The organism is Tardiphaga sp. vice304, from assembly GCF_007018905.1.
In the GTDB taxonomy this organism is placed as follows: domain Bacteria; phylum Pseudomonadota; class Alphaproteobacteria; order Rhizobiales; family Xanthobacteraceae; genus Tardiphaga.
This window is the reverse complement of the sequence record NZ_CP041402.1, coordinates 2922127-3036552: the sequence shown is the minus strand read 5'-3', so window position 1 is coordinate 3036552 and position 114426 is coordinate 2922127. Positions and strand designations below refer to the sequence as shown.

Annotated in this window: 105 protein-coding genes, 3 tRNA genes and 1 pseudogene (2 of these 109 cut by a window edge); 32 read left to right on the top strand and 77 right to left on the bottom strand. The window is 63.6% G+C overall.

Annotated features, from left to right (window positions below; genetic code table 11):
• Together FNL56_RS14420 and lexA are read left to right on the top strand one after the other, a co-directional pair.
• A protein-coding gene (locus FNL56_RS14420; RefSeq protein WP_143573423.1) for a molybdopterin molybdotransferase MoeA crosses the window boundary here: on the top strand, positions 1-194 show its 3' end. 1015 nt of this gene lie to the left of the window's left edge; 194 of the gene's 1209 nt are visible here — the last part of the coding sequence; the start codon falls outside the window, past its left edge; the stop codon is at positions 192-194.
• 162 nt (positions 195-356) lie between these two features.
• Positions 357-1094 (top strand): transcriptional repressor LexA, encoded by a 738-nt coding sequence (gene lexA / locus FNL56_RS14415; RefSeq protein ID WP_143573421.1) that lies wholly within the window; start codon positions 357-359, stop codon positions 1092-1094.
• Here the strand turns inward: lexA and FNL56_RS14410 are convergent.
• The 4 genes from FNL56_RS14410 to FNL56_RS14395 all read right to left on the bottom strand — a co-directional run bounded on the left by FNL56_RS14410 (position 1088) and on the right by FNL56_RS14395 (position 6017).
• Complete coding sequence (locus FNL56_RS14410; RefSeq protein WP_143573420.1) at positions 1088-3364, bottom strand: ComEC/Rec2 family competence protein; 2277 nt, start codon at positions 3362-3364, stop codon at positions 1088-1090. The genes lexA and FNL56_RS14410 overlap by 7 nt on opposite strands.
• Positions 3365-3608: 244 nt before the next feature.
• Positions 3609-5285, bottom strand: coding sequence for a glutamine--tRNA ligase/YqeY domain fusion protein (locus tag FNL56_RS14405; RefSeq protein ID WP_143573418.1), 1677 nt, complete (start codon positions 5283-5285; stop codon positions 3609-3611).
• An 81-nt stretch (positions 5286-5366) separates the two neighbouring features.
• Positions 5367-5675 carry a transcriptional regulator gene (locus tag FNL56_RS14400; protein ID WP_143573417.1) on the bottom strand — a complete coding sequence of 103 codons (309 nt, stop codon included), beginning with the start codon at positions 5673-5675 and terminating at the stop codon, positions 5367-5369.
• A 12-nt stretch (positions 5676-5687) separates the two neighbouring features.
• Complete coding sequence (locus tag FNL56_RS14395; RefSeq protein ID WP_143573415.1) at positions 5688-6017, bottom strand: type II toxin-antitoxin system RelE/ParE family toxin; 330 nt, start codon at positions 6015-6017, stop codon at positions 5688-5690.
• Between the two features lie 103 nt (positions 6018-6120).
• Here FNL56_RS14395 and gltX point away from each other — a divergent pair, with 103 nt between their 5' ends.
• Together gltX and gltA are read left to right on the top strand one after the other, a co-directional pair.
• On the top strand, positions 6121-7545 hold the full coding sequence (gene gltX / locus FNL56_RS14390; protein WP_143573413.1) for a glutamate--tRNA ligase: 1425 nt from the start codon (positions 6121-6123) through the stop codon (positions 7543-7545).
• A 150-nt stretch (positions 7546-7695) separates the two neighbouring features.
• Complete coding sequence (gene gltA, locus FNL56_RS14385; protein WP_143573411.1) at positions 7696-9000, top strand: citrate synthase; 1305 nt, start codon at positions 7696-7698, stop codon at positions 8998-9000.
• 68 nt (positions 9001-9068) lie between these two features.
• On the opposite strand, the gene lpxB is transcribed toward gltA, so the two are convergent.
• From lpxB to FNL56_RS14315, 14 genes are all read right to left on the bottom strand, one after another.
• Positions 9069-10226 carry a lipid-A-disaccharide synthase gene (lpxB, locus tag FNL56_RS14380; protein WP_143573409.1) on the bottom strand — a complete coding sequence of 386 codons (1158 nt, stop codon included), beginning with the start codon at positions 10224-10226 and terminating at the stop codon, positions 9069-9071.
• Positions 10223-11080 (bottom strand): LpxI family protein, encoded by an 858-nt coding sequence (locus FNL56_RS14375; protein ID WP_143577939.1) that lies wholly within the window; start codon positions 11078-11080, stop codon positions 10223-10225. Before FNL56_RS14375 ends, lpxB begins: the two co-directional genes overlap by 4 nt.
• Before the next feature lie 32 nt (positions 11081-11112).
• Positions 11113-11916 (bottom strand): acyl-ACP--UDP-N-acetylglucosamine O-acyltransferase, encoded by an 804-nt coding sequence (gene lpxA, locus FNL56_RS14370; protein ID WP_143573406.1) that lies wholly within the window; start codon positions 11914-11916, stop codon positions 11113-11115.
• Between the two features lie 136 nt (positions 11917-12052).
• A complete protein-coding gene (gene fabZ, locus FNL56_RS14365; RefSeq protein WP_143573405.1) occupies positions 12053-12532 on the bottom strand; it encodes a 3-hydroxyacyl-ACP dehydratase FabZ in 480 nt (159 codons plus the stop codon).
• Positions 12529-13608, bottom strand: coding sequence for a UDP-3-O-(3-hydroxymyristoyl)glucosamine N-acyltransferase (gene lpxD / locus FNL56_RS14360; protein WP_143573403.1), 1080 nt, complete (start codon positions 13606-13608; stop codon positions 12529-12531). The genes fabZ and lpxD overlap by 4 nt, the downstream gene beginning before the upstream one ends.
• 32 nt (positions 13609-13640) lie before the next feature.
• Positions 13641-16178 carry an outer membrane protein assembly factor BamA gene (gene bamA / locus FNL56_RS14355; RefSeq protein ID WP_143573401.1) on the bottom strand — a complete coding sequence of 846 codons (2538 nt, stop codon included), beginning with the start codon at positions 16176-16178 and terminating at the stop codon, positions 13641-13643.
• Between the two features lie 173 nt (positions 16179-16351).
• Positions 16352-17503, bottom strand: coding sequence for an RIP metalloprotease RseP (gene rseP / locus FNL56_RS14350; protein ID WP_143573399.1), 1152 nt, complete (start codon positions 17501-17503; stop codon positions 16352-16354).
• Positions 17504-17547: 44 nt separating this feature from the next.
• Entirely contained in the window at positions 17548-18771 is a 1224-nt protein-coding gene (locus FNL56_RS14345) for a 1-deoxy-D-xylulose-5-phosphate reductoisomerase (RefSeq protein ID WP_143582111.1), read from the bottom strand.
• A 4-nt stretch (positions 18772-18775) separates the two neighbouring features.
• Positions 18776-19489 (bottom strand): phosphatidate cytidylyltransferase, encoded by a 714-nt coding sequence (locus FNL56_RS14340; protein WP_441351297.1) that lies wholly within the window; start codon positions 19487-19489, stop codon positions 18776-18778.
• A gap of 5 nt (positions 19490-19494) precedes the next feature.
• The gene (locus FNL56_RS14335) at positions 19495-20250 is read right to left on the bottom strand and encodes an isoprenyl transferase (RefSeq protein ID WP_143573396.1); all 756 of its coding nucleotides are present in this window, start codon (positions 20248-20250) and stop codon (positions 19495-19497) included.
• A gap of 95 nt (positions 20251-20345) precedes the next feature.
• On the bottom strand, positions 20346-20912 hold the full coding sequence (gene frr / locus FNL56_RS14330) for a ribosome recycling factor (protein ID WP_143582110.1): 567 nt from the start codon (positions 20910-20912) through the stop codon (positions 20346-20348).
• A 57-nt stretch (positions 20913-20969) separates the two neighbouring features.
• The gene (gene pyrH / locus FNL56_RS14325; protein ID WP_143573392.1) at positions 20970-21686 is read right to left on the bottom strand and encodes a UMP kinase; all 717 of its coding nucleotides are present in this window, start codon (positions 21684-21686) and stop codon (positions 20970-20972) included.
• Positions 21687-21759: 73 nt separating this feature from the next.
• Positions 21760-22683 carry a translation elongation factor Ts gene (gene tsf, locus FNL56_RS14320; protein WP_143582109.1) on the bottom strand — a complete coding sequence of 308 codons (924 nt, stop codon included), beginning with the start codon at positions 22681-22683 and terminating at the stop codon, positions 21760-21762.
• 150 nt (positions 22684-22833) lie between these two features.
• Positions 22834-23829 carry a 30S ribosomal protein S2 gene (locus tag FNL56_RS14315; protein WP_143573388.1) on the bottom strand — a complete coding sequence of 332 codons (996 nt, stop codon included), beginning with the start codon at positions 23827-23829 and terminating at the stop codon, positions 22834-22836.
• A 293-nt stretch (positions 23830-24122) separates the two neighbouring features.
• Here FNL56_RS14315 and FNL56_RS14310 point away from each other — a divergent pair, with 293 nt between their 5' ends.
• Complete coding sequence (locus FNL56_RS14310) at positions 24123-24326, top strand: hypothetical protein (RefSeq protein WP_143573386.1); 204 nt, start codon at positions 24123-24125, stop codon at positions 24324-24326.
• Positions 24327-24383: 57 nt separating this feature from the next.
• On the opposite strand, the gene FNL56_RS14305 is transcribed toward FNL56_RS14310, so the two are convergent.
• Positions 24384-25598 (bottom strand): amidohydrolase family protein, encoded by a 1215-nt coding sequence (locus tag FNL56_RS14305; RefSeq protein ID WP_143573384.1) that lies wholly within the window; start codon positions 25596-25598, stop codon positions 24384-24386.
• A gap of 98 nt (positions 25599-25696) precedes the next feature.
• Complete coding sequence (gene dnaE, locus FNL56_RS14300; RefSeq protein ID WP_143577936.1) at positions 25697-29230, bottom strand: DNA polymerase III subunit alpha; 3534 nt, start codon at positions 29228-29230, stop codon at positions 25697-25699.
• Between the two features lie 494 nt (positions 29231-29724).
• Here dnaE and FNL56_RS14295 point away from each other — a divergent pair, with 494 nt between their 5' ends.
• The gene (locus FNL56_RS14295; protein ID WP_143573380.1) at positions 29725-30003 is read left to right on the top strand and encodes a DUF3551 domain-containing protein; all 279 of its coding nucleotides are present in this window, start codon (positions 29725-29727) and stop codon (positions 30001-30003) included.
• Between the two features lie 35 nt (positions 30004-30038).
• Here the strand turns inward: FNL56_RS14295 and FNL56_RS14290 are convergent, their stop codons facing one another.
• The 25 genes from FNL56_RS14290 to FNL56_RS14170 all read right to left on the bottom strand — a co-directional run bounded on the left by FNL56_RS14290 (position 30039) and on the right by FNL56_RS14170 (position 53936).
• Positions 30039-30737 carry an ABC transporter ATP-binding protein gene (locus FNL56_RS14290; protein ID WP_143576165.1) on the bottom strand — a complete coding sequence of 233 codons (699 nt, stop codon included), beginning with the start codon at positions 30735-30737 and terminating at the stop codon, positions 30039-30041.
• A 10-nt stretch (positions 30738-30747) separates the two neighbouring features.
• Entirely contained in the window at positions 30748-32028 is a 1281-nt protein-coding gene (locus FNL56_RS14285; RefSeq protein ID WP_143582108.1) for a lipoprotein-releasing ABC transporter permease subunit, read from the bottom strand.
• Between the two features lie 76 nt (positions 32029-32104).
• Complete coding sequence (gene proS / locus FNL56_RS14280; protein ID WP_143573376.1) at positions 32105-33424, bottom strand: proline--tRNA ligase; 1320 nt, start codon at positions 33422-33424, stop codon at positions 32105-32107.
• A gap of 573 nt (positions 33425-33997) precedes the next feature.
• Positions 33998-34384, bottom strand: coding sequence for a hypothetical protein (locus FNL56_RS14275; protein ID WP_143577935.1), 387 nt, complete (start codon positions 34382-34384; stop codon positions 33998-34000).
• Between the two features lie 58 nt (positions 34385-34442).
• A complete protein-coding gene (locus FNL56_RS14270) occupies positions 34443-34718 on the bottom strand; it encodes a DUF1467 family protein (RefSeq protein ID WP_143573372.1) in 276 nt (91 codons plus the stop codon).
• A gap of 3 nt (positions 34719-34721) precedes the next feature.
• Entirely contained in the window at positions 34722-35126 is a 405-nt protein-coding gene (gene mce, locus FNL56_RS14265) for a methylmalonyl-CoA epimerase (protein WP_143573371.1), read from the bottom strand.
• Between the two features lie 33 nt (positions 35127-35159).
• Positions 35160-36839 (bottom strand): ribonuclease J, encoded by a 1680-nt coding sequence (locus FNL56_RS14260; protein ID WP_143573369.1) that lies wholly within the window; start codon positions 36837-36839, stop codon positions 35160-35162.
• A complete protein-coding gene (locus tag FNL56_RS14255; RefSeq protein WP_143577934.1) occupies positions 36836-37654 on the bottom strand; it encodes a biotin--[acetyl-CoA-carboxylase] ligase in 819 nt (272 codons plus the stop codon). Before FNL56_RS14255 ends, FNL56_RS14260 begins: the two co-directional genes overlap by 4 nt.
• Positions 37655-39091 (bottom strand): NADH-quinone oxidoreductase subunit NuoN, encoded by a 1437-nt coding sequence (gene nuoN / locus FNL56_RS14250; protein WP_143577932.1) that lies wholly within the window; start codon positions 39089-39091, stop codon positions 37655-37657.
• A 25-nt stretch (positions 39092-39116) separates the two neighbouring features.
• Positions 39117-40625: an NADH-quinone oxidoreductase subunit M gene (locus FNL56_RS14245; protein ID WP_441351228.1), complete on the bottom strand. Its 1509-nt coding sequence runs from the start codon at positions 40623-40625 to the stop codon at positions 39117-39119.
• Positions 40626-40642: 17 nt separating this feature from the next.
• Entirely contained in the window at positions 40643-42721 is a 2079-nt protein-coding gene (gene nuoL / locus FNL56_RS14240) for an NADH-quinone oxidoreductase subunit L (protein ID WP_143573361.1), read from the bottom strand.
• Between the two features lie 7 nt (positions 42722-42728).
• Positions 42729-43037, bottom strand: a complete 309-nt coding sequence (gene nuoK / locus FNL56_RS14235) for an NADH-quinone oxidoreductase subunit NuoK (RefSeq protein ID WP_143573360.1) — start codon at positions 43035-43037, stop codon at positions 42729-42731.
• Positions 43034-43669 carry an NADH-quinone oxidoreductase subunit J gene (locus tag FNL56_RS14230; protein WP_143573358.1) on the bottom strand — a complete coding sequence of 212 codons (636 nt, stop codon included), beginning with the start codon at positions 43667-43669 and terminating at the stop codon, positions 43034-43036. The genes nuoK and FNL56_RS14230 overlap by 4 nt, the downstream gene beginning before the upstream one ends.
• Before the next feature lie 9 nt (positions 43670-43678).
• On the bottom strand, positions 43679-44167 hold the full coding sequence (nuoI, locus tag FNL56_RS14225) for an NADH-quinone oxidoreductase subunit NuoI (RefSeq protein ID WP_143573356.1): 489 nt from the start codon (positions 44165-44167) through the stop codon (positions 43679-43681).
• Positions 44168-44174: 7 nt separating this feature from the next.
• On the bottom strand, positions 44175-45200 hold the full coding sequence (gene nuoH, locus FNL56_RS14220) for an NADH-quinone oxidoreductase subunit NuoH (RefSeq protein ID WP_143573354.1): 1026 nt from the start codon (positions 45198-45200) through the stop codon (positions 44175-44177).
• Positions 45201-45204: 4 nt separating this feature from the next.
• Positions 45205-47280 carry an NADH-quinone oxidoreductase subunit NuoG gene (gene nuoG, locus FNL56_RS14215; protein WP_143573352.1) on the bottom strand — a complete coding sequence of 692 codons (2076 nt, stop codon included), beginning with the start codon at positions 47278-47280 and terminating at the stop codon, positions 45205-45207.
• A gap of 159 nt (positions 47281-47439) precedes the next feature.
• Positions 47440-48765, bottom strand: coding sequence for an NADH-quinone oxidoreductase subunit NuoF (gene nuoF, locus FNL56_RS14210; protein ID WP_143573350.1), 1326 nt, complete (start codon positions 48763-48765; stop codon positions 47440-47442).
• 11 nt (positions 48766-48776) lie between these two features.
• On the bottom strand, positions 48777-48986 hold the full coding sequence (locus FNL56_RS14205) for a hypothetical protein (RefSeq protein ID WP_143573348.1): 210 nt from the start codon (positions 48984-48986) through the stop codon (positions 48777-48779).
• Positions 48983-49774, bottom strand: a complete 792-nt coding sequence (gene nuoE / locus FNL56_RS14200; RefSeq protein WP_143573346.1) for an NADH-quinone oxidoreductase subunit NuoE — start codon at positions 49772-49774, stop codon at positions 48983-48985. Before nuoE ends, FNL56_RS14205 begins: the two co-directional genes overlap by 4 nt.
• Before the next feature lie 11 nt (positions 49775-49785).
• The gene (locus FNL56_RS14195; RefSeq protein ID WP_246660956.1) at positions 49786-50754 is read right to left on the bottom strand and encodes an FkbM family methyltransferase; all 969 of its coding nucleotides are present in this window, start codon (positions 50752-50754) and stop codon (positions 49786-49788) included.
• Entirely contained in the window at positions 50751-51944 is a 1194-nt protein-coding gene (locus FNL56_RS14190) for an NADH-quinone oxidoreductase subunit D (RefSeq protein WP_143573344.1), read from the bottom strand. The genes FNL56_RS14195 and FNL56_RS14190 overlap by 4 nt, the downstream gene beginning before the upstream one ends.
• On the bottom strand, positions 51941-52549 hold the full coding sequence (locus FNL56_RS14185) for an NADH-quinone oxidoreductase subunit C (RefSeq protein ID WP_143573342.1): 609 nt from the start codon (positions 52547-52549) through the stop codon (positions 51941-51943). The genes FNL56_RS14190 and FNL56_RS14185 overlap by 4 nt, the downstream gene beginning before the upstream one ends.
• A gap of 70 nt (positions 52550-52619) precedes the next feature.
• The gene (locus FNL56_RS14180) at positions 52620-53243 is read right to left on the bottom strand and encodes a NuoB/complex I 20 kDa subunit family protein (protein WP_246660955.1); all 624 of its coding nucleotides are present in this window, start codon (positions 53241-53243) and stop codon (positions 52620-52622) included.
• Entirely contained in the window at positions 53234-53599 is a 366-nt protein-coding gene (locus FNL56_RS14175) for an NADH-quinone oxidoreductase subunit A (RefSeq protein WP_143573338.1), read from the bottom strand. The genes FNL56_RS14180 and FNL56_RS14175 overlap by 10 nt, the downstream gene beginning before the upstream one ends.
• Positions 53600-53735: 136 nt before the next feature.
• The gene (locus FNL56_RS14170) at positions 53736-53936 is read right to left on the bottom strand and encodes a hypothetical protein (RefSeq protein ID WP_143573336.1); all 201 of its coding nucleotides are present in this window, start codon (positions 53934-53936) and stop codon (positions 53736-53738) included.
• A 74-nt stretch (positions 53937-54010) separates the two neighbouring features.
• On the opposite strand from FNL56_RS14170, the gene FNL56_RS14165 reads away from it, so the two are divergent.
• On the top strand, positions 54011-54229 hold the full coding sequence (locus tag FNL56_RS14165) for a DUF3072 domain-containing protein (protein WP_246660954.1): 219 nt from the start codon (positions 54011-54013) through the stop codon (positions 54227-54229).
• 114 nt (positions 54230-54343) lie between these two features.
• On the opposite strand, the gene FNL56_RS14160 is transcribed toward FNL56_RS14165, so the two are convergent.
• Positions 54344-54420 (bottom strand) — tRNA-Asp (locus tag FNL56_RS14160).
• A 219-nt stretch (positions 54421-54639) separates the two neighbouring features.
• Here FNL56_RS14160 and FNL56_RS14150 point away from each other — a divergent pair.
• The 3 genes from FNL56_RS14150 (at position 54640) to FNL56_RS14140 (ending at position 56510) form a co-directional block, all read left to right on the top strand.
• Positions 54640-55005 (top strand): HU family DNA-binding protein, encoded by a 366-nt coding sequence (locus tag FNL56_RS14150; protein WP_168202940.1) that lies wholly within the window; start codon positions 54640-54642, stop codon positions 55003-55005.
• Positions 55006-55104: 99 nt separating this feature from the next.
• Positions 55105-56364, top strand: coding sequence for a peptidase T (gene pepT / locus FNL56_RS14145; RefSeq protein ID WP_143573333.1), 1260 nt, complete (start codon positions 55105-55107; stop codon positions 56362-56364).
• A 71-nt stretch (positions 56365-56435) separates the two neighbouring features.
• Positions 56436-56510, top strand: a tRNA-Val gene (locus FNL56_RS14140).
• A gap of 7 nt (positions 56511-56517) precedes the next feature.
• On the opposite strand, the gene FNL56_RS14135 is transcribed toward FNL56_RS14140, so the two are convergent.
• From FNL56_RS14135 to phnG, 10 genes are all read right to left on the bottom strand, one after another.
• Positions 56518-56697, bottom strand: coding sequence for a hypothetical protein (locus FNL56_RS14135; protein ID WP_143573331.1), 180 nt, complete (start codon positions 56695-56697; stop codon positions 56518-56520).
• Positions 56698-56856: 159 nt separating this feature from the next.
• A complete protein-coding gene (locus tag FNL56_RS14130) occupies positions 56857-58191 on the bottom strand; it encodes a leucine-rich repeat-containing protein kinase family protein (protein ID WP_143573329.1) in 1335 nt (444 codons plus the stop codon).
• Between the two features lie 114 nt (positions 58192-58305).
• Entirely contained in the window at positions 58306-58878 is a 573-nt protein-coding gene (gene phnN / locus FNL56_RS14125) for a phosphonate metabolism protein/1,5-bisphosphokinase (PRPP-forming) PhnN (protein ID WP_143573327.1), read from the bottom strand.
• Positions 58875-60032, bottom strand: a complete 1158-nt coding sequence (locus FNL56_RS14120) for an alpha-D-ribose 1-methylphosphonate 5-triphosphate diphosphatase (RefSeq protein ID WP_143576162.1) — start codon at positions 60030-60032, stop codon at positions 58875-58877. Before FNL56_RS14120 ends, phnN begins: the two co-directional genes overlap by 4 nt.
• Positions 60033-60043: 11 nt before the next feature.
• Positions 60044-60742: a phosphonate C-P lyase system protein PhnL gene (gene phnL, locus FNL56_RS14115; RefSeq protein ID WP_143573325.1), complete on the bottom strand. Its 699-nt coding sequence runs from the start codon at positions 60740-60742 to the stop codon at positions 60044-60046.
• A 7-nt stretch (positions 60743-60749) separates the two neighbouring features.
• Positions 60750-61553, bottom strand: a complete 804-nt coding sequence (gene phnK / locus FNL56_RS14110) for a phosphonate C-P lyase system protein PhnK (RefSeq protein ID WP_143573324.1) — start codon at positions 61551-61553, stop codon at positions 60750-60752.
• A complete protein-coding gene (locus FNL56_RS14105; RefSeq protein WP_143573322.1) occupies positions 61546-62427 on the bottom strand; it encodes an alpha-D-ribose 1-methylphosphonate 5-phosphate C-P-lyase PhnJ in 882 nt (293 codons plus the stop codon). Before FNL56_RS14105 ends, phnK begins: the two co-directional genes overlap by 8 nt.
• Positions 62424-63530, bottom strand: a complete 1107-nt coding sequence (locus FNL56_RS14100) for a carbon-phosphorus lyase complex subunit PhnI (protein ID WP_143573321.1) — start codon at positions 63528-63530, stop codon at positions 62424-62426. The genes FNL56_RS14105 and FNL56_RS14100 overlap by 4 nt, the downstream gene beginning before the upstream one ends.
• A gap of 2 nt (positions 63531-63532) precedes the next feature.
• Entirely contained in the window at positions 63533-64141 is a 609-nt protein-coding gene (gene phnH, locus FNL56_RS14095; protein WP_143573319.1) for a phosphonate C-P lyase system protein PhnH, read from the bottom strand.
• A 2-nt stretch (positions 64142-64143) separates the two neighbouring features.
• Positions 64144-64608, bottom strand: a complete 465-nt coding sequence (phnG, locus tag FNL56_RS14090) for a phosphonate C-P lyase system protein PhnG (RefSeq protein ID WP_143573317.1) — start codon at positions 64606-64608, stop codon at positions 64144-64146.
• A gap of 128 nt (positions 64609-64736) precedes the next feature.
• Here phnG and phnF point away from each other — a divergent pair, with 128 nt between their 5' ends.
• Positions 64737-65459, top strand: a complete 723-nt coding sequence (phnF, locus tag FNL56_RS14085; RefSeq protein WP_441351227.1) for a phosphonate metabolism transcriptional regulator PhnF — start codon at positions 64737-64739, stop codon at positions 65457-65459.
• Between the two features lie 9 nt (positions 65460-65468).
• On the opposite strand, the gene phnE (FNL56_RS14080) is transcribed toward phnF, so the two are convergent.
• From phnE (FNL56_RS14080) to phnC, 4 genes are all read right to left on the bottom strand, one after another.
• Positions 65469-66317 (bottom strand): phosphonate ABC transporter, permease protein PhnE, encoded by an 849-nt coding sequence (gene phnE, locus FNL56_RS14080; protein WP_143573313.1) that lies wholly within the window; start codon positions 66315-66317, stop codon positions 65469-65471.
• Positions 66314-67198, bottom strand: coding sequence for a phosphonate ABC transporter, permease protein PhnE (gene phnE / locus FNL56_RS14075; protein ID WP_143573311.1), 885 nt, complete (start codon positions 67196-67198; stop codon positions 66314-66316). The genes phnE (FNL56_RS14080) and phnE (FNL56_RS14075) overlap by 4 nt, the downstream gene beginning before the upstream one ends.
• Positions 67199-67270: 72 nt before the next feature.
• The gene (gene phnD, locus FNL56_RS14070; RefSeq protein WP_143573309.1) at positions 67271-68209 is read right to left on the bottom strand and encodes a phosphonate ABC transporter substrate-binding protein; all 939 of its coding nucleotides are present in this window, start codon (positions 68207-68209) and stop codon (positions 67271-67273) included.
• A 71-nt stretch (positions 68210-68280) separates the two neighbouring features.
• A complete protein-coding gene (gene phnC, locus FNL56_RS14065) occupies positions 68281-69096 on the bottom strand; it encodes a phosphonate ABC transporter ATP-binding protein (RefSeq protein ID WP_143573308.1) in 816 nt (271 codons plus the stop codon).
• A 218-nt stretch (positions 69097-69314) separates the two neighbouring features.
• Between phnC and FNL56_RS14060 the strand changes: the two are divergent.
• The 3 genes and pseudogenes from FNL56_RS14060 to FNL56_RS14050 all read left to right on the top strand — a co-directional run bounded on the left by FNL56_RS14060 (position 69315) and on the right by FNL56_RS14050 (position 71689).
• A pseudogene (locus FNL56_RS14060) lies at positions 69315-69974 on the top strand (chloramphenicol acetyltransferase).
• Positions 69971-71149, top strand: coding sequence for an alpha-D-ribose 1-methylphosphonate 5-triphosphate diphosphatase (locus FNL56_RS14055; protein ID WP_143573304.1), 1179 nt, complete (start codon positions 69971-69973; stop codon positions 71147-71149). The pseudogene FNL56_RS14060 and the gene FNL56_RS14055 overlap by 4 nt, the downstream one beginning before the upstream one ends.
• 135 nt (positions 71150-71284) lie before the next feature.
• Entirely contained in the window at positions 71285-71689 is a 405-nt protein-coding gene (locus FNL56_RS14050; RefSeq protein ID WP_143573302.1) for a DUF4864 domain-containing protein, read from the top strand.
• A gap of 273 nt (positions 71690-71962) precedes the next feature.
• Here FNL56_RS14050 and lon read toward each other — a convergent pair whose 3' ends face one another.
• From lon to FNL56_RS14025, 5 genes are all read right to left on the bottom strand, one after another.
• Positions 71963-74389, bottom strand: coding sequence for an endopeptidase La (gene lon, locus FNL56_RS14045; protein WP_143573300.1), 2427 nt, complete (start codon positions 74387-74389; stop codon positions 71963-71965).
• Positions 74390-74715: 326 nt separating this feature from the next.
• Complete coding sequence (gene clpX / locus FNL56_RS14040; protein WP_143573298.1) at positions 74716-75984, bottom strand: ATP-dependent Clp protease ATP-binding subunit ClpX; 1269 nt, start codon at positions 75982-75984, stop codon at positions 74716-74718.
• Positions 75985-76417: 433 nt separating this feature from the next.
• A complete protein-coding gene (locus FNL56_RS14035; protein ID WP_143573296.1) occupies positions 76418-77050 on the bottom strand; it encodes an ATP-dependent Clp protease proteolytic subunit in 633 nt (210 codons plus the stop codon).
• A 486-nt stretch (positions 77051-77536) separates the two neighbouring features.
• Positions 77537-78898 (bottom strand): trigger factor, encoded by a 1362-nt coding sequence (gene tig, locus FNL56_RS14030; protein ID WP_143573294.1) that lies wholly within the window; start codon positions 78896-78898, stop codon positions 77537-77539.
• A gap of 161 nt (positions 78899-79059) precedes the next feature.
• Positions 79060-79144 (bottom strand) — tRNA-Leu (locus FNL56_RS14025).
• A 151-nt stretch (positions 79145-79295) separates the two neighbouring features.
• On the opposite strand from FNL56_RS14025, the gene FNL56_RS14020 reads away from it, so the two are divergent.
• Positions 79296-80627, top strand: coding sequence for a multicopper oxidase family protein (locus tag FNL56_RS14020; protein WP_143573292.1), 1332 nt, complete (start codon positions 79296-79298; stop codon positions 80625-80627).
• A 1-nt stretch (position 80628) separates the two neighbouring features.
• Here FNL56_RS14020 and FNL56_RS14015 read toward each other — a convergent pair whose 3' ends face one another.
• Positions 80629-82125 (bottom strand): NAD(P)H-hydrate dehydratase, encoded by a 1497-nt coding sequence (locus tag FNL56_RS14015; RefSeq protein ID WP_143573290.1) that lies wholly within the window; start codon positions 82123-82125, stop codon positions 80629-80631.
• A gap of 400 nt (positions 82126-82525) precedes the next feature.
• Between FNL56_RS14015 and FNL56_RS14010 the strand changes: the two genes are divergently transcribed.
• From FNL56_RS14010 to FNL56_RS13990, 5 genes are all read left to right on the top strand, one after another.
• Positions 82526-82864, top strand: coding sequence for a P-II family nitrogen regulator (locus FNL56_RS14010; RefSeq protein WP_143573288.1), 339 nt, complete (start codon positions 82526-82528; stop codon positions 82862-82864).
• A 107-nt stretch (positions 82865-82971) separates the two neighbouring features.
• Entirely contained in the window at positions 82972-84381 is a 1410-nt protein-coding gene (gene glnA / locus FNL56_RS14005) for a type I glutamate--ammonia ligase (protein WP_143573286.1), read from the top strand.
• A gap of 162 nt (positions 84382-84543) precedes the next feature.
• Entirely contained in the window at positions 84544-85707 is a 1164-nt protein-coding gene (locus FNL56_RS14000) for an AI-2E family transporter (protein WP_143573284.1), read from the top strand.
• Between the two features lie 339 nt (positions 85708-86046).
• On the top strand, positions 86047-88125 hold the full coding sequence (locus FNL56_RS13995) for a putative bifunctional diguanylate cyclase/phosphodiesterase (protein WP_143573283.1): 2079 nt from the start codon (positions 86047-86049) through the stop codon (positions 88123-88125).
• Between the two features lie 121 nt (positions 88126-88246).
• Complete coding sequence (locus FNL56_RS13990) at positions 88247-88657, top strand: flagellar basal body rod protein FlgC (RefSeq protein ID WP_143573281.1); 411 nt, start codon at positions 88247-88249, stop codon at positions 88655-88657.
• A 59-nt stretch (positions 88658-88716) separates the two neighbouring features.
• On the opposite strand, the gene FNL56_RS13985 is transcribed toward FNL56_RS13990, so the two are convergent.
• From FNL56_RS13985 to FNL56_RS13960, 6 genes are all read right to left on the bottom strand, one after another.
• Entirely contained in the window at positions 88717-89013 is a 297-nt protein-coding gene (locus tag FNL56_RS13985; protein ID WP_143573279.1) for an antibiotic biosynthesis monooxygenase family protein, read from the bottom strand.
• A gap of 63 nt (positions 89014-89076) precedes the next feature.
• Positions 89077-89313, bottom strand: coding sequence for a hypothetical protein (locus FNL56_RS13980; protein WP_143582106.1), 237 nt, complete (start codon positions 89311-89313; stop codon positions 89077-89079).
• Positions 89314-89347: 34 nt separating this feature from the next.
• Positions 89348-90595, bottom strand: a complete 1248-nt coding sequence (locus tag FNL56_RS13975) for a GGDEF domain-containing protein (RefSeq protein ID WP_143582105.1) — start codon at positions 90593-90595, stop codon at positions 89348-89350.
• A gap of 221 nt (positions 90596-90816) precedes the next feature.
• Positions 90817-91293 carry a 30S ribosomal protein S9 gene (gene rpsI, locus FNL56_RS13970; protein ID WP_143573274.1) on the bottom strand — a complete coding sequence of 159 codons (477 nt, stop codon included), beginning with the start codon at positions 91291-91293 and terminating at the stop codon, positions 90817-90819.
• Positions 91293-91757 (bottom strand): 50S ribosomal protein L13, encoded by a 465-nt coding sequence (gene rplM / locus FNL56_RS13965; RefSeq protein ID WP_143573272.1) that lies wholly within the window; start codon positions 91755-91757, stop codon positions 91293-91295. Before rplM ends, rpsI begins: the two co-directional genes overlap by 1 nt.
• A gap of 161 nt (positions 91758-91918) precedes the next feature.
• Positions 91919-92350, bottom strand: coding sequence for a PaaI family thioesterase (locus FNL56_RS13960; RefSeq protein ID WP_143573270.1), 432 nt, complete (start codon positions 92348-92350; stop codon positions 91919-91921).
• A gap of 75 nt (positions 92351-92425) precedes the next feature.
• Here FNL56_RS13960 and FNL56_RS13955 point away from each other — a divergent pair, with 75 nt between their 5' ends.
• The 3 genes from FNL56_RS13955 to FNL56_RS13945 all read left to right on the top strand — a co-directional run bounded on the left by FNL56_RS13955 (position 92426) and on the right by FNL56_RS13945 (position 95416).
• Positions 92426-93244, top strand: coding sequence for an enoyl-CoA hydratase (locus FNL56_RS13955; protein ID WP_168202937.1), 819 nt, complete (start codon positions 92426-92428; stop codon positions 93242-93244).
• 157 nt (positions 93245-93401) lie between these two features.
• The gene (locus FNL56_RS13950) at positions 93402-93986 is read left to right on the top strand and encodes a CoA-binding protein (RefSeq protein WP_143573266.1); all 585 of its coding nucleotides are present in this window, start codon (positions 93402-93404) and stop codon (positions 93984-93986) included.
• Positions 93987-94135: 149 nt separating this feature from the next.
• Positions 94136-95416 (top strand): O-acetylhomoserine aminocarboxypropyltransferase, encoded by a 1281-nt coding sequence (locus tag FNL56_RS13945; protein WP_143573264.1) that lies wholly within the window; start codon positions 94136-94138, stop codon positions 95414-95416.
• 135 nt (positions 95417-95551) lie between these two features.
• On the opposite strand, the gene FNL56_RS13940 is transcribed toward FNL56_RS13945, so the two are convergent.
• On the bottom strand, positions 95552-96634 hold the full coding sequence (locus tag FNL56_RS13940; RefSeq protein ID WP_143573262.1) for a COX15/CtaA family protein: 1083 nt from the start codon (positions 96632-96634) through the stop codon (positions 95552-95554).
• A 127-nt stretch (positions 96635-96761) separates the two neighbouring features.
• Between FNL56_RS13940 and FNL56_RS13935 the strand changes: the two genes are divergently transcribed.
• Both FNL56_RS13935 and FNL56_RS13930 read left to right on the top strand, forming a co-directional pair.
• Positions 96762-96980: a DUF2842 domain-containing protein gene (locus FNL56_RS13935; RefSeq protein ID WP_143573260.1), complete on the top strand. Its 219-nt coding sequence runs from the start codon at positions 96762-96764 to the stop codon at positions 96978-96980.
• An 82-nt stretch (positions 96981-97062) separates the two neighbouring features.
• Positions 97063-98247 (top strand): GNAT family N-acetyltransferase, encoded by a 1185-nt coding sequence (locus FNL56_RS13930; protein ID WP_143578983.1) that lies wholly within the window; start codon positions 97063-97065, stop codon positions 98245-98247.
• Between the two features lie 94 nt (positions 98248-98341).
• On the opposite strand, the gene FNL56_RS13925 is transcribed toward FNL56_RS13930, so the two are convergent.
• The gene (locus FNL56_RS13925; protein ID WP_143573256.1) at positions 98342-100723 is read right to left on the bottom strand and encodes a GumC family protein; all 2382 of its coding nucleotides are present in this window, start codon (positions 100721-100723) and stop codon (positions 98342-98344) included.
• Between the two features lie 177 nt (positions 100724-100900).
• On the opposite strand from FNL56_RS13925, the gene FNL56_RS13920 reads away from it, so the two are divergent.
• The 5 genes from FNL56_RS13920 to FNL56_RS13900 all read left to right on the top strand — a co-directional run bounded on the left by FNL56_RS13920 (position 100901) and on the right by FNL56_RS13900 (position 106787).
• Positions 100901-101536 carry a polysaccharide biosynthesis/export family protein gene (locus tag FNL56_RS13920; RefSeq protein ID WP_143573255.1) on the top strand — a complete coding sequence of 212 codons (636 nt, stop codon included), beginning with the start codon at positions 100901-100903 and terminating at the stop codon, positions 101534-101536.
• A 2-nt stretch (positions 101537-101538) separates the two neighbouring features.
• Positions 101539-102669, top strand: coding sequence for a glycosyltransferase family 4 protein (locus FNL56_RS13915; protein ID WP_210245395.1), 1131 nt, complete (start codon positions 101539-101541; stop codon positions 102667-102669).
• A 106-nt stretch (positions 102670-102775) separates the two neighbouring features.
• Entirely contained in the window at positions 102776-104311 is a 1536-nt protein-coding gene (locus FNL56_RS13910; RefSeq protein WP_168202936.1) for an undecaprenyl-phosphate glucose phosphotransferase, read from the top strand.
• A gap of 284 nt (positions 104312-104595) precedes the next feature.
• Positions 104596-105861: an O-antigen ligase family protein gene (locus tag FNL56_RS13905; protein ID WP_143573251.1), complete on the top strand. Its 1266-nt coding sequence runs from the start codon at positions 104596-104598 to the stop codon at positions 105859-105861.
• Positions 105858-106787 carry a glycosyltransferase family 2 protein gene (locus FNL56_RS13900; RefSeq protein ID WP_143573249.1) on the top strand — a complete coding sequence of 310 codons (930 nt, stop codon included), beginning with the start codon at positions 105858-105860 and terminating at the stop codon, positions 106785-106787. The genes FNL56_RS13905 and FNL56_RS13900 overlap by 4 nt, the downstream gene beginning before the upstream one ends.
• Before the next feature lie 56 nt (positions 106788-106843).
• On the opposite strand, the gene FNL56_RS13895 is transcribed toward FNL56_RS13900, so the two are convergent.
• Complete coding sequence (locus FNL56_RS13895) at positions 106844-107089, bottom strand: hypothetical protein (RefSeq protein WP_143582104.1); 246 nt, start codon at positions 107087-107089, stop codon at positions 106844-106846.
• Positions 107090-107834: 745 nt separating this feature from the next.
• Here FNL56_RS13895 and FNL56_RS13890 point away from each other — a divergent pair.
• Positions 107835-109046: a tyrosine-type recombinase/integrase gene (locus FNL56_RS13890; protein WP_168204666.1), complete on the top strand. Its 1212-nt coding sequence runs from the start codon at positions 107835-107837 to the stop codon at positions 109044-109046.
• Positions 109047-109535: 489 nt separating this feature from the next.
• Positions 109536-111239 carry an AAA family ATPase gene (locus FNL56_RS13885; RefSeq protein ID WP_143582102.1) on the top strand — a complete coding sequence of 568 codons (1704 nt, stop codon included), beginning with the start codon at positions 109536-109538 and terminating at the stop codon, positions 111237-111239.
• A gap of 821 nt (positions 111240-112060) precedes the next feature.
• Here the strand turns inward: FNL56_RS13885 and drmB are convergent.
• Together drmB and drmA are read right to left on the bottom strand one after the other, a co-directional pair.
• Positions 112061-113926: a DUF1998 domain-containing protein gene (gene drmB / locus FNL56_RS13880; RefSeq protein WP_143582101.1), complete on the bottom strand. Its 1866-nt coding sequence runs from the start codon at positions 113924-113926 to the stop codon at positions 112061-112063.
• A gap of 9 nt (positions 113927-113935) precedes the next feature.
• On the bottom strand, positions 113936-114426 hold the final stretch of the coding sequence (gene drmA, locus FNL56_RS13875) for a DISARM system helicase DrmA (RefSeq protein WP_143582100.1). Its footprint extends 3052 nt past the window's final position; only the last 491 of its 3543 coding nucleotides appear in the window; its start codon lies beyond the right edge, outside the window; it ends in the stop codon at positions 113936-113938.

Sequence of the window (114426 nt, the reverse complement as noted above, 5' to 3'; positions counted from 1 at the left end):
ATCAGCGCGAAGATTATCTGCGCGCGGTGCTGACGCCGGGCGACGACGGTAGCGTGATCGCGACGGCGGTATCCAGGCAGGACTCCTCCTTGTTGGGAAATCTCGCTGCCGCGCAAGGACTTCTGATCCGTCGGCCGTTCGCTGTGGCGGCGCCCAAGGGTTCGCTTTGCGAGTTTGTGCGATTGCCGATCTGAGCCCTCTTGCGGTTTTGTTGACCGGAATTTAAGCGTTGCGGAACACATATGGAACAGATAGTGTTCGTTCATGATTTGTTTCGAGATGTCGTGGCTTTGCCCGGTCCTGAAACCGACGATGATGATGCGGCGGCTGATCCCGTCAACCAAGGATGGCTCCAGATGCTCACGCGCAAACAGTATGAACTTCTGAAATTCATCGACCAAAGGCTCAAGGAAGCCGGCGTGCCGCCGTCCTTCGACGAGATGAAGGACGCGCTCGACCTGCGCTCCAAATCCGGTATCCACCGCCTCATCACGGCGCTTGAAGAGCGCGGCTTCATCCGCCGGCTGCCGAACCGGGCGCGCGCCATCGAAGTCATCAAGCTGCCCGAACTCGGCGGCGCCGCAGCACCTGCCACCGGCCGCCGTGGCTTCACGCCCAGCGTCATCGAAGGCACGCTCGGCAAGGTGCGACCCTTGTCGACCGGCAATGGCAACAACAACGGCAACGGCGATTACGAGGAAGACAGCCGCCGCTCGGTGGCCGTCCCGGTGATGGGCCGCATCGCCGCGGGTACGCCGATCGAGGCGCTGCAGACCCGCAGCCACACCATCAGCGTACCCCCCGACATGCTCGGCACCGGCGAGCACTACGCGCTGGAAGTGCGCGGTGACTCGATGCAGGACGCCGGCATCCTCGATGGCGACATGGCGCTGATCCAGAAAAACGAGAGCGCCGATACCGGCGACATCGTGGTCGCGCTGATCGACGAGGAGGAAGCCACCTTGAAGCGCTTCCGCCGCCGCGGCGCCTCGATCGCGCTGGAGCCCGCTAACGACGCCTACGAAGTCCGCATCCTGCCGCCGAACCGGGTTCGCATCCAGGGCAAGCTGGTCGGGATCTATCGCCGCTACTGAGCAGCGGAATCATCGGCCTGCACGTCGGCTTCGGCCGGCGTCGCATCGACCGGGCGGTTGCCCCGTCCTGCAGCGCTTGATGGTTCGGCGGCATCAGGCACTGCGCCCGACCACGGCCGGTTGACGCCTTTCGGCCGGACGGCGGTGGTTGCAAATCCGTCGCCGCTTCGGCGCAAAATCAGTGCGCCGCTGGCCCGCAGGGTTTCCGCATCGATCACCTTTGCGGCGCAATTGGCCGGCGGCTGATTTGACGTGACGATCAGCACCGCTTGCGCGCAGTCATCGGCAAAAGCGTCGGGCTGCAGCGCCAGCGCAACCAGAGCCCCATCGGCCAGCGCCGCGACGCATCCCGCGACATCGCATGCCACGCCGTGGCCGAGCGACGCCTCATTCGGCAGCCGCGGATCGGCGTCGGCCCCGAGCCACTCTTTCTGCAAAAACGTATCCTTGGTGCTGCGCATCCATTGCAGCCGTCCATCGCGGCCGCGAACCGCGACGTGGTGGCCGTCATTTGATATCAACACGTCCGGCATCTTGACCGTGAGCACCGCGGCAATCGATAGCGCCAGCACACCGGCGCCGATCCAGCGCAGCGGCGTGCGCAGCAGCCCGAGCAGGATGATCCCCAGCGTCGCGGCGATCAGCGGCCCCTGCCCGAACGCGGCGACCCGTCCGATGGCTCCCGGCAAGGCCGCGACCCATTGCGTCACCACGATCATCCATTGGATGCCGACATCCATCAGCCGCCAGAACACGCCGTCGAAACCGAACGGCATCGCGGCCAGCCCGAGCAGTCCGGCCGGCATCACCAGCACGGAGACCACCGGCATCGCCAGCAGATTGGCGAAAACGCCATACGGCGTCACGCGGTGAAAATGAAACGCCGCATAGGGCGTGGTGGCGAGGCCGGCGACCAGCGACGCCAGCGTCAGCAGGATGATCTCGCGACCGCCCCAGAGCGCGGCGCGCGCCGTTGCGGAATGGTCCGGCGATGCCAAGAGGACCGGCACGCCGCCCTGCACCAGCGCCACCAGTCCCAATGTCGCGGCAAACGACATCTGGAAGCTCGGATGCACCAAGGCTTCCGGCATCGCGACCAGCACGATCATCGCCGCCACCGCCAACGTGCGAAAGGTGATGGCGCGGCGATCGACCATGATCGCGAGCAGCACCACCGCCGTCATGAAGAACGATCTCTGCGTCGCCACCTCCGCGCCCGACAGCAACAGATAGAACAGCGCCGCGGCGAGGGCCGCGGCAGCCGAATATTTCTTGATCGGAAAGGTCACGGTAAACGCGGGGATCAGCGCCAGTAGCGCGCGCACCGTAAAGAACACCACGCCGGCGACCACCGCCATGTGATAGCCGGAGATCGACAAGACGTGGCCGAGCCCCGAGACAAACATCGCATCATTGACCTCCGGCGAGATCGCGTCGCGCCGCCCGGTCAACAGCGCGGTGGCGATGGCGCGGGCGTCGCCGGACAGCACGGTGCGGATGCGCGCGTCGATCGCATCGCGAAAGCCCTGCATGGTCGCGGCGTAGCGCAACCGCCAGCCCGGCACATTCGGCGGATCGACTGCCTTGATGCTGCCGGTGACGAAGCCGGAGGCGCCGATGCCCTGGAAGTACAGGTCGCGACCGAAGTCGTAGCTGCCGGGTCGTAACGGCTGCAGCGGCGGCTGCAGCCGCGCTTTCAACTGGACGAAACTGCCCACCGCAGGTGCGGCGCCCTTGCGCACCGACAGCCGCACCCGTTCGAGCCGCACCTGCGAACGCGGGCTCTCCATCGTCGTCACCCGCAGAACGAAGCGATCGGTGCGCTCGCGCTCTTCATGCGTTTCGACGTAGCCGGTGAGCGCCACGCCGTAGAGCGGCTTCGCCAGCACGGCGTGCGCAATCCGCGCCGTCTTCAGCGTGACAATCGCGAAGCCTGCCGCAATCGCGGCGAGCATCACGATAAGCGGAAACCACTTTTGCCGGCGCGACAGGAACGCGGCAATGGCGAGGACGGCCGCTGTCGACGCCGCGACCCAGGCCACCGGCTCGTGCTCGGCGGCGAAGTACAGCGCGATGCCGGCACCGAACGCGACCGGCACCCAGGGCAGCAGCCGCCCCGGCCCGGCTTCCGCGCGCGCCCATGCCTGCAACGTGCCGATTAAGGTCTGCCAGAGCCGCGTGCCCGGCCGCGCAGTACCAGCCGACGGCACCGCCTGCGGCGGCCAGGTGCCGGCATGCGCGCGCGGTTGGTTGATGTTGCGGTTTGCCATCGCCGTCGCCCGGCTGTTCCCGCCAGCATGCTAGCGGAAGGAATTACCGGTCGACTACGGGAACGGATGGGGAATATGGGACTGCTTGCAGTGCTAGTTGTCATTCCGGGGCGCGAGCGCTGCAGCGCGAGCGAACCTCAGCCACTCCAATTGGAGTGGCGGGCAATCCCGAGATGGGACGATGAACAATTCGGGATTCCGGGTTCGCGGTCGGCTACCGCCGCCCGCGCCCCGGAATGACAGTTCAGGTCGCCTTGGCGTAACTGTCCCTCAATCCCACCGTGCGGTTGAACACCAACTTGCCCGGCGCGGAATCCTTGTCGCGGCAGAAATAGCCCTGGCGCTCGAACTGCACGGCGGCGTCCGAATTGTCCGATGCCAGCGCCGGCTCGACCATGCAGCCGGTCAGCGTCTCCAGCGATTCCGGATTGATCTGCGCAGCAAAATTGGCCGCGTCCGGCTGCGGCGCGGTGAACAGCAGATTGTACACCCGCACCTCGGCCGGCACGGCCTTGGCCGCGGCGACCCAGTGAATGGTCGCCTTGACCTTACGGCCGTCCGGCGCGTTGCCGCCGCGGGTTTCAGGATCGTACGTGCAGCGCAGTTCGATCACTTCACCGGACGCATTCTTGATCACCTCGCGGCAGGTGATGAAATAGCCGTAGCGCAGCCGCACCTCGCGGCCCGGCGCCATCCGGAAGAATTTCTTCGGTGGCTCTTCCATGAAGTCGTCGTGCTCGATGTACAGTTCGCGGCCGAACGGTATCTTGCGTGACCCCAGTGTCTCGTCCTCCGGATGGTTGACGGCGTCGAGCTCCTCGACCTGCCCTTCCGGATAGTTCTCGATGACCACCTTGAGCGGCTTCAGCACCGCCATGCGGCGCTGCGCGGTGCGGTTCAGCGTCTCGCGCACGGCGAAGTCGAACATGTCGATGCCGACCGTCGAGTTGGCCTTGGCCACGCCGATGCGCTTGACGAATTCGCGCAGGGCTGCGGCCGGCACGCCGCGGCGTTGCAGCCCGGCCAAAGTCGGCATCCGCGGATCGTCCCAGCCAGAGACATGGCCGCCGCGCACCAGTTCGGTGAGCACGCGCTTCGACAGCAGCGTGTAGGTCATGTTGAGGCGCGCGAACTCGTACTGGTGCGGCCGGGACGGCACCGGCAGGTTTTCAAGGCACCAATCGTACAATGGCCGGTGGTCCTCGAATTCCAGCGTGCAGATCGAATGCGTGACGTGCTCGATGGCGTCCGACTGGCCGTGGGCGAAGTCGTAGCTCGGATAGATGCTCCACGCCGTGCCGGTGCGCGGATGGTGCGCATGCAGGATGCGATAGATCACGGGATCGCGCAGATTGATGTTGCCCGAGGTCATGTCGATCTTGGCGCGCAGCACGCGGGCGCCGTTCGGGAATTCGCCGGCGCGCATCCGCGTGAACAGATCAAGGTTCTCCGCCACCGGTCGGTCGCGGAACGGGCTGTTCTGTCCGGGCTCGGTGAGCGTGCCGCGGGTCAGGCGGATCTCTTCCTGCGACTGGTCGTCGACATAGGCCTTGCCCGCGCGGATCAGCTCCTGCGCCCAAGCGTAGAGCTGCTCGAAATAGTCCGAGGCGTAATGCAGGTTGCTACCCCAGTCGAAGCCGAGCCAGCGCACGTCGCGCTGGATGGCATCGATAAATTCCTGCTCTTCCCTGGTCGGGTTGGTGTCGTCGAAGCGCAAATTGCAGATCCCGCCGAACTCCTCGGCGATGCCGAAATTCAGGCAGATCGACTTGGCGTGGCCAAGATGCAAATAGCCGTTCGGCTCCGGCGGAAAACGCGTCACCACGGCCTTGTGCGCGCCGGAGGCGAGGTCCGCGGCCACGATGTCGCGGATGAAGTCGCGGCCAACCTCTGCGGTGTCCGCTGCCGATTCGTCTGTCATGGGGTGCCTTTCAAGCTGCGCCCTATGTGCCAAATCCGGGGGGCCGCGCCAAGGGGCGTGGTTCACCGAAACGGCACCGTCTCAAGCGGCTTTCTTCGGCTGGCCGACGTGCTTGCGCAGGTAGCCGATCACGCTGAAAATGTTCTTGGCCTGCGGATTGCCGCGTGGGCCGAACATACGGATCAGGCTCTTGGGCTGTACCCCGATGGCTTCGCCTAGCTTCTCGAAGCCAATGGTTCCCTTGATGTAATCTCGTAGCAGGGACCTGCCTACATCGACCTCGCCATCGAGCAATGCGTCGATGCCTTCCTGCAGCAGCGCTTCAGCAAAATCGGGACGCTTCCGGGCGTAATCTTGTAGCCACTCCCCAAAGTCTCTCGTTGTTGCCATCGTCCATCTCCATCACTGCTGCGTGCGTTTGGTTCGCTTGTAGTCGCGCCAAAACGCGCGCGCGGCCAGGATGTCCTGCTGCTGCCGTTTCTTCGTTCCGCCGGTGAGCAGGATCACAAGTGTGTCTCCATCTCGCCCGAAATAAATGCGGTATCCCGGCCCAAAATCGATGCGGAATTCCAGAACGCCTTCGCCGACACCCTTGGAGTTGGAGAAATTTCCCATCGCCATGCGCCGCAACGCACGGGCAATCTGCGCAGATGCGAAAACGTCCAGCCTCTCCGCCCAGTCGGTGAAAGGCGCTCTGCCATCCTCGTCCACATAATAGCGGATCTCGACCATAGATCATGGTAACATATAGGTTACCCGTTTTCAACGCCATTGGGCCAGACGATCCCATGTGATACACGGCCGCAAACGTCTCCAGCCTTGATCGAAGCCCTGAATGACCGCACCCATCGTCACCCGTTTCGCGCCCTCCCCGACCGGCTTCCTGCACATCGGCGGCGCCCGCACCGCGCTGTTCAACTGGCTGTATGCGCGCGGCCGCGGCGGCAAGATGTTGCTGCGGATCGAGGATACCGACCGCGAGCGCTCCACGGAGCCGGCGATCGCCGCGATCATCGAAGGGTTGAAGTGGCTCGGCATCGAATGGGACGACAACACCGTCTACCAGTTCCAGCGAGCCGGCCGGCACCGCGAGGTTGCCGAGCAGCTGCTGGCCGAAGGCAAGGCCTATTATTGCTACGCCTCCGCCGACGAGCTCAAGGAGATGCGCGAGAAGGCCCGTGCCGAGGGCAAGTCGAAACTCTATGACGGCCGCTGGCGCGAACGCGCGGCGTCGGAGGCGCCGGCCGGCGTCAAGCCGACCATCCGCCTGAAGGCGCCGCTCGACGGCGAGACCGTGATCGACGACCAGGTACAGGGCCGCGTCACCTGGAAGAACGAGAACCTCGACGACCTCGTCCTGCTGCGCGGCGACGGCAACCCGACCTATATGCTGGCGGTGGTGGTAGACGACCACGACATGGGCGTGACGCATGTGATCCGCGGCGACGACCACCTGATCAATGCCGCCCGCCAGAAGCAGATCTACGACGCGCTCGGCTGGCAGGTTCCCAGCATGTCGCACATCCCGCTGATCCACGGGCCGGACGGCTCGAAGCTCTCCAAGCGCCACGGCGCGCTCGGCGTCGATGCCTATCGCGCGATGGGCTACGTGCCCGAGGCCCTACGCAATTACCTCGTGCGGCTCGGCTGGAGCCACGGCGACCAGGAGATCTTCTCCACGGAGGAGATGATCCGCGACTTCGACCTGCCCGCCATCGGACGCTCCGCCGCACGGTTCGATTTCGCCAAGCTGGAGAATCTCAACGGCCACTACATCCGGCACGCCGACGATCGGTCGCTTGTGACCCAGTTCGAGGATGTGCTGGAATACGTGCCTGATGGCGCTGATCTCAAGGCCAAGCTCAACGACACGTCGCGCGCGCAGCTGTTGCAGGCGATGCCGCAGCTCAAGGAGCGCGCCAAGACGCTGATCGAACTGATCGACAGTTCCTATTACATCTTTGCCGACCGGCCGCTGGTGATGGAGCCGAAGGCCGCAGCCTTGCTGACGCCGGAAACCCGCGCCTTGATCGGCAGACTGCACGGCGCACTCAAGGGCGTCACCGACTGGACGGCGGCGACCACGGAGGCAGCTACCCGCACGTTTGCCGAGGCCAATGGCCTGAAACTCGGCGCGGTGGCGCAGCCCCTGCGGGTGGCGCTGACCGGAAAGACGACTTCGCCCGGAATCTTCGACGTGCTGGCGGTATTGGGGCGGCAGGAATGCCTTGCCCGGCTCGCCGATCAAGAAGCGGTTTAGCATAGCAGCAGGTCGCGCTTGGCCGTCTTGCAGCGCACACGCCAATGCGATACCCATCTGCGAAGCCTGAGGCATATCTGGCCTGGTCCAGCCATTTCCGGATGGCTACGACCGACCGGCCCTCTCAACGATCTCATCGGGGACTACACGATGGACGCAAAAACCAATACCAAGAACGCCACGATGACCGTCGATGGCAAGAGCTTCGACTTCCCGATTCTGAGCGGGACGGTCGGTCCCGATGTCATCGACATCGGCAAGCTCTATGCCCAGTCCGGCATGTTCACCTATGACCCCGGATTCACCTCGACCGGCAGCTGCCAGTCGAAGATCACTTACATCGACGGCGATGCCGGCATCCTCGAATATCGCGGCTACCCGATCGAGCAGCTCGCCGGCCACGGCGACTTCCTCGAGACCTGCTACCTGCTTCTGTACGGCGAACTGCCGACCAAGGCGCAGAAGGCCGATTTCGACGGCCGCGTCACCAGCCACACCATGGTTCACGAACAGATGGCCCGCTTCTTCCAGGGCTTCCGTCGCGATGCGCATCCGATGGCCGTGATGGTCGCGTCGGTCGGCGCACTGGCCGCGTTCTACCATGACTCCACCGACATCAACGATCCCAAGCAGCGCATGATCGCGTCGATCCGCATGATCGCCAAGATCCCGACGCTCGCCGCGATGGCCTACAAGTACACGATCGGCCAGCCCTTCGTGTACCCGACCAACTCGCTGGATTTCGCCTCGAACTTCCTCAAGATGTGCTTTGCGGTGCCTTGCGAGGACTACAAGGTCAACCCGGTGCTGGCCAAGGCACTGGACAAGATCTTCACGCTGCACGCCGACCATGAGCAGAACGCCTCGACCTCGACCGTGCGCATTGCCGGCTCGTCGGGCGCCAACCCGTTCGCGTGCATCGCCGCCGGCATCGCCTGCCTGTGGGGACCCGCGCATGGTGGCGCCAACGAAGCCGCGCTGGCGATGCTGGCCGAGATCGGCACCGTCGACAAGATTCCGGAATTCATCGCCAAGGTGAAGGACAAGAATTCCAGCGTCCGCCTGATGGGCTTCGGTCACCGCGTCTACAAGAACTACGATCCGCGCGCCAAGATCATGCAGCAGACCTGCCATGAAGTGCTCAAGGAAACCGGTCATGGCGGCGACGAGATGCTCGCCGTGGCGATGGAACTCGAGAAGATCGCATTGAGCGACCAGTACTTCATCGACCGCAAGCTGTACCCGAACGTCGACTTCTATTCGGGCATCACCCTGAAGGCGATGGGCTTCCCGACCTCGATGTTCACCGTATTGTTCGCGGTCGCCCGCACCGTCGGCTGGATCAGCCAGTGGAGCGAGATGATCGAGGATCCGCAGCAGAAGATCGGCCGTCCGCGCCAGCTCTACACCGGCGCCGCCCGCCGCGATTACGTCGATATCGCCAAGCGCGGCTGATAGGTCACTTCAAGGATCCAAACAGCAAATCGGCGGACCGGAAACGGTCCGCCGATTTCGTTTGTGAGCTAGCCGCGCCGCTTCAACATCCCGATCACGATTTCCGCCGCGCCGATGCTCGGCGAGGTCTTGCCGGTCGCCATGATGGTGTCGAGCTTCGCAAAGGCCTCGACCTGGCGCTGCCGCAGCGCCGTGTCGGCGAGCACGTCGCGCAGCGCCGGCGCGAGATTGTCCGGCGTGCAGTCCTGCTGGATATATTCCGGCACCACGTTTTCACCGACCACCAGATTGGCGAGGATCACCGAGGCCGAGCGGATCACGCGGCGTGCGATCCAGGCCTCGACATTGCCGCCCTTGTAGGCAGCAACCATCGGCACACCGGCGATGGCCAGTTCCAGCGTCGAGGTGCCCGACTTCGCCAGCGCGGCGTGCGCGATGCGAAATGCGGCGCGCTTGTCGGCCTCGCCGACCACGACGCGCGGCTGCACCGGCCAGTCCTTCAGCGCGACGGCAATGGCCTGTTCGAGATGCGGCATGGTCGGCAGGATCAGCTCGAATGCCACACCCTGCTTCCGCAACAGCCCGAGGGCTGCGCCAAAGATCGCCATGTGATGGCGGATCTCGCTGCGCCGGCTGCCGGGCAGCACCAGCAGCACCGGCGGGCTGGCGTCGCGGCGCGCCTGCTCTTCGGGGTTCGGGCGGAGCGATGCAATCTGCTCGATCAGGGGATGGCCGACATAGCTGCACGGCGGACCGCCGAGCTGCCGGTGCACCTCGGGCTCGAACGGCAGCAGCCCCAATACGTGGTCGACATAACCGCGCATCGCCCGCGCCCGGCCCGGCCGCCACGCCCAGACCGATGGCGAGACGTAGTCGACGATCGGAATGTTGGGCGCGCGGCGGCGTACGCGGCGCGCCACGCGATGGGTGAAATCGGGGCTGTCGATGATCACCAGTATATCGGGGGCGGCCTTCAGCACGGCGTCGGTGGCCTCGGCCAGCCGGCGCAGGATCATCGGCAGCTTTTTTGGAATCGCGGCAAAGCCGATGATCGACAGCGCCTCGATCGGAAACAGCGAGGCCAGCCCCTCGGCGGCCATCGTCGAGCCGCCGATGCCTTCAAAGCTGACGTCGTCGCCGAGGCGCTGCCGCAGCACCTTCATCAGCGCCGAGCCGAGGCGGTCGCCGGATTCTTCGGTGGCGATCAGAAAGATCTTTCGCGTCACGCCGTTACCCCCGTCACGAACAGGCCGGCGGCGTCGGCGGCGTCCACCATCTGTTGCGGCTCGGCGACGATGGTGTTGCCGGCGACGATGGCGATGCCGGCCAGCCCCGCCTCGGCCGCCCGTGCAATTGTTTGCGGACCGAGCGTCGGCATGTCGAAGCGCAAATCCTGCCCGCTCTTGGGCGCCTTCACCAGCACGCCGCGGCCCGGCCTGGCACGAATACGACCCTGCGCGCGCAACTGCGCCACGCGCGCCAGCAGCCCGTCGGTGCCCTCGATGCCCTCGACGCCGATCACGTGGCCGTCGATCACGACGGTCGCCTGGCCGATGTCGAACGGGCTCAGCGCGCCGAGCACAGCGAGCCCCTTGGTGATATCGGCCTCCGCGCCGGCATCGGGCCGCGCGCGGCACAACGATCCCGCCGGCATCAGCAAATCCGGTGCTACGTCCTTGATCCCGAGCAGGCGAAAGCCATCGTCTTCGAAGATGCGGCCGATGCCGGTGAGCAGGTGATCGTCGCCGCCGCGAAACGCGGACAGGATGTGCCGCATCGCTCGCAGCGTTCCCCAATCCATGCGAATTTCGGACAGCGCCGGCCGCACCAAGGTGCCGATGAAGACCAGGTCACGGCAATGTTCGTCGCGCATCAGGCTTTTCAGCCGGCCGATCCGGCCGAGCGGCACCCAGTGATGCCTGAACCTGCTGGCGGCGACCGGATCGCAGAACCCCTTCAGCGCAAACAGGATCGGCGTGACGCCGCGCGCCTTGAGTGAGTCGGCGACCGCGAAGGGCAGCACGCCGCCGCCGGCAATCAGGCCGACGTGGGAAGCGAGAACCGGTTCTTGATGCGTCATGGCCTGCCCCGCGCCGCGATCAATTGGACCAATCAGGATTTGCCCTTGCCATCCTCGGGCAGGCACAGCGCACGATGCTGGCCGGCGGCGATGAAGGCGAGTATCTCGGCGATCGCCGGATCCTCGGAGGCCAGCGGCTGCACGCGCGCCAGCCGCTCGGCGAAGATACCCTCGCCGTGAAACAGCTTCTGGTAAAATCCGCGCACCAGCGCCAGGCGCTGCTTGGTGAATTTGCGGCGCTTCATGCCGATGATGTTGAGGCCTTCCAGGCTGGCGTACTGGCCGTTGACCAGCGCGAACGGGATGACGTCGCCGCGCACGCCGCAGATGCCGCCGACCATCGCCTGCGGACCGATCCGGGTGAACTGGTGCACGGCCGAGAGCCCGCCCATGAACACGAAGTCGCCGATCTCGCAATGGCCGCCGAGCGTCGCCGAGGTCGCGAAGATCACGTCGTTGCCGACATGGCAGTCATGGCCGACATGGCTGCAATTCATGTAGTAGCCGCGATCGCCGACCGTGGTGACGCCGCCACCCGCGACGGTGCCGGCGTTCATGGTGACGGATTCGCGGATCGTGCAGCCGTTGCCGATCACGAGCTTCGTCAACTCGCCCTTGTAGCTCAGCGACTGCGGCGGCGTGCCCAATGATGCGAACGGATAGATCGTGCAGCCGTCACCGATGGTGGTCTGCGCGGTGATGTGGACATGGGCGATCAGCTTGCAGTCCGCCCCGATCACGACGTTCGGCCCGATGATGCAATACGGCCCGATGGTGGTGCCCTCGCCGATCACCGCGCCATCTGCAATTCGCGCCGTGGGATCGATATTGCTCATCGCAGGGTCCAGGTTCTGACAGCGCCAAGGCTGTGAATATGTATGGTTTTCGGCTGGTTAGCGCCGGGAACCAGCCCTGTCCAGTCACGTCTGGTTTCGCTTCGCCAAAACCAGGCGCCCGCCAGCAACGGCAGCGTCAGTCGGTCAGCATCGCGCCGACGTCGGCGGAAGCGACGATGACGCCGTTGACCTTGGCGTCGCCGTGGAACCACCACATCGACTTCTTCCGGCCGATGCTGCGCATGTGATACTCGATCGTGTCACCGGGCATCACCGGCTTGCGGAATTTGCATTTGTCGATGGTCAGGAAGTACACCGCGCGCGGCTTCTGCGTGCCCTCGACCGACATGATGCCGATCACGCCGGCGGTCTGCGCCATGCCCTCGATCATCAGCACGCCCGGAAATACCGGACGGTCCGGGAAGTGACCGAGGAAGGCCGGCTCGTTGATCGTGACGTTCTTGACGCCGATGCCGCTGTAGTCCTTGCGGATGTTGACGACGCGGTCGATCAGCAGAAACGGATAACGGTGCGGCAGCGTCTTCAGGATGGTGTTGATATCGACCAGATCATACGCAATCGGTGACTCCTGATCGATCGATGAAACTTCGCTCATTGCCCCTCGTCCTTCGCGTCCTGCGAACCTGTATTGGCGCCCGGTGCGCTGTCGCGCCCGAGCTTTTCAACCGCGAGGATCTCGCGAAACCACTGCTTGGTCGGCTTGGCGAAGAACCCGCCCCAACGCCCCTTGGCGGGGATCGAGTCCTTGACGCCGCTCATCGCGGTGACCTGCGCGCCGTCGCCGATCGTGATGTGATTATTGAGGCCGACCATGGCGCCCAGCGCCACATGGTCGCCGAGCGTCAGGCTGCCGGCCAGCCCGCATTTGGCGGCAATCAGGCAGTGCCGCCCGATCGTCACATTGTGGCCGATCTGAACCAGATTGTCGATCTTGGTGCCCTCGCCGATCACGGTGTCGCGCAGGCTGCCGCGGTCGATCGCGGTGCCGGCGCCGATCTCGACGTCGTTCTGGATCAACACGCGGCCGGTCTGCGGCACCTTGAGATGGGTGGCCGCGAAGATGAAGCCATAGCCGTCCTGCCCGATCAGGCAGCCCGGGTGGATCAACACGTTGTTGCCGATCAGCGCGAACTGGATCACGCAATTGGCGCCGACATTGCAGTCGCGGCCGATCTTGACGCCGGCGGCGATCACCGCGCCGGAGCCGATCACGGTGCCGGCGCCGATTTCGACATCCGGCCCGATCACCGCGAGCGGATCGATCGTGACGTCGTCTTCCAGCATCGCCGTGGGATGGATCACGGCGGAGGCCGCGACGCCGTTCAGGCCGAAGCCGGACCGCGGCCGCAGCGCGTCGTCGTGCCAGTCGCGGCTGAGCGCCACGAAAGCGCCAAACGGGCTTTTGGCGCGGAGAACGGCGATGTGCGGGGGAATGTCGCCCTTGAAACGCTCGCTCACCAGCACCGCGCCCGCGCGGGTCTGCGCGAGCTGGTGGATGTAGCGGACGTTATCGAAGAAGGCGAGATCGTGCGGGCCTGCACCGTCGAGCGCGGCGAGCCCGGTGATCAACTGGTCGGCCCTGGAGGGATCGACCAGCTCAACCTTCGCTGACGCGGCGATCTCGGCCAGCGTCAGCGACGGCGTTTGCTTGAAGAAGTCCGGCTGTGCCATGCCACCCGTCGCGGTACGGCGCGTGATCAAACTCAGAACGAAGTTCCGCCGCCAAACTTGAACTGCTGGACGCGATCGTAGTCGCCCTTGGTGATCGGCACCGCGTAGTCGAAGCGCAGCGGACCGAACGGCGACTGCCAGATCAAGCCAACACCGACCGACGAGCGGATCGTGTTGCTGGTGTCAGCCTGCAGACCGGTACAGGTACCAACGGTCGTCTTGCTGGCGGGAGTGCAGCCTGCGGTGTTGACTTCACCCGTCTGCGCCCACGACGTCGGACCCTGATAATCCCACAACCCGCCGGCATCTGCATAGACCGCGCCCTTGATGCCAACTTCCTTCGGCAGGAACCAGAACGGCATCTGCAATTCAGCCGACGCGCCCCAATACTTCGTGCCGCCGATCGCATCGCCCGTCGCACCCAGGGCGACGTAGCTGATGTCACGCGGGCCGATGCCGTTCGGCGCGAAACCGCGAACCAGGTTCGGACCCATCTGGAAATGGTCAAGCATGCGGATGTCCTTGCCGACCGAATTCAGCATGCCGCCCTGGACCCGCAGCAGGCCGACGATGTCGGCGACCAGCGGGGTGTAGTACTTCGCATCGATGGTCGATTTCAGGTAGCTGACGTCGCCGCCGACGCCGGCGTAATCCTGCTTCCATTCGACGAACAGGCCGTCGGTGGGGTTCTTGTTGTTGTCGAGGGTGTTGTAGTTGAGCGTGTAGCCGACCAGCGACGTGATGGTCGCGCCGCCAGCCAGTTCCCTGCGGACCGGCAGCGAGGATTCACCGTCGGCGTAGCAGCCAAAGGTCGCTGAATTAGCTGGGTTTGGGGTGCTTCCCGCAGCATTCAGCGCGGCTGGTGTCTGGTTAAATGCGAGCAGGCCATTGGCTGTGTTATTATTACAGTTGTTGTAGGTCGACGGCAGCGAGATCTTCTGCTGATACAGCGAATAGCGCAGCTGCAGGGTCAGATCCTCACGCAGACCGAAGCCGAGACGCGGACTGAAGCCGATCGTCTTGGTGTTGTACGAGATGTAGCTGTTGGAAAGCTGCTCGCGCTGGAAGAAATCCAGGCCGAGCGCCACGCGGTAGTCGAGCAGATAGGGCTCGACGAAGGACAGCGAGTAGCCGCGGGCATACTGGCCGTACTGCACCGACGCCTTGGCGAACAGGCCGCGGCCGAGGAAGTTGCGCTCGGAGACGCTGACTTCGCCCAGCGCGCCGTCGGTCGTCGAGTAACCGCCCGAGACCGAGAAGTCGCCGGTGGATTTTTCTTCGAGATCGACGACCAGGATCACGCGATCGCTCGACGAGCCGGGCTCGGTCGAAACCTTCACGCTCTTGAAGAAGTCGAGGTTCTTGAGGCGACGCTCGGCACGGTCGACCAGCGCGCGGTTATACGCGTCGCCTTCCGACAGGTCGAACTCGCGACGGATGACATAGTCACGGGTGCGGGTGTTGCCGCGAACGTTGATGCGCTCGATGTAGGTGCGCGGGCCCTCTTCGATCGCGAACGAGATCGAGACGGTGTGGGCTTCGAAGTTGCGATCGCCACGCGGACGGACCACGGCGAAGGCATAGCCACGGCGCGAGGTCTCGATCTGCATCTCCTCGACCGACTTCTCCAGCGCTTCCGCGTTGTAGAGCGAGCCGACATTGACGCGGGAGAAGCTGCTCAGCGAGCGGCCATCGAGGGTCGGGATGGTCGACTGGTAGTCGACGGAAGCGACGCGGTACTGCTGGCCCTCCTCGATCTTGAAGGTAACCAGGAAGCCCTTGCGCTCGGGATCGTATTCGGTGAGCGCGGCGACGACCTGAACGTCGGCGTAGCCGTTCTTCAGGTAATAGCGGCGGATCAGGTCGCGATCGGCTTCGACACGGTCCGGATCGTAGATGTCGCCGGAGGCGAGGAAGCTCAGGACGTTGGATTCGCGGGTCTTGATCACGTCCTTGAGGCGGTAGGACGAATAGGCCTTGTTGCCGATGAACTCGATCTGCTTGACGCCGGTCTTGACGCCTTCATTGACCGTGAAGATCAGGTCGACGCGGTTGTTGGGCTGCTCGATGATCTCGGGAACGACGCTGACGTCGTAGCGGCCGGAGCGGCGATAGATCTCGGCGATACGGGAGGCGTCGGCCTGCACCATCGGGCGCGACAGCGTACCGCGCGACTTCGACTGCACTTCGGCGGTGAGCTGGTCGTCCTTGACCTTCTTGTTGCCCTCGAAGGCAACGCGGCCAATGACCGGGTTCTCGACGACGGAAACCAGAACACGCCCGCCTGGCTGGCTGATCCGGACGTCCTGGAACAGGCCGGTCTCGATCAGGGCCTTGAGGCCGTCATCGAGCACGCCCTGGTCGAGGCGGCCACTCGGGCCGGGCCGGAAGTAGGAGCGGATCGTCTCGACGTCGACGCGGCGATTGCCCGCGACGGAGATCGACGCCACGGTCTGGGCAGAAGCAGACGACGAAACCAGCGCAGCAGTCACCGTAGCGGCGACCGGCATGGCGACCATGATCAGAGAAGCAACCAGACTTCCCCGCAATACCCGCAAACCAAACTTCATGCGCTGCGCGCCCTTATCATTCCATCGCCAGCCCGCACCCCTACGGTCTGACAGAATCCCATTTGTTGCCCCGCTTGTAGCCAATTTTACCAGACTGGCAAACGGCCTTTCGCGTGGCGATTTCATTTTCGTTCCAAGACGTTGCCTATCGGCCACGTTGTCCCGAAATCGCATCATGATGATGCCAGATGAAGAATGTCGTTATAGGTCGCAAACACCATCAACATCAGCACAAGTCCCAGTCCGACGCGGAACCCCATCTCCTGGGCGCGCTCCGAAAGTGGCCGGCCGCGCACCGCCTCGAAGGCATAGAACAGCAGGTGACCGCCATCCAGCAACGGCACCGGAAACAGGTTCAGCAGGCCGATCGAGATCGAAAGTACCGCCGCCAGGTGGATCAGCGCGGTGATTCCGATGGTAGCCACCTGCCCCGAGATCTGGGCGATTCGCAGCGGGCCGCCGACCTGGTCGGCCGCCTCGCGGCCGGTGAACACACCACCGATATAGGACAGGGTGCGTTCGACCACGAACCAGGTCTCCTTGACGCCGAGCACCAGAGCCGCCGCCGGGTTGACCTTCTCGGTGGTTGCCTCGCCGGCCGCGGCCGAGCGGGTAATCCCGAGCACGCCAAGGCGATGCACGTTGCCGAAGCTGTCTTTGACTTCCTTGAGTTCAGGGGTCGCCTTCAGCTCGACGATCGAATCGCCGCGCTTGATGCCGAAGGAGAGCTGCTCGCCGGCCTTGGTGCCGACGATGCGCTGCATGTCGGAAAAGCTGCCGATCGCGTTGCCGTCGATCGACTTGATGACGTCGCCGGACTGGAAGCCGGCTGCTGCGGCGGCGCTGCCGACCTGCACGGTATCGACCTGCGCGGTGGTCGAGGGCTTGCCGAAGAAGGTGAACAGGCAGGTGAAGATGACGATGGCGAGGATGAAATTGGCGATCGGGCCGGCCGCGACGATCGCGGCGCGCTGCCCTACCCGCTTGTGGTGGAAGCTGCCCTGGCGCTCGTCGGCCGACATGCCCGACAGCGTGGCCGACGACGGCGTCGAGGCTTCGCTCTCATCGCCGAAAAACTTGACGTAACCACCCAGCGGGATCGCCGAGATCTTCCAGCGCGTGCCGTGGCGGTCGTTGAAGCCTATGATCTCCGGCCCGAAACCGAGCGAGAAGGTCAGCACCTTCACGCCGTTCCAGCGCGCGACCAGGAAATGGCCGAGTTCGTGGAAGAACACCACAATCGTCAATACGAACAGAAACGGAATGATGTAACCTATCAATCCGTGGCTTAACGTATTGAAACCGTGTTCAAAAAACCCGAGCATCGCAATCCCCTACACGCGAAGCCGCAAGCTTCGTCCCCAATTGACTAGGTTGCCTTTGCGGCAATTTGAGGCAAGAGGGTGGCAGCCATTTTTCGCGCGCTATGGTCAACGGCGATGGCGTCATCGGCCGACGAAAGCGGTGCCAAATTACCTGACCGCACCCAGTCATTCATGGTCGCCTCGACCAGCCGCGCGATCGCACCGAACCGGATTTTCTGCGCGATGAAGGCCGCGACCGCGACTTCGTTGGCGGCGTTGTAGACCGTGGTCGCGCCGTGGCCGGTGCGCAGCGCGTCAAAGGCCAGTTTGAGGCCGGGGAAACGCACATAATCCGGCGCCTCGAAGGTGAGCGTGCCGATCTTGGCCAGATCGAGCGGCGCGGCCCGGCCCGGAATGCGGTCCGGCCAGCCCAGGCAATGCGCGATCGGCGTCCGCATGTCCGGCGAGCCGAGCTGCGCCAGCACCGAGAAATCGCGGAATTCGACCATGCCATGGACGATCGACTGCGGATGCACCAATACGTCGATCTCGTCCGGCGTCAGCGCGAACAGATAGGAGGCCTCGATCACTTCGAGGCCCTTGTTCATCATCGAGGCGGAATCGATGGTAATCTTCTGCCCCATCGACCAGTTCGGGTGCTTCAAGGCCTGCGCGAGCGTCGCCTGCTCGATGTCGGCGGCGGCCCAGGTGCGGAACGGCCCGCCGGACGCGGTGATGATGACCTTCGTCAGTTCTTCGCGGCTGCCGGAGCCGAGCGCCTGGAACAGCGCATTATGCTCGGAATCCGCCGGCAGGATGCAGGCCCCCGCCTTGGCGGCGCGCTGCATGAAGAAATCACCGGCACAGACCAGGCATTCCTTGTTGGCCAGCGCGATGGTGGCGCCGCGGTCCACCGCCGCCAGCGCCGGCTTCAGCCCGGCCGCGCCGGATACCGCGGCCATCAGCCAGTCCGACGGACGCTCCGCGGCCTCGACGATGGCGCTGTCGCCGGCGCCGCACTGGATGCCGGTGCCGGCCAGCGCCGACCGCAATTCGGCCAGTTTGGACGCATCGGCGACCGCGACGAAGCGGGCGCGGAATTCCTTGGCGAGTTTCACCAGGCCTTCGACGTTGGTGTTGGCGGTCAACGCCTCCACCTGATAGCGTTCCGGCGCGGCGCGGATCAGGTCCATCGTGCTGTCACCGATCGAGCCGGTGGCGCCGAGAACGGTTACGCGGCGCACGCTGGACGCGGCGGCCTTATTGTTTCGCAGAGGAACAGCACTCATCGGATCACCAAACCATAAGACCGCGGCCGACACCATCGGCGCCGCCGCGTAAAAGACCGATCACCGCGGCAGCGACAATCGCGAAGACGTAGCCATCCAGCCGGTCCAGGAGACCGCCGTGGCCGGGAATGATGTGGCTGGAATCCTTGACGCCGAAGCGGCGCTTGACCGCCGATTCGAACAGGTCGCCGAGCTGCGACGTGACCGTCAGCGCGGTGGCGAGTACCAGCAGCGGCCCGATCCGGCCGATTCCGTAGGCCGCAAAACCAAAGGCCACGCCGAGGCTGAGCACCAGGCCGCCGATCGCGCCGGCCCAGGTCTTCTTCGGGCTGACCCGCGGCCACAGTTTCGGGCCGCCGATCCCCCTGCCCGCGAAATAGCCGCCGATGTCGGTGACCCAAACGACCAGCAGCACGAACATCAGCGCCGCAAAACCCCAGACCGGGTCCAGCCGCACTACGATGGACGCCGCCAGCGCGGCTGCGGCATAAAGCAAGCCGAGCGCGATCCAGCCCATGCTGCCCGCGCCGACAATCATCCGCCATTCGACGAACAGGCCGATCGAAACCGCGATCACCAGCGCAGCCCACCACCAGCCGCCGGCATAGGCGACGCCGATCGCGACCGGGATCAGCACCAGCGCGGCGAGCACGCGCATCAGGAGGTTTCGCAGACCGCGGTCATCGACCTGTTTCGGCGCGCCGCCGTCGTGATCCACGTCCGTCACGAACCGGTCTTCGCAGCAAGACCGCCGAAGCGGCGCTCGCGGCGGGCGTATTCGGCGATCGCGCCTTCCAGCGCGGCCTTGTCGAAATCCGGCCAGTGCATCGGCACGAAAACAAGCTCGCTATACGCGGCCTGCCACATCAGGAAGTTCGAAAGTCGCTGTTCGCCGGAGGTGCGGATAATCAGATCGGGATCCGGAATGTCCGGCGCGTCGAGATACTGCCCGAGCGTATCGACATTGATGCTGTCCGGCGTGCGCTTGCCGTCGGCGACTTCCTGCGCCAGGCGCTGCGCGGCCTTGGCGATCTCGTGGCGCGAGCCGTAGTTGAAAGCCACCACGAGATTGAGCCGGGTGTTGCCGCGGGTCAGATCCTCGGCTTCGGAGAGCAGCGAACGGATATCGGGATCGAGCCCTTCGCGCTCGCCGATCACGCGAACGCAGACGCCGTCGGCATGCAGCGTCGCCAGATCGTTGCGGATGAAGCGACGCAGCAATCCGAACAGGTCGCGGATTTCTGTCGCCGGACGCGACCAGTTCTCCGAGCTGAAGGAGAATATCGTGAGATAGAGAATGCCGATTTCGTTGGCGGCACGGACGACGCGGCGCAGCGCATCGACGCCGCGGCGGTGGCCCTCGGCGCGCGGCAGGCCGCGTGCGGAGGCCCAGCGCCCGTTGCCGTCCATGATGATCGCGACATGCAAAGGCGTGGATCGGTCCGATCCATCAGTTGCGGGCGCGGCGGCGTTCGACATCGGTTGGTCCCTGCGCATGACATCATGCGCTTTCAAGTCAAATAGGGGCGCGACGGCAGGCCTTGCTGTCCGTCGCGCCAGCGCGAAGGATCGCGCTAGACCGTCATGATTTCCTTTTCCTTGGCGGCCAGCATCTGGTCGATTTCGGCGATCGAGGCGTCGGTCGCCTTCTGCACGTCGTTGTCGAGGCGCTTCTGGTCGTCCTCGGTGATGTCGTGCGCCTTCTCGAGCTTCTTGATGTGGTCGATGCCGTCGCGGCGGACATGGCGGACGGCGACCTTGGCGGCCTCGGCGTATTTATTACCGACCTTCACCAGTTCCTTGCGGCGCTCTTCGTTGAGCTCGGGAATCCGCAAGCGCAACGTCGTGCCCTCCGTGGCGGGGCTGAGGCCAAGGTTGGAATCGACGAGCGCCTTTTCGACGGCCTTGACCATCGACTTGTCCCAGACCTGCACCGACAAAAGGCGCGGCTCCGGCACCGAGATGGTGGCGACCGACTTCAACGGCACATGGCTGCCATAGGCTTCCACCTGCACCGGCTCCAGCATCGAGGCCGCGGCGCGCCCGGTGCGCAGTCCGCCGAGTTCGTGCTTCAGCGCGGCAGTGGCGCCCTGCATACGGCGCTTGAGGTCGTTGATATCGAATGGGGCCAACGGGGCCATGCAGCTCTCCTCTTGAAACCTGCCCTGCTCCGCACCGCGGCCGGGCTACACTGAAAATCAGCCCGCGACGATGGTGCCGCGGCCTGTACCGGTCAGAATGGCGCCGATCGAACCCGGCTCGGCGATCGAAAATACGATGATAGGCAGCGCCGTCTCGCGGGCAAGCGCGAAAGCGGTCGCGTCCATGACCTTGTAGTTACCCTCGACCGCCTGCGAATGGCTGAGCCGCTCGAACCGCGTGGCGGCCGGGTGCTTCTTCGGATCCGCGCTGTAGACGCCATCGACATTGGTCGCCTTGAGCACCGCCGCGGCGCCGATTTCGGCGGCGCGCAGCACCGCTGTCGTGTCGGTGGTGAAATACGGATTGCCGGTGCCGCCGGCGAGCAGCACGATGCGGCCTTCGGAGAGATATTTGTGCGCGGCAGCACGGGTGAACAGCTCGCAGACCTGCGGCATGACCATCGCCGACAGGGTGCGGGCCGGCACCGCGCGACGCTCGATCGCAGCTTCAAGCGCCAGGCAGTTCATCACGGTGGCGAGCATGCCCATGGTGTCGCCGGTCGGGCGCGACACGCCGCGCGAGGACACTTCGACGCCGCGAAAAATATTGCCGCCGCCGACCACGACGGCGATCTCGACGCCGAGCTTCTGGGCCGCGATGAGGTCGCCGGCAATGCGGTCGATGGTGGGCTGGTCGATGCCGAACGGCTGGCCGCCGGCAAAATATTCGCCTGAAAGCTTGATCACGACGCGACGATAGAGCGGCTCACCCATGATGCGATCGCTTCCTTTCGAGGCGGCAACTCCCGGCGTCGATCCGCCGGGAGTCTTATGTAACAAGTCGTGCTTACTTCTGACCGCTGGCGGCGGCGACTTCGGCGGCGAAGTCCGAGGTCTGCTTCTCGATGCCTTCGCCGAGCGCGTAGCGCACGAAGCCGGTCAGCTTGATCGGCGCGCCGACCTTGCCTTCGGCTTCCTTGACGGCCTGGGCGACCGACTTGGCGGTGTCGTGGATGAAGGCCTGATCGAGCAGGCAGACTTCCTTGTAATAGGTCTTCAGGCCGTTCTCGACGATCTTCTCGATCATCGCTTCCGGCTTGCCCTGCTGGCGATACTTGTCCGCCATCACGTCCTTCTCGCGCGCCACGACGGCGGGATCGAGCGAGGTCGAATCAAGCGCCTGCGGGTTGGCGGCGGCGACATGCATCGCGATCTGCTTGCCGAGCACGGCGAGTTCGTCGGTCTTGCCGGTCGATTCCAGCGCGACGATGATGCCCATCTTGCCGAGGCCTTCGGTCACGGCGTTGTGCACGTAGCTGGAGACGACGCCGGCCGAGACTTCGAGCAGGGCGGCGCGGCGCAGCGACATGTTCTCGCCGATGGTCGCGATCGCTTCGGTGATCGCGGTTTCGACGGTGGCGTCACCGACCTGGTGCGCCTTGATCGCATCGACATCGCCGCCGGCCTTGAGCGCGACCTGAGCGATCATCTTGACCAGGCCCTGGAACTGCTCGTTGCGGGCGACGAAATCGGTCTCGGAATTGACTTCGACGACGACGCCCTTGGCGCCGGCGGTGACGACGCCGATCAGGCCTTCCGCGGCGACGCGGTCGGCCTTCTTGGCGGCCTTGGAGAGGCCCTTGGCGCGCAGCCAGTCGATCGATGCCTGCATGTCGCCGTCATTGGCAGTGAGCGCGTTCTTGCAGTCCATCATGCCGACGCCGGTGGTCTCGCGGAGGTCCTTGACCATCGCTGCGGTAATCGTTGCCATCGTTGAACCCTTTGCCTGCCAGGGCTGAAGCGGGCGCAGCCGATGCTGCATGCCACGCGACGCCACAGGAATTTTCATCGTGAGGAAGTAGAACCGAAAAAGTGTGGCCGGAACCCCGGCCACACTTAACTCTCAGACGCGTGAGCGTGATTACTCGGCTTCCGCCGTCATCGCCTTGGCCTGGGCGACCCAGCCATCGGCACGGGTCGGCAGGCCGACCTCTTCGCCGATCTTGTGGGCGTTGTCGTGATCGAGCTCGGCCAGCTGCCAGAAGTGGAAGATGCCGAGGTCGTTGAACTTCTTCTCGATCTCGCCGGACACGCCGGTGAGCTTCTTGAGGTCGTCGGCGGTGCCGCGGGGACCCGCCAGACCCTGGAAGCCGGCGGCTTCCGGAGCCGCGATGGCTTCCTCGATCGGGGCCGCCGAGGCGCCGATGTCGTAGCCGGAATCGCCCTGGGCGCGCGAGATGCCGTCGATGACGGCGCGGGCGATCAGGTCGCAATACAGCGTCAGCGCACGGCCGGCGTCGTCATTGCCCGGGACCACATAGGTGATGCCCTTGGGGTCCGAGTTGGTGTCGACGATCGCCGCCACCGGGATGCCCAGGCGCTGGGCTTCCTGGATCGCGATGTCTTCCTTGTTGGTGTCGATCACGAAGATCAGGTCGGGCAGACCGCCCATGTCCTTGATGCCGCCGAGCGAACGGTCGAGCTTGTCGCGCTCGCGCTGCAGCGTCAGGCGCTCCTTCTTGGTGTAGGCCGAGGCATCGCCCGAGTTGAGCACTTCATCGAGGTGGCGCAGGCGCTTGATCGAACCGGAAATGGTCTTCCAGTTGGTCAGCGTGCCGCCGAGCCAGCGCGAATTGACGAAGTACATCGCCGAACGCTTGGCAGCTTCGGCCACGACGTCCTGGGCCTGGCGCTTGGTGCCGACGAACAGGATGCGACCACCCTTGGCGACGGTGTCCGACACAGCCTGCAGCGCGCGGTGAAGCAGCGGCACGGTCTGGGCGAGATCGATAATGTGGATGTTGTTGCGCGCGCCGAAGATGTAGTCAGCCATCTTCGGGTTCCAGCGGTGCGACTGGTGGCCAAAGTGGACGCCGGCTTCGAGGAGCTGACGCATAGAAAATTCAGGAATCGCCATAGTTCTAATTCTCCGGTTGGTTCCTCCGGAAGCGTGTGAGCAATCAAGCGTTTAGGCAGGAAATCTGCTGTGAGGCCGGAATGCCACCGGATGGCCGTGAGGCCGTGCTTCCGTGTGAGATGGCGCGGTATATAGCCGGATTCCCGGGATAAGCAAGGCAAACCGGACACTTGCAGGTTTTTCTGCGTGACTGGCGGGATATGCCGTCACAAATACCCCGCCGGGCATTTTGAGGATATAACACGGCAATTGGGCACCATGACCGGATCAAGCACCTCTTTGGAGGGCAGACCATGACCGAGACACCATCGGAACAACTCGTCGTATGCCTCGATAACGACGGCTACGACGCCTCGCTGGAAAGACGAAAGATCTACATCGCGCTGGTTGATCAGGATGCTGACAAGCATGGGATGCTGCGCGTCATTGATGAATCCGGAGAGGACTACCTCTATCCGAAAGCTTCATTCGGCCCGATCACCCTGCCCGCCGCCTGAACAAAGCTGTGCTGTCCGCCTGAACGGCGCGGAGCACCCCGCCCGCTGGCCCCTGCATCATGGCTTCTGATAAATGGTCCGCCCGGCCCGGATAGTCATGCCGACCTTCGCAAGGTTGCGGACGTCGGCGGCAGGATCACCGTCCAGCACCACCAGATCGGCATCCATTCCCACCTCCACTCGCCCTTTTCGCGCGGCATGGAAGAAGCCCGCCGGATTGGTGGTCAGCGCCGCGAGAACCTGACTGGCCGACAGCGCGCGTCCCATCAATTCCAATTCCAACGTGGTATCGACGATTTTTGTGAAGCCTACGTCTGTGCCGAACAGGATGGTGCCGCCATTGTCCGAAAAGGTCTTCAGTTGCAGCACTCCGGCGTCGACCATGCTGGACGCCAGCAGCGGCGCTGTCGTCCATAGCGTCAGCGTTGGGATCAAGGCCGTGCCCTCGGCTCTGGCGAGACTCAATTGTTCCTCGCTGTAGTTGTGCTGCGCGGGTACGGTGTGAGCCATCACATCGACATGGGTCGCCAGCACGATGTCCACGCCTGCCTTGTTCTGTGGATGGGCGAAGACCGGCCTGCCTCGCGCATGGGCGACATCGACGGCTGCCTTGGCCACAGCCGGGTCCATGTTGACCACCGGCTTGGGGCCCCTGAACGAGCCGGTAAAAAGCTTCACGCCGTCGCTGCCCATGCCAAACGCCTCAGAGACCAGATTTGTCATCTCGCCCGGCGTCCCAGGCTCGGGCACCTCCACGTCGGCCGGCACATAGATCGGATGGCCGCCTTTCGGAAAGAAGTTAGGCGCGAGAAGTATTTTGGGCCCTGCGACCTCGCCGCTTTCGACGCGAGCTCGCAATGAAAGAGAGTTTTGCGGCACGGAGCCGAGATCCCAAACGGTGGTAAAACCCCAGCGCGTCAGCATCTCCTGCATGCGCAGCGTCAGTTGCCCGGCGGGCGCGCTGTCAGCCCGAAGCCATTGCGGTCCGGTGAAATGGACGTGGCTGTTCCAGAAACCGGCGACTACGGTCTTGCCTGTGCAATCGATCACCTGCGTGTCGATCGGCACCTGCACGTCCGACCGTTTGCCTACGGCGGTGATCATGCCGCCGGAGATCAACACCAAGGCATCGGCAATCGGAGACGCTGTTGGCGACGCGTAGACGGTCGCCCCTGTCAGCATCATCGACGGCCCATCACTGGCGTGCGCCTGACCAGCAAGCAATGCGAAGACCCAGATGATACTCAGCAATCGACCCATGGCACGGCTCATGGCTTTTCAAACCAAACAGCCGACCGCGCCCATCGTTCATGGCGTCGACTGACAAGGTAATTCTGCGCCTTAAGGGTGAAGAGTCCAGTGGACCGAAATCACAGCATCTCGACCTGTACCACCCCGGTCACCGCCTTGATGGCGCCGGCGATCTGCGGGGAGATGCGGAAGCGGCCGGGGAGCTTCATTTCGACCTCGGTTTCCAGATTCAGCATCATCACCACCGAGACGTCGCCCTCCCCCGCCCCGCCGGACGGCGCGGTCGGCTTCGGTGCCAGCACGCCGCGGCCGGAGGCGGCGGCCGCCGGCGCGTCACCGGACAGGCGCTTGACGATCGAATCCAGCGGCTTGGTGTCGCGCAGGAAGATGCGAAGACCCTTCTGGGTCTTGGCGGCGGCGGCATCCAGCGGCTCGGCATGCAGCACGCGGGCGCGAACGTCCTCGCCCTGCAGTTCGGCGCCGAGCTGCAGCAAGACGGCAGCGCCCGGCTCCAGCACGTCACGGAACTGGGCGAGGCCTTCCGAGAACAGCACGGCCTCGAAATGGCCGGTGGGATCGGACAGGCCCGTGATGCCCATCTTGTTGCCGGTCTTTGTGCGGCGCTCCTGACGCGTCACCACGGTCGCGGCGACCTTGCCGGCGGTCGCGCCCGACTTCACGGCGCGGCAGAATTCCGCCCAGCTCTGCACCCGCAGCCGCTTCAGCACCACGGCGTAGTCGTCGAGCGGATGGCCGGACAGGAAGAAGCCGATGGCGTCGTATTCGCGGCGCAGCTTTTCGGCCGGCAGCCAATTGTCGATCTGCGGCAGCATGATGGTCGGCGCGTCCGCAGCACCTCCGAACATGCTCTTCTGACCGATCGTCTTGTCCTCATGCGCGCTCTGGCACGCCGCGAGGATCGCCTCGGCGCCGCCGAACACGCGGGCGCGGTTGGCGTCCAGCGTATCGAACGCGCCGGCGGCCGTGAGGCTCTCTATGACGCGCTTGTTGATCGCACGTGGACTCGCCCGCGACGCAAAATCCGCCAGCGAGGTGAACAGGCCTTTCTTGCGCTCCTCGACGATCAGGTCGACCGCGGCGCCGCCGACGCCCTTCAGGCCGGCCAGCGCGTAGAAGATGGTGTTGTCGGCGACCTCGAAGGTGGCAGCCGAGAGATTGATGTTGGGTGCCTCGAGCTTGATACCAAGCCGCTGCGCCTCGGCGCGGAATTCCGACAGCTTGTCGGTGTTGCTCATGTCCAGCGTCATCGACGCGGCGATGAACTCGACCGGGTAATGCGCCTTCATATAGGCGGTATGGTACGACACCAGCGCGTAGGCCGCGGCGTGCGACTTGTTGAAGCCGTAGTCGGCGAATTTGGCGAGCAGGTCGAAGATCGTGTCGGCCTGTTCCTTGGCGACGCCGTTCTTGACGGAGCCCGCGATGAAGATCGCGCGCTGCTTTTCCATTTCGGCGCGGATCTTCTTGCCCATCGCGCGGCGCAGCAAGTCTGCGTCGCCGAGCGAGTAGCCGGCCATCACCTGGGCGATCTGCATCACCTGTTCCTGGTAGATGATGACGCCGTAGGTTTCCTTCAGGATCGGCTCCAGCATCGGATGCATGTATTCCGACTGCTCGTCGCCATGCTTGCGCGCGCAATAGGTCGGGATGTTCGCCATCGGGCCCGGCCGATACAAAGCCACCAGCGCGATGATGTCCTCGAACCTGTCGGGGCGCATATCGACCAGCGCGCGCCGCATGCCCTGGCTTTCCAGCTGGAACACGCCGACCACTTCGCCCTTGGCCAGCATCGCATAGGTCGCGGCATCGTCGATCGGCAGCGTCGGCAGGTCGACGTGGATGTTGCGCTGCTTCAACAGCTTCACCGCGACGTCGAGCACGGTCAGCGTCTTCAGGCCCAGGAAGTCGAACTTCACCAGGCCCGCGGGCTCGACCCATTTCATGTTGAACTGGGTGACCGGCATGTCGGATTTCGGATCGCGATACATCGGCACCAGCTCGGAGAGCGGGCGGTCGCCGATCACGATACCGGCGGCGTGCGTCGAAGCGTGGCGCGTCAGGCCCTCGAGCCGCAGCGCGATGTCGAAGGCGCGTTTGACGATCGGGTCCTCGTCGCGAAACGCCTGCAGCTTCGGCTCGGACTCGATGGCGGCGGCGAGCGTCACCGGCGCCGCCGGATTCTGCGGCACCAGCTTGGTCAGCTTGTCGACCTGGCCGTATGGCATCTGCAGCACGCGGCCGACGTCGCGCAGCACGCCGCGCGCCTGCAGCGTGCCGAAGGTAATGATCTGCGCGACCTGATCGCGGCCATAGCGATTCTGTACGTAGGTGATGACCTCGCCGCGGCGGTCCTGGCAGAAGTCGATGTCGAAGTCGGGCATCGAGACGCGTTCCGGATTGAGGAAGCGCTCGAACAGCAGGCCGAATTTGATCGGGTCGAGGTCGGTGATGGTCATCACATAGGCGACCATCGAGCCCGCGCCCGAACCACGGCCAGGGCCGACCGGAATGCCCTGCTCCTTGGCCCATTTGATGAAGTCGGCCACGATCAGGAAGTAGCCGGCATAGTTCATGCGGTTGATGACGTTCAGCTCGAAGTCGAGCCGCGCGCGGTAGTCCTCCTCCGTCATGCCCAGCGAGACGCCGTGGACGGCGAGCCGCCGCGTCAGGCCCTCCTGGGCCTGCCGCTTCAGTTCCTCGGCTTCCTCGCTTTCGGCATCGGCGGCATTGGAGCCCGCGCCGACCGTGAAGCGCGGCAGGATCGGCTTGCGGGTGCGCGGCCGGAACGAGCAGCGCTCGGCGATCTCCACCGTGGAGGCCAGCGCCTCTGGCAGGTCGGCGAACAGCACGGCCATCTCGGAGCGGGTCTTGAAGCGGTGGTCGGGGGTGAGCTGGTCGCGCTCGGTGTCGGCGATCATCTTGCCGCCGGCGATACACAACAGCGCATCATGCGCCTCGTAATCGTCGGCCGTGGCGAAATACGGCTCGTTGGTGGCGACCAGCGGAAAACCCTTGGCATAGGCCAGATCGATCAGCCCGGCCTCGGCGCGGCGCTCCTTCTCGACGCCGTGGCGCTGCAACTCGATATACAGCCGGTCGCCGAACAGCGAGCCCAGGCGGTCGCAGCGGGTGGCGGCGAGTGCCGCCTGATCGGCATTGAGCGCCATAGCGATCGGGCCTTCCGGCCCGCCGGTCAGCACGATCAGGTCCTCGGCCTCCTCCAGCATCCACTCGAACTTGATATGCGGGGTCTGGTGGATCGGGGTTTCCAGGAACGCCCGCGAGTTCAGCTTCATCAGGCTGCGATAGCCGCGCTCGCGCGCCGCCAGAAATACCATGCGCGCCGGCACTGCGTTCAGCGCATTGCGGGCGTTAGGATCCTGGTCGCCGAAATCCACCGCGATCTCGCAGCCGACGATCGGCTGGATGCCGTAGCCGACCAGTTTCTCGGAAAATTCCAGCGCGCCGAACATGTTGTCGGTGTCGGTCAGGGCCAGCGCCGGCTGGTGGTCGGCCTTGGCCAGCGCCGCCAGCTTCTCGACCTTGATCGAGCCCTTCAGCAGCGAATAGGCCGAATGGGTGTGCAGGTGGACGAAACCGGCATTAGCCGCAGCAGCGGGTCTGGAACTCATGGCGTCAGGCAATCATCGACTGGAGGAAACGCGGCGACCTCGAAAGATCGACTCGCCAGTCCATGGTGATGGCTGGACCCGGGGCTGTCCACGCGAAACGAACGCGCCACCCAAAGCATCCCCGCTTTCCCGTCGCCGGCTTACGCCGCCCGAACGGGCCAGGCTCAGAGCTGGGGGATCAATTGCGCCCACACCGCAATCATGCCCACGAACAGAACGATCGACGCCAGTGCGGCAGCCTCTTCAACGAAAGTCTTCAACATGTCAGCCTCCGTGATCTCTAGAACGTATGAAGAACATAGTTCTTCCTTTGTTCTTTAGTCAAGCGAGGCGACAGCGACATTCACCGTCTGGTTGGGCGATGGTTAATCGCCTGCCGGGCATCGAATGCCCGGCCGTCACTCATTTCGACGATGTGAGTTGACGAATGGCCGGCGCGTCGATGTTGTGCGGTCCGAAACCAACACGCCGGTCGAGTCGGCAGGAGAAACTCAATGCGCAAAGCCCTGTTCGCCCTGATGGCCATCGGCACGATGACGGCAATCGACATCGCCCCTGCTGCTGCCGCCGGCGGCAGCTATCCGATCTGCATGCGTACGCGGTACGACCAGGATGACTGCCGCTTCGTGACCTTCGAGCAGTGCATGGCGTCGGCCTCCGGCCTCGGCCAGAGCTGTTTCCAGAACCCGGCGCTGGCCTACAGCCAGGAGCGCTATATCGATGAGCCTGCGCCGCGCCGCCGTCCGCGCAACCGCGACCGCTACGCCTACTGATTTCGAGCGGATTGACCGGCCCCTCACCGGGCCGGTCAGGCCAGCTCGATGACCTTGCCGTTTTGCAGCGACACCCGGCGGTCCATGCGGCCGGCGAGTTCCATGTTGTGGGTCGCGATCAGCATCGCCACCCTCGTCGCCCTGACCAGCTGCATCAGCGCCTTGAAGACGTGATCCGCGGTGTGCGGGTCGAGGTTGCCGGTCGGCTCGTCGGCAAACAGCACGCGCGGCGCGTTGGCGACGGCGCGGGCGATGGCAACGCGCTGCTGCTCGCCGCCCGACAGTTCGGACGGCCGATGCGTGATGCGCTCGCCGAGACCGAGATAGGCCAGGATCTCCTTGGCCCGCACCACGGTCTCGGAACGCTTCAGGCCGCGGATCATCTGCGGCATCATGACGTTTTCCAGCGCGGTGAATTCCGGCAGCAGGCGGTGCGACTGGTAGACGAAGCCGATGTCGGTGCGGCGAATCTGGGTGCGCTCGGCGTCGGACAGGCCGGACGTCGCGGTGCCGCCGACATAGACCTCACCCTCGTCCGGACTCTCCAGCAGGCCGGCAATGTGCAGCAGCGTCGATTTGCCGGAGCCCGACGGCGCCACCAGCGCTACCGACTGGCCAGCCCACAGCGCCAGCTTGGCGCCGTCGAGGATGCTCAGCACCGTCTCGCCCTGGGTGTATTGCCGCTTGATGTCGTGCAGGTAAACGACCGGGACTTCTTCGCCGGGCTGCGCCATGTCAGTCATGCTACTCGTACCTTAGCGCTTCGACGGGATCGAGGCGCGCCGCGCGCCAGGACGGATAGAGGGTGGCGAGGAACGACAGCGTGAGCGCCATAATCACCACGGCGCTGGTCTCGCCGATATCGACGTCGGCCGGCAGCTTGGACAGGAAATACAGTTCCGGCGAAAACAGCTCGGTCGAGGTCATCCAGGAGATGAACTGCCGGATCGATTCGATGTTGAGGCAGACGACGAGGCCAACGACGAAGCCGGTCAGCGTGCCGACCACCCCGATCGCAGCCCCCGTAATCAGGAATATCCGCATGATCGCGCCTTGCGAGGCCCCCATCGTGCGCAGGATGCCGATGTCGCTACCCTTGTCCTTCACCAGCATGATCAGGCCGGAGACGATGTTGAGCGCCGCCACCAGCACGATCAAAGTGAGGATCAGGAACATGACGTTGCGCTCGACCTGCAGCGCATTGAAGAAGGTCGCGTTGCGCTGCCGCCAGTCGACCAGGAAGACCGGCCGCCCCGCGGCCTCCGTCACCAGCTTGCGGTAGACTTCGATCTTGTCGGGATTGTCGGTGTAGACCTCGATCGAGGTGACGTCGGAGGCCCTGTTGAAATACGCCTGCGCTTCGGTCAGCGGCATGAAGACGAAGGTGCCGTCATATTCCGACATGCCGATCTCGAACACCGCGGCGATGCGATACGGCTTGATGCGCGGCGTGGTACCCATCGGCGTCACGGCGCCACGCGGAGCCACCAATGTGATGTTGTCGCCGGCGTGGACCGAGAGTTGGTCGGCCAGCCTGCGGCCGATCGCGACGCCCTGCCCGTCGTCGAAATTCTCCAGCGAACCCTGCTTGATGTTCTGGGCGATCGAGGTGAGGTTGTTGAGGTCGGCCGAGCGGATGCCGCGCACGAACACGCCGGACGCGTTGAACGGCGACGACGCCAGCGCCTGGCCATCGACCACGGGCGCGGCCAGCCGGATTCCCTTGACGCCGTTGATGCGGTCGGCCACGTCCTTCCAGTCGGTCAGCGGACTCTCCAGCGGCTGCACCAGAATATGGCCGTTCAGTCCGAGGATCTTGCCGAGCAATTCCTTGCGGAAGCCATTCATCACCGCCATCACGATGATCAGCGTGGCGACGCCGAGCATGATGCCGAGAAACGAAAAGCCGGCGATCACGGAGATGAAGCCCTCCTTGCGGCGCGCGCGCAGGTAACGGCCGGACAACAGCCATTCGAAGGCCGCAAAAGGTGGGGTTCGAACTGGCTCGCTCATGACGTCATCCATCCTGCGAATCGCATGGGATTCGGGCTAATTCTAGCCGCATCGTCGGCTCCCTGCCGACGGCGCGGTGGATAAGTCGTCAGGACGACAGCTTTGCGACGGCATCGGCCGCGCTGAGGTTCTCACGCGAACCGTCGCTTCGCCGCTTCATCTCGACCTTGCCCTCGGCCAGCCCCTTCGGACCAACCAGGATCTGCCAGGGCACGCCGATCAGGTCGGCAGCGGCGAATTTGGCGCCGGCGCGCTGGTCGGTGTCGTCGTAGAGCACCTCGACGCCGGCCGCATTGAGCTCGGCATACAGCGCCTCGCAGGCCGCGTCGGTGTCCGGCGATCCCTGCTTCAAATTGAGGATGACCGCCTTGAACGGCGCGACGGCTTCCGGCCACTTGATGCCGTTCTCGTCGTGGCAGGCCTCGATGATCGCGCCGACGAGGCGCGACACGCCGACGCCGTAGGAGCCGCCATGGATCGGCTGTTCGGCGCCGTCGGGACCGGCGACGAAGGCCTTCATCGACTCCGAATATTTGGTGCCGAAATAGAAGATCTGGCCGACCTCGATGCCGCGGGTGTGCACCTGCTTTTCGACCGGCACTTCGCGCGCGTAGCGTTCGGCGTCATGGACGTCCTCGGTGGCCGCATAGACCGTGGTCCACTGCTTGATGATGTCGGTGAGATCGGAATCATAGTCGATGTCATCGCCGGGCACCGGCAGGTCGAGCACGTCCTTGTTGCAATACACCGCGGACTCGCCGGTTTCGGCCAGCAGGATGAATTCGTGGCTGTGGTCGCCGCCGATCGGACCGGTCTCGGCGCGCATCGGGATCGCCTTGATGCCCATCCGCGCGAAGGTCCGCAAGTACGCGACGAACATCCGGTTGTAGCTGCGCAGCGCGGCGGCCTCGTCGACGTCGAAGGAATAGCCGTCCTTCATCAGGAATTCACGGCCGCGCATCACGCCGAAACGCGGGCGCTGCTCGTCGCGGAACTTCCATTGGATGTGATACAGGTTGAGCGGCAGGCTCTTGTAGGACTTCACATAGGCGCGGAAGATGCCTGTGATCATTTCCTCGTTGGTCGGCCCATACAGCAGCTCGCGCTTGTGGCGGTCGGTGATGCGCAGCATCTCCGGGCCATAGGCCTCGTAGCGCCCGCTTTCGCGCCACAGATCGGCGAGCTGCAGCGTCGGCATCAGCAGCTCGACCGAGCCGGCGCGGTCCTGCTCTTCCTGCACGATCTTCTCGATCTTGCGTAGCACCCGCAGCCCGAGCGGCAGCCAGGCATAGATGCCGGCGGCTTCCTGACGAATCATCCCCGCGCGCAGCATCAGCCGGTGCGAGGCGATCTCCGCGTCCTTCGGCGTTTCCTTGAGGATGGGCAGAAAATAGCGCGACAATCGCATGGGAAAAGCTCAAGAATCGGAGGGACACGGGGTACGGCGAGTGAAACCGGATCGGCCGCCAAAACACAAGGGCAGCCGCTGGCACGAAGGGAGTCCCCCGCTTTGATCCGACAAAGCGGGCTTATTTCGGATCGTGCTGAAAAAGGATGCGGAAGATTTTCCGGATGGACCGATGACGCGCGTCAACGACTATAAATGACGAAGGGCGCATCATTTTCGTGAATGCCTCAATTTTGAACAGCCATGCTGAAATTGATGACAAACAAAAAAAGATCGGCTACGACTCCAGCCTAGGCGGTATGCGAGGAAGAAGTCTGGTGGTCGAAGTATAAAGCGGTCCAAGTCTTAAACGGCTTAAGTCTTAAACGGCTTAAGTCTTAAGCGGTCCAAGTCTTAAGCGGTCCAAGTCTCGGGAGGAGCCCTGACGCGCTCAAGCTGCGTCAACCCGGTCATCAAGGATAAATTCCAACAATACGGGTAAAATAGGGTCAATACGATTTTCGAGCAGGGCTTTGGCCCTGCTCTTTTTTTGGTGTTCTGTTTTGGTTTTTTGCCGCTCGACGACGGCGTGCTTCAGGCCTTGCGGCCAGCCGGGTTCACGTCGGCTTCCTCGGCATCGCCTGACAACCACGAACACACCGCACCCTGCACTGCACCGACGCTCCCGAAGGTCAGGAGGTGCGCCAGCGGCATCGGGATCGCCGTCCATACCGACATCATCGCGACGCTCGCGACATAGCCCACCGCCGCGCTGATCAGCACCCTGGGCCACAGGCTGATCCTGTCACTGAGGAAGCGATCGATGAAGCCGATCACCAGGGTCGGAAGCACACCGAAAATATAGGCAAAGGGCAGCCCGAGCAGCACGCCCTCGGCGCCGCCGATCAGCCGGCCGACAGCCAACTGCCAGAGCAAGTAAATTGCATAGCCAAGCGCCGGCCCAAGCAGCAGAAAGATCAAGATACGCTTCACCGCCGTCTCCCTCGATACCCGCTTCTGCCGGGAGCACCATCGAACTTTAGATGGGGATGCCCATCAATTTTGAAAGCCGCTCGATGTTGAAATAGTCCATCCGGTAGGCGTACATCCCGATGCCGAAGAACACCGCCGAGATGACCGTGGTCCAGATCAGCTTGCGCCCCATGCGGGCGAGGATCGGCGCCCCCGGATCGGTGCCATCGGCGCCCTCGCCATCCTCATGCTGACTGCGCACGCCGAACGGCAGCGTCAGGAACAGCGTGATCCACCAGATGACGAAGTAGACCGCGAGAGCCGTGGAGATTGTGTAGGCCATCGATCAGGACTGTTCGATTTCGACGAGCGCGCCGGAAAAGTCTTTCGGATGCAGAAACAGCACGGGCTTGCCGTGAGCGCCGATCTTCGGGACGCCGTCGCCGAGCACCCGCGCGCCTTCGCCTACCAGCGTATCGCGTGCCACCAGGATATCCGGCACCTCGTAGCACAGGTGATGAATGCCGCCGTCGGGATTGCGCTCGACAAATTTGGCGATCGGCGAGGCCTCTCCGAGCGGCTGGATGAACTCGATCTTGGTGTTCGGCAGCGTGGCGAACACCGTGATGACGCCATGCTCGGGCAGCGGCACGGCGGCGGAGATCTCGGCGCCGAAAGCGGTGCCGTAGATTTTCGCCGCATTTTCCGCGTCGCTTACCGCAATCGCGACGTGATTGAGCCGGCCCAGCATGACGTCCTCCCTGTTTCGTTGGTAGCTTATATCCTACTTCTCGACCTGCATCAGGTGGACGTAGCACATCGTCTTCTTGCCCCACTGCTCCTGCAGGGCTGCCCGCACCGCGCGCCGCACCGCTTCGGCAATCGCATCGGGATCGCGCTTTTTCGCCTTCGGCAGATTTTCGACGATATTCACGACGATGTCGAACACGATGTCGTCCATCATCTCGCCCTTGGCGTTCTTCTCGGGGATGCCGATCAGGTCGACCGCGGGCTCGTCGGCCATATCGCCCTTGGCGGTCACCGCCAGACCGATGAAGGCGCAGCCGGCCATCGCCAGGCGACGGCGTTCCGCCACCGCGCGCGACTTGGAATCTTCCAGCAGCAGACCGTCCTTGTAGATCTTGCCGGACGGAATTTCCTCGATCACCGCGGCATCGCCCGGCCACAGCCGGACCAGGTCGCCGTTCTTGACGATCATGGTGCGCGGCACGCCGCATTCGCGCGCCAGCTTGGCGTGCTCATGCAGATGCAACGCTTCGCCGTGCACCGGGATCAGGAGCTGCGGGCGGACCCAGGAGATCATGTCACGCAACTCGTCGCGACGTGGATGGCCGGAGACGTGAACCAGATGGGTGCGGTCGGTGACGACCTCGACCCCCTGGGTGATCAGGCCATTGATGATGGTGCCGACAGCCTTCTCATTGCCGGGAATGGTCCGCGACGAGAAGATCACGGTATCACCCTTGTTCAGGGTGACCATCGGATGATCGTCGTTGGCAATGCGCGACAATGCGGCGCGCGGCTCGCCCTGGCTGCCGGTGCACAAAGCGATGACGCGGTCCGGCGGCAAATGCCCGTACATGTCAGCGCCACGGAAGGCCTTGATGCCCTCGAGGTAGCCGGTCTCGCGTGCGATCTGCACGACGCGCTCCATCGCGCGGCCGACCACGACGACCTCGCGGCCCGAGGCCTCCGCGGCTTCCGCCACGGCGCGCAGCCGCGCCACATTGGAGGCAAAGGTGGTGACGGCAACGCGGCCCTTGGCGGCCTTCACCAGTTCGGTGATGGTCTTCGCCACTTCCATTTCGGAGGGCGAACGCCCTTCCCGCACGGCGTTGGTGGAATCGCCGACCAGCGCCAGCACACCGGCGTCGCCGAGTTCGCGCAGGCGGCGCTCGTCGGTCGGCTTGCCGATGATCGGGGTCGGGTCGATCTTCCAGTCGCCGGTGTGCAGCACGGTGCCGGCGGCAGTGTGGATCGCCAGTGCATGCGATTCCGGGATCGAATGCGCTACAGGAATGAACTCGACCTTGAAGGGGCCCAGTTCAAGGGTGCCACCCGACGGCACCACGGTCACGGGGATCTTCGGCGGGTTGCGCTCCGAGGCGCACTTGGCCTGAAACAGCGAGGCAGAGAACTGCGTCGCATAGATCGGGCATTTCAGCTTCGGCCACAGGTCGATGATGGCGCCGAAGTGATCCTCATGTGCATGCGTCAGCACGAGCCCGACGATGTTCTTGCGCTCCTTTTCGAGGAAGCGGACGTCGGGCATCACGAGATCGATGCCCGGCAGATGTTCTTCGTCGCCGAAATAGACGCCGAGATCGACCGCGAGCCATTTCTGGTTACCGCGATTGCCCATGCCGTAGATCGACAAGTTCATGCCGATCTGGCCGACGCCGCCGAGCGGCGCGAAGGTGAGTTGGTCTGGTTTGGTCGTCATGGTGTTGATGTCCCTGCCGACGCCGTCGATCCGAAGTGAACGTCCCCGGCAGAAATCGGAACGCGTAACCCGTCCGGTGTTCTGACGATCAGACAGCCGCTCTCGTCGATGGTGTCGAAAATGCCTGAAATGGTGGATGAACCCGATTGGATAGAGACCGGCTCGCCGAGTCCTGCGGCGCGTGCCAGCCATTGTTTGCGGATCTCGGGAAAGCCGTGGCCTTCGTCCCAGACGCCGCGATATTCCGACCATGAGTCGGACAATGCGTTGAACAGATCTTCGGCGCCGACCTGCACGCCAAGCGCGTGCAGCGACGTCGCCGGGTAGGGCGTGTCTTGCGGAAATGCGACCACGTTGGTGCCGATGCCGACCACGACCGCGAGGCGATCATCGGCCACGGCCTCGGCCTCCAGCAAAATGCCGGCGAGCTTGGAGCGCCCTGCCAGCACGTCGTTGGGCCATTTCAGCGCGAACTTCATATCTTCCGATCCAGGCGACCTCAGCCGCGCCTCCATGCTGACCAGCCGGAGCGCTGCTTCGAGTGCCAGACCCGCTGCAAAACCGAGGGTGGCTGCGATGGCGGGCGGTACGTCGATGACTTCAAGAATAGAACAAGCGAGATTGCCCCGCGGCGCGATCCACGGCCGGTGCCGTCGTCCGCGCCCTGCGGTCTGCTGCGATGTGACGAACCACATCGAACCGCGCTCGCCGGTGCGGGCGCGGTCCAGGGCTTCTACATTGGTTGAACCGGTGCTGTCGAATGCCGCGAGCGAGGTACCCGCGGCCAGGGCTCGGGGACCGAGCGAAAACACCATTTAAAACAATGACTTCGCCGCAAACGAGGCGGCGCTGACGAGCGGTCCGGGATAGACGAAGAACAGCACGTTGAAAATACCGGTGACGGCCAGCACGGTGCGCAGCTCGACTCGCATCGGATCCAGCGCTCCCTTCGGCTCGTCGAAATACATCAGCTTGACGATGGTCAGGTAGTAATAGGCGCCCACCACACTGGCCAGCACACCGACCACGGCGAGCACGAACAGCCCGGCCTTGATCGCCGCGATGAAGACGTAGAACTTGGCGAAGAAGCCGGCCAGCGGCGGGATGCCGGCCAGCGAGAACAGGAACATCGCGAAGAAGAACGCCAGCAACGGATTGGTGCGCGAGAGGCCGGCGAAGTCGCTGATCTTCTCCAGCGGCTGGCCGTCACGCTTCATGGTCAGGATGATGGCGAAGCTGCCGAGCGTCATCGCGACGTAGATCGCCAGATAGACCAGCACACCCTGCGCGCCCTCGGCGGTGCCGGCGGCGAGGCCGACCAGCGCGAAACCCATGTGGCCGATCGAGGAATACGCCATCAGGCGCTTGATATTGGTCTGGCCGATCGCGGCGAACGAGCCGAGCACCATGGAGGCGATCGAGACGAACACGACGACCTGCTGCCACTGCAGCGTGATGCCGGGGAATGCCGTGAGCGCGACGCGCGTAAACACCGCCATCGCGGCAACCTTCGGGGCGGAGGCGAAGAACGCGGTGACCGGGGTCGGCGCGCCCTCATAGACGTCCGGCGTCCACATGTGGAACGGCACGGCCGAGACCTTGAAGCACAGGCCGGCGAGCAGGAAGACGAGGCCGAACACGATGCCGACGCTACCGGTGGTCGCGGCCGCCGCGATGCCCGTGAAAGTCACGGTGCCGGTGAAGCCATAGATCAAGGATGCGCCGTACAGCAACATGCCGGACGACAGCGCGCCGAGCACGAAGTACTTCAGGCCGGCTTCGGTCGATCTGGCGTTGTCGCGGTTGGACGCGGCGACGACATAGAGCGCAAGGCTCATCAGTTCGAGGCCGAGATACAGCATGATCAGGTCGCCGGCCGAGATCAACACGAACATGCCGAGCGTCGAGAGCAGCACCAGGATCGCATATTCGAAGATGCGGCGGGACTGGTGCTCGAGGAACTCGCGCGACAGGATCAGCGTGACGGCCGAGCCGATCACCGCCAGCACCTTCATGAAGCGGGCAAAGTCATCGACGATGAAGCTACCGCCGAAGGTGACGAGCTTGCCCGCGGGCAGCGCCAGCTCGATGACGCCAACCGCGACCAGCAGGATCACGGCGAGCACCGTCACCGGTCCCGTCGTCTTTGGCCCGCCATAGGCGCCGACCATCAGCAGCGCCATGGCCCCCACGGCGAGCACGATCTCCGGCAATACGGGGAGCAGTGAATATCCGGCGGTCTCAAAAGTCATTGCGCGTTGTCCTGACCTGCTGCGTTCATGGCAGCAGCGCGGCTGCCTTCACGGCAGATGTTGCAGCGGCGTAGTTGTTGACGAGGAGTTGCACCGAGGCGGCCGACATGTCGAGCACCGGCTTGGGATAGAAGCCGAACCAGATGGTGAGCACGACCAGGGGGGCGAGCAGCAAGCCTTCGCGGAACGTGATGTCCTTGATGCTCATCAACGACGGCTTGGTCAGCCCGCCGAACACCACCTTGCGGTACAGCCACAGCGCGTAGCTCGCCGACAGGATCACGCCTGTCGTGGCGATGACCGCCGCGGGGATGCTGGTCTTGAAGGTGCCGATCAGCGTCATGAATTCGCCGACGAAGCCGGAAGTTCCGGGCAGACCGACATTGGCCATGGTGAACACCATGAACATCATCGCGTAGATCGGCATCCGGTTGACGAGGCCGCCATAGGCCGCGATCTCGCGGGTATGCAGGCGGTCGTAGACGATGCCGACGCAGAGGAACAGCGCGCCCGACACGATGCCGTGCGAAACCATCTGGAACACGGCCCCGGCGACGCCCTGGGTGTTGCCGGCAAAGATGCCCATGGTCACGAAGCCCATATGGGCGACCGACGAGTAGGCAATCAGCTTCTTGATGTCTTCCTGCATCAAGGCCACCAGCGAGGTGTAGACGATGGCGATCACCGACAGCGTCAGCACCATCGGCGTAAAATACAGCGAGGCGTCCGGGAACATCGGCAGCGAGAAGCGCAGGAAGCCGTAGCCGCCCATCTTCAGCATGATCGCGGCCAGCACGACCGAGCCCGCGGTCGGCGCCTCGACATGCGCGTCCGGCAGCCAGGTGTGCACCGGCCACATCGGCATCTTCACCGCGAAGGACGCGAAGAACGCCAGCCAGGCCCAGATCTGCAGGCTGCGCGGCACGGCGGTGTGCATCAGGGTCGGAATGTCGGTGGTGCCGGCGTTCCAGTACAGCGCCATGATCGCCAGCAGCATCAGGACCGAGCCGAGCAGCGTGTAGAGGAAGAACTTGAACGAGGCATAGACGCGGCGCGGGCCGCCCCAGACGCCGATGATCAGGAACATCGGGATCAGGCCGCCTTCGAAGAACAGGTAGAACAGCACCAGATCCAGCGCCGAGAAGGTGCCGATCATCAGCGTTTCCAGGATCAGAAACGCCATCATGTATTCGGGCACGCGCTTGGTGATCGATTTCCACGACGCCAGGATGCAGAACGGCATCAAGGCGGTGGTCAGGATCACGAAGGGCAGCGAAATGCCGTCCACGCCCATGTGGTAGTTGATCGCCGTGGCCAGCCACGGCAGCTTCTCGACGAACTGGAAGTCGCCATTGGCCGCGTCGTAGCGCATCACCAGGATCAGCGAGACCGCGAAGGTGATCAAGGTTGCCCAGATCGCGATCCAGCGCGCGTTGCGGTTGGCCGCCTCGTCGCCGCCGCGCGCCAGCAGATACACCAGCACGGCGCCGATGGTCGGCAGGAAGGTGACGACGGAGAGAATGGGCCAGGTCATGACGGAAGCCGACGACATCAGTGGCCCCCCAGGCCGAATATGAACCAGGTGATCAGCCCGGCGACGCCGATCAGCATCGCGAAGGCATAGTGGTAGAGATAGCCGGTCTGGATCCGCACCGCACCGCGCGTGATATCGAGCACGCGAGCCGAAATGCCGTCGGGACCGAGCCCGTCGATGATCTTGCCGTCGCCGACCTTCCACAGGAAGCGGCCAAGCCATTTGGCGGGACGCACGAAGATCAGGTCATACAGCTCGTCAAAGTACCACTTGTTGAGCAGGAACTTGTAGAGCAGCGGATGCTGGCCGGCGAGTTCGACCGGCAGATAGGGCCGGCGGATGTAGAACAGATACGACACCAGGAAGCCGGCCGCCATCATCACCGTCGGCAGGTTGGCAATCATCGCGGGGATGTGGTGCATCTCGTCCAAGAGGTGCGGATGGTTCTTCAGCGAATCCCGGAAGAACTCCTCCACGCCGTGACCGGCGAACAGTTCCTTGAACGGGAAGCCGGCGAGGATCGCACCGGCCGCCAGCACGCCGAGCGGCACCAGCATCACCAGTGGCGCTTCATGCGCGGCCTCGTAATGCTTCTGGTCATGCGGCGCGCCGTGGAAGGTCTTGAAGATCAGGCGCCAGGAATAGAACGAGGTGAGACCCGCGGCGACGATGGTCATCAGGAAGCCGTACAGCGCGAACGGATTGGTCGAGACATAGGCGGCCTCGATGATCGCATCCTTCGAAAAGTAGCCGGCGGTCAGCGGGAAGCCGGTCAGCGCCAGCGTGCCGATCACCATCATCGCATAGGTGAACGGGATCTTGCGCCACAACCCGCCCATCTTGCGGATGTCCTGCTCGTGATGCATCGCGTAGATCACCGAGCCGGACCCTAAGAACAGCAGCGCCTTGAAGAAGGCGTGCGTGAACAGATGGAACATGGCGATGGAGTAGCCCCCTGCCCCCAGCGCCACGAACATGTAGCCTAGCTGCGAACAGGTCGAATAGGCCACGATGCGCTTGATGTCGTTCTGCACCAAGCCGATGGTGGCCGCGAAGAACGCGGTGGTCGCGCCGACCAGCATGATCACGGCCTGGGCATTCGGCGCGAGCTCGAACAGCGGCGACATGCGGGCCACCAGGAACACGCCGGCGGTCACCATGGTGGCGGCATGAATCAGCGCCGACACCGGGGTCGGGCCTTCCATCGCGTCCGGCAGCCAGGTGTGCAGCAGGAACTGGGCCGACTTGCCCATCGCGCCCATGAACAACAACAGGCCGATCAGCGTCAGCGCGTCGGCCTGCCAGCCGAAGAAGTTGATGGTCTTGCCGGTCAGGCCCGGAAGGGCGGCGAAGATGGTGTCGAAATCGGTCGAGCCGACCATCATGAAGATCGCGAAGATGCCGAGCAGGAAGCCGAAATCGCCGACGCGGTTGACCACGAAGGCCTTGATCGCCGCGGCGTTGGCGCTCGGCTTCTGATACCAGAACCCGATCAGCAAATAGCTGGCGAGACCGACGCCTTCCCAGCCGAAGAACAGCTGCAGCAGATTGTCGGCGGTCACCAGCATCAGCATCATGAAAGTGAACAGCGACAGATAGCCCATGAAGCGCGGGCGGTTCGGATCGTCTTCCATGTAGCCGAGCGAATAGATGTGCACGAGCGCCGACACCGTGGTGACGACCACCAGCATGACGGCGGTCAGCGTGTCGACGCGCAGCGTCCACGACAGCTGAAGGTCGCCGGAGGTGATCCAGGGCATCAGGACCACGCGGACGTCATGGTGCATGAAGCCGACATCGACCAGCGTCATCCATGACAGCGCGGCGGAAACCACCAGCAGCGTCGAGGTGATCAGTTCGGCCGCGCGGGAACCGGCCGCAGCCGGCTCGGCCACGTGGTGGTCATCATGGCCGTGATCGTCATGGGCGTGATCGTCATGGGCGTGCGCTGCGTGCGCGTCGCCGTGGCCATGCGCGTCGTCATGGTGATGGTCGAGCTGGTCGCCGCTGGGGTGGCGCGCATGCGCGCCCGACAGGGCGATCAGCCCGGCAAGGATCGCGCCGATCAGCGGCAGGAAAACAAGAGCCTGGATCATAGCTGGCTCAGCCCTTCATCAGATTGATGTCTTCAACCGCGATCGAGCCGCGGTTGCGGAAATAGACGACCAGCACGGCAAGGCCGATGGCTGCTTCCGCAGCGGCCACCGTCAGCACCAGCAGCGCGAACACCTGGCCGACGATGTCGCCCAGGAAGGTCGAGAACGCCACCAGGTTGATGTTGACCGCCAGCAGGATCAGCTCGATCGACATCAGGATGACGATGACGTTCTTGCGGTTGAGAAAGATGCCGAGAATGCCGAGCGTGAACAGGATCGCGCCGACCGCCAGATAATGTCCGAGACCGATCGTCATTTGACCCACTCCGAGGCGTCCGCGTCCTGCAGGCCCTGCCCGACGGCGACCTTGCGCACATCCATGGCGAGCGCCGGCGTGCGGGCGTTCTGCACGTTGATGTCCTGGCGCTTGACGGTCGCCTTGTGGCGCAGCGTCAGCACGATCGCGCCGATCATCGCCACCAGCAGCACCATCGCCGAGAGCTGGAAGTAATGGATGTACTTCGTATACAGCACCAGGCCGAGCGCCTCGGTGTTGGAAATGCCGGCGGGGATCGCCGAGGTGATCGACTTGGTGACGTTCGGGTTGATTACCCAGCCGCCGACCACGAGCAGCAGCTCGGCGAGGAAGATCACGCCGATCAGGAGGCCGAACGGCAGGTATTCGATGAAGCCTTCGCGCAGCTGCGCGAAGTCGACATCGAGCATCATGATGACGAACAGGAACAGCACCGCGACCGCGCCGACATAGACGACGATCAGCAGCATGGCGAGGAATTCGGCGCCCATCAGCACGAACAGGCCGGACGCATTGACGAAAGCGAGGATCAGGAACAGCACGGCATGGACGGGATTGCGCGAGGCAATCACCATCACCGCGCTGGCGACGCAGACGCCGGCGAACAGGTAGAAGAACAATGCGGCAATCATGACTGTGTCCTACCGGTACGGCGAGTCGAGTTCGATCGATTTGGCAATCTCTCGTTCCCAGCGGTCGCCGTTGGCGAGCAGTTTCGCCTTGTCATAGTACAGTTCCTCACGGGTCTCGGTCGCGAATTCGAAGTTCGGTCCCTCGACGATCGCATCGACCGGACAGGCTTCCTGGCACAGCCCGCAATAGATGCACTTCACCATGTCGATGTCGTAGCGCACGGTGCGGCGCGTGCCGTCGTTGCGGCGCGGACCGGCCTCGATGGTAATGGCCTGCGCGGGACAAACGGCCTCGCACAGCTTGCAGGCGATACAGCGTTCCTCGCCGTTCGGATAGCGGCGCAGCGCGTGTTCTCCACGGAAGCGCGGCGAAATCGGCCCTTTCTCGAAGGGATAATTCAGCGTCGGTTTCGGCCGGAAGAAATAGCGCATGGCGAGGACGAACGCGGATGCGAACTCGGCCAGCAGCAGCGAATGAGCGGTTGCCCTGATATTCATAGTGACCTCATTTCGGAGCAAGCCCCCCGAATTGCAGCACGGCCGCGACGAGGATGACATAGCCCAGCGACAGCGGCAGAAACACCTTCCAGCCCAGACGCATCAGCTGGTCATAGCGGTAGCGCGGCACGATCGCCTTCGCCATCGCAATCAGGAAGAACATGAACAGCACCTTGAGCGTGAACCAGATGATGCCTGGCACCCAGGTGAACGGTGCGAACGGGATCGGCGACAGCCAGCCGCCGAGGAACAGGATGGTGGCCAGCGCGCACATGGTGACGATGGCGACGTATTCGCCGAGCATGAACAAAAGGTACGGTGTCGAGCCGTATTCCGTCATGAAGCCCGCGACCAGCTCCGATTCGGCCTCGACGAGATCGAAGGGCGGACGGTTGGTTTCCGCGAGCGCCGAGACGTAGAACACCACGAACATCGGGAACAGCGGGATGAAGTACCAGCCCAGCATGCCCCACTTGCCGTCCTGCGCCATGACGATCGCCGACAGGTTCAGCGAGCCGACGCACAGCATGACCGTAATGATGACAAAGCCGATCGAGACTTCATAAGAAACCATCTGCGCGGCCGAGCGGAGCGCGGCGAGGAACGGATATTTCGAGTTCGACGACCAGCCGGCCATGATGATGCCGTACACCGACAGCGACGAGATCGCGAAGATGTAGAGCACGCCGACGTTGAGATCGGCGATCACCCAGCCGAGGTTCATCGGGATCACGGCCCAGGCGGCCAGCGCCAGCACGCAGGACACCAAGGGCGCCAGCAGAAACACGCCCTTGTTGGAGCCGGACGGAATAACCGGCTCCTTGAGCACGAACTTCAAGAGATCGGCGAAGGATTGCAGCAGGCCGAACGGCCCCACCACGTTGGGTCCGCGGCGCATCTGCACCGCCGCCCAGATCTTGCGATCGCCCAGCAGGATGAAGGCAATCGCGATCAACAACACTACGAGCACGAGAAGCGACTGCGCGACCATGACGATCAGCGGCCACAGGGTGCTAGTCCAGATATCAGCCATCGGTTTACTCCGCCGCCGTCAGTATCTGGCCGGAAGCCAGGCGGGAACATTCCGCCATGATGGCTGACGCGCGTGCGATCGGGTTGGTCAGGTAGAAATCCTCAATGCAGGTCTTGAACGGCGTCTTCTCGACGCTACCGCCCTTCCCCGCAAGGGTCTTGATCACCGAGGCGTCGCCAGCCTCGATCTGATCGAGCCGGATCAGATGCGGCACCGCCTTGAAGATCGCCTGGCGCAACGCGGCCAGCGAATCATAGGGCAGCCGGTGGCCAAGCACGTCGGACAGAGCGCGGATCACAGCCCAGTCTTCGCGGGCCTCGCCCGGCGGGAACCCGGCGCGCGCGGCCATCTGCACACGGCCTTCGGTGTTGACGTAGAGGCCGGACTTTTCGGTATAGGCCGCACCCGGCAGGATGACGTCGGCGCGGTGCGCGCCGCGGTCGCCATGGGTGCCGATATAGACGACGAAGGTGCCGTCGGCGACCTTCACTTCATCGGCGCCGAGCGAGAACAGCACGTCGATTGCACCCGGCGCGGTCATCTGGGCCACGCTGAGGCTGCCGGCACCCGGCGCGAAACCGATGTCCAGCGCGCCGACCTTGGAGGCCGTCGCCTGCAGCACGGCAAAGCCGTTCCAGCCCTCCGTGATGGCGCCGAAATCGGCCGCGAGCTTCGCGGCCAGCGCCAACACCGCGGCGCCGTCGGGACGCGCTGCGGCACCCGCGCCGACCAGCACGATCGGCTTCTTGGCGTTCTTCAACACGTCGGCAAAGTCGTTCTTGCCGGCGGCCAGCTCGTTCATCGATTCCGTGCCGGCGCCGAGATAGTCGTAGAGATAGGTCAGGTCGGCCTTCTCGCCGATCACGCCGATCTTCAACTGGCCGGTGCGCCAGCGCTTTCGGATGCGCGCGTTGAGAACGGCGGCTTCCTTGCGCGGGTTGGAGCCGACGATCAGCAGCGCGTCGGCTTCCTCGATCCCGGCGATGGTCGGGTTGAAGATGTAGGAGGCGCGGCCGGCGGCGGGGTCGAAGGCGCTACCGTCCTGAGTCGACACATTGGCCGAGCCCATGCTGGCCAGCAATTGCTTCAGCGCGAACATTTCCTCGATCGCGGCGAGGTCGCCGGCGATCGCACCGATCTTGCTGGCCTGCGTAACCGACACCTTGGCGGCCACGGCGCCGAACGCCTCCGCCCAGGTCGCGGCCCGCAGCTTGCCGTTCTCACGGATATAGGGGCGATCGAGCCGCTGGGTGCGCAGGCCATCTACGATGTGCCGCGTCTTGTCGGAGATCCACTCCTCGTTCACGTTCTCATTGATGCGCGGCAGGATGCGCATCACTTCGCGGCCGCGGGTATCGACGCGGATCGCGGATCCGACCGCGTCCATCACGTCGATCGACTGCGTCTTGCCAAGCTCCCAGGGGCGCGCGGCGAAAGCATAGGGCTTCGACGTCAAGGCGCCGACCGGGCAGATATCGACCAGGTTGCCCTGCAATTCCGAGGTCAAGGCGCTTTCCAGATAGGTGGTGATCTCGACGTCTTCGCCGCGGCCGAGCAGGCCCATTTCCGGCACGCCGCAGACTTCCGTGGCAAAACGGACGCAGCGCGTGCACTGGATGCAGCGGTTCATCGAGGTCTTGACGAGCACGCCGAGGTACTTGTCCTCGACGGCGCGCTTGTTCTCGGCAAAGCGCGACGTGTCGACGCCGTAGCCCATCGCCTGGTCCTGCAGATCGCACTCGCCGCCCTGGTCGCAGATCGGGCAATCCAGCGGATGGTTGATCAGCAGGAATTCCATCACGCCCTCACGGGCCTTCTTGACCATCGGCGACTTGGTCGAGATCTCCGGCGGCTCGCCCTTTGGGCCCGGGCGGCAGTCGCGCACGCCCCAGGCGCAGGAGGCGACCGGCTTCGGTCCGCCCTTCACTTCGACCAGACACATCCGGCAATTGCCGGCGATCGACAGCCGCTCGTGATAGCAGAAGCGCGGGATCTCGGCGCCCGCCGCCTCGCACGCCTGCAACAGCGTGTACTCGGCGGGGACATCGATCTCTTTGCCGTCGATGATGAGTTTCGTCATTTCTGTTCCGTCGATCTCACGATGAGCGAAGCGTCAAATAAATCAGGAGCGCGATCGTGACCGCGATCCCCATAATGATGTCGAGCCGGGCGAGATTTGCCACAACTCGTAGAAAGCAATTCATGGCTTTCGACGCCATCATCGCCTCCTCTGCAAACGTTACTCCGCCGCGACCATGTGCGCGGGATCGAGAATGCCCTGGTCGTCGAGGCTCGCCTTGCGGCTGAAATCGTCGATGCGGCGTTCGATCTCCGGGCGGAAGGCGCGGATCAGGCCCTGCACCGGCCACGCGGCGGCATCGCCGAGCGCGCAGATGGTGTGGCCTTCGACCTGCTTGGTGACTTCCAGGAGCATGTCGATCTCGCGCTTGTGGGCGCGACCCTCGACCATGCGGTTGAGCACTCGCCACATCCAGCCGGTGCCTTCGCGGCAGGGCGTGCACTGGCCGCAGCTCTCATGCTTGAAGAAGTAGCTGATGCGCGCGATCGCCGCGACCACGTCGGTCGACTTGTCCATCACGATGACGCCGGCGGTGCCGAACGACGACTTCGCGGCACGGGTGCCGTCGAAATCCATGATCAGGTCTTCGCAATCCGCCGCCGGGATCAGCGGGCACGAGGCACCGCCGGGAATGATCGCCAGCAGATTGTCCCAGCCGCCACGGATGCCGCCGCCATGCTTTTCGATCAGCTCGCGGAACGGGATGCTCATGGCGTCTTCGACCACGCAGGGCGTGTTGACGTGACCGGAGATGCCGTAAAGCTTGGTGCCGACATTGTTGGCGCGACCGATGCCGGCGAACCAACCGGCGCCGCGGCGCAGAATGTCGGGTGCCACCGCGATCGACTCGACGTTGTTCACGGTTGTCGGGCAGCCATACAGGCCGACATTGGCCGGGAACGGTGGCTTCAGGCGCGGCTGGCCCTTCTTGCCCTCGAGGCTCTCCAGCAGCGCGGTCTCTTCACCGCAGATATAGGCGCCGGCGCCGTGCGCGACATAGAGCTCGAACGGGAAGCCGTGGACGTTGTCCTTGCCGATCAGTCTCGCCGCATAGGCCTGGTCGATCGCCGCCTGCAGGTGCTCGCGCTCGCGGATGAACTCACCGCGGACGTAGATGTAGCCGACATGGGCGCCCATCGCGCAGCCGGCGATCAGGCAGCCTTCGATCAGGAGATGCGGATCGTGCCGCATGATCTCGCGATCCTTGCAGGTGCCGGGCTCAGACTCGTCGGCGTTGACGACGAGATAGCTCGGCCGACCGTCGGCATTCTCCTTCGGCATGAACGACCATTTCATGCCGGTCGGGAAGCCCGCCCCGCCGCGGCCGCGCAGACCGGACGCCTTCATTTCGGCGACGATCCAGTCGCGGCCCTTGTCGAGAATGGCCTTGGTGCCATCCCACGAGCCGCGCTTGCGCGCGCCGTCGAGGCCCCAGTCCTCGAGGCCGTAGAGATTACGAAAGATGCGGTCCTTGTCGTCGAGCATGGCTTCCTCGATCAGCGATTGGATTGCTTGTAGGCGAGCATCGCGGCGCAGCCGCCGAATACCACCGCCCACAGCAAGCTCGATTCCAGCGTGGCACTCAGAAAGAAGCGCTGCAGCAGGAAAATGAAAGTCGCAGCTGCAGCGGTATGGAGCGCGATGTAGAGCCACTTGTTCATGACTTCGGCACCTGTCTGCGTTGCGGGTGTCAGCGGGGACGTCATTTGGTCGGTCCCTTCGGTTCCGCCTTGGTCGGCGGATTGTTCTTGGTCGCGTCCGCGGCCGGTGCCTTCGGCGCCGGGCTTTCGCGGTCGGAGGCGGATTTGGTCGGCTTCTTGGCCTCGCCGTCGGCGAGTGCCGGCTCCTTCGGCTGGTCGAGTTCGATCGGCGGGCGCGTCATCGCGCCGCCGCCGATCAGCGTGCGGGCGCCGCCTTCGGGAGCCGCGAACTGGCGACCGATCTGCGACCCCGGATGCTGCGGCGTGCCGGCTTTGAAGCCGTCGATCAGCGCGTTCATGCTGTCCTTGGTGAGGTCTTCGTAGGTATCGCTCCAGATCATCACCATCGGGGCGTTGACGCAGGCGCCGAGGCACTCGACCTCTTCCCAGCTGAACTCGCCGTCATCCGACACATGCAGCGGATCGTGATGGATGCGGTGCTGGCAGACCTCGATGAGGTCGCCGGCGCCGCGCAGCATGCAGGGCGTGGTGCCGCAGACCTGGATATGCGCCTTCTTGCCGACCGGCGAGAGCTGAAACATCGTGTAGAAGGTCGCGACTTCGAGCACGCGGATATAGGCCATGCCGAGCAGGTCGCCGACGACGCGCAGAGCGGCTTCCGAGACCCAGCCGGCGTTCTGCTCCTGCGCCCGCCACAGGACCGCGATGACCGCGGAAGCCTGCCGGCCCGGCGGATAGTGCTCCATCTGCTGCTTCGCCCATACCAGATTCTCCGGCGTGAAGCTGAAGCTCGCGGGCTGCAATTCTTTCGGTGCGAGGCGGCGAACGGCCATGGTTTAGTCTCTCATTGAGCGCGGCGCGACGCGCTCGCATTCAGGCTGTTGATACGGTCCAGCCAGAACGCGCTCGAAGTGCCGAACACGTTGTAGCCGACATTGGTGGATACCTTGATGCGATCGAGGATCGAAAGATCGGTCACGGTCTCGAAGCGGTTGCTGGCGGGATCGCGCACGAACAGCGTCAGCGGCGTGTGGTCGAGAATATAGCGCGACACCGTATGCGCGGGATCGTTGCCGTGTTCTTCGCACATGATCACCGAGTCGGCTTGCAGCAAACGCGTACCGCCCTTGATCGCCTCGATCTCGACGCCTTCGACATCGAGCTTGATCAGGTACTTTCCGTCTGCCGTTACCCGGCCCTCGTCGATCAGATTGTCGAGCGCCAGCACCGGGACCTGCTCGCCGACGGCGTCTGCCGCGCCGACGATGCTGAAGGCCTCGTGCTTGGTGCCGGAAAGCTTGGCCGTGCCACGCTCCGAGCCGATCGCGCACTTGATCGTCTCGAAACGGCTGCCGTTGATCCGGGCGTTATTGGCGAGCTTGACGAAATTCTGCGCCGACGGCTCGATCGCGATGGCCTTGTGCGAACCGAGCGGCCCGCTCGATACCAGCACCGACCAGTAGCCGTAGTTCGCGCCGCAATCGAGCAGCGTATACTCGACCTCGACCGAATGCCGGAACAGCAGCTCCAGTTCGTTTTCGTAGGAGAACGCGGGGTCGAGCAGCTTGCTCCAGTACCCGTCGCCGAACGGAAAGGCGAAGTGCGCATCGCTGTTCAGGTTAACGACGATGTCGCGCTTCGGCAGCGCCCGGCGCAGCAGGTTGGCGCACATGATGTAGCCGCGATGCGAGAACGACGCCGACAACCGGCAGCCTGCCATCAGCATGAACGCCGCCGTGCGCTCCCAGGGACTGACGTCCTGGTAAGCGCCGGTGGCCCGGTCGAACTGAATGGGTGGCTGCGCCGATGTCACCGATCGACCTCGCCGAACACGATATCGATCGAGCCGAGGATCGCGGAAACGTCGGCAAGCTGATGGCCCTTGCAGATGAAATCCATCGCCTGCAGATGCGCGAAGCCCGGCGCGCGGATCTTGCACTTGTAGGGCTTGTTGGTGCCGTCGGAGACCAGAAACACGCCGAACTCGCCCTTCGGCGCCTCGACGGCGACGTAGACCTCGCCTTCCGGCACGCGAAAACCTTCGGTGTAGAGCTTGAAGTGGTGGATCAGCGCTTCCATCGAGCGCTTCATCTCGCCGCGACGCGGCGGCGTGACCTTGTGATCCTCTGTCAGGACGGGGCCCTGCCCGTCCGGCGCGCGCAGCTTGGCGATGCACTGGCGCATGATGCGAACCGACTGCCGCATCTCTTCCATACGGATGCAGTAACGGTCGTAGCAGTCACCGTTCTTGCCGATCGGAATGTCGAAATCCATCTCGTCATAGCACTCGTAGGGCTGCGACTTGCGCAGATCCCATGCTGCACCCGAGCCGCGCACCATGACGCCGGAGAAGCCCCACTTCCAGGCGTCCTCCAGCGACACCACGCCGATATCGACGTTGCGCTGCTTGAAAATGCGGTTGCCGGTCAGCAGCGTTTCGAGATCGGCGACCGTCTGCAGGAACGGGTCGAACCAGGCGTCGATGTCGTCGATCAGCGCCGGCGGCAGGTCCTGATGCACGCCGCCGATGCGGAAATAGGCGGCATGCATGCGCGAGCCCGAGGCGCGCTCATAGAACACCATCAGCTTTTCGCGCTGCTCGAAGCCCCACAAGGGCGGCGTCAACGCGCCGACGTCCATGGCCTGCGTGGTGACGTTCAACAGATGCGACAGGATACGGCCGATCTCGCAATACAGCACCCGGATCAGCTGCGCGCGGCGCGGCACGGTGATGCCGAGCAGCTTCTCCGCCGCGAGGCAGAACGCGTGCTCCTGGTTCATCGGAGCGACGTAATCGAGCCGGTCGAAATAGGGAATCGCCTGCAGGTAGGTCTTCTGCTCGATCAGCTTCTCAGTGCCGCGGTGCAAAAGGCCGATATGCGGATCGACGCGCTCGACCACTTCCCCGTCAAGCTCCAACACGAGGCGCAACACGCCATGCGCCGCCGGATGCTGCGGGCCGAAATTGATGGTGAAATTGCGGATGGCTGGTTGTTCGGTCATGGCTTGACCTCCGCCTTCTCGTCACCGGGCAGGATCGGATAATCCGCGCCCTCCCAGGGCGAGAGGAAATCGAATTTGCGGAATTCCTGGTTGAGCCGGACCGGCTCATAGACGACGCGCTTCTCCTGGTCGTCGTAGCGCACTTCGACGAAGCCGGAGAGCGGGAAATCCTTGCGCAGCGGATGGCCATCGAAGCCGTAGTCGGTCAGCAGCCGGCGCATGTCGGGATGGCCGACGAAGATCACGCCGTACAAATCATAGGCCTCGCGCTCGAACCAGTCGGCGCCGGGAAACACGCTGATGATCGACGGCACCTGGGTCGTCTCGGACGCCTCGAACTTGATCCGTACCCGCGCGTTCAGCGTCGGCGACATCAGGTGATAGACGACGTCGAAACGGTTCTCGCGGCCGGGATAGTCCACCGCCGTGACATCGACGAAGCTGACAAAGCGGCAGCCGGGATCCTCGCGGAGGAAGCGCATGACTTCGACAATCTTCGCGCCGTCGACGGTCAGCGTCAGTTGATCGAACGCGACATAGGAGCCGCTGACGGCGCCGGGCAGCGCTGCCTTGATGGTTTCGCCGAGACTGGAAAGGTCGATCACTTAATGGTCTCCGGATCGCGCTTCTTATAAAATGATGATGTTGTCAGGTTCAGCCATCCGCCTCTCCCAATTAACGCTCGATCGTCCCCGTTCGCCGGATCTTCTTCTGCAGCAGCAGTACGCCGTAGAGCAGCGCTTCTGCGGTGGGCGGGCAGCCCGGTATGTAGATATCGACCGGCACGACGCGATCGCAGCCGCGCACCACCGAATAGGAATAGTGGTAATAGCCGCCGCCATTGGCGCAGGAGCCCATCGAGATGACGTAGCGCGGTTCCGGCATCTGGTCGTAGACCTTGCGCAGCGCCGGCGCCATCTTGTTGGTCAGCGTGCCGGCGACGATCATGACGTCGGACTGCCGCGGAGACGCGCGCGGCGCGAAACCGAAACGCTCGACGTCATAGCGCGGCATCGAGACCTGCATCATTTCGACCGCGCAGCACGCCAGGCCGAAGGTCATCCACATCAGCGAGCCGGTGCGCGCCCAGGTGATCAGATCATCGGTCGCCGCAACGAAGAAACCCTTGTCGGACAGCTCGGCATTGACCTCGCGAAAATACGGATCGTTCGAGCCGACAGGCAGGCCGGTGTTGGGATCGATGATCCCGGTCGATGCCTTGGAGACAAGTGGCTGCGCGCCGATCGGGCGAACCGACGGCGTGGGCTGACCGGAGGTGAGGACGGGGCTCAATCCCATTCGAGGGCGCCTTTCTTCCATTCATAGGCAAAGCCGACGGTGAGAACACCCAGGAACACCATCATCGACCAGAAACCGGTCACGCCAAGCTTGCCGAAGGCCACCGCCCAGGGAAACAGAAACGCCACTTCCAGATCGAAGATAATGAACAGGATCGCCACCAGGTAGAAGCGCACGTCGAATTTCATGCGCGCATCGTCGAAAGCATTGAACCCGCATTCATAGGCGGAGAGCTTCTCCGGGTCCGGGCTCGAATAAGCGACGAGGAAAGGCGCCACCAACAGCCCCGCTCCGACAACGGTAGCGATGCCTATAAAAACAACGAGAGGTAGGTAATTTTGCAAGATGCCGTTCATCGGCAATCCCTTTTCCCGCAGGCGCGCGCGGATTCGAGAACATTGGAATTGTTCGAGACTTAGCGCAGCGCAACAAGCCACGCAAGACGAGCGTTCGTGACAACTGCGATGCGGTCGCTGCCCTTCCGGAGCATCGTCAACGGTTTGTTTCCGGACATGACAGCGCCTCGCGACGGGCGATCAGCGCCAGCCATTCGCCCTGCATCCGCGCCAATCGGGCCGCCGCGTTGGCACAGTCGAGACCGGCGCTGCCGAGCAGCCGGAAGTCGGCCTGGGTGCCGCGCATCTGGCGGCGTAATCGCGAGATGCGAAAATTCAGCTTGGCGGATTCGGCCATGAGGGATATAGAACAAAAGAAGAACATTTTTACAAGTGCTGCGTTGAGCCAGACAATAGATCCCGGAGGTTCCCATGGCCCGTTCCGCTTCGTCTCAGTCCGCCGCCGTTAGCTACGCCGAAATGCCCGACCGCCTCGCGCAGCCGATGACGCGCGGTCAGGCGCTGACGTTGAAGTCGCTGGCGATCGAGGCCTACCAGCCCCGCCAGTTCGCCGCCGATCTCAGCCGCACGGAGGCCGCCCGGCGTATCGAAGCGTTGAAGCAGGAAATCGCGCTGGCCGATTCTTTCTGAAGATCAGGCGGACGACAGACGCGACAATAACGGCGCGAACCATGGTTTTGCCGACATCATTCTCATTGTGGAACACCGGGGAAACTTCGCATCGCGCCATTCCCGAATGTGGAATGGCGCGAGAGACGGGACTCGAACCCGCGACCTCTGCCGTGACAGGGCAGCGCTCTAACCAACTGAGCTACTCCCGCGTGGATCGTTCAATCCCGCAGTGAGGTGGACATAAAGGGGGGACCATTTGAAGTCAAGGACGTTGCGAACGGTCTGTGCATTGTTCTTGGTTTTCCGCGTGTCCGATTCAAAAACCCCGCTGTTTGCAGGCGAAACAGCGCAGGCGCCGCGTGCCCGAATCGTTTAAGCCCTGCTACGTCTCACTTTCCTGACCGACACCAACGTAGAGGGCCTAAAACATGGCGAAAAAAGCCGTTGCCGCCGCGACCCCCGCCGCAAAAGCCGCAGCCACCCCCGCTGCGAAAGCCGCAGCCAAAGCCGCCGCTCCCGCCACCGTGACGCTGAAGCATCTCGCCGCGGCGCTCGCCGAAGAGCACGAATTGTCGAAGAAGCAGACCGAAGCGATTCTCGGCGACATGGTCGGCCGCATCACCAAGCACCTCAAGAAGGGCGAGCGGATCCGCATCGTCGGCCTCGGCATCCTGCAGGTGAAGAAGCGCGCCGCCCGGATGGGCCGCAACCCCGCCACCGGCGAGGCGATCCAGATCAAGGCCAGCAAGAAGGTCGCGTTCCGCGCCGCCAAGGAGCTGAAGGAAGCCGTCTGATCGACGACTTTCCGCCGATAATTCGACGATAGATCAAACCCATTCCGGGCTGCGGCGGCGCCCGGCCCGGAATGAGGTCTTCAGGACTGGAGTGGTGATGTGACAGCGGCCCCGTCCCTCGAATTCACCCACGACGTGCTGCAGCGCTTCCTGCGCTATGTCGTGATCGACACCCAGTCCGATCCCGCCTCCCACACCTGCCCGTCCACCGAGAAGCAGAAGAATCTCGGCCGCCTGCTGGCGCAGGAATTGCGCGAGATCGGCCTTGCCGACGCGCATCTCGACGAACACGGCTACGTCTATGCGACGATCCCGGCGACTTCGACCAAGAACGTGCCGGTGATCTGCTTCTGCTCGCACATGGACACCTCGCCGGACTGCGCCGGCGCCGGCGTCCGGCCGCAGATCGTCCCGAATTACCGGGGCGGCGACATAGTGCTGCCGGCCGACCCGTCACAGGTGATTCGCGTGGAAGATAATCCGGCGCTCGCCGACCAGATCGGCCACGATATCATCACCTCGGACGGCACGACCCTGCTCGGCGCCGACAACAAGGCCGGCCTCGCCGAGATCATGGACGCCGCGCGCTATCTCATCGCCAATCCGCAGATCCCGCACGGCACCATCAAGATCCTGTTCACGCCGGATGAGGAGATCGGCCGCGGCGTCGACAAGGTCGACCTCACAAAGCTCGGCGCCGATTTCGCCTATACGATGGACGGCGAGACCGCCGGCCATCTCGAGGACGAGACGTTTTCAGCCGACGGCGCCGTGATCACGATCGAGGGCGTCAGCGCGCATCCCGGCTTCGCCAAGGGAAAGATGGAGCACGCCATCAAGATCGCCGCAGCCATCGTCGAGCGGCTGCCGAAAGACCATTGTTCGCCGGAGACCACCGAGGGCAAGGAAGGTTTTCTGCATCCGATCGGCATCACCGGCGCGCTGGAGAAAGCCACGCTGAGCTTCATCGTGCGGGATTTCACCGACGAAGGCCTCGCCGAAAAAGAAGCGTTGCTGCAATCCATCGTCGACGAGGTGATGAAGGATTACCCGCACTCCACCGCATCGATCGCGATCAAGCCGCAATACCGCAACATGAAGCAGGTGATCGACCGCCATCCGCAGATCGTCGATTACGCGATGCAGGCGATTCGGCGCGCCGGTCTTGCGCCGAAGCGCACCAGCATCCGCGGCGGCACCGACGGCTCGCGATTGTCCTTCATGGGCCTGCCCTGCCCCAACATCTTTGCCGGCGAGCACGCCTTTCACGGTCGCACCGAATGGGTCAGCCGCCAGGACATGGAAAAGGCCAGTGAAACCATCGTGCATCTGGCGATGATCTTCGAGGAACAGGCCTGACGCGCAGCGCGGCAGGATTTGAAGCCGGGTTGCCTTGCCACCCCGGCCGCCTCCGGCTAAATGAACGCCACGGGCGATTAGCTCAGCGGTAGAGCATTCCCTTTACACGGGACAGGTCGGCGGTTCGATCCCGTCATCGCCTACCATCTTCCTTCAGTCGAGCGGCTTGTCGTCGTCGGTCGAAGACTCTTCTTCCAGCGAGCAGATGTCACCGCCGCCGAGTTGTTCTTCCGGAGGCGGCGAGCTGTCGAGATCCTTCAGGACCTCCGTCAGCAGCTCGCACGGCGTTTTCTTCGGCTGTTCGCCTTCGATGGAGACAGGTGGATGGGCCATGGCAATATCCTCTGCTTCTCAATCTAACACCGATCGGCCGGATATGTTGCAACTCCGGCGTCGGGCGCCCGTGCCGCGCGCCTGGCCGATGCGTTGGTCGGGCATCGGCCCGGACGATGGCCGGATCACCGTCTGTACGCGAGAAGCCAGCCCGTGCGGTCATACCTCCGGCTGCAGCGTCCTCACATCGTCCAGTTGCCGACAGATTTCAGCAAACAACGGCCGCGAGGCGGGCTCGACGGACAAGCAGGCCGCTGACAATCGTTCGAGCCCTCGCAGCGCAACCCAATCCTCGGCGCCGCTGTAGCGGTCGAGCAGTTCTTCCAGCAGGCATCCGAAGGCCCGCACCTCCAGCCGCTGCAATCCGTTCGCCATCGTCAGGTTACCGGCATCGTAGAGCGACGCCGCGCCGAAATCGCCCAGCAACGCCTGCCCCTGCCCGTCATGCAGGATGTTGTGACCGTAGAGATCGCCATGCAGGATGCCGCGGTCGTGCAGGTGGCGGGCCGCGGACGCGATACCGTGCGCGATGCGCAGGATAGTCGGCATATCGAATGCGGCAGACGCCGGATAGATATCGCGGGTGCAGGACTCCAGGCTCGGCGGCCCCGCCAGAATCTCGAACACGGGATCGACGAGCTGCAGGACCAGACCGGCGGCGCCCGCCGGATGACCCACTACCCTGCCGATCACATCGATCAGATGGGGGTGCTCACCGGCGGCGATGGCGGCGCGCATTTCGGAGGCCGGCAGGCCGTCGCTGGTCATCGCGCCCTTGAACAGTTTGACAGCCACCGCCTGCAGGTCCTTGCCGTCCGCAGCCATCATGGCCCTGTGAATAACGCCCGATGCGCCCTGGCCGAGCACCTGCCCGATCTCCAGCGCGTCCCAGGGAATATCGGCGATCGCCGACGGCGAAGCGTCGCTCTCCGCGCCGCCGAGCTGATTTCCGGACGTGGCCAGCCACGACAGCCGCGGCAGGCCGAGCAACCATTCCGGCAATGCGGTCAGCCGGTTGGCGGCCAGACGAAGCAGTTCGAGATTAATGCAGCCGGCCAGCGTCTCCGGCAGGGATTCAAGCCGGTTGCCGGCCAGCATCAGCTTCTGCAATTGCGTACAAAAGCCGATTTCCTCCGGCAGCCGGTCGATCTCATTATCCGTCAGGATCAGCCAGCGCAGCCGCGGCGGCAGCGCCTTGGCGGAGACGCGCCTGATACGGTTGGCCTTGAAGCCGACCATGCTGAGTTGCGGGCATCGGCCCAGCACCTCCGGCAGCTCGGTGAATTGGTTGTCCGAGCAGAAGATGATCCGCAGCCTCGGCCATTCGGCCAGCTCATCGGGCAGTTCGCTGAGCGCGTTGCCGGACAGATCGAGGATTTCCAGGGTGTCGCCGAGATCCAGGATCTCGTGGGGAAAATCGGTCAGCCCGCAATCAAGCTTGAGATGGCGCGCGCCGCTGAGCGCGCCGGAGCGGAGCTGGTCGAGTGTGTGCATCTGCGATTCCACCGTGTCGTCGCCGGTCGATCGCACCCGGGCGGATCGGCCCGCCGCGGGCACCGGTCGCGCCCCTCGTAGCGCGATTGACGTCGCCGCGAAACTGGGACGCCGTCACTTCTGCAATTGCTCGATCAGTACGCGCGCGCCGACGCGGGGATCGCCGACATTTTCAATGGCGACATCCGGCACGATCTCGGCGGAAGCGCGCTGCAGGCGCTGCACGATCGGCCCGTCGCTAATTCTGCCGCGGGCCAGCAACCGCGCCGCCAGCACCTCCGGCGGCGCCGTGACGGCAACCACGACCAGTTCGGCGTAGGTGTCGCGCAGCCGGCCGATCACCGCGCGGGACACGTTGGCAACCACCGTGCGCCCTGCCCCGATGTCGTCGTCGATCGACTTGGCAAGCGCATAACACAGGCCATGCGCTTCCCAGTGTACGGCGAAATCGCCTCGGGTGCGGGCCGCCTGAAAGGCGTCCCGCGTCACCTGGTCATTGTCCTCGGCGCCGGAGGCCTCGCGCGTCACCACCCGGCGCGCAAACACCACGCGAGCATTGCCGGCGCAGGCGGCGCGCGCCAGATCGATCAGCGTATCCTTGCCGGCGCCGGAGGGACCGACCACCAGCACCAGCCGTCCCGGGCCGATCTTCGCTCGCGCGGCGGCCTCGGCCAGCGTGTCGTTCATGCGACCCGGTGCCCCTCGCGCCAGACGCTGCGCACCACTGGCAGGTCGCGGGCGACGTGGACACGGATCAGGTCGGCGCGCTTGCCGACTGCGATCTCGCCGCGATCATGCAGGCCGACCGCCTCGGCCGGGCGCTTGGTGACGGTCCGTACTGCGGCGGCCAGATCGATCGACGGCACGCGCTCGCTCAGTTGCAGCGCCGCCATCAAGAGGCTGGAGGGAATGTAGTCCGACGACAGGATGTCCAGCAGCCCTTCGCGCGCCAGATCGATGGCAGCAATGTTGCCGGAATGCGAGCCGTTGCGCACCACGTTCGGCGCGCCCATCAGAATGCCGACGCCAGCCTCATGCAGGCCGCGCGCGGCCTCCAGCGTGGTCGGGAATTCGGCGACGGAGACGCCATCGCGGATGGCGTCCACGACGTTCTCGTCGGTGGTGTCGTCATGGCTGGCCAGCGGGATGTTGTGCGCCTGCGCCAGCGCCACGATGTCGCGCATGTTGTCGGCGGCGTAAAGCCGCTGATATTCAAAGCGCTTGGCGAACAATTCGTCGAGCTCGGCGTCGGTCTTGCCGGCGCCTTTTCCGCGATAATAGGTGCGCAGCTTGGCTTCGTCGCGGAACTGGCGCTGGCCGGGCGTGTGGTCCATCAGCGACAACAGGCGGACGTGCGGCCGGCCGATCATCTCCTTCGCTTCCTCGACCACGCTGGGCATCGGGATCTCGCAACGAAGATGCAGGAAGTGGTCGGCGCGCAGCAGGTCGGCGTCGCGCGCGGTGGCGATCGCATCCGCCAGCAGCCCGGCGTGGCCGTCCGCTTCCTCGGCGCCCTTCTCGCTCCATACGCGCAAGGAATCCAGCACGGTGGTGATGCCCGAGGTCGCAAGCTGCCCGTCGTAGGAGACGACCGCAGCCACCGGATCCCAGAACACTTTGGGACGCGGCACGAAATGCGCTTCGAGATGGTCGGTGTGCAGTTCGATCAGGCCGGGCATGATCAGGTCGCCACGGGCATCGTCGAAGCCCGCGGGCGCATCGCCCTCGCCGAACTCTGCGATCCTGCCATCGGCAAAGGCGATCCAGCCTTGTTCGATCACGCGATCGGCCAGCACGATTCGGGCATTGCCGATCACGGTTTCTTGTTGCTTTGCTTTCATCATCTTCTTTCTCAGGCGCCTGCTGCGAACGATGTCACATCGACCAGCCGGTCGGCAATCTGGTGGCGCACGTCGTCGTCATGAACGATCGCGACCATGGCAACGCCGGCGCGTTTCTTCTCGGCGACCAGTTCGACCACCACGGCGCGGTTCACCGCATCCAGCGAGGCGGTCGGCTCGTCCAGCAGCAGGATCGGCAGTTCGGAGATGAAGCCGCGCGCGATGTTGACGCGCTGCTGCTCGCCGCCGGAGAAGGTCGAGGGCGGCAGCTTCCACAGCCGCTCGGGAATGTTGAGTTTTCGCAACAGCACGCCTGCCCGCTCGCGCGCGTCCTCGCGGGCCACGCCGGCGGCGAGCAACGGCTCCGCCACGACGTCGAGCGAGGCGACGCGTGGCACCGCGCGCAAAAACTGGCTGACATAGCCGATGGTGTGGCGGCGTACATTGAGGATCTGGCGCGGCTCGGCGGTGGCGATGTCGAGCGACGCGCCCTGGTGCTGCAAGCCGATCACGCCGCCGTCGCAGCGATAGTTGCCGAAGATCATCTTCAGGATCGAGGACTTGCCGGCGCCGGAGGGCCCGCCCAGCACGACACATTCGCCGGGCGCGACGTGGAACGAGACGCCGCGCACGACCGGCAGCCGGATGCCGTCCTGCAGATGCATCACAAAGGTCTTTTCAGCGTTGCGGATGTCGATCATCGGAATCATGGTGCCCTCACGCCGGCAGGATCGAGGAAACGAGCAGTTGCGTATAGGGCTCGCGGGGATCGTCGAGCACCTGGTCGGTGAGGCCGGTCTCGATCACGCGGCCGCCCTGCATCACCATCACCCGATGCGACAGGAGCCGCGCCACCGCGAGATCATGGGTGACGACGATGGCGGCAAGGCCGAGTTCGCTCACCAGCGTCCGCATCATGTCCAGCAGGCGCGCCTGCACCGAGACGTCGAGCCCGCCGGTCGGCTCGTCCATGAAGACAAGGCGCGGCTCGGTGACCAGGTTGCGTGCGATCTGCAACCGCTGCCGCATGCCGCCGGAATAGGTTTTTGGCGCATCGTCGATGCGATCCACCGAGATCTCGACGCGCTCCAGCCACGACGCCGCGGTCTGCCGGATTCGGCCGTAGTGGTTTTGGCCAACGGCCATCAGCCGCTCGCCCACATTGGCACCGGCCGAGACGCCCATGCGCAACCCCATCGCGGCATCCTGATGCACGAAGCCCCAGTCGGTGCGGAACAGAAAGCGCCGCTCGGCTTCGCCCAAGGCCGAAAGATCGCGTAGTACGCCGTCGCGCATCCGGTACGACACCGAGCCGGCATTCGGAATCATCTGCGCCGACAGCAATTGCAGCAGCGTCGACTTGCCGGAGCCGGACTCGCCGACGATCGCCAGCACTTCGCCGGGATACAGCGCGAAGGAGACATCGCGGCAGGCGTTGAGCCGACCGAAGGATTTCGACAGGCCTTCGGCGAGCAGCAGCGGCTGGTCGTCGTTGCGCGGCGCGCGCGTCACATCAAGCATGCTGCTTCTCCACATAAGGCGCGCTCTCGGCGCCACGGTGGCCTTCGGCCTGCCGCGTCTCGCAATAGTCGGTATCGGAACAGACGAACATCCGGCTGCCCGCATTGTCGGTGACGATCTCGTCGAGATAGGACGAGGACGAGTTGCACAGCGCGCAGCAGGCGTCGTGCTTGTAGGGCTCGAACGGATGGTCCTCGAAATCCAGCGACACCACCGAGGTATAGGGTGGGATCGCGTAGATGCGCTTCTCGCGGCCGGCGCCGAACAGTTGCAGCGCCGGGCAGTTGTCCATCTTCGGATTATCGAATTTCGGCGTCGGCGACGGGTCCATCACATAGCGTGCATTGACCTTGACCGGATAGGCATAGGCGGTCGCGATATGGCCGAACCGCGCGATGTCCTCGTAGAGCTTCACATGCATCAGCCCGTATTCGCCGAGCGCATGCATGCGCCGCGTCTCGGTCTCGCGCGGCTCGAGGAAGCGCAGCGGTTCCGGGATCGGCACCTGATAGACCAGCACTTGCTTCTCATGCAGCGGCGCTTCGGGAATCCGGTGCCGGGTCTGGATCACGGTGGCGTCGAGCGTGCTGGTGGTGACGGCCACACCCGCGGTCTTCTGGAAGAATTTGCGGATCGAGATCGCGTTGGTGGTGTCGTCCGAGCCCTGGTCGATCACCTTCAGCACGTCCTTGTGGCCGAGGATCGCCGCGGTCACCTGCACGCCGCCGGTGCCCCAGCCATAGGGCATCGGCATTTCCCTTGACGCGAACGGCACCTGATAGCCGGGGATCGCGATCGCCTTCAGGATGGCGCGGCGGATCATCCGCTTGGTCTGTTCGTCGAGATAGGCGAAATTATAGGTCGGCGCGTTCATTCCGCGGCCTCCTTCATGGCATCGGGTGCAGAATTGGCGTCGACAAATTCCTTGCGCAGCTTGCGCAACAGTCCGAGCTCGGACTGGAAATCGACGTAATGCGGCAGCTTGAGGTGCTCGACGAAGCCGGTCGCCTGCACGTTGTCGGAATGCGACATCACGAATTCCTCGTCCTGCGAGGGCGCAACGACATCCTCACCGAGTTCGCGGGCGCGCAGCGTGCGATCGACCAGCGCCATCGACATCGTCTTGCGCTCGCTCTGGCCGAAGGCCAGGCCGTAACCGCGCGTGAAGCACGGCGCCTCGGTGGCGCTTCCCTTGAACTGGGTGACCATCTGGCACTCGGTCAGCGTGATGGCGCCGAGCGGCACCGCGAAGCCGACATCTTCCGCCATGAACTCGACTTCGACCTCACCGAGCCGGATCTCGCCGGCGAACGGATGGTTGCGGCCATAGCCGCGCTGCGACGAATAGCCGAGCGACAACAGAAAGCCCTCGTCGGCCCGCGCCAGATTCTGCAGCCGCAGATCGCGCGCGGCGGGAAAGCTGAGCGCGTCGCGGGTGAGATCGCCGACCGGCTGATCGGCCTGTTCCGCCGGAGACGCTTCGATCAGGCCGTCGCGACCCAGAATGTCGGTGACGCGCGGCATTACCGCGGGCTGCGCTTCGGACTGCGCCGGCTGCTCCGGCATGGACTCGCCAGCGAGTACGGGATCCAGCAGGCGATGGGTGTAGTCGAAGGTCGAGCCCAGCACCTGGCCGCCCGGCATGTCCTTGAAGGTCGAGGATATCCGGCGCCGCACCCGCATCTGCGAGGTATCGACCGGCAGGCTTTCGCCGAACCGCGGCAGCGTGGCGCGGAACGCGCGCAGCAGGAAGATCGCCTCGATCATGTCGCCGCGCGCCTGCTTGATGGCGAGCGATGCCAGTTCGCGGTCGTACAGCGAGCCCTCGGTCATGACGCGGTCGACACCGAGGCTGAGCTGTTCGGAGATCTGGTCCAATGATACTTCCGGCACATCGCGATCGCCGCGACGTTCATGTGCCAGCAGCCGGTGGGCGTTTTCGATGGCGCGTTCGCCACCCTTGACGGCGACATACATGCTCAGCCCTCCTTCGCGGTGAGGCGCGTGGTGCGCGGGATCGCGACGACCCTGTCGTCGGAAACCAGCACGAGATCGATACCGCGCGGAAACAGCGTGGCATTGAGCGCGAGACGATCTAGCCAGTCCGGCAGTCCGATGGTCGCGTGCAGAATGGCCGTGCCATCGATGCCCGGGCCGCGCAGTCCATAGGCCGGCCCTTCGGTGAGGCTGGCCACCTGCAGGATGATGGTGGTCGAGCGGTCCGGATATTCTGAGGTCCCGAATGAAAACTGCTCGAAGCCCGGCAGCGTGCGGGCTTCGGCGATCAGCGCAAAGCTGCAGACCGATGAGCCTGCGATGACCGGCGCGCTGGTGTGAAACTTGATCCACTTGGCGACCGCAGGCGTCGCCGCCATCCCGGCGTCGAGCCACACCGGCGTGTCCTGGTCGAACAGCGTCAGTGCGATAGCGGCCGAACCACGCATCATCGGCGCCGGCACGCCGGAACCGGCCTCGATGCGCTGCACGGAACCCGGCCGCGCCATCGCGTCCATCACCGAGCGAAAGGTCGATTGTGCCGACAGCACCTTGTCGGCGAAGCCCGCCGGCATTTCTGCAATCGTGGTCATGATTATCCCTCCCCGCGCACGAGCGTATAGAAATCAACCTTGGTCGCCGCGGTCTGCGCCGCCTGGCGCTGCTGCTCGCCGGCGATCCGCGCCCGCAGCGGCGTCAGCACCTGTATTTCCAGCGTTTCTGCGAAACGTTCGGTCTGGATCAGCGCATCGCACAGCGCGATCAGTTCGGCCTTGGCGCGGTCGCGGCCGAGCACATAGCCAAAACCGACCTCGCCGCCCGCCAGCCGCACGGCGGCCCGCGACACGGTGGCCTCGCCAAGGTTGAACGGCGCACCGTCGCCGCCGATCCGGCCGCGCAGCATCACCAGCCCGTTCTCCGCTTCGCGCAACGGCTGATAGGCAGGCATCTCAAGCGCTTCGAGATGGCCGGCGATCGCCGCCGTGTCGGCATGCGCCAGCACGGCCATTGCCTGCTGTCGCCGCATCTGCTCAGGGTTCAGGGCTGCGGTCATGGTCATCCCGTCCGGATCAAGTTGTCTATATTTCTAGACAACTTGATAGACCCATGCAATGACCGTTTGGTGACAGCACGGTGATTTTTCGCTATCCCCGCCCGACAACTTGGTGAGACCACAACATCGTGACCATGGAGGACAAACCAACCGGCGTTGCGCTGTGGCGGCAGGTCGCCGACGGCATCGAGCGTGGCATTGCCGACGGTACTCATCGGTCCGGCGAAAAACTGCCCGGCGAGACCGAGATCGCCGAAACCTACCGCGTCAATCGCCATACGGTGCGTCGCGCGCTCGCGTCGCTGGCCGAGCGCGGTTTCGTGCGTGCCGAGCGCGGCAGCGGCACCTATGTGGAAGCGCCGAAGCTGACCTATCCGCTGCGCGCGCGCACGCGCTTCTCCGAGATCGTCGGCGCCGGCGGTCGCGAGCCCGACGGCAAGATGATCGAGGCCGCCACCGAACCTGCGACGCGCGAGCTGGCCAAACAGCTCGGCGTGAAGACCGGCGCGCCTTTGGTGCGGATCGAAGCGCTGCGTTTTGCCGACAAGACGCCGATCTGCATCGGCACCACCTGGTTTCCCGCAGACCGTTTTGCCGATGCCGCGGCGGTCTACCAGCGGCTGAATTCAACGACGAAGCTGCTCGCGCATTACGACATCCGCGACTATCAACGGCTCTCGACCCGAATCACCGCCGCGATCGTCAATGCCGCCGACGCCGCAAGGCTTGAACTGGCGCTGGGGCGGCCGATCCTGATCGTCGACAGCGTCGACACCGATATGAAGGGCACGCCGCTGAAGGTGTCGCGCTCGCGCTTCGTCGCCGAGCGCGTCGAGTTCGTCGTTGAGAACGGCTAGCGCGAGCCTTCACACCACCGCGCGTCGCCCGATGATCGCAAAGCGCAGCCGGCTGGAGATGACGTCGATCGCTGCGACCGCCACCAGGATCATCAGGATCAGGAACGACACTTTCTGCCATTCCAGCACGCGGATCTGTTCGGCGAGCTGCAGCCCGATGCCGCCCGCGCCGACGATGCCAATGATGGTCGCGGACCGGGTGTTGGATTCGATGAAGTACAATACCTGTCCGGCGATCACCGGCAGAACCTGCGGCAGCAGGCCAAAGCGTATCTCGTGCAGCGGGCTGCCGCCGGACGCCCGGATGCCTTCGACCTGCTTCTTGTCGGCGGCTTCGATCGCCTCCGAGAACAATTTACCGAACGCCCCGAAATCCGACACCGCAATGGCCAGCACGCCGGCGAACGGGCCGAGGCCCACGACATTGATCCAGACCAGCGCCCAGATCAGCGTATCGACGCCGCGGATCGAGTCGAGGAAGCGCCGCACCGGAAAGCGCAGGAAAGGCGACGGAATGATGTTTCGCGCCGCCAGAAAGCTGACCGGCAACGCGATCACTGCTGCGAGCGTGGTGCCGAGCAGAGCGATCGACAATGTCTCGCCCATCGCGGCGAGATAGGCCGGCAGCGACGAGCCGGGATCGGGCGGCACCATCATCATCGCGATCCAGCCGAGCTGCTGCACGCCGGCCAGCATCCGGGCCGGCGAGAACTCCAGTTCGTTGAGGCCGAAGATGAACAGCGCCAGCACCGCGACAAAGATCGCCGGCACCGTCGCGCGTGACGCCATCGGCCGCTGAAACACGGCCGGATAGCGCGCGCGCAGTTCTTCGGTATTGACGCTCGGCCGCTTGCTCATGATCGGGCTTCCTTGCCGAACAGCCGGCCGCGCAGCCAGCCGGTGCTGATGTCGATGATGAACACGGTGACGATGATCATCAGCAGGATGGCGCTCACGTCCGAATAATAGAATTTCCGTACCGCGACCACGAGTTCTTGGCCGATGCCGCCGGCGCCGACGAAGCCCATCACGGAGGCGCCACGGACATTGATCTCGAAACGCAGCAGCGTGTAGCCGGCAAAGCCCGCGGCGACCTGCGGCAGTACCGCAAAGCGCATGCAGTCGGTCCAGCCGGCGCCGGTCGAACGGATGCCCTCGACCGGCCGCATGTCGATGTTCTCGACGATCTCGCTATATTGCTTGCCGAGCGCGCCGACGCAGTGGATCGCGATCGCCAGCACCCCGGCCATCGGGCCAAGGCCAAAGGCGATCACGAAGATCAACGCGAACACGATGTCCGGCACGGTACGGCAGAATTCCATGAAGCGCTTGACCACGAAGCGCAGCGGTGCGGACGGTGCGGTGTTTTCCGCGGACAGAAAGTTCAGTCCGAACGCCAGCACCGCGCCGACCAGCGTTCCGACATAGGAGATCAGCACGGTCTCGCCGAGCAGCGACAGCCATTTCTGCCAGCCCCAGAACCATTCGCCGACATCGCTCCATGCCCGCATCCCGGTATCGAGCGTGAAGATGCGATCGAAGTAGCTGGCGATATTGCCGATCTTGCCGAAGAAGGTCGCCAGGTTGACCTCCGCCCCTATCGCCGCGATCAGCAGCACTGCGAAGCCGACCGCGGTCGCCAGCGTGGCCCGCAGCCGCTTCTTCGCCACCGCGCGGCGATAGGCGTCATTCAGCGCCGCAAGCTGCTGGGCCGGAAGGATGGAAACGGCAGCGGACATGTTGATACCTGAGGGAGGTCAAAGAAAAAGAGCCGGACCCAGTCGGTCCGGCTCTTCACAGTCGTACAGCGATCAGGACGCCTTCTTCTTGCGCAGGGCGTCGACGAACTTGATCAGGTCGATGGTCGCGTCCCAATCCTTGGTGGTCGCGGCGTGGAAGCCCTTCTTCTGGCCGTCCGACAGGCGATCGAACGCCGCCTTGTCCTTGGTCGGCGCCTCGATGAAGGCCTTGGTGATCGCGACCTTGAGGTCTTCCGGCAGGTCCGAGCTGTAGGCGTAGGGGCCGTTGATGATCGGCGCCGACTTGTGCACGATGCGGAAGTCTTCCTTCTTCATCGCCGAGCCGTCGGCGTTCTTCAGCATGCCCTTGGTGAGCATCTGCTGCAGCGTGGAATCATTGTCGTTGGTCCACTGGTTGGCAGCGACGTCGACGGTGCCCTGCGACAGCGCCAGCAGCGCGTTCTCGTGGCTGCCGGTGAACACCACCTTGCCGAAATAGCTGTCGGCGTCCGTGATGCCGAGCTTGTCGAGTTCGAAGCGCGGCACGTTGTTGCCCGAGGTCGAGTTCGGATCGACCAGGCCGAGATTCTTGCCCTTCAGATTGTCGATCGTCTTGTAGGCGCTGTTCGCCTTGACGAAGAACACCGAATAGTAGCCGGTCGAGCCATCGATGTTGATGTCGTTGGCAAAGGCGTCGGTCTTGACGCCGGTCAGGCGGGCGCGGGCGAACGAGGCGGAGCCGTAGCTGGCGATCTGGATGTTGCCGGCGCGCTGGCCTTCGATCACCGCGGCATAGTCGTTGGCGATGCGCAAATTGACCTTCACGCCCAGCTCCTTCGAGAGATAGCTCACGAAGGGCTGCCAGCGCTCGGTGACGCCGGAACCGTTTTCCGCCGGGATGACGGCGAAGGTCAGTTCCGGATATTTGGTCTTGTAGTCCTGCGCCGACGCGGCCGAGGTGGCGAGCGCGAGCGCTGCGGCGCTGATGAGAAGAATGCGGCGATTGATCATGATAGCCTCAGGGTTCGTTCGGGTTTGAAGGCGCTTGCTGAATACAGCCCGCGGATGTCAGGGCTGCGACGTCAGGCGGCGGCGGCGTTGCCATAGGCGGGAACGCCGGCGGGTACCGGATGGTGAGTCGGGTTCCTTCCCATCACCTCGTCGGCTTCCAGGTCGTAGAGCTCGCGGGCGATGCTTTCGGTCAGCGCGGCCGGCGCCCCGTCGAACACCACGCGGCCCGCGGACATGCCGATCAACCGGTCGCAATAGGTCCGCGCCAGATCGAGCGAATGCAGGTTGCACATCACGGTGATGCCGAAATGCTTGTTGATGCGCAGCAGTGCATCCATCACGATGCGGGTATTGCGCGGATCCAATGATGCGATCGGCTCGTCGGCGAGAATGATGTCGGGCTGCTGCACCAGCGCACGCGCAATGGCGACGCGCTGCTGCTGGCCGCCGGAAAGTTGATCGGCGCGTTGCGCCGCCAGCGAGGCCATATCGAATTGCTCGAGCGCCGACATTGCCAGAGCGCGGTCCTGCTCGGGCCACATCTGGGTCAGAGAACGCCATTGCGGCATCTCGGACAGCCGGCCCATCAGCACGTTGGTCAGCACGTCGAGACGACCGACCAGATTGAACTGCTGGAAGATCATCGCCGAGCGCGCGCGCCACTGCCGGAGATCGCGACCACGCAACGCCGTGATATCGACGCCGTCATACTGGATGCGGCCCGAGGTCGGCTCCGCCAGCCGGTTGATCATCCGCAGCAGCGTCGATTTGCCGGCGCCGGAGCGACCGATCACGCCGACGAAGGCGCCGGAGGCTATCTCGAACGACGCATGATCGACCGCCGCCTTGGCGCCGAAGCGGCACGTCAGATTATCAACCACCAGCATGCCGTACTCCCAAAGCAATAGAACGCAAGCCGTAACGCCCATGGTTGACAGTGATATGACATCGCCAATCCACCGCCGCGCAGTCCCCAGGCTGGGACTTTTCGGTGATCATCATCGAAACGTCACGCTGTCGTCACGGAACCGATCGAAGAGAACCACGCGCACCGCTGTGTCCTTATGAGCGGCATCGCCGCCGAGCCTTTCCTGCAGGAGTATCCATGACCGAAAAGAAACTCTCACCGGTGCCGTCGGTCGATCCGACCGCGCGACTGGTCGAGGCCACGCTCGGCGCCTATTGCGAGGTCGGCGCGCGTACGGTCCTGCAGGAAGTCGCGATGGGCGACTACTCCTATGTCGTGAATGACGCGCAGGTCACCTACACGACGATCGGAAAATTCGTCTCTATCGCCGCCATGACGCGGATCAATCCCGGCAACCATCCCATGCACCGCGCCACGCAGGCGCATTTCACCTATCGCGCCAGCGCCTATTTTCCGGGAGAGGCCGACGACGCCGAATTCTTCGAATGGCGCCGCGCGCCTCATGTCACGATCGGCCATGACGTCTGGATCGGTCACGGCGCCATCGTGCTGCCCGGCCGCCATATCGGCACCGGAGCGGTGATCGCCGCCGGCGCCATCGTGACCAGGGATGTGCCGGCCTATACGATCGTCGCCGGCAATCCCGCGCGCATCATTCGCCGCCGCTTTCCGGAAGACGTAGCCGCCCGGCTCGGCGAGCTGGCGTGGTAGGACTGGGACCACGCGACGCTGCGCCAGGCCCTGCCCGACTTTCGCAAACTTTCGGTGGAAGATTTTCTCGACAAGTACCAATCTGGCGGCGCGGCGCCCGCCGCCCAGCAAACGGCAGAGACATGACGAATATTTTCATTGACGGCGGACGCACCCTGCTCGGCCACGAACTCGTCGAAACCTCGCTGCAGATCTACGGCGGCAGCATCGCCGCCATCGGACATGACCACGCGCATGGCCTCGGTGTCGACGCCGGCGGCCTGCTGGTGCTGCCGGGAATCGTCGACCTGCATGGCGACGCCTTCGAGCGTCAATTGATGCCGCGCCCCGGCGTCGATTTCCCCGTTGACGTCGCCCTCATCGACAGCGACCGCCAGGCGATAGCCAATGGCATCACCACGGTTTTCCACGGCACCACCTGGTCATGGGAGCCCGGGCTGCGCGGCGCCGAGAATGCGCGACTGCTGCTGCAGGCGATCGAGACGCTGCGGCCGCAGCTGGCCGCCGACACCCGCTTCCATCTGCGCCAGGAGACCTACAATCTCGACGCCGAGACCGAGATCCTGCAGTGGCTGGCTGACGGCCGCATCGACCTGCTGGCGTTCAACGACCACATGGACCTGACCGGGATCTTTAAACCCGCGAAGCGCGCCCGCATGGTCGAGCGCAGCGGCCTCAGCAGCGAGGCGTTCGGCCTCCTGGTCGAGCGCGTGCTGTCGCGCGCCGATGCCGTGCCGGCGTCGATCGCGCGCCTCGCGCAGGCGGCCAAGGCGGCAAAGGTGCCGACGCTGTCGCATGATGACATGACACCCGACATGCGCAGCGACTTCCGCGCGCTCGGCGTGGCCATTGCGGAGTTTCCCATCAACGAGGAAACCGCGGTTGCCGCCGCGGACGCCGGCGACTTCATCGTGTTCGGCGCGCCGAACGTGGTGCGCGGCGGCAGCCACACCGGCTGGACCCGCGCATCCGACATGATCGCCAAGGGCCTGTGCTCGATTCTCGCGTCGGATTACTATTATCCCGCGCAACTGCTGGCCGCGTTCCGGCTTGTCGCCGACGGCATCCTGCCGCTGCCGCAGGCCTGGGCGCTGATTTCGGCCAATCCGGCGGCGGCGGCCGGCCTGACCGACCGTGGTGTGATCGCCGAAGGCCGACGGGCCGATCTGGTGCTGATCGACGACAGCGTGGCGCTACGGCCGCGCATCGTCGCGGTGGTCGCCAACGGGCGATTGGTGCATCTGACCGACGCCGGCCGCCTGCTGCAGGCGGGCCCGGCCCGCGCGCTCGCCGCGGAATAGGCGCGGCCTTCGCGGCGACGGCGGGGGGCCGCCGTCGCCGGGTTTTCGCGCATTCTCTGCAACCAAACGCCCGGCCTGCCAGTATCTGTCAGCATGGCCCGGCGGCATAGCCCGTCGCCTGCACGGGAGAGATACATGCGAGTAGCCGTTCTACTGGTTGCGCTGCTGCTGGGCCTGGCTGCCCCCGCGCGGGCCGACGATGTCGCCGCTGCGCAAAACGAGATCCGCGCGCAGGAACAGGCGCTCGCCCGCGACGATGCCGCGGCCGCCTACTCTCATGCCGCGCCGGCGCTGCAGCGCATGTTCGGCGATCCCGACACCTTCATGGCGATGGTCCGCAGCGGCTACGCGCCGGTGTATCGCCACAAGAGTTTCGACTTCACGGATTCGCGCAGCGTCGGCGGTCGAATCGAGCAGGACGTCCGCATCGTCGATACCGAAGGCGTGCCGTGGGATGCGCTGTACTTTCTGGAGGTCCAGCCCGACGGCAGCCTGAAAATCATCGGCTGCACGCTGAAGGCGGTCGGCACCTCGGCGTAAGCACCGCGCGCACTCCTATGATCTAGCCATTGCCCCAGCGACGCTCAGGCCGTGCGCCCCCTCTCCCTGTGGGAGAGGGCGGGGGTGAGGGGATACGGTCTATCGATGGCGCGAGACCCCCTCGCCCGGATATTCGAGCTGACGCTCGAATAACCGACCTCTCCCGACGGGGAGAGGTGACGGGGCGTCGCTGATGCCTGCAATACGTCGGCACATCCCACAAAAAAGCGGCGCCCCGAAGGGCGCCGCTGATGTCGTCGTGAGGATCGATCCTTAGTGCGCGGTGAGGCCGCTGCCGGCTTCGTCGGCGGCGTCCGGCTTGACCGGCAGCTTGGTGTCCTCTTCCCACTCGATCGGGATCGGCTTGCGCACCAGGGCGTTGGCGATCACGTCATCCATCCGGGCGACCGGAATGATGGTCATGCCGCCCTTGATGGCGTCGGAGATCTCGGTGAGGTCCTTGGCATTGTCCTCGGGGATCAGCACCGTCTTGATGCCGCCGCGGGCCGCTGCCAGCAACTTCTCCTTCAATCCGCCGATCGGCAGGATCCGGCCGCGCAGCGTGATTTCGCCGGTCATGGCAAGATCGTGCCGGATCGGAATGCCGGTCAGCACCGACACGATCGTCGTGGCCATCGCCACGCCGGCCGACGGGCCGTCCTTCGGGGTCGCCCCTTCCGGCACGTGGACGTGGATGTCGCGCCGCTCGAACAAAGGCGGTTCGATCCCGAAGGTGATCGCGCGCGAGCGGACGTAGGACGCCGCCGCCGAGATCGATTCCTTCATCACGTCCCGCAGATTGCCGGTGACGGTCATGCGGCCCTTGCCGGGCATCATCACGCCTTCGATGGTCAGCAACTCGCCGCCGACATCGGTCCACGCCAGACCGGTCACGACGCCCACCTGGTCGTCGAGCTCGATCTCGCCGAAGCGATATTTCGGAATGCCGAGGAATTCCTCGATATTCTTCTCGGTGACCTTCACCACCTTCTTCTTCGAGAGCATCAGCTCCTTCACGGCCTTGCGGGCCAGTGTGGAGAGCTCGCGCTCGAGATTACGCACGCCCGCCTCGCGGGTGTAGCGGCGGATCATCAGCAGCAGGGCGTCGTCGTCGATCGACCATTCCTTGCTGTCCAGACCGTGCTTGGAGAGCGCGACCGGGATCAGGTGCTTGCGCGCGATCTCGACCTTCTCGTTCTCGGTGTAACCGGCGATCCGGATGATCTCCATGCGGTCCATCAGCGGCCCCGGAATATTCAGGGTGTTCGCCGTGGTGATGAACATCACGTTGGACAGGTCGTAGTCCACTTCCAGATAGTGGTCGGCGAAGGTGCCGTTCTGCTCGGGGTCCAGGACCTCGAGCAGCGCGGACGACGGATCGCCGCGGAAATCGGCGCCCATCTTGTCGATCTCGTCGAGCAGGAACAGCGGGTTCGAGGTCTTGGCCTTGCGCATCGACTGGATGATCTTGCCGGGCATCGAACCGATATAGGTCCGGCGATGGCCGCGGATCTCCGCCTCGTCGCGCACGCCGCCGAGCGACACGCGCACGAACTCACGTCCGGTCGCTTTCGCGATCGACTTGCCGAGCGAGGTCTTGCCGACGCCGGGAGGACCGACGAGGCACAGGATCGGGCCCGACAGCTTGTTGGCCCGGGTCTGCACCGCGAGATACTCCACGATGCGGTCCTTGACCTTCTCCAGGCCATAGTGGTCCTCGTCGAGCACGGCCTGCGCCGCGGCGAGGTCCTTCTTGACCTTGGACTTCTTGTTCCATGGAATCGACAGCAGCCAGTCGAGGTAGTTGCGCACGACGGTCGCTTCCGCGGACATCGGCGACATCTGGCGCAGCTTCTTCAGCTCGTGCTGCGCCTTCTCGCGGGCTTCCTTGGACAGCTTGGTCTTGGCGATCTTCTCCTCGATGTCGGCCAGCTCGTCGCGACCTTCGTCGTCGCCGAGTTCCTTCTGGATCGCCTTCATCTGCTCGTTGAGGTAGTACTCGCGCTGGGTCTTCTCCATCTGCCGCTTGACGCGGCTGCGGATGCGCTTCTCGACCTGCAACACCGAGATCTCGCTCTCCATCAGGCCGAGCACCTTCTCCAGGCGCGCGGTGACCGACAGCGTCTCCAGGATGCCCTGGCGATCCGCAATCTTGACGGCGAGATGCGACGCGACCGTATCGCCGAGCTTGGCGAAATCGGTGATAGCCTGCACGACGCCGACGACCTCGGCGGAGATCTTCTTGTTGAGCTTCACATAGCTCTCGAAGTCGGACACGACCGAGCGCGACAGCGCTTCCGCCTCGACCGAGGTAGCATCGGTGTCGGCCAGCGCGGTGGCAGTGGCTTCATAGTATTCGGCACGGTCGGAATACTTCTCGACCTTGGCGCGCTCGAGGCCTTCCACGAGGACCTTCACAGTACCGTCGGGAAGCTTCAGGAGCTGCAGCACGCTGGCGAGCGTGCCGATCTCGTAGATGGAATCCGGGGCCGGATCGTCGTCCGACGCATTCTTCTGCGTGGCGAGCATGATCAGCGCGTCGCTCTTCATCACCTCTTCGAGGGCACGGATCGATTTCTCGCGGCCGACGAACAGCGGCACGATCATGTGCGGGAAGACCACGATGTCGCGCAGCGGCAGCACCGGATAAGAGTGGCTTTCGCCGTGAATGATAGTTGGCCGGGGTTTGGAGGCAGTCATGGCCCAATCCTTTTGCTGTACCCCCCTGCTCGCGGTCCGCTCTTTGCGCAACCGCCACAAGGTGCCGATTTTCCATCTCACTCGGCCGCCTCAGGCTCCGCTTGTCCGGATCGTAATAGCGAATCTTGGGGGAGGAAAGATGTTCGCCGAAAGCCTAAGGTGGCTATGGCTCGGGGGGGTGTCAAGAGACGCGATCGCGTCTGCCACTGGTACCAATACCCGGTCACCGCGGACGGTTGCCGCCAACTCTTTTTCGCAAAAAAAACGGCTGCCGATCGGATCGGCAGCCGTTTTGTCAGGTCTCGTCAAGCAGCACGGTAGCCCGATCAGGCGCTGGCGCTGCTCTCGGTGTTGGCGCGGTCCGCGTAGATGTACAGCGGGCGAGCGGTACCTTCCACGACCTCGCGGGAGATCACGACTTCCTCGACGCCTTCCAGACCCGGAAGATCGAACATCGTTTCGAGCAGGATGCTTTCCAGAATGGAGCGCAGGCCGCGCGCGCCGGTCTTGCGTTCGATCGCCTTGCGCGCCACCGCGCCCAGGGCCTCGTCGGCGAAGGTCAGCTCGATGTTCTCCATCTCGAACAGGCGCTGGTACTGCTTGACCAGCGCGTTCTTCGGATCGGTCAGAATCTTCTTCAGCGAGGCCTCGTCGAGATCCTCGAGCGTCGCCACGACCGGCAGACGACCGACGAATTCGGGGATCAGGCCATACTTCAGCAGATCTTCGGGCTCTACGAAGCGGAAGATTTCGCCGGTGCGGCGGTCTTCCGGCGCCAGAACCTGGGCGGCAAAGCCGATCGAGGTCGACCGACCGCGCGCCGAGATGATCTTTTCGAGGCCGGAGAACGCACCGCCGCAGATGAACAGGATGTTGGTGGTATCGACCTGCAGGAACTCCTGCTGCGGATGCTTGCGGCCGCCCTGAGGAGGCACCGACGCCACGGTTCCTTCCATGATCTTCAGCAAGGCCTGCTGCACGCCCTCGCCCGACACGTCGCGGGTGATCGAGGGATTGTCGGACTTGCGCGAGATCTTGTCGATTTCGTCGATATAGACGATGCCGCGCTGCGCCCGCTCGACATTGTAGTCGGCCGACTGCAGCAGCTTCAGGATGATGTTCTCGACATCCTCGCCGACATAGCCGGCTTCGGTCAGCGTGGTGGCGTCGGCCATCGTGAACGGCACGTCGAGGATGCGCGCCAGCGTCTGGGCGAGCAGCGTCTTGCCCGAACCGGTCGGTCCGATCAGCAGGATGTTCGACTTCGCCAGTTCGACGTCATTGTGCTTGGTCTGGTGGTTGAGGCGCTTGTAATGGTTATGCACCGCGACCGAGAGGACCTTCTTGGCATGGCTCTGGCCGATGACGTAATCATCGAGAACCTTGCAGATTTCCTTCGGCGTCGGAATTCCGTCGCGCGACTTGACCAGTGAGGATTTGTTTTCCTCCCGAATGATGTCCATGCAGAGCTCGACGCACTCGTCGCAGATGAAGACGGTGGGACCCGCGATCAATTTGCGAACTTCGTGCTGGCTCTTGCCGCAGAACGAGCAATACAGCGTGTTCTTCGAGTCGCTGGTGCCGACCTTACTCATTGTCTTCTCCGTCCGCCGTTCGATCTAGTTCGTTCGGTCGCCCTGTTACGGCACTCCTCCGTAGATAGAGCAAAATCCGTACCAAAAAAGACCCCGTTGCAGAATGCCGCACGAATCATGGCGCACTCAATCTTTCCGCAATACTAACCCATCCACCTAAGCGAACCATGCTGTCAGCCGATGATCAAGAATTCGCTAATCGCAACGGTGCCTGACACCGTGACAATAGCGTGATTTGCTCCCGCTGCGCGAGCGCCGCCATCAAATTCGGCGGCCGAGGCACGAAAGCCACACCCCGACGAGCACGAAAGTGGAACGCTCGCAAAGGCGAAACGGAACCTGATACCGATCGCGGCGGTATCTGTCCGGATCACAGCCCGATCCGGGACAGATAGCGCGAAGGCGCCGTCTGTCCCGGTTCGCCAAATGTGTCCTACGGCGCCTTCGCGGACGATTCTTCGGCGCGCTTGTCGATCACCTTGTCGATCAGACCGAATTCCCTGGCCATGTCGGCGGTCAGGAACTTGTCGCGCTCCAAGGCCTCCTCGATCTTCTCATAGCTCTGGCCGGTATGCTTGACGTAGATCTCGTTGAGCCGCTTCTTCAGGTTCAGGATTTCCTGGGCGTGCAGCATGATGTCGGTCGCCTGGCCCTGGAAGCCGCCGGACGGCTGGTGCACCATGATGCGCGAATTCGGCAGCGAGAAGCGCATGTCCTTATGGCCGGCGCAGAGCAGCAGCGAGCCCATCGAGGCGGCCTGGCCGACGCAAAGCGTCGAGACCGGCGGGCGAATGAACTGCATGGTGTCGTAGATCGCCAGGCCCGACGTCACCACGCCACCCGGCGAATTGATGTACATCGAGATTTCCTTCTTCGGATTCTCGGCTTCGAGGAACAGCAGCTGCGCGACGGTCAGCGTCGACATGCCGTCCTCGACCGGACCGGTCACGAAGATGATGCGCTCCTTCAGCAGGCGCGAGAAGATGTCATAGGCCCGTTCGCCGCGGTTGGTCTGTTCGACCACCATGGGCACGAGGTTCATGTAGGTTTCCACCGGATCGCGCATTGATCACCCGAAAGGTTAGAGAAGGTCTGGTTTGGCGGGGACGCGCGTCGATCGGCGAGAGAGAACCTGTAAAGGCTGGCCGGACGAGGACGAACGTCCCGTGATGCAGGAATAACAATCAGAGCCCACAGATATGAGCCAATCGGGCGGCGACAAGGCCACAGGCCGTCGATGCCCTCTGGCACCAGTTCAAGCCGATTCTTGCGGCCACGGCAAAGCGATGCAGCAACTCTATCGCCGGTATCGAGACATAAGCTTAACGCCGGCCGAAAGCCGGAGCCATCGGTGGCGCTCAACCACCTCTCCCCGGTGTGGAGAGGTCGGAGCCTCGCGTCAGCGAGGGTTCGGGTGAGGGGCGACGGCCTATCGACGGCGCCAAGCCCCCTCACCCGGATGGGTTCGCTTCGCTCTCCCATCCGACCTCTCCCCTCTAGCGAAGCTTGCTTCGCGCGGGGGGAGAGGTGAAGGAGAGCACGGCGGCCTGGATCAGGCCGCGGTCTTGTCCGCTTCCTCGTCCTTGTAGAGCTCTTCGCGGCTGACCTTCTTCTCGGTCACGTTGGCGAGCTCAAGGATGTAATCGACCACCTTGTCCTCGTAGATCGGTGCACGAAGCTGGGCCAAGGCATTGGCATTGTTGCGGTAATAGTCCCAGACTTCCTTCTCGCGACCGGGCATCGAACGCGCCCGCTCGATCACGGCGCGGGACACTTCGTCGTCGGTCACAGTGATCTTGTTCTTCTCGCCGATCTCCGACAGCACAAGGCCGAGGCGAACGCGGCGGTCGGCGATCTTGCGGTATTCTTCCATCGCGGCTTCTTCGGTGGTGTTCTCGTCCGCGAAGCTCTTGCCGGTCGATTCCATCTCCGACTTGATGGAATTCCACATCAGCTTGAACTCTTCCTCGACCAGCGACGGCGGCGCGCCGAACTGGTGGGTTTCGTCGAGACGATCCAGCAGCACGCGCTTGACGCGCTGGCGGGTCGCGCCGGCGTATTCCTGGGTCAGGCGCTCCTTGGCGGCTTCCTTGAGCTTGTCGAGCGATTCCAGGCCGAGCGTCTTGGCGAACTCGTCATCGATCACGGTATCGACCGGCGACTCGATCTTGGTCGCGGTGGTCTCGAACTCGGCCGGCTTGCCGGCCAGCGTGTCGCTGGCATAGTTCTTCGGGAATTCGACCTTCAGGGTGCGGGTTTCTCCGGCGCCGATGCCGATCAACTGTTCCTCGAAGCCCGGGATGAAGGTGTTGGAACCGATAAGGACCTGGATGTCCTCGCCGGTGCCGCCGTCGAACGGGGTGCCGTCGATGGTGCCCTTGAAGCTGACGGTGACACGGTCGCCGGAGGCGGCCTTCTCGCCCTCGGCCTTGGCGTTGAACGCGCGGTTCTGGTCGGCGACGCGCTTGATGGCCTCATCGACGTCCGACTCGGCGACCTCGGCGACCGGCTTCTCGACCGAGAAGCTCTTGAAGTCGGCCAGTTCGATGGCGGGGACGACTTCGATCGCCACGGTGTAATTGAGGTCCGACTTGCCGCTCAGGATGTCTTCGACTTCCTTCTGCTCGGTCGGCATCGTCACCTTGGGCTCCGTGGCCAGGCGGAAGCCACGCTCGGTGAAGATCTGCGAATTGGTGTCGCGGATCAGCTCCTCGACGGTCTCGGCGGCGACCGAGCGGCCGTACAGGCGCTTCAGGTGGCCCATCGGGACCTTGCCGGGGCGGAAGCCGTTGAGCTTGACCTTGCCCTTCATGTCGTCGAGGCGCGCATCGACCTTGGCTTCGATGTCGGCGGCCGGAACGTTGACCTGGAATTCGCGCTTCAGCCCGTCGGAAACGGTTTCATTCACCTGCATGGCGTCAATCTTCTTCTCGCTGGTCCGGCGCGCAGGCCGGACGTTGTAAAATGGTGCAATGGCAGGCCGAAACCTTCCACCGTTCGTGTCGAGCCCATTCCATCAAGGATCTCCTTGTCGAAACGTGCCCGGAAAACTCAATGTCAAACGCTGTGAACGTTTGGTGCGGGCGGAGGGACTCGAACCCCCACAACTTGCGTCGGCGGCACCTAAAGCCGCTGCGTCTACCAATTCCGCCACGCCCGCGTAAAACATGCTGTTCGGCCGCGATGCCGCGAGCGGCGGGCTTATAACATGGGGATGATGGTTCGCATCAAAAAAAATGGGTTTGGCAAGCCCTGCGACACAATCACCGCCGTACTGGACACCGGCCGGCGAAAATGGTCGGGATTCCGACATGACACACGCGCCACCTGCCCTCAGCCGCCGCACCCTGCTCGCCGGATTGGGCGGGACGATTCTGGTGCCTTCGCTGGCCTCGTGGACGCCATCACCGGCCGCTGCCCAGGGGCGGCCTTCCCTCGCTTTGCGCGCCGGGGCTGGAACGCTGGCGCTGGCCCCCGGCACGCCGACGCCGGCCTGGCTGCTCTCGGGGGCCGACGAAATTCTCCGGTTCAAGCAAGGCGATGAGATCGACATCAGCCTCCAGAACGACCTGCCGGTGCCCATTGCGCTGATGTGGCGTGGCCTTGGTGGCATCGCGCGCGCCGAGCCGCTGCTCGGCCGACCGCCCATGGCCGCCGGCGGCAAGGACGCCTTCCGGCTGCCGCTGCGTCATGCCGGCACCGGGCTGCTCGACGCCCGGTTGCTCGGCGACGGCCAGGCGCTGCCGTCACCGGCGCGGGCCTGTGTCGTGCAGGAGGCCGCGCCACCGGAGGTGGACCGCGACGAGGTCTGGCTGATCGAGGATTTCCGGCTGCGCGCGGATGGCACCGCGATCGCCCCCGGCAGCGACCCGAAAGACGCCGCAACGCTGTTCACGATCAACGGCAAGCCGACCCTCGACCTCGCAGCCAGAATCAACGAGCGGCTCAGAATTCGGATTATCAATGGCTGCCAACGATCTGTCATTGCTTTACGAATTGAGGATCAAGAGATCCGCGTGATGGCCATTGACGGGCAGCCCGCCGAGCCCTTCCTCGCCCGCAACAGCCAGCTGGTGCTGGCGCCGGGCACGCGGATCGACGCCTTCATCGATATCACCAAACCCGCCGGAACGACTTCCGGCCTGATGCTCCATGACGGCAAGCAAGCCCGCACGATCGGCAAGCTCGTCGTCTCCGGCGAGGCCCCGGCCCGCGACCGCGCCCTGCCGCCACCCGCGCCGCTGCCGTCCAACGGGCTGCCGGCGCGGCTGGATCTCAAATCGGCCCAGCGCATCGATCTGACGATCGGGGGCGCCGCCGCGGCCAAACCGGAATGGGTGAAGCCTGCCGGCATCACCGCGTCGGCGCCGGCCTTTCGCGTCAAGCCCGGCCGCGTCGTCGTGCTCGCCCTCACCAACCGGGACAACACCGCGGCGGTGTTTCATCTGCACGGCCACCCCTTCCGCCTGCTCGACCGGCTCGACGATGGCTGGAAGCCGTACTGGCTGGACACGCTGGCCATGCAACCCAACCAGACCCACCGCATCGCCTTCGCCGCCGAGTATCCCGGCCGCTGGGGCATGGAAGCCTTTGCCACCGACTGGGCCGCGCCCAGGCTGATGCGCTCGTTCGAGGTCGCCTAGCTCAATACTGGAACTCGAACCGGTCATAGAGCCGTCGGAACACTGCGGGGAGCGTCTCCGGCAGGTCCTCTGCGATCAGACCCGGCCCGGCCTCTGAGCCGGCCTCGCCGTGCATCCAGACGCCGATGCAGGCAGCTTCGAAGGCGGCAACGCCCTGCGCCAGGAAGCCGGCAATGATCCCCGCCAGCACGTCGCCGGAGCCCGCGGTCCCCAGCCAGGGCGGCGCGTTGGCTGAAATCACCGCGCGGCCGTCCGGCGATGCGATTACGGTGTCCGGCCCCTTCAGCAGCACGACGGCGCCGGCGCGCTCGGCTGCCGCACGCACCCGCTCGAGCTTCGAGCGCAGTGGATGTTTGTTGCTCATGTCACTGAACAACCTGGGGAATTCGCCTTCATGCGGGGTCAGAACAATATGCACTTCCGGCGACGCCTTGATCGCCGCGAACAGTTTTTCCGGCGCGTCGGCAAAGCTGGTCAGGGCGTCGGCATCGAGCACGGCGTGACGTTTCGCCGACAGCAACGCCAGCACGAAGTCGCGGGTGCGGTCGCCGACGCCGGCGCCCGGCCCGATCACGCAGGCATTGACCTTGCGGCCGATCAGCTCAGCAAACTCCTCGGCCGTGTCGACCGGCCGCACCATAATTGCCGTCAGCGCGCCGGCATTGACCGCCAGCGCCTCGCGCGGCGAGGCCACCGTCACCAGCCCGGCCCCGGCGCGCAGCGCGCCGCGGGCCGACAGCCGTGCCGCGCCGGTCGAGGCAATCCCGCCCGAGAGGATCACGGCATGGCCGTGGGAGAATTTGTGACTGTCGATCCGCGGCGCCGGAAATGCGGTGGCCCAGGCGTCCGGCGTATTGTCGGAAGTCAGCGGCCGGATCGTCTCCAGCACATCGGCATCGATGCCGATATCGACCACCCGCAACTGCCCGGCATGGACCCGTCCCGGCAGCAGCATGTGGCCGGGCTTCGGGCGAAAGAACGTCACCGTCTCCAACGCGCGGACCGCGGCGCCCACCACGGCGCCGGTGGTGCCGTTGATTCCGCTCGGCAGGTCCACCGCCAACACCGGCACGCCTGCGGTATTGATCGCCTCGATCATCGCCAGCGGTTCGCCCTTGACGGGCCGATCCAGCCCGGCGCCGAACAGCGCGTCGATGATCAAGGCCGGCGATCCGATCGCAGCGGGATCCCAGGACAGGATCTGCCCCTTCCACGCGGCTGCCGCCAATGCGGCGTCTCCCTTGAGCGTGGCGGGGTCGCAGAGCAGCATGACTTCGACCTCGCGCCCGCGCGCGGCCAGTTCAGTCGCCGCGACAAAGCCGTCGCCGCCATTGTTGCCGCGCCCGGCGATCACCAGGATCGATCCCTCGTCTGCCAGATCCATCGCCGCATCGGCCACAGCCTGGCCGGCACGGCGCATCAGTTCGAAGCCGGCGATGCCGGCTGCGATCGTCAGCCGGTCCGCCTCGCTCATTTCGGCCGTCGTAAGAACTTCCATGTCGTTTCCTCTACGCCTCATCGGGAGGCAATGGCCGGGTCGCTCTGGCGATCCAGCTAACGTATATTTGCACTCTGATTGTGCAGTCTGCACAAATAGCATGCTAAAAAACCGCCGCGCCGACTGGTCGGTCACGGGGGTAGCCTTGTAATGACCTGATAATGCTCGAAAGTTAGACTGCCTCGTCAGTTGGCATGGACCCTGCTTTTACGAGCCTGCTTCTGACCGTCACCTGTAGGCGATGGAGGGGTGGCTGACCGCCTGTGATTCCCCGCTTCGATGGGAGCGACATGGGGACAGCCTAATAATGCCCACAACAGGGTATCGATCAGTCTGCGCGATAGGCGCAATGTAACGCAACGTGCGGCCTGACTTAGTGGAAGTGCCGGGGAGACGCTCAGTGAAGAAAATCGAAGCCATCATCAAGCCATTCAAGCTCGACGAGGTAAAGGAAGCACTTCAGGAAGTCGGATTGCAGGGAATCACGGTTACCGAAGCCAAGGGATTCGGCCGCCAGAAGGGCCATGCCGAGCTCTACCGCGGCGCCGAATACATCGTCGACTTCCTGCCCAAGGTGAAGATCGAGATCGTGATCTCCGACGATCTGGTCGAGAAGGCCATCGATGCCATCCGCCGCGCGGCCCAGACCGGACGCATCGGCGACGGCAAGATCTTCGTGTCCAACATCGAGGAAGCCGTCCGGATCAGAACCGGCGAATCCGGCCTCGACGCCATCTGAGCCTGCGTTCGCAACTTCTGAGGCTATCGAAAGCACTCCGGAACGGCTAGAGATAGCCGGCCGCCGCCGCGCGGCCGCGTTCCGACGACCAGCCAAAGAGGGTATTCATGACGACCGCCAAAGAAGTCCTGCAGTCCATCAAGGACAATGACGTCAAATACGTCGACCTGCGCTTCACCGACCCCCGCGGCAAGTGGCAGCACGTCACCTTCGACGTCTCGATGATCGACGAAGACATCTTCGCCGAAGGCACGATGTTCGACGGTTCCTCGATCGCCGGCTGGAAGGCGATCAATGAATCCGACATGATGCTGATGCTCGACCCGGCGACCGCCGTGATCGATCCGTTCTTCGCAGAGACCACGATGGTCATCACCTGCGACATTCTCGAGCCCTCCACCGGCGAACCCTACAACCGCGATCCGCGCGGCATCGCCCGCAAGGCCGAAGCGATGGTCCAGTCGATGGGCATCGGCGACACCGTGATGGTCGGCCCGGAAGCCGAATTCTTCGTGTTCGACGACGTCCGCTTCTCGTCCAGCCCCTACAACACCGGCTTCAAGCTGGATTCGTCGGAGCTGCCGACCAACTCCGACACCGAATATGACGGCGGCAACCTCGGCCACCGCATCCGCACCAAGGGCGGCTACTTCCCGGTTCCGCCGCAGGATTCGGTGCAGGACATGCGCTCGGAAATGCTCGGCGCGATGGCCCGCATGGGCGTCAAGGTCGAGAAGCACCACCACGAGGTTGCTTCCGCCCAGCACGAACTCGGCATGAAGTTCGACACGCTGACCCACATGGCCGACCAGATGCAGATCTATAAGTATTGCATCCACCAGGTCGCGCACATCTACGGCAAGACGGCCACCTTCATGCCGAAGCCGGTCTATGGCGACAACGGCTCGGGCATGCATGTGCACCAGTCGATCTGGAAGGACGGCAAGCCGGTATTCGCCGGCAACAAGTATGCCGACCTGTCGGAGACCTGCCTGTTCTACATCGGCGGCATCATCAAGCACGCCAAGGCGATCAACGCCTTCACCAACCCGTCGACCAACTCCTACAAGCGCCTGGTCCCCGGCTATGAAGCCCCCGTGCTGCTCGCCTATTCCGCGCGCAACCGTTCGGCCTCCTGCCGCATCCCCTACACCACGTCGCCGAAGGCCAAGCGCGTCGAGGTCCGCTTCCCCGACCCGATGGCCAATCCGTACCTCGCTTTCGCGGCGATGCTGATGGCCGGCCTCGACGGCATCAAGAACAAGATCGATCCGGGTCCGGCGATGGACAAGGACCTCTACGACCTGCCGAAGGAAGAGCTGAAGTCGATCCCGACCGTCTGCGGCTCGCTCCGCGAGGCGCTGGAAAACCTCGACAAGGACCGCGGCTTCCTGAAGAACGGCGGCGTGTTCGACGACGACTTCATCGACAGCTACATCGAGCTGAAGATGACCGAAGTGATGCGCTACGAAATGACCCCGCATCCGGTCGAATTCGACATGTACTACTCGCTGTAACATTGCGCGGATCTCTTCCGCACATTATCGCATGAAGCAAAGGGCGCCCCGGCAACGGGGCGCCCTTTCGTTTTGGAAATTGGTTCGGGCGACGCGCGATCTTCGCTTGATCCGGCCGGTATTTGCCGAAAGAGTGCGGTGAATTCGCAGCGAGGATCGAACGTGCCCCCTGAAGACGCCATCACTAAACGCAGCGACCTCGCCTGGGCCATCGCCGTCGGCGGCATCAGCACCGTCGCCTTTGCGATCTTCGTGGTGTTCGCCTGGTATTTCTCCGCCACGTTGTTTCTGATCTTCGCGGGCATTCTGCTCGGTGTTGCGCTGAATGCGTTGACCGAACTGTTCGGCAGGGTGATGGGCGGCCCGCACGCCTTGCGCCTGACCATCGTCTGCCTGCTGCTCACCGCGCTTCTGGCCGGCGTGGTGTTCCTCGGCGGCTCCACGATCGCCGACCAGGCGAAGGTGCTGAGCACGACGCTGAAATCGCAGATCGTCAACGTCAAGACCTTCCTCGAGCAGCACGGAGTCGACACCAGCTATCTCGACTTCGGCGGCCTCGCCAGCGAGGCCGACGGGTCTGTGAAGCCGGAGACACCCGTGAAACCCGCGCCGGCTTTCCCGGGGGAAGCCAAGACTAACAACCTTCCCAGTGCCAGCGCCTTTGCCTCCAGCGGCGGCGCCATCGTCAGCCAGACGCTTAAGATCATTCTCGGCGCGGTCGGCGCGCTCGGAAATTTCTTCATCGTGCTGTTTCTCGGACTCGCCTTCGCCGCCCAGCCGAGCACCTATCGCAGGGGCCTGCTGTCGCTCACGCCGAAGAAGTATCGCGCGCCGATGACCGTCATTGTGGATAATATCAGCGGCACGCTGGAGCGCTGGCTGATTGCCCAGATGATCACCATGCTGGCCGTCGGCAGCGTCACCTGGATCGGCCTGATGCTGATCGGCGTGCCCAGCGCCTTCATCCTCGGGGTTCAGGCCGGGCTGCTCGCCTTCATTCCCACCGTCGGCGCCCTGCTCGCGGGCCTGATCGTCGTGCTTGCCAGCCTGGCCTCTGGCTGGTTCGCCGCGGCCAGCGCCTTCGTGCTGTTCCTCGGCGTCCATGCCATGGAGAGCTATGTGCTGACGCCGATCCTGCAGCGCCAGGCGCTCGACATTCCGCCGGCCACCCTGTTCGCGTTCCAGATCATGCTCGGCATCGTCTTCGGCGTCTGGGGACTGGCACTGGCGCTGCCGGTGCTGGCGATCATGAAGGTGGTGATCGACTTCCTGCGCGAGGCGGACGAAGACGATAGCGGGGCCGAGCCGGTTGCCAAGGCTGCCTGATCACGACGCCCCTTCAGCATCACGCACTTTGTAAATCGGCATAGAACCGCCGCCACAACCACCTGCTGTCGGCGTCGCTTTGCAAAAGTACCGATTGCGCGCCGCCGTCATGCAAAGCGCGATCCGGTTTTCAGTCATCAGTTGTTCAGGCTGTCAAAAAATTCAACGTCAACGCCGCGCAGGTTCAGCGTCGATACACGCTGAATTAATCCGACGAGGCTTGTATGGACACGCTGCCGTCGACCTCCGAAGCTCGTTAGTAATTTAGTCATCTAAATTCTATCAGTGCCAACCCGGTTGCCGCTTCAGATCGTAGCTCGCTGAAAGGAAACCGGACCCATGCTCTACGCCCTGTCATGCCTGCCCGCCCAGCACGATCCGCGTTACATGATCGCCGCGCTGCTGGTGTGCATGTTTGGCTCGCTGCTGTCGATGCGGCTGCTGGCGCGCGTCAGGCGAAATAGCGGTGCCCGGCGCCTCAATCTGCTGTTCCTCTCCGGGCTTGTCGCGGGCGGCACGGTCTGGACCACGCACTTCACGGCGATCCTCGGATACGGGTCGCCGCTCGAGCGGGCATTCGAGCCGACGCTCACGTTCTTTTCGCTGGCGATCGTGGTGGCTTTCTCCTGGCTTGGTTTCTTCATCACCACCCGCACCCGGCTGGGGCCCGCCATCGAAGGCGGCGGCGCCATTTTCGGAGCTGGAATTGCCATCATGCACTATACCGGCATGATGGCCTTCGAGGTGCCGGGCATCCTGATGTGGAACCCGGGCCTAGTGACCGTTTCGGTTCTGTGCGCGATGGCCTTCGGCGCTGTTGCCACCAACCGCATCAGCCGGCCGGTGACCCGCTTCTGCAAGTATGGCGGCACGCTTTCCATGATCCTGGCGATCGTCACGCTGCATTTCATCGGCATGGCGGCTGTCACGGTGGTGCCGATGGCGGGTTCGGAAATCCCCGCGCAGGCTTTGTCGGACACCTTCCTTCTTGGCAGCGTCATCGCCGCCATCACGCTGATCATGGCCATGGCGACGTCCGCCTATGCGATCGATCTGCACGCGGCGCAAGAAGCCACCGCGAGCTACCGCCATCTTGCGCTGCACGATCCGCTCACGGGACTTCCGAACCGCAACGGCATTGCACAGCGCCTGGCTGCCCTGCTCACCGGAAGCAGCGACGATACCGCGCGCGTCGTTGTCCTTGCCATCGATCTCGACCGCTTCAAGGATGTCAACGATGCGCATGGCCACGCGGCCGGCGATGCCCTTCTGACCGGCGTCGCCCGGAGGCTAGGCGCCGCGTTGCAGAATGGAGAATACCTCGCCCGCATCGGCGGCGACGAGTTCGTGGCGATCAAGACCGATGTGTTCGCCCGTGCCGAAGCCGTCAAATTTGCCGACCGGCTGCGCGATCTCGTCCTCGCGCCCATTCCATGGGAACACCGCAACCTGTCGGTCAGTTGCAGCATCGGCATCGCGCTGTTTCCCGAACACGGCACGTCAGGCGAGGTCCTGTGCGCGAGGGCCGATCTGGCGATGTACCGCGCCAAGAGCATGGGCCAGGGCAAGATCTGCAGCTACGAAGCGTCGATGGACGAAGTGAGCCGCACCCGCGCGGAGCTTGCGATCGACCTGAAGCGGGCGCTGGCCGCCGACGAGTTCGAGCTTTACTATCAACCCCAGAACGACGTCATGACCGGCAACATCGTGGGCTTCGAGGCGCTGTTACGCTGGAACCATCCCAAAAAGGGTCGGGTTCCGCCCGACCAGTTCATACCGATTGCGGAAGAAACCGGCCTGATCGTCGATATCGGCGACTGGGTTCTGCGAACCGCATGCGCCACGGCGACGAGTTGGAGCCGGCCGTTCCGCGTGGCGGTCAACGTCGCGCCCGCGCAGCTCAATCACGATCTGGCCAAGCATGTCGCCGCAACGCTGCGCGAAACAGGGCTCGCACCCGACCGTCTGGAAATTGAACTGACCGAGACCGGCATTATCGCGGACCGCCAGCATGCGCTGCAGGTCGTGCTGGCGCTGAAGGAGCTCGGCGTCACCGTCGCCATGGACGATTTCGGCACGGGCTATTCTTCCCTGTCGACACTGCAGGCCTTTCCGTTCGACAAGATCAAGATCGACAAGAGCTTCATCCAGTCGGTCGAGACCAGCGTGCATGCCGCCGCGATCATCAAGGCGACGATGCTGCTCGGCCGCAGCCTCGATATCCCCGTGCTGGCGGAGGGCGTCGAGACCACGCGTCAGCTGGAATTCTTGCGCGGCGAGAATTGCGACAGCGTGCAAGGCTTCCTGTTCGGCAGACCGATGCCGCGCGACGTCATCAACCAGATGATCCTCGACGCCGCTAAGACCGGGCGCGCGCCGCCCGAGTCCAAGGGATCGGCATCGGCCGCCGCGGCCTGAGCGGCCAGCCACATGGTGAACGATGCGTTATTCCGACCGTCGGAATCGCGCGGTAGCCGTTGAAGTTTGCTTATCGCAGGCGCCTAGGGTGACGGCCAGGTCATCGCTCCCACGGATTTCCATGAGCAGCATTTCGACCATCGCCCTGTCCGGCATGACCGCGGCGACACGCCGTTTAGCCGTGTCCGCCTCGAACGTCGCCAATATCGCGAGCACCGGCACCCTGCCCGATGCCAGCGGCGCGGTAGCGGCCGGCGCGCCGCGGGCCTATGCACCGCTGGTCGTGGTCGAGACCGCCAGCGCCGGCGGCGGCACCGCGACGTCGGTTGCGACGGCGACACCCTCTACCACCGCGGTCTCCGATCCGCAGGCCCCCTTCGCCAACGCAAGCGGTCTGGTTGCCGCACCCAATGTCGACCTGTCGCAGGAGATGATCAGCCAGCTGATCGCCAGCTACAGTTTTGCGGCCGGCGCGGCGACAATGAAGGCGGACGACCGCATGGCCAAGGCGCTGATCGACATCAAGGCGTAAGGCCAGGCAGGTCGAACGATCAAGCAGGTATGCCGAGCCGGTCTGCAGCGCCTCAGGCCTCAGGTCGTCAGCACGGTCTCGGTGTGCTCCACTTCCGGCGGCGACGCGAAGAATTCGCCGACCAGAGCGCGCCATTCGGCGAAGTCCGGCGATCCCCGGAAATCGACCGTGTGGTCCTCCAGCGTCGCCCACTGCACCATCAGGCGGTAGCGCTGCGGCTTTTCGATCGATTTATGCAGCTCAAAACCCTGGCCGCCCTTGGCGCGCAGGAACAGCGGACGCGCCTTGGCCACCGCGGCCTCGAAAGCCGATTCGGTGCCCGGCTTGACGTCGATCTGTGCGATTTCAGTGATCATGTTCACGGCCTTTGTTGAGGTCGCCATATGTAGCGCAAAGCGCCATCGCGGTGAAGCCCGCGATCAGGCTACCAGCAGCACGGTAGCTAGTACCGCGACACAGCCGCCGAGAAAGGCAACGGTCGGCCAGCGCCGCGCGGCATCGTTGTAGTGCCCCCGGGCCCGACGCTCGCGGATCAGCGCGCTCTCATATTCGTCCGAGGTCGAGAACATGCAGGCAAAGCTGGACCGTGCTGCCACCGCCGCCGCCTCGAGAGAGAGCAGCGCCAGTTCGGAACGGGTTGGACGTGATGCGATCATGCATCAATATAGGGAGCAATCCGTAAACGGAGACTTAGCGCGCCGCCGTGGTGCCGATAGTGAGACCGCCGCGCACCACGCTGGCTTTCGGCGCCGTCTGGCCGTCGATGGCGCGGCGGCCCTGCTCCAGCGATACCGGCTGCTGCTCTTCCGCCGCCTGCACGCGGTTGCGGCCGCCGCGCTTGGCGTCGTACAGCGCGGTATCCGCCGCCGCCAGCAGCACGTCGAGTTCGGTATGGGCCGGCCCGCCGGCGACACCGATGCTGACGGTGGTTACCACCGGCGCGTCGTCGATCTCGATACCGCAGGTCGCAAAGGCTTCGCGAACACGTTCGGCCGCGTTCATCGCCTCTTCCAGATTGCACGGCAGCATCGCTGCGAACTCCTCACCGCCAATCCGCCCGCTCAGGTCGGTGAGGCGCAGCGTCTGCGTGATGATATTGGCGAACAGTTTGAGCACCTCGTCGCCGGCCGGATGGCCGAAGCGGTCGTTGATCGACTTGAAGTGGTCGATGTCGAAGATCATCACGGTGATCGGACGGCCCGCCTTGGCCTCACGCTCGATCATCCGCGCGGTGGCCTCCGAGAAGCCGCGGCGGTTGAACATGCCGGTCAGCGGATCGCAAGAGGCCGCGACCTTGTGCACCGTGACGGCGCGCTCCGACACCAGCATGAAGATCACGAACACGGTACCGACGGCGTAGAGCACCAGTTCGATCGCAAAGATCATCGCCCAGACGCTGGCGCCGGAATGGCCGGTGCCGGAATCCACGACGTCGCCGATCAGGATCGGCAGCATCAGGACGAAACCGTGCAGGAACGGCACGATCACCGTCGGCCAGCGCCGCTGCACCGACTTGCGGCGCTCGGCCCACAATTCGCTGGCGGTCAGCGTGGCGTACAGCGCGACAATGCCGGCGCCGATCGTCATCCGCAGCGCGGAGGCCTCAGGCGGCAAAGTGAGGATGGCGGCGACCCAGGCCGCGGCGCCGAAGCCGAGACCGAGCCAGCTCGGCTTGCGACCGTGGAAAACCCGCGCCGCGTTCCACACCATGGCGCAAGCGACAAAGCCGATGGCGTTGAGCGCCAGCGACAGCACGTCGCCCAGCATCGCGCCGGCCAGGGTCCACAGTCCGACCGAGGCCGCGCCAAGCAGATAGGCCGCGCCCCACCAGTTCAGCGCCGCAATTTTCTCCTGCCGCCCGAAGAACAGCAGCATGGCGCCCAGCATGGCGGCGACCAAGGTCGCGACGAGATAGAGCGTGGAAGTGTCGAGCGACATCGTATGGCCACCGGCAGAAGTTGCAGGATGTCCGCCCAGACGGGCGGAATGGCATTTTACGCCATGGTCAACGATAGGCCGGGCGGATTGGAAAACCGTTTGCACGGAAGCAAAGATTTTCGCGAAAAATCGCGTCAATTACCGTTCATTTGAAACGAAAAGAGCGCCCGAAGGCGCCCTTTGTTGGCTCTGCTGCGTTCGCAGCAAATGCGACGAAGCGATTAACGCTTCGAGAACTGGAAGGACTTGCGGGCCTTCGCCTTGCCGTACTTCTTACGCTCGACGACACGCGAGTCGCGCGTCAGGAAGCCGCCCTTCTTGAGCACGCCGCGCAGGTCGGGCTCGAAGCAGGTCAGCGCCTTGGAGATGCCGTGACGCACAGCACCGGCCTGGCCCGACAGACCGCCACCGGCGACGGTGCAGATCACGTCATACTGGCCGGCACGGGCTGCGGCGACCAGCGGCTGCTGGATCAACATGCGCAGAACGGGGCGTGCGAAGTAGACTTCGACTTCGCGGGTGTTAACGATGATCTTGCCGGCGCCCGGCTTGATCCAGACGCGGGCGACCGCATCCTTGCGCTTGCCGGTCGAGTAGGCACGGCCCTGCTTGTCGATCTTCTTCACGTAGGTCGGGGCGTCCGGTGCCTGCACCTTCAGCGACGACAGCTGGTCGAGGGACTGCATGGTATCCGACATTATGCGGCCCTCATGTTCTTGCGGTTCAGCTCGCCGACGTTGAACGGCTCGGGCTGCTGGGCTTCATGCGGATGCTCGGCACCCGGATAGACGCGGAGATTGCTCATCTGCAGGCGACCGAGCGGGCCGCGCGGGATCATGCGCTCAATGGCCTTTTCCATAATGCGCTCAGGGAAGCGACCCTCGAGGATCGACTTGGCGCTGCGTTCCTTGATGCCACCGATGAAACCGGTGTGGTGGTAATAGATCTTCTGGTCGCGCTTGCGGCCGGTGAAGACCACCTTCGCGGCGTTGATGATGATGACATGGTCACCGCAATCAACGTGGGGCGTGTAGATCGGGAGATGCTTGCCGCGCAGGCGCATCGCGACCAGCGTGGCGAGCCGGCCGACCACGAGACCCGTGGCGTCGATGACGATCCACTTCTTCGTGATCTCGGCTGGCTTGGCCGAAAACGTTTTCATGTGAAAATTCCGTGAAAAGGAGACATCGGCGCGAAAGCACCGAACTAGGCGCGTTTCTAGTGAGGGCTACGGATTCCGTCAATGCCCAATTGCGTCGGGCGACGCAAAATTTATCAGCAAAATCATAATCTTATAAATAAGGTGCAATTTTACCTTCTAATTCAGCCAGCATTTGGAATGGAATAGGTCGAGGTGACGTGGGCGATCGGATCGGCCGAAGTGCCTGATAACAGGGTGACTTCGCCCACCGCGAGGCGTTTTCCGATCTTCAGCAGGCGCGCGGCCGCCAGCACGTCCTGGCCGGGCTGGCCCTTGCGCAGGAAATTGATGTTGAGATTGGTGGTGACGGCGAGGCCCACCGGCCCGATCGCGGACAGCAACACGACGTACATCGCGAAATCGGCCAGCGCCATCAGCGTCGGGCCGGAGACGGTGCCGCCCGGCCGCAGCATGCGCTCATTATAGGTCTGGCGCAGTAGGGACGATGAGCCGTCGGCGCTTTCGATGGCGATATCGCCGGTGCTGAAAGCTTGCGGAAATTCCCTGTGCAGGAATGTTTCGAGTTCGGCCACGCTCATTTTTGCAATCGTCATGTATCCTCACCTGCTCTCGCCTGTTGGCCTCTGTTACAATACGGTGACGGCCCTGCCCAGAGATGGATGTTCTTCATGGCCCTGTCCCAGCGCGCGTCCGACGCGCCCCCCCTCCTGCTTCGCGAAGCAATCGACGCCGTCGCGGTGCTCACGCTGAATCGCCCGGCGGCGCGCAACAGCCTGTCCGAAGGCCTGATCGGCGACCTGCATTTGGCACTCGATGCCATCGCCGGTGACCGTACCGTGCGCGCCGTGGTGATCGCCGCCAACGGCACGGTTTTCTCCGCCGGCCACGACCTCAAGGAGCTCACCGCGCGCCGCGTCGACGCCGATCGCGGGCGGGCCTATTTCGCGCATATGATGTCGATCTGCAGCGCGATGATGCAGGCCGTGGTGGCGCTGCCGAAGCCGGTGATCGCCTGCGTGCAGGGCGTGGCGACCGCGGCGGGCTGCCAATTGGTGGCGAGCTGCGATCTGGCGGTGGCTTCCGAGGCCGCGACGTTCGCCACGCCCGGCGTCGATATCGGGCTGTTCTGCTCGACACCGATGGTGGCTCTGACGCGAAATGTCCCGCGCAAGCAGGCGATGGAGATGCTGCTCACCGGCGAACCGATCACGGCGGCGCGCGCCCGCGAAATCGGCCTTGTGAACCGCGTCGTGGCCGCAGGCCTTGAGCGTGACGCCGCGATTGCGCTGGCCGAACAGGTGGCGCGCAAATCTGCGCATACGGTGAAGCTCGGCAAGGAGGCGTTTTATCGACAGGCCGAGATGAATCTCGCCGACGCCTACAGCTTTGCCGCCGGAGTGATGACCGAGAACATGATGGCCCGTGACGCCGAAGAAGGCATCGGCGCCTTCATCGAAAAGCGTCAGCCCAAGTGGGAAGACCGATAACCCGGCACTTATCCGTAGCCCGGATGGAGCGCAGCGAAATCCGGGAATGCCGAGCAAGTTGAACCGCTGCCCCCGGATTGCGCTGCGCTCCATCCGGGCTACCGACTTCGTTGCAACGGCTCCTCGCAATGACGGGCCGTTAGCGTTGGAAATGAACATGAACCACGACAGCTACAGCGACGATCATATCCGCGAGATCCTCAACAGCGTGAAGACCATCGCGATGGTCGGCGCCTCGCCGCAGAATGTGCGGCCGAGCTATTTCGTGTTCAAATATCTCGCCGAGCGCGGCTACGACATGATCCCGGTCAATCCCGGACAGGTCGGCAAGAGCCTGATCGGCAAACCGTTCGTCGGATCATTGCGCGAGATTGGCCGACCCATCGACATGGTCGATATCTTCCGCAGCGCCGAGCACATCATGCCGGTGCTCGACGAGATTCTCGCTTTGCCCACGCTGCCGAAGGTGATCTGGCTGCAGCTCGGCGTCCGCCATGACGAGGCCGCGGCGAAGGCCGAGGCCGCAGGCATCACGGTCATCATGAACCGCTGCCCGAAGATCGAATATGGCCGGCTGTCGTCGGAGATCGGCTGGATGGGCGTCAACTCGCGCACCCTGAGCTCTAAACGCGGTCCGGTGCCGACGATGGGGATGCGGCTGTCGCTGAATCGCGGCAGCATCGGCGGCGCCGGCACCGCAGCCGCCGACCGTGCGGCAAAAAGCAGGAACGACGACGCCTGAGCGCGCGATCCGACCGTTTCGTTTCACGGCCATAGCGCAACGCAGCACAGAAATTGCGAACTAGCGGCTTGTTGATGCATCGCCTTGACGGCGGCGGCGCGCACCATCAGCATGCCGCCAACTTGTCGAAACGATTTCAGGGAGAGACCATGACCGACCGCCTTCCCGGCTTTGCCACGCTGGCCGTCCACGCAGGCGCGCAGCCCGATCCAACCACCGGCGCGCGCGCGACGCCGATCTACCAGACCACATCCTTCGTGTTCAACGATTCCGACCACGCGGCATCGCTGTTCGGACTGCAGTCGTTCGGCAATATCTATACGCGCATTACCAATCCGACGACCGCAGTGCTGGAAGAGCGCGTCGCAGCACTTGAAGGCGGCACCGCGGCGCTGGCGACGGCCTCGGGCCACGCCGCGCAACTGGTCGTATTCCAGCAATTGCTGCGTCCGGGCGATGAATTCATCGCGTCGCGAAAACTCTATGGCGGCTCGATCAACCAGTTCACCCACGCCTTCCAGAGTTTCGGCTGGAATGTGGTGTGGGCCGATTCCGACGATATTGCCTCGTTCGAGCGCGCGGTGACCGACAAGACCAAGGCGATCTTCATCGAATCGATCGCCAATCCCGCCGGCTCCATCACCGATATCGAGGCGATTTCCGCCGTGGCGCGCAAGGCCGGCGTGCCCTTGATCGTCGACAACACGCTGGCGACGCCGTATCTGATCCGGCCGATCGACCACGGCGCCGACATCGTGGTGCATTCGCTGACCAAATTTCTCGGCGGCCACGGCAATTCGCTGGGCGGCATCATCGTCGATGCCGGCACCTTCGACTGGTCGAAGGACGGCAAATATCCGATGCTCAGCGAGCCGCGCCCGGAATATCACGGCATCAAGATCCAGGAGACCTTTGGCAACTTCGCCTTCGCGATCGCCTGCCGCGTGCTGGGGCTGCGCGACCTCGGCCCGGCGCTGTCGCCGTTCAACGCCTTCATGATCCTGACCGGCATCGAGACGCTGCCGCTGCGCATGGAGCGCCATTGCGAAAACGCCCGGGCGGTCGCCGAATTCCTGTCGGCGCATCCCGCGGTGGCCGCGGTGAATTACGCCGGCCTGGCTGGCAATCGCTACCACGCGCTGGCCCGCAAATATGCGCCGAAAGGCGCCGGCGCGGTGTTCACCTTCAGCCTGAAGGGCGGCTACGAGGCCGGCGTCAGCCTGGTCTCGAAGCTGAAACTGTTCTCGCATCTGGCCAATGTCGGCGACACCCGCTCGCTGGTGATCCACCCGGCCTCCACCACCCACAGCCAGCTCGACGACGACGCCAAGACGCGCTCGGGCGCGGCGCCGGACGTGGTGCGATTGTCGGTGGGCATCGAGGACAAGGAAGATCTGATCGCGGATCTTGAGCAGGCGCTGGGGGCGTAGCCCTTAACTGTCATTCCGGGGCGCGAGCAGCTTGCTGCGAGCGAACCCGGAATCTCAGCGTGGGACGATGAACACATCTTGGTTCCGGGTTCGCGCTCGGCTCACGCCGCCCGCACCCCGGAAAGACAGTCTTGTTCAGGCGGCCTTGCTGGCCAACGCGAATTTTGCGGGAGCGGTTCGCTTCACCTTCATCCGCTCGACCTGCAGCACCGACAGCGTCAGCACCACGATCGCCATCGCCTGATGCGACAGCGCCAGATCGATCGGCACCTGATACAACAGCGTCAGGATGCCGAGCATCGCCTGCGCGGTAATCGCCGCGACCATCCACAGCGCGCCGTTGATCACCGCTTTGTCAGCCCGCGACCGCACCGCATCCACGGCGTGCCAGATCGCCAGCGCCAGCAGCGCATAGGCCGTCATGCGGTGCTCGAACTGCACGGTCAGCACATTGTCGAACAGGTTGCGCCACCACGGCTCCTCGAAGAACAGCCGTGCCGCGGAGGGGATCAGCGCGCCGTCGATCTCCGGCCAGGTGTTGAACACCCGACCTGCCCGCAGCCCAGCCACCAGCGCACCGAAATAGATCTGCAGGAAGGTCAGCCCGAGCAGCACCACGCTGGTGATGCGCAGCCGCCTATTCGCCGCCACCGGCGTGCGGTCGGTCAGTTGCCGCAGCGTCCAGACGATCGCGGCAAAGATCACCAGCGCCAGCACCAGATGGGTCGCCAGCCGATATTGCGACACCTCGACGCGCTTGGTGAGACCCGACGCCACCATCCACCAGCCCACGGCTCCCTGCAGGGCGCCAAGGCCGAAGATCACCCATAGCCGTTTCTTCAGGTCGGAACCCAGCACGCCTGACCAGAAGAACCAGAGGAAGGGCAGCAGATAGACCATGCCGATGACGCGGCCGAGCAGCCGATGGCTCCATTCCCACCAGAAGATGGTCTTGAATTCGTCGAGGCTCATGCCGGAATTGAGCTCGCGATATTGCGGGATCGCCTTGTAGGCCTCGAACGCCTCGTTCCAGTGCGCCTGGGTCAGGGGCGGCAGCGTGCCCGTGACCGGCTTCCACTCGACGATCGACAGGCCGGATTCCGTCAGCCGCGTCGCGCCGCCGACCAGCACCATCAGCGCGATCAGCGCGGCGACCGCGATCAGCCACGCCCGCACCGGGCGCAGCCTTGAGTCGTCGCGGAGGGAACCGGTGGTCATGGGCAGCCTCGAACGGTCTGGACGTCAACCGCTTGAACGGATTTCTGCGGCCCTTATAGTCCGGCCAACCGCGGCGTGCAAAGCCTGCACCTGCCCCACGCCCTCCTTCGGTCAGCACATTTCCGTCATGCGAATCCGCACCCGCAAATTCCTCGGCACCATCTTCCTGCTTGTGCTGGTCGTGATCTGGTCTCTGCTCGGCATGGCGGTGGCGCAGATGCCGTGGCTGGCCGCGTCCGGCTTTCGGCAGGCCATCTTCTATGTCGTTGCCGGGCTCGGCTGGGTGCTTCCGGCGATGCCGATCGTCAGTTGGATGTCGAAGCGGAATCCGGAACCCCTCACCTGATCCAGGCACCTCTTACGCTTTCTTGACGAATCTCTGCCAAGGTAAGCGACGAAACACCCGAGCAAATCCCGAGAAGGCTGAAATGCCCATGGCCGCTGTGATCGATGGTCCCGCGGCCGCCGCACCGGCAGCTTGTCGCATCGCGCGCGTCGAAATTTTCAGCGACATGCAGGCCGCCGAGCCGATCTGGCGATCGCTGGAAACCTCCGCGCATCTGTTCACGCCCTATCAGCGTTTCGATCTGCAGGCCGCCTGGCAGATACATATCGGCGCAAGCGAGGGTGTGCGGCCGCTGATCGTCGTCGCCTATGACGCGGCCAATGAGCCCTTGCTGCTGCTGCCGCTCGGCCTGCGGCAACAGCGCGGCATGGCGGTTGCCTGCTATCTCGGCGGCAAGCACATCACCTTCAACATGCCGCTGTGGCGGCGCGATTTCGCCGCGGGCGCCGGCAAGGCCGAGATGGACGCGCTGCTGCGCGGCATCCAGCGGCACGTCACCCGGGTCGATGTGCTGGCCCTCGCCCGCCAGCCGCAAAGCTGGCTCGGCATGGCCAATCCCCTCGCCTTGCTGCCGAGCCAGGCCGCGACCAACGGATGCCCGGTGCTGCGAATGACACCGGGCGCGGCACCCGGCGACCGCGTCAGCGCTTCGATGCGCAAGCGCCTGAAGACCAAGGAACGCAAATACGACAGCGTGACCGGCTATCGCTATCTGCAGGCCCGTTCCGAGGCCGACATCACGCGCATCCTCGATGCCTTTTTTGCCATCAAGCCGTTGCGCATGGCGGAGCAGAACCTGCCCAACGTGTTTGCCGAACCCGGCGTCGAGGCCTTCATCCGCGACACTTGTGCTGCGCCACGCGACGGTGGCCACGTCATCGATCTGCATGCGCTGGTCTGCGACGAGGAAGTGATCGCGATGTTTGCCGGCGTCGCCGACGCCGGACGCTTCTCGATGATGTTCAACACCTACACGATGTCGGAGAATGCGAAGTATAGCCCCGGCCTGATCCTGATGCGGACCATCATCGACACCTACGCCGAGCATGGCGTCACCTCGCTCGATCTCGGCATCGGGGGCGACGATTACAAGCGGATGTTCTGCAAGGACGACGAGCCGATCTTCGACAGCTTTTTGCCGCTCACCGGCCGCGGCCGGCTGGGCGCGCTCGGGCTGTCATCGCTTGCGCATGCCAAGCGCATGGTCAAGCAATCGCCGGCCCTGACGCAAATGGCGCAAAAACTGCGCGGCGCGTTGCAGCGCTGATCCTCTCACCGATACAGACATTGGTTTCTCACCCTCCCCTGGAGGGGGAGGGTGAAGAGCGCCACCGCCTTAGCCTAGATTGCTGAGCTCGTATTTACGCCGCTGCGACCTGCGCGGGTGCATTCGCCGCGGCCGGATCGACGTCCGAATGCAGCATCGCCACCTCGGCGAAGCCGACGGCGCGGAGCTGCCCGGCCATCAGCGCGCGCGCTTCCGCGTCCATCGACGACTCCGGCATCACGACCGCGCGGGCCTGCGAGGTCAGCAGCCCGGCCGGCAGGTCCGCGGCCGTGCCGGCATCGAGCAGCACGTGGTCGTACACCCGCAGCAGCGCGTCGAGCGCCATGGTCAGCCGCGGCGACTGCAACAGCGCGCGGTCGGCGCCGGCGCGCCCCATGCTGACCATGTGAACGGCCGACATCCGGTCCTTGGTGATGACCTGACCGAACGAGGCCTCGCCCAGCATCAGTTCGGCCAGCCCGGGTGCCGCGGGATCATTGGACACTGCCCTCAATTCCGGCGACGCCGACGACAGGTCGACCAGCACCACCTTGGCACTGCGCGCCAACAGCCGCGCCAGGGTCAACGCCGTCAGCGAGATGTTGTCCTGCTGCCCGGTGCCGAGGATGGTGATCTTCCTTGCCGAGGCGCCCGCAGCCCGCAGTGACACTGCGAGCTTTTCGATCTCGCTGACCTTGGCGGCCAATTCGGGATGGGTTTCGCGCACGACCGGTTCAGGCGCCACGGCGACCGGCGCGGGCATCGGCGAGGGTGTCGAAATGAATGCGGGCGTCGGGGCAGGCTCGACGACCGGCGGGATCGGCGTTTGCGCCACGACGGGCGCAGACGCCACGACGACGGGCCTTTCGACAACAGGTGCCGCGGCGACCAGCGGCTCGACGAAGGCCGGCGCGGCACGCGCCACGGCCATCGCAGGACGCGGCGCGGTCATGCGCAGCAATTCGCCTGTGACGATACTGCCGGCGGACAGCATCAGGGTCGCCAGCGTCGCGATCAGCACGATCGGCAATTTCTTCGGATAGGCCGGCGTGTTCGACACGATGGCGCGCGATATGATGCGGCCATCGGTGGGTGCGGCCTCAATGTTCTCCCGCGTCGTCGCCTCGCGATATTTGGCGAGATAGGTTTCCAAGAGGTCGCGCTGCGCCTTCGCCTCGCGCTCCAGCGCGCGGGCCTGCACGTCCTGGCCGTTGGTCGAGGTCGCCTGCTTCTTGACCTGTTCGAGGCTGTTGGTCAGGCCATCGACGCGGCCGGCGGCGATACGAGCATCGTTTTCCAGCGAACGCGAAAGCTTGGCGGCCTCCTCGCGCAACTGGCGGTCGAGGTCGCCGAGCTGCGCCTTCAACTCCTTGATGCGCGGATGGCCGTCGAGCAGCGTCGAGGATTGTTCGGCGAGCTGCGCGCGCAGCGTGACGCGCTGCTCCGACAGCCGGCGCAGCAATTCCGAATTGAGAATTTCGGACGACTCGATCGGCCGCCCGCTCTGCAGCATGTCCTTGATCATCCGTGACTTGGATTCAGCATCGGACTTCAGGGCGCGGGCATTATTGAGCTGGGAGTTGATCTCACCGAGCTGCTGGTTCGACAGCGACGTGTTGTTGGTGCCGATGAACAGGCTCGACTTCGAGCGGAAATCCTCGGCGCGGGATTCCGCGTCCGCCACCTTCTTGCGCAGGTTGTCGATCTCGCCGGACAGCCATTGCCCCGCGGCCTTGGCCTGCTCCTGACGCGCGCCCTGCTGCATCGTCAGATAGCCGTCGGCGATCGAGTTGGCGACCCGTGCTGCCAGCTCCGGATCGCGCGACTGGAATTCGATCACCATCACGCGGGACTTGTCGACCGCATAGGCCGTCAGCCGCTCGTAGTAGGAGTCGAGCACGCGCTCCTCGGGCGTCATCGAGAACGGATCGCGCCCGATGCCGAACAGCGCCAGCAGCGTCTTGATCGGCGACATGCCGTCCAGCACCGGATCGAATTCCGGCCGCTCGGCGAGCTTGTTCTTCTTAATGATGTCACGCGCCAGATCGCGCGACAGCAGCAATTGCACCTGGCTGGTGACGGCTTCGGCGTCGAGCGAGGTGCGCTCCTCGTTGCGCTCGCCGTTCGGCCGCAGGAAGACGTTTTCGCGCCCGTCGATCAGGATGCGCGCTTCGGACTTGTAGCGCGGCGTGATAAGGTTGACGGCGACCAGCGACAGCAGCAGCGCCAGCGCGGTCGGGATCAACACCCAGGCGCGCTTGCGGTTGAGGGCATGGCCGAGTGCGCGCAAATCGAGATCACCAAGTTGTGGCGGCGGCACGGGCGCGACCGTAGCGGCCATCGGCCGTCGCTGCGCCTTGCGAAACATCGACGTGCTGAACAAGGACCGGCTGGTCGGGCTGGGCTGCGCAACCGCCGGAGCGACCGTATCGCTCGCCCCTTGGTCCTTGCCTTTACGCCAGAATGCCAAACCCATCGCACACTCCTACCAACGCCAACTGCGTCTCACACAGGGACCATTAAATGCGATTAAGGTTGCCGCGCGGTTAATTCGGTACCGCACTCCCCGATATCAGCGCCGGCGTCGCCGGACTCATCGTTTGTTAACCACGAGCACCCTTATTGGAGCACTATCGGTCCGTGGATTTTTCCAATGCGTGTTGCTCCCCATCTCGCCTGTCTTGTCGCTGCGCTGGCACTGTCCGGCTGCATGGGCCGTTCCGGCCCCGTGGCGCAGCGTCAGCCGCAGGGCGGCTTGGATGCCCTGGCGTACGGCGCGCCGACGCCTGGCGCGCCGCTCGGCGTTGCCGTTTCAGCTCATGGCTATGATGCCGCCTACCGGCTCGACGCCGGCGACAAGCTTCGCGTCGTGGTCTACGGCCAGGAAGGACTCACCAATTCCTATGCGATCGATGCCGGCGGCTCGATCACCATGCCGCTGATCGGCGCGGTGCGTGCCCGCGGCCTGACGCCGGCGGCGCTGGCCGGCAGCATCACCGCGCGGCTGCGCAACGGCTTCATCCGCGAGCCCTCAGTGGCGGTGGAGATCGAGGCCTACCGACCATTCTTCATCCTCGGCGAGGTCGCCGCCCCCGGGCAATATCCCTATGTGCCAAACATGAGCGTCGAGGCCGCGGTGGCGATTGCCGGCGGATTCCTGCCGCGCGCCCGTCGCGACGAGGTCATGCTGTCGCATCCGACCGAGCAGGGCATCGTTCGCGCCGCGGTGCCGCTCGGCACACCGATCGATCCGGGCGATACCATCCAGATCGGCGAGCGCTGGTTTTGACGATGGCGCCAGACAGCCAGCCGTTGCGCATCTTGCACGCCGTCCGCGCCCCGGTCGGCGGCATCTTTCGTCACATCCTCGATGTCGCCAATGGCCAGGCCGCCCGCGGTCACCAGGTCGGCATCATCGCCGACAGCCTCACGGGTGGCGAGCGCGCCGCAGCGGCCTTGGCCGAGATCGCGCCGCGGATGGCGCTCGGCGTGCACCGCCTGCCGAGCCACCGCGAACCGCATCTGACCGACCTGCTGGCATGGGCGCAGTTCATGCGTCTGGTGCACAGGCTGGCTCCCAATGTCCTGCATGGCCACGGCGCCAAGGCCGGCGCCTATGTCCGCCTCAAGCTGAGGTCGAAGACCTGCATCCGCGTCTACACGCCGCATGGCGGGTCGCTGCATTATCCGCCGAACACGCTGAAGGGCAAGCTCTACGCCGGCGTCGAGCGGATGCTGATGGACCACACCGAACTGTTCCTGTTCGAGAGCATGTTCGCGCGCAACACCTACCAGCGCGTCATCGGCACGCCGTCGGGACTGGTGAAGTGCGTGTTCAACGGCGTCACCTCCGACGAGTTCGAACCGGTGACCCCCGCCGCCGACGCCACCGACCTGTGTTACGTCGGCGAATTCCGCCACATCAAGGGCGCCGATCTGCTGGTCGATGCGGTGGCGCAATTGCGCGCCGAAGGCCGGCCGGTGACGCTGACGCTGGGCGGCGACGGCGAGGAGACCACGCGGCTGAAGGCGCAGATCGAGCGGCTCGGTCTCGGCGACGCCGTGCGCTTCATCGGCCACGTCAAGGCGCGCTACGGTTTCTCGAAGGGACGCCTGCTGGTGGTGCCGTCGCGTGGCGACTCGATGCCCTATGTGGTGATCGAGGCCGCCGCCGCCGGCGTGCCGATGATTGCCGCCAATGTCGGCGGCATTCCGGAAATTTTCGACGTCCACACCAGCGCGCTGTTCCCGCCGGGCAACGGAGCTGCGATCGCTGACGCCATCCGAACGGAACTCGACGAACCCAAGGCGGCATTAGCGCGGGCGAAGGCAATGCGCGAACGCATCGCGCAGCACTTTTCCCAGGATGCGATGGTCGAAGGCGTAATCGCCGGATATCGGCAGGCCTTTGCCAATCGTTAACCACCGTTTACCTGTAACAATTTATTCCGAAATACCCATTAGACGTTGACGCCATGTCAGGCGTCGCACACCACTGCGCCGGGCCCAGCTCAAACGGATTGCAGTCGTGGAACCGATCAACGCACGCTCCATGCTCGATGAAGCCGCAACCCTCGCCGGCCGACCGGCCGTCGAACGTCGCCGCCGTCTGTCACCCGCCGCCCTCGACGTCGTCAGCCAGAAGGTCCGCGCCGCCTATTCGCCCGTGGTGATTGCCGGGCTGGTGCGGCTCGCCGATTTCGTGATGCTCAGCTTCGTCGGCGTGGCGCTGTATCTGGCCTATGTCGCCCGCATGGACGGGTTCGGCTGGGAATACCCGGCGGCGATCGTGGCGATGGCGGCAGCAGCCGTGATCTGCTTCCAGGCCGCCGACCTCTACGAGGTACAGATCTTTCGTGGCCAGTTGCGACAAATGACCCGCATGATATCGACCTGGTCGTTCGTGTTTCTGCTGGCCATCGGTGTTTCCTTCTTTGCCAAGATCGGCGGCTCGGTTTCACGAGTCTGGCTGTCGGCTTTTTTCGTCGTCGGCCTGGTGGCCCTTGTCGCGCAACGCTCGCTGTTGCGCGGCCTGATCCGGCGCTGGGCGCGGCAGGGCCGGCTCGATCGCCGCACCATCATCGTCGGCGCCGACAGCAGCGGCGAGCATCTGATCCGCGAATTGCTGGCGCAGGATGATTCGGATCTGCATATCCTCGGCGTGTTCGACGACCGCGCCGACAAGCGTTCGCTCGACACCGTGGCCGGCACGCCGAAACTCGGCCGCGTCGATGACATCATCGAATTCGCCCGCCGCACACGCGTCGATCTGGTGTTGTTCGCGCTGCCTATCTCGGCCGAGACGCGCATTCTGGAAATGCTGAAGAAACTGTGGGTGCTGCCGGTCGATATCCGGCTCTCCGCGCACACCAACAAGCTGCGCTTCCGTCCGCGATCCTACTCTTATCTCGGCAAGGTGCCGACGCTCGACGTGTTCGAGGCGCCGATCACCGACTGGGACCTGGTGATGAAGTGGACCTTCGACCGCGTTGTCGGCGCGTTCGCACTGCTGGTGCTGCTGCCCGTGATGGGGCTGGTGGCGCTGGCGATCAAGCTCGACAGCCCGGGCCCCGTGCTGTTCCGGCAGAAACGTTTCGGCTTCAACAACGAGCGCATCGACGTGTTCAAGTTCCGCTCGCTGTATCACGACCAGGCTGACCCGATGGCCAAGACCGTCGTTACCAAGGGCGACACGCGCGTCACCCGCGTCGGCCGCTTCATCCGCAAGTCCAGCCTCGACGAATTGCCGCAATTGTTCAATGTGGTGTTCAAGGGCAACCTGTCGCTGGTCGGCCCGCGCCCGCACGCCTTGCAGGGCCGCGTGCAGACCCAGCTGTTCGACGAAGCGGTCGACGGCTACTTCGCCCGCCACCGCGTCAAGCCCGGCATCACCGGCTGGGCCCAGATCAACGGCTGGCGCGGCGAGATCGACAACGAACAGAAGATCCAGAAGCGCGTCGAATTCGACCTGTATTATATCGAGAACTGGTCGGTGCTGTTCGACGCCTACATCCTGCTGAAAACGCCGGTCTCGCTGATGACGAAAAACGAGAACGCGTATTAGGTCGATATAATCCTACGCGGCAGGCACGCCTGCCTTAGATCGACGCTGCTCTCTACCCGAGTCGTCCCCGGGAAAGCAGGGACCCATAGCCTCTGTCCGTGATGAGGAAGCGACCTGCCAGCCGCGAACACCTGTGCGCAACACGACGACAGCGTGTATGGGTCCCCGCTTTCCCGGGGACGACAGGCGGAAAGTACAGAGCCTGAAGACGATCAACGGGATCCCAGCATCCCCCTCCCCCGCTACACCACTCGTCAACATTGCCGGCGTATACTTCACTCGCCATGACCCTGCTCGCCACCGATCAAAACTATACTGCCACGACCGCGCCCGCCGTGGTGACACTGCAGCGTGCGCTGCTGTGGCTGATGGGGTTCGGCGGCGCCATCGTCTTCATCGAGCCCAGCCCCTACGAGATTGCCACCATCACCGCGATGGTGGTGTTCTTCGCCGGCGGTCTGCGCATGCGGCTGGCGTTCGTGCCGCTGCTGGCCCTGCTGTTCCTGATCAACATCGGCTATACGATCTGCGCGGCCTACCTGCTCGACCGAACGCCGATCATCAACTGGATCCTGACGTCCTGGTACATGGCGGTGTCGGCGGTCTTCGTGGCGCTCGTAATCTCCGAAGACACCGCGGCAAGACTCGACCTGCTGCGCCGCGGACTGATTGCCGGCGCGCTGCTGGCGTCGCTCGCCGGCATCGCCGGCTATCTGCACCTGATCCCGGGCGGCTCGATGTTCACGCTGTACGGCCGCGTCTCCGGCACCTTCAAGGACCCCAACGTGCTCGGCGCCTATCTGGTGCTGCCGGCCCTGTTCGCGCTGCAGAGCGTGGTGAGCGACCGCTTCGGCCGCGCGCTGCGCAGTACGGTGGTGCTCGGCATCCTGACGCTGGCGGTGCTGCTGGCGTTCTCCCGCGCCGCCTGGGGCCTGCTGGCCATCACCGCGGCCTTCATGCTGTTCCTGATGGTGCTGACCAGCCCGTCGCACCAGCAGCGCTCGCGCATCATCGTCATGGCGATCGCCGCGCTGATCGCCGTCGTCGTGGTGATCGTGATCCTGCTGCAGTTCGATTTCATCGCCGACATGTTCAAGCAGCGCGCCTCGCTCGACCAGTCCTACGACGAAGGCCGCTTCGGCCGCTTCGGCCGCCACGTTCTGGGCGCACAGATGGCGCTCGATCTGCCGTTCGGGATCGGCCCGCTGCAATTCACCAAATTCTTCCCCGAGGATACGCACAACTCCTATCTCAATGCCTTCATGTCGGGTGGCTGGATTTCGGGCATTTGCTATCCCGCGCTGATGTTCACCACCGTGCTGCTCGGCTTTCGCTACGTGTTCGTTCCGGTGCCATGGCAGCGGGCCTATCTCGCGGTTTTCGCGGCGTTTCTCGGCACCGTATTCGAAGCCTTCATCATCGACACCGACCACTGGCGCCACTTCTGGCTCATGCTCGGCGCGATGTGGGGCATGTTCGTCGCCGCCCAGCAATATATGGCCGAACCCGTCCCCGGAATCGATGAAGCCAACGGAACACCTGCCGCATGACGTCACCGATCCGCATTGCGGTCCTGATCCCCTGCTACAATGAAGAGGCCGCGATCGCCCAGGTCGTGGCCGGCTTCCGCGCCGCGCTGCCGATGGCGGAAATCTATGTCTACGACAACAATTCGTCGGACCGCACCATCGAGGTCGCGCGCGCGGCTGGCGCGCAGGTGCGCTCTGAGCGGCACCAGGGCAAGGGCCACGTCGTCCGCCGGATGTTCGCCGACGTCGAGGCCGACATCTACCTGCTGGTCGATGGCGACGCGACCTATGACGCGGCCTCTGCATCGCCGATGATCGAACTCCTGATTGCCGACCACCTCGACATGGTGGTCGCACACCGCGTCGACCAGGCCAGCGCCGCCTACCGCACCGGCCACCGCACCGGCAACTGGCTGCTCACCAGCTTCCTCGGCGACGTGTTCGGCCGCGGTTTCGAGGATGTCCTGTCGGGCTACCGGGTGTTCTCGCGGCGCTTCATCAAGTCGTTTCCGGTCCTGTCCGACGGCTTCGAGATCGAGACCGAACTCAGCGTGCACGCGCTCGAACTGGCGATGCCCGTGGCCGAACTCAGGACGCCGTATTTCGCCCGTCCGGAAGGCTCGTTCAGCAAGCTCAATACCTGGGGTGACGGTTTCCGGATTCTCGGCACCATCCTGAAACTGTACCGCTCGGAGAAGCCGCTGCGCTTCTTCGGCGTGATGGCCATCATGCTGGCGTCGATCTCGATCGCGCTGTCGATCCCGATTATGATCACCTACTTCGAGGAAGGCGTGGTGCCGCGGCTGCCGACCGCCGTGCTGTCGCTCGGCATCATGCTGGTGGCGGTCATGTCGGTATTCGCCGGACTTGTGCTGGATACCGTTTCGCGCGGCCGGCGCGAGGCGAAGCTGCTGCGCTATCTCGCCGAGCCCTGGCTGGCGCGTTGACCCGCAAACGAAAACAGCCCCCCTCGCGCGGGGCTGAATACGTCGCAATCAGAAGTTTATCGGACGATAATCGTGCGACCGCGCTGACCGCGATGATAGCCGCGATCCCAATAGCGCGGCGGCGGGCCACGACGGTAGTCGCGTCCACGATAGCCCCGATCGCGATAACCACGATCCCGATGACCATAGCCACCGCCGCCGCCGAGCTGAACGCTGATGCCCTGCGCCGCCGCGGGAGCCGCCGGCGTGGCGACATACAGCAAAATCGCAGCAGCGACCAGCAACGCGAATTTCTTTATCATGAAAATCTTTCCCTTGTGAAATGTCGCGGAACAAGTCGGCCAACCTCCGATGGTTCCGATCAAATATGTCGCGAAACTTTTACATGGCTGTTAACGCCCGGTTAACCACGCGAGCTCATAGTTGAAAGATCAAGCGTGGGCCGGATGTACGCCCGCGCAAATGGTCCGGGGCTCACGCTTCGGGCCATTTTGTTGTTTGAGAGAGTTTTATCGTTCGGTGATCTCGGCTTGCGATCATCCGGTGAGAATCATGCTGCGAGCCCTGGCATAATCCCAGGCGGAGAACAGCACGCCGCCAGGCTGGCCGCTTGGCATCACGATAAACGGGGCGTCGATAGACGCGAACGGAAGCACGGCGTGGCGAGTCGCGCGCTACACTGAACCGACAATGACCAAATGGAAGTCAGTTTGGGGATGGTGGGATGAATTGGTCGGAGCGAGAGGATTTGAACCTCCGACCCCTAGTCTCCCAGTGATGCCAGGGCAAGTTATCAGCTATGCTCGCGATGCCTCAAAAGACCTATTTAGTCACATTTTTTCAGCAACTTACTGGTTATCGGCTTGTCTCACCAATACTTCCCTATTATACCTAAATCCTGCGCAAAAGTTTCCCTGAGTTTCCCCGATTAGTTTTCTCTGTGCTGCTTGAGGAACCTTGGCGCCCTCGTCGCCGGGACTGGGCCGGATTTCACGGGTCGGAAAAGTCAGGAAACCCCTTTGCGCCACGGATTAGAAGGCGATGCCAATGAAGTCTGTGCTGACTGATCGCGCCATTCGTGCGCTGAAAGCCCCTGAGGGTCGTGTCGAGGTTGGCGATGCCAGCTGCCGTGGCCTCTCAATTCGGTGCACCCCAGCCGGGGTAAAGACCTGGACTTTTGCCTACAAGTTCGAAGGCAAAATGCGCCGGATTACCTTGGGCGAATACCCGACCATGGGCCTGAGCAAAGCTCGGCAGACGGCCGACGAGCGCCGAAAGCAACGTAACGAGGGGACAGACCCGCGCGCTGAACGTGACCGCGAGCGCGCCGCACAGGCCCAGCAGGACATGACATTCGGCAACCTTTGCGACCGTTACGTGGAACACGCCAAAGCTCGAGGCAAGGTGAGCTGGAAAACCGACGAAGGCTACCTCAACCGGCCTAAAGCCAAATTCGGCAAGCGGGCCGTTTCGTCAATAACCAAACGCGAGCTGATCGATTTCCTCGAAACCATCGCTTCCACCTCGAAGTCGAGCGCAAACAGGACCCAGTCCACCGTTCGGACGATGTGGGGATGGGCTGCTGAGCGGGATTACATCCCCATGAATTTCCTTGCTGGGATCAAAAAGGTTGGCGGCAAGGAAGCGGAAAAGGACCGGGTGCTCTCACTCGACCAAATTAAGGCGTTCTTCGCCGCGCTCGACGACAGCGAGGAGAAAACCCAAGACGCCATCCGTCGGGCACTTAAATTAATCTTGTTGACCGCGCAACGCCCCGGCGAAGTCGCGGGCATGATGCGATCTGAGCTTTGCGACCTCGACGGCCCCCGCCCCCATTGGATCATTCCGGCAGCGCGGACCAAAAATAAGAAAGCAGAACATACCGTGCCGTTGTCGCCGTCCGCCGTCCGGCTGATCGTCGAAACGCTCAAAGCCCGTGATGACGCCGCAAGAGGTGCGAACGATCAGGCGATTTTCGAAAGCAGGTTCGAAGGCGTTACTAGCCTCGCCCGCCACTCGTTGAGCCAAGCCGTTCGTCGGATCGTGAAGGAAAGCGGGCTTGTGGCGTTTACGCCTCACGATCTTAGGCGCACGGGAGCAACGTTAGCGCAGGCAGCCCGGCTTCCGATTGATTTCGTCAAAGCGCTGCTGAACCATAACGACAAGGGCGTGACGGGGGTTTATGCCCGCTGGCATATGTTCGAAGAGAAGCGCGAAGCTGTATTGGCGATAGAGGCGGCGGTTAATGGCAGTCGTTGAAGAATGCTGCCGACTGTTTCGCGTAAAGTTTCGGCCGGACGTAGACGTGGTCCAATCCGTTGTCGATTTTGAGGGTGAACCTCTGCTCGACCGGCCTGGCCGGTTGGCCCTCGACCCGATTTAATCTGCAAAATTGCAATAGCCGCGCTCACAGAGGAGCTTGGCCCACTTGTCATCACCTTTGAGCGACTTTGAGCAGTCCAACGATAATAGTAGCTTGAAGGACTTTGTTCTCGCTTCCGACCGCCTTCGGATCGTGTCGGTGATAGCCTCGGGCAGTTCCTCGTCACCTTCGAGAATGCAGCGCACCATCGTATCCAGGAGATGAGAACCGGTTGGCCGACTGGCCAGTTTAATACTCACCCCCTCGAGGAAAGGCTTTGCACAGTGCGTATTTCTCCTTTCCTCAACGTCAACTTCTGTTAGCCTTTTGTTGGCACATCACGCTTCCTCGCCGGATACCTAACAACAGATTTTCTCGGAGCACTCGTGGCACGACTTACCTCCGTCACAGTTCGGCGATTCAAGAGCATTTCTACTGTGGAAATCCCTCTGGATGATGTCACTCTGCTGATCGGTGCTAACAATTCCGGAAAAAGCACCGTGCTTCAAGCGATACATTTTGCAGTTTCCATTTCTCAGACTGCCGCTTTGATCGGCGAAAATCTGGCCTGGCAGAATGATCGGTTTCAGCTCTCGTTCAACCCATCGCAACTTCTTTACTCTCCAGTTGGCGACGTCCTATCTTTGGCAAACGGGGGGACGCTGCAGGAACCACGGGAGAGTCAAATAGAGATTGAACTCCGCGACACAGAGAATCAAACCTGCATCGTCGGTTTAAGACGAGGCCGAAATCGCAACATTGGCGTCTCTATCGTTGGCCGGGCCATCGGCGAACAATTGATGGACCTTGAAACTCCATACACGATCTACGCACCGGGTCTTGCTGGAGTTCCGAAGGAAGAACGATACATGTCGCCTGGCGTCGTTAGGCGAATCGTTGCCCGCGGCGACGCTAACCTTACGCTCCGTAACGTCCTGCGCATGCTCAGTGATAGCGAAGAACTATTCGCTGCATTTGTCGAAGATATGCAATCCATATTTCCAGGCATCGGATGCGAGGTCGAATTCGATCCCCAAACAGACGAACATATCAATGTCTTTTTTCGCATGATGGGTGGGGCATTATTACCAATTGACGCTGCCGGGACATCGATCCTTCAAGCATCACAAATCATCGCTTATATCCATCTATTCGAACCTAAGGTGTTGATTTTGGACGAACCGGACTCACATCTACATCCCGACAATCAAAGATTGCTCTGCGACCTAGTTTTTCGGCTCGCGTCGGAACGTGACTTCCAAGCCATTATCAGCACTCACTCTCGACATGTGCTAAACTCAGTTAACGGCAGAGGAACGATCATCTGGCTCAACAAAGGAACGCGGGTCGACAACACGGACATAAACACAACTTCCGTTTTGCTAGAACTGGGAGCGCTTGATTCGGTCGATTATTTCGCGGATGGCGAAACTCGATGTGTAGTCGCAACTGAAGATACGAACACCGAGGCTATAAAGGCCCTACTTCTCAGCAATGGCTTCGTTGAGGATGACATCGAAATTGCGACGTATGCTGGATGTACCAAGGCCGACGCTGCTCTCGTGCTTGGCGGTTTCCTTGCCGATAAGGCTCCCAACATTAAATTGGTGGTACACCGAGACCGAGATTACATGAGCGACGCCAATGCGAATTCGTTCTCAACTAGGTTGAACAATGTGGGCATCTACCCGTTCATCACGGCCTCGAATGACATCGAGTCGTATTTTGTTAACGCGCCGCACCTTCACGCTCTCAATAACGCCATCTCCGCAAATCGCATCGAGGAGCTCATTTTGATTGCAACAAACGATACATCTGCAAAATCAATAGAAAATATTGTTAACCAGCGTACGGCAGAGGCATTCCGAGAGCGTCAAAACGGCGGCCCTAATATAAATCACGGCGCAATCGCTGTTACTGCTGCAGCAGACTTTAACGCAAACCCAGCACTATATCGCCGAGGAAAAGTCATTCTCGGACGGTTAATTTCTTTGATCCAACAAGAACAAGGCGCTAATCCGCGCGTATTTGACCCAACTGAGCATTTACAGGTCGCCCATCTTTCCCAGATATCGGCGGACATTTGGTAGGCTTTCGCCTAGCCTTAGTTTATTCGAACCCTACCCTGTTATAAGCAAAGACCGGATCAAATCGGTCGTCTTCGGTTAAGCCCCTCGCCCAAGCTTTCACCCCACAACGGAGCTGCGTTCATCATGGCGAAGTTTGCAATGCCATGAGATGCGAAAGCGATCTTAAAAGCCCAACACCCAATCATAATTTGGGCCAAGATCACACCGTGCGTACAATTCGATGACCTGGCGGGCAAGCAGCGCCCTGCCCCCTCGACGAGTGGGCCTTGGCAATTCACCATTCAGAGCCGAGACACACGAAAACACGAAGTCATCTATTGCCGGTCCACTTTGCGCTTCCGCAGCATCTTCTGGACTTGCCTTGCAACAGCCATCCGACTCATAGGGGGCTTCGGAACGCTTCCGGCTGGAAGCCTATTCTCAATCCGAGCCACAACTTTGGTTGTGTAACGCTCCTCGAAAGCGACAACATCCTCGATTGTTGTTCGCCACGAACGGCCCAGGCGCATAGCGCGAAGCTGTCCTGAAGCGCATTCCTTGGCAACCTGCCCGATGCTGCATGACCACCGCAATGCGACGAACGAGAGCTATACCCACTTAATATCAACATCAATTAAGCGTGGGAGCGGATCGTTTAGATCTGGCAATACCGCGCGTTGCCACCAAATACAGAGTTCTGGCGATTCATATTCCAGTGAAACATGCGCCGCATTTCGCCGATATATAGGCTTGCTACCGTTTTCCATCTTGCCCCGTTACAATTCATCAATCGCGGCGGCACGATCCTCTGAGCCGCACCCGACAAACACATAGGCAGGGCCTCAACTTAACAATGGAAATCCGCCACCGAGAACCGTTTGAATCAGCAGCCCTCGATCGAGCCGCGTGTTGCGCGCTTCGCAGGAAGTTTCCGGGACCAGGAGGCAGGCGTGGCAGGCCGCCCCCTGCAATGGGTATTCCTCGCTGCCATCGCTGTGCTCTGCGCAGATTGGATCATTAGAGCACAGCGCGAGGCGCTTCGTCGCACGCGCGAGCAACTCACCTACTCGCTCGGCCATGTTGCTTAGGCCGCCGAGCGTCCCTTGGCCACCTGCAGTCGAGGTGTAGATCAGGATTCCGAACCGATCGGCCTGGGCGGGGCCGGTGGAGTAGATGCGCTCCTTCAAGGAAGACAACGGGTAGCCGCATTCGAGGGCCAGCTCGGCCATGAAGGCGTGGGACAGTGAATGAAGCGCCCAATAACCCGCTCCTCGATGTTTCGGCGGCCTATTGAACCTCTCGGCATCGCGTCGCTCCCGAGCCCGTAGCTTGAGGGCCTCTAAGACAATTTCCTTGCTGTCGAGCCACTGCTTGAGGAACTCGGGCGCGACGTGAAGGAAGATTCCCTCCCCCATCTGTTCGATCGCGGGCAACCACTCTACAGTCCTGGCGAGGTCCGCGCCGTTGACGGCCAACTGAATTTCGTCGAGCTCGCTTTCGGCAGAGGTCGGCGGCGGCTCCAGGCGAGTGAAGCCGTAAAGGCACGTCACCTCACGCAGGCGATGAACCCGCACGACGCTCTTCAGGAAACCGTCCCAGGGCGGCTGAAGATTGAGCAAGGGTGCCGCTAAAGTCTCGGCGTAAAAGAATGACCCGGCATAATCGCTCCCGATGATGGGCGCGCCGTTTGCCATCATATCAAACTCGGCAATGCGCGGATCCTCGTTCGGGTTTCCACCAGGCCCTTCGTCACTGGACAACGCCTGCAAGATTTCGTCGTCGGTGAATTCCTTGAATGCGTCCTTGAGTTGCGGGATTGCCCTCAGAACGTCAATGAAGTTTGGCAAGGCACGGATGCCTTCGATTGTTGTCTTGTTCTCCACGATGGTCTGGCGAAGCCTATCATCTGACTTGGTGAGCGAGATAACCGTTACCGTCTGTGGAAAGTACGTATTGGTGGCCGACCTTGGCAGCAAGCGAAGGTCATCATTGCAGGCCTCACTGGAATCTCGGCGCGGCGACAGCCAGGGGCTGTGACATTGGCACTTGCCCAAAAACTGGGGTTTGTAGAGGTCAGCCATGCTAATCGAGACGCCGCAGGTACACTGAACCGAAATGTCAGAGGGATCGGAGCTGACACCACGCTCGACCCAGTACAACGGCTTGCGACATGACAGATCCTTGCCGCGATGAGCAAGATAGCGCCAATCGATGTCCTGCAGATGGCCCTTTGTGCAGGCCCCCACAAAACGAATAGGGTTCACGCCTATCTTGGACCCCGAGCCCGTGTAAGACAGCTTCCCGCCGCCGGTGACGTCCAGCTCCGAGAATTCAACCATGCGTCGGCGCTTATCACTCGCCGAACCTGGTACGACGGGCGCTTCGTTCGAGACAGTGGCCGGCGCGTCGTTGACCAAAAACCAACATGGAAACAGCCGGACGGCAACACCTGGCCCATTGTTGTCGCGACGGTCCTCGTCGAACATTGGAGGGTGACGCAACCCTCCAAAATTGACACTCAGCTTCGTCCCGAGTTGCTGTTTCAGCAAAGCAACCAGGCGCTCTTCCTCAACAGGCTTCCAGTTCGAACCCTTGTAGTCCCAATCCTGAAGACCCGCGACGACCACGGCATTTTCAGGCAAATCCAACATGGCGCCAGGACCATAGGTCAAGAGAAGCTGGCTGAAGTTCTGAGTAATGTCGGCCATTTTATTTCACTATCCGAGAGGGCTGCCGTCGGGCTTTCTAAGCTTCAGCAGCGAGACGGGTTCGGTGTCGCGCATCGACCGGCCTGCGATGAACCATTCACGTTCAGGATCCATATTGGGCTTTTGATCGAACGGAACTTGAAGAAGCCTTCGAACAGCCTCTTCGTTGCCATATGCGAAATCGTCTCCGTTGCGGGTTTGTTTGTCCGCGATCCTGATCCAGGCATCCTCCAGCTCATCCAGGCGAGCGAGGCAGCGTTGGATCGCCACATTGTCCTCGCGCGCCACTCGCATCTTGGCTTCGATCACCGATCTGACGAGTTGGTAGGCGATAGGCTCGTTTGCGACCTTGTCAGCGTCCTTGTTCTTGGTCAGGCTTGGCGCAATGTGCCTCTGCGCCGCCACCAGTGTCGCCGCGAGTGCGCGATCGAGAGCACGAGGCGCAAAGGGTGTCACGCTGGTTGCTTCGACAGCACGATAAAAGCTCTGATGGAAGGTAC

What these genes read in the sequence shown, in the direction of transcription:
- lexA (WP_143573421.1), top strand. Translation starts at nt 357, where the DNA reads ATGCTCACGCGCAAACAGTATGAACTTCTGAAATTCATCGACCAAAGG.
- FNL56_RS14410 (WP_143573420.1), bottom strand. Translation starts at nt 3,364, where the DNA reads ATGGCAAACCGCAACATCAACCAACCGCGCGCGCATGCCGGCACCTGG.
- FNL56_RS14405 (WP_143573418.1), bottom strand. Translation starts at nt 5,285, where the DNA reads ATGACAGACGAATCGGCAGCGGACACCGCAGAGGTTGGCCGCGACTTC.
- FNL56_RS14400 (WP_143573417.1), bottom strand. Translation starts at nt 5,675, where the DNA reads ATGGCAACAACGAGAGACTTTGGGGAGTGGCTACAAGATTACGCCCGG.
- FNL56_RS14395 (WP_143573415.1), bottom strand. Translation starts at nt 6,017, where the DNA reads ATGGTCGAGATCCGCTATTATGTGGACGAGGATGGCAGAGCGCCTTTC.
- gltX (WP_143573413.1), top strand. Translation starts at nt 6,121, where the DNA reads ATGACCGCACCCATCGTCACCCGTTTCGCGCCCTCCCCGACCGGCTTC.
- gltA (WP_143573411.1), top strand. Translation starts at nt 7,696, where the DNA reads ATGGACGCAAAAACCAATACCAAGAACGCCACGATGACCGTCGATGGC.
- FNL56_RS14375 (WP_143577939.1), bottom strand. Translation starts at nt 11,080, where the DNA reads ATGACGCATCAAGAACCGGTTCTCGCTTCCCACGTCGGCCTGATTGCC.
- lpxA (WP_143573406.1), bottom strand. Translation starts at nt 11,916, where the DNA reads ATGAGCAATATCGATCCCACGGCGCGAATTGCAGATGGCGCGGTGATC.
- fabZ (WP_143573405.1), bottom strand. Translation starts at nt 12,532, where the DNA reads ATGAGCGAAGTTTCATCGATCGATCAGGAGTCACCGATTGCGTATGAT.
- lpxD (WP_143573403.1), bottom strand. Translation starts at nt 13,608, where the DNA reads ATGGCACAGCCGGACTTCTTCAAGCAAACGCCGTCGCTGACGCTGGCC.
- bamA (WP_143573401.1), bottom strand. Translation starts at nt 16,178, where the DNA reads ATGAAGTTTGGTTTGCGGGTATTGCGGGGAAGTCTGGTTGCTTCTCTG.
- rseP (WP_143573399.1), bottom strand. Translation starts at nt 17,503, where the DNA reads ATGCTCGGGTTTTTTGAACACGGTTTCAATACGTTAAGCCACGGATTG.
- FNL56_RS14345 (WP_143582111.1), bottom strand. Translation starts at nt 18,771, where the DNA reads ATGAGTGCTGTTCCTCTGCGAAACAATAAGGCCGCCGCGTCCAGCGTG.
- FNL56_RS14335 (WP_143573396.1), bottom strand. Translation starts at nt 20,250, where the DNA reads ATGTCGAACGCCGCCGCGCCCGCAACTGATGGATCGGACCGATCCACG.
- frr (WP_143582110.1), bottom strand. Translation starts at nt 20,912, where the DNA reads ATGGCCCCGTTGGCCCCATTCGATATCAACGACCTCAAGCGCCGTATG.
- pyrH (WP_143573392.1), bottom strand. Translation starts at nt 21,686, where the DNA reads ATGGGTGAGCCGCTCTATCGTCGCGTCGTGATCAAGCTTTCAGGCGAA.
- tsf (WP_143582109.1), bottom strand. Translation starts at nt 22,683, where the DNA reads ATGGCAACGATTACCGCAGCGATGGTCAAGGACCTCCGCGAGACCACC.
- FNL56_RS14315 (WP_143573388.1), bottom strand. Translation starts at nt 23,829, where the DNA reads ATGGCGATTCCTGAATTTTCTATGCGTCAGCTCCTCGAAGCCGGCGTC.
- FNL56_RS14310 (WP_143573386.1), top strand. Translation starts at nt 24,123, where the DNA reads ATGACCGAGACACCATCGGAACAACTCGTCGTATGCCTCGATAACGAC.
- FNL56_RS14305 (WP_143573384.1), bottom strand. Translation starts at nt 25,598, where the DNA reads ATGAGCCGTGCCATGGGTCGATTGCTGAGTATCATCTGGGTCTTCGCA.
- dnaE (WP_143577936.1), bottom strand. Translation starts at nt 29,230, where the DNA reads ATGAGTTCCAGACCCGCTGCTGCGGCTAATGCCGGTTTCGTCCACCTG.
- FNL56_RS14295 (WP_143573380.1), top strand. Translation starts at nt 29,725, where the DNA reads ATGCGCAAAGCCCTGTTCGCCCTGATGGCCATCGGCACGATGACGGCA.
- FNL56_RS14290 (WP_143576165.1), bottom strand. Translation starts at nt 30,737, where the DNA reads ATGGCGCAGCCCGGCGAAGAAGTCCCGGTCGTTTACCTGCACGACATC.
- FNL56_RS14285 (WP_143582108.1), bottom strand. Translation starts at nt 32,028, where the DNA reads ATGGATGACGTCATGAGCGAGCCAGTTCGAACCCCACCTTTTGCGGCC.
- proS (WP_143573376.1), bottom strand. Translation starts at nt 33,424, where the DNA reads ATGCGATTGTCGCGCTATTTTCTGCCCATCCTCAAGGAAACGCCGAAG.
- FNL56_RS14270 (WP_143573372.1), bottom strand. Translation starts at nt 34,718, where the DNA reads ATGGCCTACACAATCTCCACGGCTCTCGCGGTCTACTTCGTCATCTGG.
- mce (WP_143573371.1), bottom strand. Translation starts at nt 35,126, where the DNA reads ATGCTGGGCCGGCTCAATCACGTCGCGATTGCGGTAAGCGACGCGGAA.
- FNL56_RS14260 (WP_143573369.1), bottom strand. Translation starts at nt 36,839, where the DNA reads ATGACGACCAAACCAGACCAACTCACCTTCGCGCCGCTCGGCGGCGTC.
- FNL56_RS14255 (WP_143577934.1), bottom strand. Translation starts at nt 37,654, where the DNA reads ATGGTGTTTTCGCTCGGTCCCCGAGCCCTGGCCGCGGGTACCTCGCTC.
- nuoN (WP_143577932.1), bottom strand. Translation starts at nt 39,091, where the DNA reads ATGACTTTTGAGACCGCCGGATATTCACTGCTCCCCGTATTGCCGGAG.
- FNL56_RS14245 (WP_441351228.1), bottom strand. Translation starts at nt 40,625, where the DNA reads ATGACCTGGCCCATTCTCTCCGTCGTCACCTTCCTGCCGACCATCGGC.
- nuoL (WP_143573361.1), bottom strand. Translation starts at nt 42,721, where the DNA reads ATGATCCAGGCTCTTGTTTTCCTGCCGCTGATCGGCGCGATCCTTGCC.
- nuoK (WP_143573360.1), bottom strand. Translation starts at nt 43,037, where the DNA reads ATGACGATCGGTCTCGGACATTATCTGGCGGTCGGCGCGATCCTGTTC.
- FNL56_RS14230 (WP_143573358.1), bottom strand. Translation starts at nt 43,669, where the DNA reads ATGATTGCCGCATTGTTCTTCTACCTGTTCGCCGGCGTCTGCGTCGCC.
- nuoI (WP_143573356.1), bottom strand. Translation starts at nt 44,167, where the DNA reads ATGAATATCAGGGCAACCGCTCATTCGCTGCTGCTGGCCGAGTTCGCA.
- nuoH (WP_143573354.1), bottom strand. Translation starts at nt 45,200, where the DNA reads ATGGCTGATATCTGGACTAGCACCCTGTGGCCGCTGATCGTCATGGTC.
- nuoG (WP_143573352.1), bottom strand. Translation starts at nt 47,280, where the DNA reads ATGACGAAACTCATCATCGACGGCAAAGAGATCGATGTCCCCGCCGAG.
- nuoF (WP_143573350.1), bottom strand. Translation starts at nt 48,765, where the DNA reads ATGCTCGACGACAAGGACCGCATCTTTCGTAATCTCTACGGCCTCGAG.
- FNL56_RS14205 (WP_143573348.1), bottom strand. Translation starts at nt 48,986, where the DNA reads ATGACGTCCCCGCTGACACCCGCAACGCAGACAGGTGCCGAAGTCATG.
- nuoE (WP_143573346.1), bottom strand. Translation starts at nt 49,774, where the DNA reads ATGGCCGTTCGCCGCCTCGCACCGAAAGAATTGCAGCCCGCGAGCTTC.
- FNL56_RS14190 (WP_143573344.1), bottom strand. Translation starts at nt 51,944, where the DNA reads ATGACCGAACAACCAGCCATCCGCAATTTCACCATCAATTTCGGCCCG.
- FNL56_RS14180 (WP_246660955.1), bottom strand. Translation starts at nt 53,243, where the DNA reads ATGGGATTGAGCCCCGTCCTCACCTCCGGTCAGCCCACGCCGTCGGTT.
- FNL56_RS14175 (WP_143573338.1), bottom strand. Translation starts at nt 53,599, where the DNA reads ATGAACGGCATCTTGCAAAATTACCTACCTCTCGTTGTTTTTATAGGC.
- FNL56_RS14170 (WP_143573336.1), bottom strand. Translation starts at nt 53,936, where the DNA reads ATGGCCGAATCCGCCAAGCTGAATTTTCGCATCTCGCGATTACGCCGC.
- FNL56_RS14165 (WP_246660954.1), top strand. Translation starts at nt 54,011, where the DNA reads ATGGCCCGTTCCGCTTCGTCTCAGTCCGCCGCCGTTAGCTACGCCGAA.
- FNL56_RS14150 (WP_168202940.1), top strand. Translation starts at nt 54,640, where the DNA reads ATGGCGAAAAAAGCCGTTGCCGCCGCGACCCCCGCCGCAAAAGCCGCA.
- FNL56_RS14135 (WP_143573331.1), bottom strand. Translation starts at nt 56,697, where the DNA reads ATGGCCCATCCACCTGTCTCCATCGAAGGCGAACAGCCGAAGAAAACG.
- FNL56_RS14130 (WP_143573329.1), bottom strand. Translation starts at nt 58,191, where the DNA reads ATGCACACACTCGACCAGCTCCGCTCCGGCGCGCTCAGCGGCGCGCGC.
- phnN (WP_143573327.1), bottom strand. Translation starts at nt 58,878, where the DNA reads ATGAACGACACGCTGGCCGAGGCCGCCGCGCGAGCGAAGATCGGCCCG.
- FNL56_RS14120 (WP_143576162.1), bottom strand. Translation starts at nt 60,032, where the DNA reads ATGAAAGCAAAGCAACAAGAAACCGTGATCGGCAATGCCCGAATCGTG.
- phnL (WP_143573325.1), bottom strand. Translation starts at nt 60,742, where the DNA reads ATGATTCCGATGATCGACATCCGCAACGCTGAAAAGACCTTTGTGATG.
- phnK (WP_143573324.1), bottom strand. Translation starts at nt 61,553, where the DNA reads ATGCTTGATGTGACGCGCGCGCCGCGCAACGACGACCAGCCGCTGCTG.
- FNL56_RS14105 (WP_143573322.1), bottom strand. Translation starts at nt 62,427, where the DNA reads ATGAACGCGCCGACCTATAATTTCGCCTATCTCGACGAACAGACCAAG.
- FNL56_RS14100 (WP_143573321.1), bottom strand. Translation starts at nt 63,530, where the DNA reads ATGTATGTCGCCGTCAAGGGTGGCGAACGCGCCATCGAAAACGCCCAC.
- phnH (WP_143573319.1), bottom strand. Translation starts at nt 64,141, where the DNA reads ATGACCACGATTGCAGAAATGCCGGCGGGCTTCGCCGACAAGGTGCTG.
- phnG (WP_143573317.1), bottom strand. Translation starts at nt 64,608, where the DNA reads ATGACCATGACCGCAGCCCTGAACCCTGAGCAGATGCGGCGACAGCAG.
- phnF (WP_441351227.1), top strand. Translation starts at nt 64,737, where the DNA reads ATGGAGGACAAACCAACCGGCGTTGCGCTGTGGCGGCAGGTCGCCGAC.
- phnE (WP_143573313.1), bottom strand. Translation starts at nt 66,317, where the DNA reads ATGAGCAAGCGGCCGAGCGTCAATACCGAAGAACTGCGCGCGCGCTAT.
- phnE (WP_143573311.1), bottom strand. Translation starts at nt 67,198, where the DNA reads ATGTCCGCTGCCGTTTCCATCCTTCCGGCCCAGCAGCTTGCGGCGCTG.
- phnD (WP_143573309.1), bottom strand. Translation starts at nt 68,209, where the DNA reads ATGATCAATCGCCGCATTCTTCTCATCAGCGCCGCAGCGCTCGCGCTC.
- phnC (WP_143573308.1), bottom strand. Translation starts at nt 69,096, where the DNA reads ATGCTGGTGGTTGATAATCTGACGTGCCGCTTCGGCGCCAAGGCGGCG.
- FNL56_RS14055 (WP_143573304.1), top strand. Translation starts at nt 69,971, where the DNA reads ATGACGAATATTTTCATTGACGGCGGACGCACCCTGCTCGGCCACGAA.
- FNL56_RS14050 (WP_143573302.1), top strand. Translation starts at nt 71,285, where the DNA reads ATGCGAGTAGCCGTTCTACTGGTTGCGCTGCTGCTGGGCCTGGCTGCC.
- lon (WP_143573300.1), bottom strand. Translation starts at nt 74,389, where the DNA reads ATGACTGCCTCCAAACCCCGGCCAACTATCATTCACGGCGAAAGCCAC.
- clpX (WP_143573298.1), bottom strand. Translation starts at nt 75,984, where the DNA reads ATGAGTAAGGTCGGCACCAGCGACTCGAAGAACACGCTGTATTGCTCG.
- FNL56_RS14035 (WP_143573296.1), bottom strand. Translation starts at nt 77,050, where the DNA reads ATGCGCGATCCGGTGGAAACCTACATGAACCTCGTGCCCATGGTGGTC.
- tig (WP_143573294.1), bottom strand. Translation starts at nt 78,898, where the DNA reads ATGCAGGTGAATGAAACCGTTTCCGACGGGCTGAAGCGCGAATTCCAG.
- FNL56_RS14020 (WP_143573292.1), top strand. Translation starts at nt 79,296, where the DNA reads ATGACACACGCGCCACCTGCCCTCAGCCGCCGCACCCTGCTCGCCGGA.
- FNL56_RS14015 (WP_143573290.1), bottom strand. Translation starts at nt 82,125, where the DNA reads ATGGAAGTTCTTACGACGGCCGAAATGAGCGAGGCGGACCGGCTGACG.
- glnA (WP_143573286.1), top strand. Translation starts at nt 82,972, where the DNA reads ATGACGACCGCCAAAGAAGTCCTGCAGTCCATCAAGGACAATGACGTC.
- FNL56_RS13995 (WP_143573283.1), top strand. Translation starts at nt 86,047, where the DNA reads ATGCTCTACGCCCTGTCATGCCTGCCCGCCCAGCACGATCCGCGTTAC.
- FNL56_RS13990 (WP_143573281.1), top strand. Translation starts at nt 88,247, where the DNA reads ATGAGCAGCATTTCGACCATCGCCCTGTCCGGCATGACCGCGGCGACA.
- FNL56_RS13985 (WP_143573279.1), bottom strand. Translation starts at nt 89,013, where the DNA reads ATGATCACTGAAATCGCACAGATCGACGTCAAGCCGGGCACCGAATCG.
- FNL56_RS13980 (WP_143582106.1), bottom strand. Translation starts at nt 89,313, where the DNA reads ATGATCGCATCACGTCCAACCCGTTCCGAACTGGCGCTGCTCTCTCTC.
- FNL56_RS13975 (WP_143582105.1), bottom strand. Translation starts at nt 90,595, where the DNA reads ATGTCGCTCGACACTTCCACGCTCTATCTCGTCGCGACCTTGGTCGCC.
- rpsI (WP_143573274.1), bottom strand. Translation starts at nt 91,293, where the DNA reads ATGTCGGATACCATGCAGTCCCTCGACCAGCTGTCGTCGCTGAAGGTG.
- rplM (WP_143573272.1), bottom strand. Translation starts at nt 91,757, where the DNA reads ATGAAAACGTTTTCGGCCAAGCCAGCCGAGATCACGAAGAAGTGGATC.
- FNL56_RS13960 (WP_143573270.1), bottom strand. Translation starts at nt 92,350, where the DNA reads ATGACGATTGCAAAAATGAGCGTGGCCGAACTCGAAACATTCCTGCAC.
- FNL56_RS13955 (WP_168202937.1), top strand. Translation starts at nt 92,426, where the DNA reads ATGGCCCTGTCCCAGCGCGCGTCCGACGCGCCCCCCCTCCTGCTTCGC.
- FNL56_RS13950 (WP_143573266.1), top strand. Translation starts at nt 93,402, where the DNA reads ATGAACCACGACAGCTACAGCGACGATCATATCCGCGAGATCCTCAAC.
- FNL56_RS13945 (WP_143573264.1), top strand. Translation starts at nt 94,136, where the DNA reads ATGACCGACCGCCTTCCCGGCTTTGCCACGCTGGCCGTCCACGCAGGC.
- FNL56_RS13940 (WP_143573262.1), bottom strand. Translation starts at nt 96,634, where the DNA reads ATGACCACCGGTTCCCTCCGCGACGACTCAAGGCTGCGCCCGGTGCGG.
- FNL56_RS13935 (WP_143573260.1), top strand. Translation starts at nt 96,762, where the DNA reads ATGCGAATCCGCACCCGCAAATTCCTCGGCACCATCTTCCTGCTTGTG.
- FNL56_RS13930 (WP_143578983.1), top strand. Translation starts at nt 97,063, where the DNA reads ATGCCCATGGCCGCTGTGATCGATGGTCCCGCGGCCGCCGCACCGGCA.
- FNL56_RS13925 (WP_143573256.1), bottom strand. Translation starts at nt 100,723, where the DNA reads ATGGGTTTGGCATTCTGGCGTAAAGGCAAGGACCAAGGGGCGAGCGAT.
- FNL56_RS13920 (WP_143573255.1), top strand. Translation starts at nt 100,901, where the DNA reads ATGCGTGTTGCTCCCCATCTCGCCTGTCTTGTCGCTGCGCTGGCACTG.
- FNL56_RS13915 (WP_210245395.1), top strand. Translation starts at nt 101,539, where the DNA reads ATGGCGCCAGACAGCCAGCCGTTGCGCATCTTGCACGCCGTCCGCGCC.
- FNL56_RS13905 (WP_143573251.1), top strand. Translation starts at nt 104,596, where the DNA reads ATGACCCTGCTCGCCACCGATCAAAACTATACTGCCACGACCGCGCCC.
- FNL56_RS13900 (WP_143573249.1), top strand. Translation starts at nt 105,858, where the DNA reads ATGACGTCACCGATCCGCATTGCGGTCCTGATCCCCTGCTACAATGAA.
- FNL56_RS13895 (WP_143582104.1), bottom strand. Translation starts at nt 107,089, where the DNA reads ATGATAAAGAAATTCGCGTTGCTGGTCGCTGCTGCGATTTTGCTGTAT.
- FNL56_RS13890 (WP_168204666.1), top strand. Translation starts at nt 107,835, where the DNA reads ATGAAGTCTGTGCTGACTGATCGCGCCATTCGTGCGCTGAAAGCCCCT.
- drmB (WP_143582101.1), bottom strand. Translation starts at nt 113,926, where the DNA reads ATGGCCGACATTACTCAGAACTTCAGCCAGCTTCTCTTGACCTATGGT.